At 53.2% G+C, this 115,343-nt stretch carries 93 protein-coding genes (2 of these 93 running past the window's edge); 41 read left to right on the forward strand and 52 right to left on the reverse strand.

Annotated features, from left to right (window positions below; all coding sequences use genetic code 11):
- Positions 1 to 831 carry the beginning of a nitrate reductase gene (locus tag CEK60_RS10225; RefSeq protein WP_089038927.1) on the reverse strand. Its footprint begins 1,923 nt before the window's first position, so the window shows 831 of its 2,754 coding nt (coding positions 1-831); its start codon is at positions 829 to 831; its stop codon lies beyond the left edge, outside the window.
- A 759-nt stretch (positions 832 to 1,590) separates the two neighbouring features.
- Here CEK60_RS10225 and CEK60_RS10230 point away from each other — a divergent pair.
- The 3 genes from CEK60_RS10230 to nirD are packed head-to-tail and all read left to right on the forward strand — an operon-like array spanning position 1,591 to position 5,859.
- On the forward strand, positions 1,591 to 2,910 hold the full coding sequence (locus tag CEK60_RS10230) for an NAD(P)/FAD-dependent oxidoreductase (protein WP_089038928.1): 1,320 nt from the start codon (positions 1,591 to 1,593) through the stop codon (positions 2,908 to 2,910).
- The gene (gene nirB, locus CEK60_RS10235) at positions 2,910 to 5,432 is read left to right on the forward strand and encodes a nitrite reductase large subunit NirB (RefSeq protein ID WP_089038929.1); all 2,523 of its coding nucleotides are present in this window, start codon (positions 2,910 to 2,912) and stop codon (positions 5,430 to 5,432) included. Before CEK60_RS10230 ends, nirB begins: the two co-directional genes overlap by 1 nt.
- A gap of 37 nt (positions 5,433 to 5,469) precedes the next feature.
- Positions 5,470 to 5,859, forward strand: coding sequence for a nitrite reductase small subunit NirD (gene nirD / locus CEK60_RS10240; RefSeq protein ID WP_089038930.1), 390 nt, complete (start codon positions 5,470 to 5,472; stop codon positions 5,857 to 5,859).
- A gap of 23 nt (positions 5,860 to 5,882) precedes the next feature.
- Here the strand turns inward: nirD and CEK60_RS10245 are convergent, their stop codons facing one another.
- Positions 5,883 to 6,770, reverse strand: a complete 888-nt coding sequence (locus CEK60_RS10245) for a MurR/RpiR family transcriptional regulator (RefSeq protein WP_089038931.1) — start codon at positions 6,768 to 6,770, stop codon at positions 5,883 to 5,885.
- Positions 6,771 to 6,958: 188 nt separating this feature from the next.
- On the opposite strand from CEK60_RS10245, the gene CEK60_RS10250 reads away from it, so the two are divergent.
- Positions 6,959 to 8,284 carry an aspartate aminotransferase family protein gene (locus CEK60_RS10250; RefSeq protein WP_089038932.1) on the forward strand — a complete coding sequence of 442 codons (1,326 nt, stop codon included), beginning with the start codon at positions 6,959 to 6,961 and terminating at the stop codon, positions 8,282 to 8,284.
- Between the two features lie 32 nt (positions 8,285 to 8,316).
- The gene (locus tag CEK60_RS10255; RefSeq protein ID WP_089038933.1) at positions 8,317 to 8,871 is read left to right on the forward strand and encodes a carboxymuconolactone decarboxylase family protein; all 555 of its coding nucleotides are present in this window, start codon (positions 8,317 to 8,319) and stop codon (positions 8,869 to 8,871) included.
- Positions 8,872 to 9,162: 291 nt separating this feature from the next.
- On the opposite strand, the gene CEK60_RS10260 is transcribed toward CEK60_RS10255, so the two are convergent.
- Positions 9,163 to 9,681 (reverse strand): GNAT family N-acetyltransferase, encoded by a 519-nt coding sequence (locus CEK60_RS10260; protein WP_089038934.1) that lies wholly within the window; start codon positions 9,679 to 9,681, stop codon positions 9,163 to 9,165.
- A gap of 142 nt (positions 9,682 to 9,823) precedes the next feature.
- Between CEK60_RS10260 and CEK60_RS10265 the strand changes: the two genes are divergently transcribed.
- Positions 9,824 to 10,759: a cation diffusion facilitator family transporter gene (locus CEK60_RS10265; RefSeq protein ID WP_089038935.1), complete on the forward strand. Its 936-nt coding sequence runs from the start codon at positions 9,824 to 9,826 to the stop codon at positions 10,757 to 10,759.
- Positions 10,760 to 10,842: 83 nt separating this feature from the next.
- Here the strand turns inward: CEK60_RS10265 and CEK60_RS10270 are convergent, their stop codons facing one another.
- Both CEK60_RS10270 and CEK60_RS10275 read right to left on the reverse strand, forming a co-directional pair.
- The gene (locus CEK60_RS10270) at positions 10,843 to 12,270 is read right to left on the reverse strand and encodes a Glu/Leu/Phe/Val family dehydrogenase (protein ID WP_089038936.1); all 1,428 of its coding nucleotides are present in this window, start codon (positions 12,268 to 12,270) and stop codon (positions 10,843 to 10,845) included.
- Between the two features lie 233 nt (positions 12,271 to 12,503).
- Complete coding sequence (locus tag CEK60_RS10275; protein WP_089038937.1) at positions 12,504 to 13,664, reverse strand: MFS transporter; 1,161 nt, start codon at positions 13,662 to 13,664, stop codon at positions 12,504 to 12,506.
- Positions 13,665 to 13,800: 136 nt separating this feature from the next.
- Between CEK60_RS10275 and CEK60_RS10280 the strand changes: the two genes are divergently transcribed.
- Positions 13,801 to 15,177, forward strand: coding sequence for an aminotransferase-like domain-containing protein (locus tag CEK60_RS10280; RefSeq protein ID WP_089038938.1), 1,377 nt, complete (start codon positions 13,801 to 13,803; stop codon positions 15,175 to 15,177).
- Between the two features lie 12 nt (positions 15,178 to 15,189).
- Here the strand turns inward: CEK60_RS10280 and CEK60_RS10285 are convergent, their stop codons facing one another.
- Together CEK60_RS10285 and CEK60_RS10290 are read right to left on the reverse strand one after the other, a co-directional pair.
- Positions 15,190 to 15,954, reverse strand: a complete 765-nt coding sequence (locus CEK60_RS10285) for a metallophosphoesterase (RefSeq protein WP_089038939.1) — start codon at positions 15,952 to 15,954, stop codon at positions 15,190 to 15,192.
- 34 nt (positions 15,955 to 15,988) lie between these two features.
- Positions 15,989 to 16,816, reverse strand: a complete 828-nt coding sequence (locus tag CEK60_RS10290) for an alpha/beta fold hydrolase (RefSeq protein ID WP_089038940.1) — start codon at positions 16,814 to 16,816, stop codon at positions 15,989 to 15,991.
- 605 nt (positions 16,817 to 17,421) lie between these two features.
- Between CEK60_RS10290 and CEK60_RS22805 the strand changes: the two genes are divergently transcribed.
- A complete protein-coding gene (locus CEK60_RS22805) occupies positions 17,422 to 17,544 on the forward strand; it encodes a hypothetical protein (RefSeq protein ID WP_264298800.1) in 123 nt (40 codons plus the stop codon).
- Between the two features lie 57 nt (positions 17,545 to 17,601).
- Here the strand turns inward: CEK60_RS22805 and speG are convergent, their stop codons facing one another.
- Positions 17,602 to 18,126, reverse strand: a complete 525-nt coding sequence (gene speG / locus CEK60_RS10295) for a spermidine N1-acetyltransferase (protein WP_038481953.1) — start codon at positions 18,124 to 18,126, stop codon at positions 17,602 to 17,604.
- Positions 18,127 to 18,224: 98 nt separating this feature from the next.
- Between speG and ltaE the strand changes: the two genes are divergently transcribed.
- Positions 18,225 to 19,232, forward strand: a complete 1,008-nt coding sequence (ltaE, locus tag CEK60_RS10300) for a low-specificity L-threonine aldolase (protein WP_089038941.1) — start codon at positions 18,225 to 18,227, stop codon at positions 19,230 to 19,232.
- Positions 19,233 to 19,248: 16 nt separating this feature from the next.
- Here ltaE and CEK60_RS10305 read toward each other — a convergent pair whose 3' ends face one another.
- From CEK60_RS10305 to fhuB, 4 genes are all read right to left on the reverse strand, one after another.
- Positions 19,249 to 19,860, reverse strand: coding sequence for a LysE/ArgO family amino acid transporter (locus CEK60_RS10305; RefSeq protein WP_089038942.1), 612 nt, complete (start codon positions 19,858 to 19,860; stop codon positions 19,249 to 19,251).
- Between the two features lie 175 nt (positions 19,861 to 20,035).
- Positions 20,036 to 21,694 (reverse strand): multidrug ABC transporter permease/ATP-binding protein, encoded by a 1,659-nt coding sequence (locus CEK60_RS10310; protein WP_089038943.1) that lies wholly within the window; start codon positions 21,692 to 21,694, stop codon positions 20,036 to 20,038.
- 46 nt (positions 21,695 to 21,740) lie between these two features.
- Positions 21,741 to 22,520, reverse strand: a complete 780-nt coding sequence (gene fhuF, locus CEK60_RS10315; RefSeq protein WP_089038944.1) for a siderophore-iron reductase FhuF — start codon at positions 22,518 to 22,520, stop codon at positions 21,741 to 21,743.
- Positions 22,517 to 24,517, reverse strand: coding sequence for a Fe(3+)-hydroxamate ABC transporter permease FhuB (fhuB, locus tag CEK60_RS10320; protein WP_089038945.1), 2,001 nt, complete (start codon positions 24,515 to 24,517; stop codon positions 22,517 to 22,519). The genes fhuF and fhuB overlap by 4 nt, the downstream gene beginning before the upstream one ends.
- A gap of 175 nt (positions 24,518 to 24,692) precedes the next feature.
- On the opposite strand from fhuB, the gene CEK60_RS10325 reads away from it, so the two are divergent.
- Positions 24,693 to 25,625, forward strand: a complete 933-nt coding sequence (locus CEK60_RS10325) for a siderophore-interacting protein (protein ID WP_089038946.1) — start codon at positions 24,693 to 24,695, stop codon at positions 25,623 to 25,625.
- 56 nt (positions 25,626 to 25,681) lie between these two features.
- On the opposite strand, the gene CEK60_RS10330 is transcribed toward CEK60_RS10325, so the two are convergent.
- Positions 25,682 to 27,340, reverse strand: a complete 1,659-nt coding sequence (locus CEK60_RS10330; protein ID WP_089038947.1) for a cyclic peptide export ABC transporter — start codon at positions 27,338 to 27,340, stop codon at positions 25,682 to 25,684.
- A 177-nt stretch (positions 27,341 to 27,517) separates the two neighbouring features.
- Here CEK60_RS10330 and CEK60_RS10335 point away from each other — a divergent pair, with 177 nt between their 5' ends.
- The 4 genes from CEK60_RS10335 to CEK60_RS10350 all read left to right on the forward strand — a co-directional run bounded on the left by CEK60_RS10335 (position 27,518) and on the right by CEK60_RS10350 (position 33,319).
- Entirely contained in the window at positions 27,518 to 28,810 is a 1,293-nt protein-coding gene (locus tag CEK60_RS10335; RefSeq protein WP_089038948.1) for a lysine N(6)-hydroxylase/L-ornithine N(5)-oxygenase family protein, read from the forward strand.
- 177 nt (positions 28,811 to 28,987) lie between these two features.
- Complete coding sequence (locus tag CEK60_RS10340; protein WP_089038949.1) at positions 28,988 to 29,833, forward strand: formyltransferase family protein; 846 nt, start codon at positions 28,988 to 28,990, stop codon at positions 29,831 to 29,833.
- Between the two features lie 239 nt (positions 29,834 to 30,072).
- On the forward strand, positions 30,073 to 32,274 hold the full coding sequence (locus CEK60_RS10345) for a TonB-dependent siderophore receptor (protein ID WP_089038950.1): 2,202 nt from the start codon (positions 30,073 to 30,075) through the stop codon (positions 32,272 to 32,274).
- A 172-nt stretch (positions 32,275 to 32,446) separates the two neighbouring features.
- Positions 32,447 to 33,319, forward strand: coding sequence for an ABC transporter substrate-binding protein (locus CEK60_RS10350; protein WP_089038951.1), 873 nt, complete (start codon positions 32,447 to 32,449; stop codon positions 33,317 to 33,319).
- Positions 33,320 to 33,393: 74 nt separating this feature from the next.
- Here CEK60_RS10350 and CEK60_RS10355 read toward each other — a convergent pair whose 3' ends face one another.
- The 8 genes from CEK60_RS10355 to CEK60_RS10390 form a co-directional block, all read right to left on the reverse strand.
- The gene (locus CEK60_RS10355; RefSeq protein WP_089038952.1) at positions 33,394 to 45,294 is read right to left on the reverse strand and encodes an amino acid adenylation domain-containing protein; all 11,901 of its coding nucleotides are present in this window, start codon (positions 45,292 to 45,294) and stop codon (positions 33,394 to 33,396) included.
- A gap of 3 nt (positions 45,295 to 45,297) precedes the next feature.
- Positions 45,298 to 50,664, reverse strand: coding sequence for a non-ribosomal peptide synthetase (locus CEK60_RS10360; RefSeq protein ID WP_232471499.1), 5,367 nt, complete (start codon positions 50,662 to 50,664; stop codon positions 45,298 to 45,300).
- Positions 50,665 to 50,739: 75 nt separating this feature from the next.
- The gene (locus CEK60_RS10365) at positions 50,740 to 51,741 is read right to left on the reverse strand and encodes a TauD/TfdA family dioxygenase (RefSeq protein ID WP_089038953.1); all 1,002 of its coding nucleotides are present in this window, start codon (positions 51,739 to 51,741) and stop codon (positions 50,740 to 50,742) included.
- Between the two features lie 30 nt (positions 51,742 to 51,771).
- Positions 51,772 to 52,428 (reverse strand): 4'-phosphopantetheinyl transferase family protein, encoded by a 657-nt coding sequence (locus CEK60_RS10370; protein WP_089038954.1) that lies wholly within the window; start codon positions 52,426 to 52,428, stop codon positions 51,772 to 51,774.
- Complete coding sequence (locus CEK60_RS10375) at positions 52,406 to 53,146, reverse strand: thioesterase II family protein (protein WP_089038955.1); 741 nt, start codon at positions 53,144 to 53,146, stop codon at positions 52,406 to 52,408. Before CEK60_RS10375 ends, CEK60_RS10370 begins: the two co-directional genes overlap by 23 nt.
- Positions 53,136 to 53,381 (reverse strand): MbtH family protein, encoded by a 246-nt coding sequence (locus CEK60_RS10380; protein WP_089038956.1) that lies wholly within the window; start codon positions 53,379 to 53,381, stop codon positions 53,136 to 53,138. Before CEK60_RS10380 ends, CEK60_RS10375 begins: the two co-directional genes overlap by 11 nt.
- A gap of 227 nt (positions 53,382 to 53,608) precedes the next feature.
- Positions 53,609 to 53,815 (reverse strand): FecR/PupR family sigma factor regulator, encoded by a 207-nt coding sequence (locus tag CEK60_RS10385; RefSeq protein WP_089038957.1) that lies wholly within the window; start codon positions 53,813 to 53,815, stop codon positions 53,609 to 53,611.
- A 131-nt stretch (positions 53,816 to 53,946) separates the two neighbouring features.
- A complete protein-coding gene (locus CEK60_RS10390; protein ID WP_041157719.1) occupies positions 53,947 to 54,474 on the reverse strand; it encodes an RNA polymerase factor sigma-70 in 528 nt (175 codons plus the stop codon).
- A 236-nt stretch (positions 54,475 to 54,710) separates the two neighbouring features.
- Here CEK60_RS10390 and CEK60_RS10395 point away from each other — a divergent pair, with 236 nt between their 5' ends.
- Positions 54,711 to 55,508: an inositol monophosphatase family protein gene (locus CEK60_RS10395; RefSeq protein WP_089038958.1), complete on the forward strand. Its 798-nt coding sequence runs from the start codon at positions 54,711 to 54,713 to the stop codon at positions 55,506 to 55,508.
- A 415-nt stretch (positions 55,509 to 55,923) separates the two neighbouring features.
- Here the strand turns inward: CEK60_RS10395 and ykgO are convergent, their stop codons facing one another.
- Both ykgO and CEK60_RS10405 read right to left on the reverse strand, forming a co-directional pair.
- Positions 55,924 to 56,064: a type B 50S ribosomal protein L36 gene (gene ykgO, locus CEK60_RS10400; RefSeq protein WP_082072625.1), complete on the reverse strand. Its 141-nt coding sequence runs from the start codon at positions 56,062 to 56,064 to the stop codon at positions 55,924 to 55,926.
- A gap of 12 nt (positions 56,065 to 56,076) precedes the next feature.
- Entirely contained in the window at positions 56,077 to 56,346 is a 270-nt protein-coding gene (locus tag CEK60_RS10405) for a type B 50S ribosomal protein L31 (RefSeq protein WP_089038959.1), read from the reverse strand.
- A 268-nt stretch (positions 56,347 to 56,614) separates the two neighbouring features.
- Here CEK60_RS10405 and CEK60_RS10410 point away from each other — a divergent pair, with 268 nt between their 5' ends.
- Complete coding sequence (locus CEK60_RS10410) at positions 56,615 to 57,382, forward strand: ABC transporter ATP-binding protein (protein ID WP_089038960.1); 768 nt, start codon at positions 56,615 to 56,617, stop codon at positions 57,380 to 57,382.
- A 98-nt stretch (positions 57,383 to 57,480) separates the two neighbouring features.
- Here the strand turns inward: CEK60_RS10410 and CEK60_RS10415 are convergent, their stop codons facing one another.
- Complete coding sequence (locus CEK60_RS10415; protein WP_089038961.1) at positions 57,481 to 58,482, reverse strand: zinc ABC transporter substrate-binding protein; 1,002 nt, start codon at positions 58,480 to 58,482, stop codon at positions 57,481 to 57,483.
- Between the two features lie 157 nt (positions 58,483 to 58,639).
- Between CEK60_RS10415 and CEK60_RS10420 the strand changes: the two genes are divergently transcribed.
- Positions 58,640 to 59,380: a metal ABC transporter ATP-binding protein gene (locus CEK60_RS10420; RefSeq protein ID WP_089038962.1), complete on the forward strand. Its 741-nt coding sequence runs from the start codon at positions 58,640 to 58,642 to the stop codon at positions 59,378 to 59,380.
- Positions 59,370 to 60,173 carry a metal ABC transporter permease gene (locus tag CEK60_RS10425; RefSeq protein WP_089038963.1) on the forward strand — a complete coding sequence of 268 codons (804 nt, stop codon included), beginning with the start codon at positions 59,370 to 59,372 and terminating at the stop codon, positions 60,171 to 60,173. Before CEK60_RS10420 ends, CEK60_RS10425 begins: the two co-directional genes overlap by 11 nt.
- Before the next feature lie 7 nt (positions 60,174 to 60,180).
- Here the strand turns inward: CEK60_RS10425 and CEK60_RS10430 are convergent, their stop codons facing one another.
- The 4 genes from CEK60_RS10430 to CEK60_RS10445 form a co-directional block, all read right to left on the reverse strand.
- A complete protein-coding gene (locus tag CEK60_RS10430) occupies positions 60,181 to 61,269 on the reverse strand; it encodes a DUF1513 domain-containing protein (RefSeq protein WP_089038964.1) in 1,089 nt (362 codons plus the stop codon).
- A gap of 3 nt (positions 61,270 to 61,272) precedes the next feature.
- The gene (locus CEK60_RS10435) at positions 61,273 to 62,304 is read right to left on the reverse strand and encodes an imelysin family protein (protein WP_089038965.1); all 1,032 of its coding nucleotides are present in this window, start codon (positions 62,302 to 62,304) and stop codon (positions 61,273 to 61,275) included.
- Positions 62,305 to 62,353: 49 nt separating this feature from the next.
- Positions 62,354 to 63,793 (reverse strand): di-heme oxidoreductase family protein, encoded by a 1,440-nt coding sequence (locus CEK60_RS10440; RefSeq protein ID WP_089038966.1) that lies wholly within the window; start codon positions 63,791 to 63,793, stop codon positions 62,354 to 62,356.
- 77 nt (positions 63,794 to 63,870) lie between these two features.
- Positions 63,871 to 65,151 carry an imelysin family protein gene (locus CEK60_RS10445; RefSeq protein ID WP_198361495.1) on the reverse strand — a complete coding sequence of 427 codons (1,281 nt, stop codon included), beginning with the start codon at positions 65,149 to 65,151 and terminating at the stop codon, positions 63,871 to 63,873.
- A 173-nt stretch (positions 65,152 to 65,324) separates the two neighbouring features.
- Between CEK60_RS10445 and CEK60_RS10450 the strand changes: the two genes are divergently transcribed.
- Together CEK60_RS10450 and CEK60_RS10455 are read left to right on the forward strand one after the other, a co-directional pair.
- Positions 65,325 to 66,191, forward strand: coding sequence for a LysR family transcriptional regulator ArgP (locus CEK60_RS10450; protein WP_089038967.1), 867 nt, complete (start codon positions 65,325 to 65,327; stop codon positions 66,189 to 66,191).
- A gap of 141 nt (positions 66,192 to 66,332) precedes the next feature.
- Positions 66,333 to 68,126: a diguanylate cyclase gene (locus CEK60_RS10455; RefSeq protein WP_089038968.1), complete on the forward strand. Its 1,794-nt coding sequence runs from the start codon at positions 66,333 to 66,335 to the stop codon at positions 68,124 to 68,126.
- 22 nt (positions 68,127 to 68,148) lie between these two features.
- Here the strand turns inward: CEK60_RS10455 and CEK60_RS10460 are convergent, their stop codons facing one another.
- From CEK60_RS10460 to CEK60_RS10470, 3 genes are all read right to left on the reverse strand, one after another.
- A complete protein-coding gene (locus CEK60_RS10460) occupies positions 68,149 to 68,706 on the reverse strand; it encodes a cytochrome b (protein WP_089038969.1) in 558 nt (185 codons plus the stop codon).
- Positions 68,707 to 68,931: 225 nt separating this feature from the next.
- On the reverse strand, positions 68,932 to 69,126 hold the full coding sequence (locus tag CEK60_RS10465) for a tautomerase family protein (protein WP_089038970.1): 195 nt from the start codon (positions 69,124 to 69,126) through the stop codon (positions 68,932 to 68,934).
- Positions 69,127 to 69,163: 37 nt separating this feature from the next.
- Positions 69,164 to 70,036 (reverse strand): LysR substrate-binding domain-containing protein, encoded by an 873-nt coding sequence (locus CEK60_RS10470; RefSeq protein WP_089038971.1) that lies wholly within the window; start codon positions 70,034 to 70,036, stop codon positions 69,164 to 69,166.
- A gap of 101 nt (positions 70,037 to 70,137) precedes the next feature.
- Here CEK60_RS10470 and CEK60_RS10475 point away from each other — a divergent pair, with 101 nt between their 5' ends.
- Positions 70,138 to 71,016, forward strand: a complete 879-nt coding sequence (locus CEK60_RS10475) for a DMT family transporter (protein ID WP_089038972.1) — start codon at positions 70,138 to 70,140, stop codon at positions 71,014 to 71,016.
- 3 nt (positions 71,017 to 71,019) lie between these two features.
- Here the strand turns inward: CEK60_RS10475 and CEK60_RS10480 are convergent, their stop codons facing one another.
- Together CEK60_RS10480 and CEK60_RS10485 are read right to left on the reverse strand one after the other, a co-directional pair.
- Positions 71,020 to 71,793 carry an RsiV family protein gene (locus tag CEK60_RS10480; protein WP_089038973.1) on the reverse strand — a complete coding sequence of 258 codons (774 nt, stop codon included), beginning with the start codon at positions 71,791 to 71,793 and terminating at the stop codon, positions 71,020 to 71,022.
- A 112-nt stretch (positions 71,794 to 71,905) separates the two neighbouring features.
- Positions 71,906 to 73,339, reverse strand: a complete 1,434-nt coding sequence (locus CEK60_RS10485) for a hypothetical protein (protein WP_089038974.1) — start codon at positions 73,337 to 73,339, stop codon at positions 71,906 to 71,908.
- Positions 73,340 to 73,655: 316 nt separating this feature from the next.
- Between CEK60_RS10485 and CEK60_RS10490 the strand changes: the two genes are divergently transcribed.
- From CEK60_RS10490 to CEK60_RS10500, 3 genes are all read left to right on the forward strand, one after another.
- On the forward strand, positions 73,656 to 74,030 hold the full coding sequence (locus tag CEK60_RS10490; RefSeq protein ID WP_089038975.1) for a septal ring lytic transglycosylase RlpA family protein: 375 nt from the start codon (positions 73,656 to 73,658) through the stop codon (positions 74,028 to 74,030).
- A 194-nt stretch (positions 74,031 to 74,224) separates the two neighbouring features.
- Positions 74,225 to 75,229 (forward strand): NADP-dependent oxidoreductase, encoded by a 1,005-nt coding sequence (locus CEK60_RS10495; protein WP_089038976.1) that lies wholly within the window; start codon positions 74,225 to 74,227, stop codon positions 75,227 to 75,229.
- 273 nt (positions 75,230 to 75,502) lie between these two features.
- On the forward strand, positions 75,503 to 77,980 hold the full coding sequence (locus CEK60_RS10500; protein ID WP_089038977.1) for a glucose/quinate/shikimate family membrane-bound PQQ-dependent dehydrogenase: 2,478 nt from the start codon (positions 75,503 to 75,505) through the stop codon (positions 77,978 to 77,980).
- Positions 77,981 to 78,055: 75 nt separating this feature from the next.
- Here CEK60_RS10500 and CEK60_RS10505 read toward each other — a convergent pair whose 3' ends face one another.
- Positions 78,056 to 80,104 (reverse strand): TonB-dependent receptor family protein, encoded by a 2,049-nt coding sequence (locus CEK60_RS10505; protein WP_089038978.1) that lies wholly within the window; start codon positions 80,102 to 80,104, stop codon positions 78,056 to 78,058.
- Positions 80,105 to 80,458: 354 nt separating this feature from the next.
- Here CEK60_RS10505 and CEK60_RS10510 point away from each other — a divergent pair, with 354 nt between their 5' ends.
- Positions 80,459 to 80,632, forward strand: coding sequence for a YqaE/Pmp3 family membrane protein (locus tag CEK60_RS10510; RefSeq protein WP_038481890.1), 174 nt, complete (start codon positions 80,459 to 80,461; stop codon positions 80,630 to 80,632).
- Between the two features lie 151 nt (positions 80,633 to 80,783).
- On the opposite strand, the gene CEK60_RS10515 is transcribed toward CEK60_RS10510, so the two are convergent.
- Complete coding sequence (locus tag CEK60_RS10515) at positions 80,784 to 81,257, reverse strand: nucleoside deaminase (protein ID WP_038481887.1); 474 nt, start codon at positions 81,255 to 81,257, stop codon at positions 80,784 to 80,786.
- A 364-nt stretch (positions 81,258 to 81,621) separates the two neighbouring features.
- Here CEK60_RS10515 and CEK60_RS10520 point away from each other — a divergent pair, with 364 nt between their 5' ends.
- Complete coding sequence (locus CEK60_RS10520; RefSeq protein WP_009722287.1) at positions 81,622 to 81,828, forward strand: cold-shock protein; 207 nt, start codon at positions 81,622 to 81,624, stop codon at positions 81,826 to 81,828.
- A 159-nt stretch (positions 81,829 to 81,987) separates the two neighbouring features.
- On the opposite strand, the gene CEK60_RS10525 is transcribed toward CEK60_RS10520, so the two are convergent.
- Both CEK60_RS10525 and CEK60_RS10530 read right to left on the reverse strand, forming a co-directional pair.
- Positions 81,988 to 82,851, reverse strand: a complete 864-nt coding sequence (locus CEK60_RS10525; RefSeq protein WP_089038979.1) for a putative RNA methyltransferase — start codon at positions 82,849 to 82,851, stop codon at positions 81,988 to 81,990.
- 86 nt (positions 82,852 to 82,937) lie between these two features.
- The gene (locus tag CEK60_RS10530) at positions 82,938 to 83,867 is read right to left on the reverse strand and encodes a DMT family transporter (protein ID WP_089038980.1); all 930 of its coding nucleotides are present in this window, start codon (positions 83,865 to 83,867) and stop codon (positions 82,938 to 82,940) included.
- 97 nt (positions 83,868 to 83,964) lie between these two features.
- On the opposite strand from CEK60_RS10530, the gene CEK60_RS10535 reads away from it, so the two are divergent.
- On the forward strand, positions 83,965 to 84,900 hold the full coding sequence (locus CEK60_RS10535) for a LysR substrate-binding domain-containing protein (RefSeq protein ID WP_089038981.1): 936 nt from the start codon (positions 83,965 to 83,967) through the stop codon (positions 84,898 to 84,900).
- 27 nt (positions 84,901 to 84,927) lie between these two features.
- Here the strand turns inward: CEK60_RS10535 and CEK60_RS10540 are convergent, their stop codons facing one another.
- Positions 84,928 to 85,659 (reverse strand): helix-turn-helix domain-containing protein, encoded by a 732-nt coding sequence (locus CEK60_RS10540; protein WP_089038982.1) that lies wholly within the window; start codon positions 85,657 to 85,659, stop codon positions 84,928 to 84,930.
- Between the two features lie 134 nt (positions 85,660 to 85,793).
- Here CEK60_RS10540 and CEK60_RS10545 point away from each other — a divergent pair, with 134 nt between their 5' ends.
- The 4 genes from CEK60_RS10545 to CEK60_RS10560 all read left to right on the forward strand — a co-directional run bounded on the left by CEK60_RS10545 (position 85,794) and on the right by CEK60_RS10560 (position 92,039).
- Entirely contained in the window at positions 85,794 to 88,967 is a 3,174-nt protein-coding gene (locus CEK60_RS10545) for an acyl-[ACP]--phospholipid O-acyltransferase (RefSeq protein WP_089038983.1), read from the forward strand.
- A 536-nt stretch (positions 88,968 to 89,503) separates the two neighbouring features.
- Entirely contained in the window at positions 89,504 to 91,090 is a 1,587-nt protein-coding gene (locus CEK60_RS10550) for a flavin monoamine oxidase family protein (protein ID WP_089038984.1), read from the forward strand.
- A gap of 12 nt (positions 91,091 to 91,102) precedes the next feature.
- Entirely contained in the window at positions 91,103 to 91,504 is a 402-nt protein-coding gene (locus CEK60_RS10555) for a c-type cytochrome (RefSeq protein ID WP_089038985.1), read from the forward strand.
- A 43-nt stretch (positions 91,505 to 91,547) separates the two neighbouring features.
- The gene (locus CEK60_RS10560; RefSeq protein ID WP_232471500.1) at positions 91,548 to 92,039 is read left to right on the forward strand and encodes a RidA family protein; all 492 of its coding nucleotides are present in this window, start codon (positions 91,548 to 91,550) and stop codon (positions 92,037 to 92,039) included.
- Positions 92,040 to 92,095: 56 nt separating this feature from the next.
- Here the strand turns inward: CEK60_RS10560 and CEK60_RS22125 are convergent, their stop codons facing one another.
- Entirely contained in the window at positions 92,096 to 92,269 is a 174-nt protein-coding gene (locus tag CEK60_RS22125; RefSeq protein ID WP_157698031.1) for a hypothetical protein, read from the reverse strand.
- A gap of 236 nt (positions 92,270 to 92,505) precedes the next feature.
- Between CEK60_RS22125 and CEK60_RS10565 the strand changes: the two genes are divergently transcribed.
- Entirely contained in the window at positions 92,506 to 93,291 is a 786-nt protein-coding gene (locus CEK60_RS10565) for a glutamate racemase (RefSeq protein WP_089038987.1), read from the forward strand.
- 93 nt (positions 93,292 to 93,384) lie between these two features.
- Here CEK60_RS10565 and CEK60_RS10570 read toward each other — a convergent pair whose 3' ends face one another.
- Positions 93,385 to 95,115: a mechanosensitive ion channel family protein gene (locus tag CEK60_RS10570; RefSeq protein WP_089038988.1), complete on the reverse strand. Its 1,731-nt coding sequence runs from the start codon at positions 95,113 to 95,115 to the stop codon at positions 93,385 to 93,387.
- A 247-nt stretch (positions 95,116 to 95,362) separates the two neighbouring features.
- On the opposite strand from CEK60_RS10570, the gene CEK60_RS10575 reads away from it, so the two are divergent.
- Positions 95,363 to 96,244, forward strand: coding sequence for a pirin family protein (locus tag CEK60_RS10575; RefSeq protein WP_089038989.1), 882 nt, complete (start codon positions 95,363 to 95,365; stop codon positions 96,242 to 96,244).
- 89 nt (positions 96,245 to 96,333) lie between these two features.
- Here CEK60_RS10575 and CEK60_RS10580 read toward each other — a convergent pair whose 3' ends face one another.
- The 3 genes from CEK60_RS10580 to ycaC form a co-directional block, all read right to left on the reverse strand.
- Positions 96,334 to 97,281 (reverse strand): pirin family protein, encoded by a 948-nt coding sequence (locus tag CEK60_RS10580; RefSeq protein ID WP_089038990.1) that lies wholly within the window; start codon positions 97,279 to 97,281, stop codon positions 96,334 to 96,336.
- Positions 97,282 to 97,468: 187 nt separating this feature from the next.
- Positions 97,469 to 98,050, reverse strand: coding sequence for an antibiotic biosynthesis monooxygenase (locus CEK60_RS10585; RefSeq protein WP_089038991.1), 582 nt, complete (start codon positions 98,048 to 98,050; stop codon positions 97,469 to 97,471).
- A gap of 90 nt (positions 98,051 to 98,140) precedes the next feature.
- Positions 98,141 to 98,776 carry an isochorismate family cysteine hydrolase YcaC gene (gene ycaC / locus CEK60_RS10590; RefSeq protein WP_089038992.1) on the reverse strand — a complete coding sequence of 212 codons (636 nt, stop codon included), beginning with the start codon at positions 98,774 to 98,776 and terminating at the stop codon, positions 98,141 to 98,143.
- Between the two features lie 145 nt (positions 98,777 to 98,921).
- Here ycaC and CEK60_RS10595 point away from each other — a divergent pair, with 145 nt between their 5' ends.
- Positions 98,922 to 99,833, forward strand: a complete 912-nt coding sequence (locus CEK60_RS10595; protein WP_089038993.1) for a LysR family transcriptional regulator — start codon at positions 98,922 to 98,924, stop codon at positions 99,831 to 99,833.
- 8 nt (positions 99,834 to 99,841) lie between these two features.
- Here CEK60_RS10595 and CEK60_RS10600 read toward each other — a convergent pair whose 3' ends face one another.
- From CEK60_RS10600 to CEK60_RS10610, 3 genes are read right to left on the reverse strand one after another with little or no spacing between them, the layout of a single operon-like run.
- Positions 99,842 to 100,387, reverse strand: a complete 546-nt coding sequence (locus tag CEK60_RS10600; RefSeq protein ID WP_089038994.1) for a GDYXXLXY domain-containing protein — start codon at positions 100,385 to 100,387, stop codon at positions 99,842 to 99,844.
- Positions 100,377 to 101,471, reverse strand: coding sequence for a DUF4401 domain-containing protein (locus tag CEK60_RS10605; protein WP_089038995.1), 1,095 nt, complete (start codon positions 101,469 to 101,471; stop codon positions 100,377 to 100,379). Before CEK60_RS10605 ends, CEK60_RS10600 begins: the two co-directional genes overlap by 11 nt.
- Complete coding sequence (locus tag CEK60_RS10610) at positions 101,468 to 102,442, reverse strand: DUF2157 domain-containing protein (RefSeq protein ID WP_089038996.1); 975 nt, start codon at positions 102,440 to 102,442, stop codon at positions 101,468 to 101,470. The genes CEK60_RS10605 and CEK60_RS10610 overlap by 4 nt, the downstream gene beginning before the upstream one ends.
- Before the next feature lie 207 nt (positions 102,443 to 102,649).
- Between CEK60_RS10610 and CEK60_RS10615 the strand changes: the two genes are divergently transcribed.
- The 5 genes from CEK60_RS10615 to msrQ all read left to right on the forward strand — a co-directional run bounded on the left by CEK60_RS10615 (position 102,650) and on the right by msrQ (position 106,910).
- The gene (locus tag CEK60_RS10615) at positions 102,650 to 102,922 is read left to right on the forward strand and encodes a hypothetical protein (protein WP_089038997.1); all 273 of its coding nucleotides are present in this window, start codon (positions 102,650 to 102,652) and stop codon (positions 102,920 to 102,922) included.
- A 61-nt stretch (positions 102,923 to 102,983) separates the two neighbouring features.
- On the forward strand, positions 102,984 to 103,685 hold the full coding sequence (locus CEK60_RS10620) for a response regulator transcription factor (protein ID WP_089038998.1): 702 nt from the start codon (positions 102,984 to 102,986) through the stop codon (positions 103,683 to 103,685).
- A 3-nt stretch (positions 103,686 to 103,688) separates the two neighbouring features.
- Positions 103,689 to 105,188 carry a sensor histidine kinase gene (locus CEK60_RS10625; RefSeq protein WP_089038999.1) on the forward strand — a complete coding sequence of 500 codons (1,500 nt, stop codon included), beginning with the start codon at positions 103,689 to 103,691 and terminating at the stop codon, positions 105,186 to 105,188.
- Positions 105,189 to 105,273: 85 nt separating this feature from the next.
- On the forward strand, positions 105,274 to 106,290 hold the full coding sequence (gene msrP / locus CEK60_RS10630) for a protein-methionine-sulfoxide reductase catalytic subunit MsrP (RefSeq protein ID WP_089039000.1): 1,017 nt from the start codon (positions 105,274 to 105,276) through the stop codon (positions 106,288 to 106,290).
- On the forward strand, positions 106,290 to 106,910 hold the full coding sequence (msrQ, locus tag CEK60_RS10635) for a protein-methionine-sulfoxide reductase heme-binding subunit MsrQ (protein WP_089039001.1): 621 nt from the start codon (positions 106,290 to 106,292) through the stop codon (positions 106,908 to 106,910). Before msrP ends, msrQ begins: the two co-directional genes overlap by 1 nt.
- Positions 106,911 to 106,939: 29 nt before the next feature.
- Here msrQ and CEK60_RS10640 read toward each other — a convergent pair whose 3' ends face one another.
- A complete protein-coding gene (locus CEK60_RS10640; protein WP_089039002.1) occupies positions 106,940 to 107,518 on the reverse strand; it encodes an NAD(P)H-dependent oxidoreductase in 579 nt (192 codons plus the stop codon).
- A gap of 186 nt (positions 107,519 to 107,704) precedes the next feature.
- Between CEK60_RS10640 and CEK60_RS10645 the strand changes: the two genes are divergently transcribed.
- Positions 107,705 to 108,607, forward strand: coding sequence for a LysR substrate-binding domain-containing protein (locus tag CEK60_RS10645; protein ID WP_089039003.1), 903 nt, complete (start codon positions 107,705 to 107,707; stop codon positions 108,605 to 108,607).
- A 9-nt stretch (positions 108,608 to 108,616) separates the two neighbouring features.
- On the opposite strand, the gene CEK60_RS10650 is transcribed toward CEK60_RS10645, so the two are convergent.
- From CEK60_RS10650 to CEK60_RS10670, 5 genes are all read right to left on the reverse strand, one after another.
- Complete coding sequence (locus tag CEK60_RS10650; RefSeq protein WP_089039004.1) at positions 108,617 to 109,489, reverse strand: alpha/beta hydrolase; 873 nt, start codon at positions 109,487 to 109,489, stop codon at positions 108,617 to 108,619.
- A gap of 31 nt (positions 109,490 to 109,520) precedes the next feature.
- A complete protein-coding gene (locus CEK60_RS10655) occupies positions 109,521 to 111,932 on the reverse strand; it encodes a TonB-dependent siderophore receptor (protein WP_232471501.1) in 2,412 nt (803 codons plus the stop codon).
- Between the two features lie 83 nt (positions 111,933 to 112,015).
- Positions 112,016 to 112,990, reverse strand: a complete 975-nt coding sequence (locus tag CEK60_RS10660; RefSeq protein WP_089039005.1) for a FecR domain-containing protein — start codon at positions 112,988 to 112,990, stop codon at positions 112,016 to 112,018.
- On the reverse strand, positions 112,987 to 113,511 hold the full coding sequence (locus CEK60_RS10665) for a sigma-70 family RNA polymerase sigma factor (RefSeq protein WP_089039006.1): 525 nt from the start codon (positions 113,509 to 113,511) through the stop codon (positions 112,987 to 112,989). The genes CEK60_RS10660 and CEK60_RS10665 overlap by 4 nt, the downstream gene beginning before the upstream one ends.
- A 55-nt stretch (positions 113,512 to 113,566) precedes the next feature.
- On the reverse strand, positions 113,567 to 114,451 hold the full coding sequence (locus CEK60_RS10670) for a helix-turn-helix transcriptional regulator (RefSeq protein ID WP_089039007.1): 885 nt from the start codon (positions 114,449 to 114,451) through the stop codon (positions 113,567 to 113,569).
- Positions 114,452 to 114,625: 174 nt separating this feature from the next.
- Between CEK60_RS10670 and CEK60_RS10675 the strand changes: the two genes are divergently transcribed.
- Positions 114,626 to 115,343, forward strand: the 5' portion of a protein-coding gene (locus CEK60_RS10675) for an MFS transporter (protein ID WP_089039008.1). Its footprint extends 449 nt past the window's final position; 718 of the gene's 1,167 nt are visible here — the first part of the coding sequence; it begins with the start codon at positions 114,626 to 114,628; its stop codon lies off the right edge, out of view.

Genomic DNA, 115,343 nt, shown 5'->3' on the forward strand with positions numbered 1-115,343 from the left:
ACAAGCCGCCGCTACCTCCGCTACCGAGCCCGCGGTTTGCTGAGCCGCCGCCAGGGCATCGTCAAACCCTTCGGTGTGGCGCTCAAGATAGAGGGTATCGAGCTTGCGACGCTGCGCCATCCACGCCAGCAGGCCGTTAAACAGGTAAGCATCGCTGCCTGGCTTAATCCCCAGATAGAGATCGGCTATTTCACAGCTATCAGTGACTCGTGGGTCGATCACCACCAAACGCATCAGCGGATTGCGCTCTTTAGCAACCTTAATCCGCTGATAGAGCACCGGATGATTCCAAGCCAAGTTGGAACCCACCAGCACGATCAGTTCCGCCTCTTCCAAATCTTCGTAGTTACACGGCACTGCATCGGCGCCGAAGGCGCGCTTGTAACCAACCACCGCCGAGGCCATACACAACCGCGAGTTAGTATCTAAATGAGGCGTGCCCAAAAAGCCTTTAAACAGCTTATTGGCGACGTAGTAATCCTCAGTTAACAACTGGCCGGAAAGATACGCTGCCACGCTGTGGTTGCCATACTCGGCCCGCAGAATGTTTAAGCGTTCGGCAGTGGTGCTTAGGGCGGTATCCCAGGAGACCTCAACCCCATCTACACGCGGGTGCGTCAACCGCCCCTGTTGTCCCAAGGTTTCATGTAGCGCAGAACCTTTGACGCACAGACGTCCGTAGTTAGCCGGATGCTCACGATCGCCCTCGACAGCGCTCAGCGTGCCCGCTTCAACGGTTGCCGTCACGCCACAGCCAACGCCACAGTAGGGGCATGTGGTTTTGGCTTGCTGCGTCGTTGTGGACTGCTGCCCTGCTTTTGCCCCTCGCATAACACCTCCTCGGGTCGAGCCTGAACGCCATATATACGTATATAAATGCCGAGCATAAAAAAACGCCCAGTCCCGTTCTCTAATGCGCTTTATAAACGCATTGAGAGAAGAGGGCTGGACGTCGTTGCCACAGCGCACCTTCAGCGGTGCAAACTAGTTTTTACCACTACAGACTTTTACATCTGCCAAATCTCTAACAGCTACACATTTTCTAACGACTCGTTATTTTTCTAACAGCTTTGGAATTGTTCTCTGCCATCGCCTAGCAATGAGTGCTTATTGCTTGTTAACTTACTTATTGCCTTGGAAACTGCAAAAGCCAAGCCGAAAACTGATTAATTTAAATTTAATCATTTAAAAACAAAAACTTAAAAAATAAAAAACCATTTCACGACGTTCTTTTTTACACTCTGCACACGCTAAACGGTGTGTGAGAGTGCACGCCACCGCCCTTTTCGCACCATCACCGTGCAGCCTATCCGAAGAGTCGTGTCACCAACCTTCCACCGACAACACCTAAATAGCTGAAATTAATTAAAAAAACATGCTAGATGGCCAGTTGGCCAGCTCCTTGCTTCAGACAGCGTAAGGTTTTTAATCAGTTGGCAGCCAATGGCGGTTGTCGCGCGTTTAAAAAGACGCTATCGGGCAACGACGCCCCTGTTACGTACGCTTTTGCAATGCTTTGCAAAGAGGTGCGCGACAGGGGCGTTTTTTGTTTGGTGCTCAAGCAGCCGCAACGACATAGAGGAGCCCCCCATGGAAACCACTTCCCGGTGCTCGCCCAACGATCATCAAAACGACCATCTGGTGATCATTGGCAATGGTATGGCAAGCCACCGCCTAATTGAGGCATTGGTAAAACAGCCCACACGCCCCCAGCGCATCACGGTGATTGGTGCAGAGCCAACCCCAGCCTATAACCGTATTCTGCTTTCGCCACTGCTGGCCGGTGAAATGCAGCAGGAGGCACTTTCCCTGCGCGATGCCCAGTGGTACGCCGACCAGGGCGTTACGCTGATAGTGGGTGAAAAGGTCGAGACGCTTGATCGCGCAAGCCAAACGTTGACCACCAATAGCGGCCGATCGCTTGATTACGATCATTTGGTCATCGCCACCGGGTCGCGCCCAGCGCTGCCCGACATTCCCGGGATTGAGCTTGAGGGCGTACACGGCTTTCGCGACCTGCAGGACGCCGAAGCACTAGAAACCATCGCTCAACAGGGCGGTGATGCAGTGGTGATTGGCGGCGGCCTACTGGGTCTTGAAGCGGCTGAAGGACTGCGTAAACGCGGCAGTGATATCAAGGTGAGCGTGCTCCAGCGCAGCGAGCGGCTGATGAACCGTCAGTTGGATGTTACCGCTGCTCATCTACTTAAAGACACCCTCACTCAGCGCGGTTTACAGATCATCACTGGCGCGCAGTTAGCGCGGTTAGAGAGCGACGGCCTGGGCCGGGTCGCCAAGGTGCATCTTGCCGATGGCCGCCAGTTGAACGCCTCCAGCGTGATCGTTGCTGCGGGCATTACTGCCAATGCGGAACTTGGCCGCCAGGCAGGTCTGCGCACGGATCGAGCGATTGTGGTGGACGAATGGCTCACCACCAGCGACCCGGCGATCTCAGCGCTGGGCGAGTGCTGCCAGTTTGAGGGCACCACCTACGGCTTAGTGGAGCCGATCTGGCGACAGGTAGAAGTGCTCGCCGCGACGCTGTGCGGCACGCCTAGCCAAGGCTACGCAGATGCCCCCAGCGCCACCAAACTCAAAATCAGCGGTGTGGCGCTCTACGCCTTTGGCCCCACCGAGGCTAGCGCCGAGCATGAAGTACTGAATTACCACGACCTTGAGCGCGGCGACTACCGCCGCCTGCTGCTGCGCAACGGCCAGATTGAAGGCGCGGTGCTTTACGGCGACACCAGCCAAGGCCCCTGGTACTTCGAGCAGGCGCTCGCGGGCACCGACCTCAACGCTTACCGCCAAGCCCTACTCTTTGGTGGTGCTGATGTCGAGGTGCTCCAGGCAGGCATGGCTGACCAGCAGAACGCCCCTTCCCATCTACCGATCTCAGAGGTGGCATAATGTCTACCCAAAAACTGGCAACTCCCGAACAGCTTATTATTATTGGTAATGGCATGGTCGGCCACCACTTGGTCGAGCAGCTCGTCGATAACGCTGCCCTTGAGCGCTATCAGGTCACCGTGTTTGGCGAAGAGCGCCATCGCGCTTATGACCGTGTGCATCTGTCTGAATACTTCAGTGGCCGCGATGCCGACTCGCTCGCGCTTTGCGAAGCGGATTACTACGCCACCAGCGGCGTTGAACTGCGCACAAGCGAAGCCGTCATTGAGATCGACCGCAACTCACAAGAGGTGGTCACCGAACAAGGCCGTTACCCTTACGACCGCGTGGTGCTGGCAACCGGCTCGTTCCCATTTGTGCCGCCGATTCCCGGTAACGACCGCGATGGTTGTTTGGTGTATCGCACCCTGGACGACCTAGACGCCATTCAGGCCGCCGCCGAAAACGCCACCACCGGTGTGGTCGTAGGCGGTGGTCTGCTGGGCTTGGAAGCCGCTAACGCCCTGCGCGGCCTGAACCTGGATACTGCCGTTGTAGAGTTCGCAGCACGCCTGATGCCGATGCAGGTGGATAACGAAGGCGGCGAGCTGCTGCGCGAAAAAATCGAAGCGCTGGGCGTACAGGTGCTTCTTGAACGGGCCACACAGCGTATTGAAGATGGCGAGGCAAGCCGCCACCGCATGGTTTTCCAAGACGACAAAGTACTGGAAACCGACCTGATTGTGTTCTCAGCAGGTATTCGCCCCCGCGACCAGTTGGCCCGTGACTGCGGCCTGGAAATTGGTGAGCGCGGCGGAGTGGTAGTGGATAACCAGTGCCTCACCAGCGACCCGGCCATTCTGGCGATTGGTGAAGTGGCGCTATGGAACCAGAGCATTTTTGGCCTGGTCGCCCCTGGTTATCAAATGGCCAAGGCAGCGTTTTCGACGCTGACCGGTGGCGATACTCAGTTTGGCGGCGCGGATATGAGCACCAAGCTCAAGCTGCTGGGCGTGGATGTGGGCTCGATAGGTGACGCCCATGGCAACCAAAATCCTGGCGCGCGAATGTTCCGCTACTTAGACCCGATCAAGCAGGAGTATCGCAAGCTGGTGGTCTCTAGCGACGGTAAAAAGCTGCTCGGCGCCATGCTAGTGGGCAATAACAGCGTCTACGACACGCTGCTGCAGTACTACTCCAATGGCATTGAGTTACCCGACGAGCCCGCCGCATTGATTCTGCCCCAAAGCAGCGGCGCTGCGCCCACTCTCGGCCCCGGTGCGCTGCCGGAAACCGCCTCCATCTGCTCTTGCCACAACGTCACTAAAGGCGATATTTGCGCCACTATTGACGCTGGCGCGGTGGATCTAGGCGGTGTCAAAGCGGCCACCAAAGCCAGCACCGGCTGCGGCGGCTGCACAGCGCTGCTCAAAAGCGTGGTTGACCATGAGCTGGAAGCCCGCGGCGTAGAGGTTGATAAATCGATTTGCGAGCACTTCGCCCATACCCGCCAGGAGCTTTACGATATTGTGCGTGTGGAAGGCATCAAAACCTTCAGCGAATTGATCGAAAAACACGGCAATCAAGACACCCACTGCCTGGGCTGCGACATCTGCAAACCTGCTGTGGCGTCCATTCTAGCCTCCTGCTTCAATGAGCCGATCACCGACGCGGCGCATATTCCTCTGCAGGATACCAACGACACCTTTATGGCCAACATGCAGAAAAACGGCACTTACTCGGTGGTGCCGCGTGTGGCCGGTGGCGAGATCACCCCAGACAAACTCATCGTGCTGGGCGAAGTGGCCAAAAAATACAGCCTCTACTCGAAGGTTACTGGCGGCCAGCGCATCGACTTGTTCGGCGCCCGTCTGGAAGACCTGCCAGATATCTGGGGCGAGTTGATTGCTGCAGGTTTCGAGACGGGCCACGCTTACGGTAAATCGCTGCGTACGGTGAAATCCTGCGTGGGCAGCACCTGGTGCCGCTACGGTGTTCAGGACAGCGTCGGCATGGCGATCTGGCTCGAGAACCGCTACAAAGGCCTGCGTTCACCGCACAAGATCAAGTTTGGCGTTTCCGGCTGCACCCGTGAGTGTGCCGAAGCCCAGAGCAAAGACATTGGCATTATCGCCACCGAAAACGGCTGGAACCTCTACGTGTGTGGTAACGGTGGCATGCGCCCCCGCCACGCCGAATTGTTTGCTACCGACCTAGACGACGAACAGCTCTACCGCACCATTGACCGCTTCTTGATGTTCTACGTGCGCACCGCCGACCGTTTGCAGCGCACCTCGGTGTGGCGCGAAAACCTCGACGGCGGCCTGGAGTACCTAAAAGAGGTAATTTTGGAAGATAGCTTAGGCATTAACGATGAGTTAGAGCGTCAGATGCAAAGCGTGGTGGACACCTACCAGTGTGAGTGGGCGGATGCCATCAGCGACCCAGAGAAGCTTAAACGCTTCCGCAGCTTTGTTAACGACGACCGCCCGGATCCTTCGATCATCATGACTTCCGAGCGTGGCCAACTGCGTCCCGCTTAAACACTACATATTCGCAAACCAGACAACGAGGTAACTGATGACCGCGACCGCACTCAAGCACACCGTAAGCACCGACACCTGGCAGCCGCTCTGCGCTAAAGCTGACCTAGTGGCATTTTCCGGCGTCGCTGCTTGGTTGAACACCTCAGAAGGCCCAGCCCAAGTGGCCATTTTCTACTTACCGAGGCAGCGCTCCCAAGGACAGGAGAAAGAACTCTACGCCCTTGACCACTTTGATCCGTTTTCTAACGCTAACGTCATTGCCCGCGGCATTATCGGTGATGTTAAAGGCAACCCGGTGGTTGCCTCGCCACTCTATAAGCAGCATTTTCGCCTTGAAGATGGCCAATGCTTAGAGGATGAGGACGTCAAGCTGCGTACCTGGAAAGTCGCGTTTAGGGGCGAGGAGGTATGGGTGGAGGGGTAACTGACAGTGGCTTTACGATGGCGTCACTCCCGGCGAGGAATAGCGCTCGCGTAGGTATTCAGGCTCAAGAAATGCTCATCCGCCCGCTGCAACGCATCAAGTGCCTGTTGTCGGTCATCTTCTGCCAATAAGGTGCACAGTACTTCGGAGATGGCTAAGGCGGGCGTTAACGTATGGAAAAAGCTGTCGCTTTCCGTGGGGCAAAAAATCGTCTGCTCTGACAGCCCTACCAGTGGCGATACTTCACTATCGGTGATCGACAGAATCGTCAGCCCCTTGTCTTTTGCCAACTGCGTCAGTTCCAGTGTCGCTACTGCGTAGGGTTTGACGGAGACAACCAGCAAGGCATCTTCGGGCGTGGCGCGAATTAGCGCATCACCGCCGGTTCCCGCCAGCCCATCCAAGTGAACCGAGCGGTCCCCCAACAGTGACATAACGTAATGGAAATGCCACGCCACGGAATGGCATGAGCGCAAGCCTAGCACATACACTTTTCTCGCTGATTTCAGCGTATTAGCGATGGCTTCCAACCTTTGCAGTGAGTCAGGCTCACAGAGCCGGGTAATCTGAGCACTCAGCCCATGCAGCATATGCGCGGCGATATTGCCGTCGGCCGAGGCTCTAGCGCCCTCGTTTCGCTGGCGAACCTTAGCGGCAAAGCCATCACTTCCCCGCCGCAGCGCTGCCACATAGTGCTCGCGAATATCATCGTATCCTTGCTTGCCCAGAAACTTTGCAAGCCGTGTCATGGTGGCAGGCTGCACCGCCGCATGGCGCGCCAACTCGCGCATAGAAACCAGTGCCACCTCATCAGGGTGTTCCAGCACGTAGCGGGCAGCCTGCTGGAGCTGCGGCGACATGGCATCGTACTGGGCGATAATCTGCTCCCTTAAAGGGTCGCGCTGCGGCATGTGTGTTGCCTCTTATACGGCTTGTTAAAACAGCCGCCGATTTAAACGTTACTGTTGTCAAAAAACAATGATCTATATGTTTTACTAAAAACACAAATGATTCAATTGTTGCATTAATAAGCCAAACTGTGCCAATCTTCTCCTTATGGCGTGCTCACATCGCTAAGTGACCCTAAGGAACCGTTTCCATGACTCGTATTCTTCATCGCAGTATCGGCCCAACTCTCCCCCATGCCGCGTCGGCTCAAGGCGTCTACATTACAGACACCACTGGGCGCCGATACCTAGATGCCTCAGGAGGCGCTGCGGTCACCAGTGTGGGGCACGCCCATCCGGAAGTACTGGCGGCGATGCGCGCTCAAATTGATAACCTCTGCTACGCGCATACGTCTTTTTTCACCACCGACGCTGCCGAAGCGCTTGCCGAGAAGCTTGTCAATTTGTCACCTGAAGGATTGAATTACGTCTATCTCGTGTCAGGCGGATCAGAGGCCGTTGAAGCGGCGCTGAAGATGGCACGGCAGTACTTCGTAGAAATTGGCGCCCCCCAGCGCAGGCACATCATTGCCAGGCGCCAGAGTTACCACGGCAACACAATTGGTGCATTGGCAACCGGTGGCAATGCGATGCGGCGTAAGCAGTTTCAGCCCATCCTGCCAGAAACTCATCATGTCTCCCCCTGCTATGCCTATCGCGAGAAAGGCGCCGATGAATCGCCAGAGGCTTACGCTATTCGGCTTGCCGACGAACTCGAAGCAAAAATTCTCGAACTCGGCCCTGAAGAAGTCATGGCGTTCGTTGCCGAGCCCGTTGTAGGCGCCACCCTTGGCGCTGTCGCCTCTGTCGCTGATTACTTTAAACGTGTGCGTGCGATTTGCGACAAATACGGCGTGCTATTGATACTCGACGAAGTGATGTGCGGCATGGGGCGCACCGGCACGGTCTTCGCCTGCGAGCAAGACGGCGTCATACCGGATATCGTCACGATAGCCAAAGGTTTGGGTGGGGGTTATCAGCCGATCGGTGCAGTGATGCTGTCCGACAAAATCTACGACAGCTTTGCCAATGGCTCTGGCCTGTTCCAGCACGGGCATACTTACATCGGCCACCCTGTTGCCGCGGCAGCCGCTAACAAAGTGGTTGAAATCATTGCGCGCCCCGAGACACTCGCCAATGTAAACGCCATGGGCGCGAGATTACACAGCGGCTTGGAAGCCGTTCTCGGTGCATCCCCTTATGTCGGCGATATCCGGGGAAGAGGGCTGTTTCGCGGTATCGAACTGGTGGCGGATCGGGACACTAAAACACCTTTCGATCCGAGCCGAAAGATCCACGCCAAGATTAAGCGACAGGCTATGGCGCGAGGACTGATCAGCTATCCTATGGGCGGCACCATTGATGGTATTCACGGCGATCATATTTTGCTGGCACCGCCTTATATTATTGAAGCCGATGATGTCGACCTAATCATTGAGCGTATTGCCGACGCCATCAACGCCGCCATCGCCGAGTGATGGCACGCAACCTATCTGAATGGAGCTCACCCATGACGCCCTCTCCCTGCCCGCCTATTGCTGATGCCGACTGGCCAAACGAAGCCGCTGAATTACGCGAAGACTTTGCTGGCGCGCTCAATGTCTATCGCACCATGGCCCATCACCCGGATTTACTCAAAGCCTGGGCACCTTTGCGTCAGCATGTTGTTAAGGAAAATGCCTTAGGGCCAGAATTAACCGAGGTGGTGATTCTACGCGCGGGCCTACGCATGGGGTCACGTTACGAGTGGGCTCATCACGTTAGCCGGGCACTCGCTCTAGGATTCTCCACTGCACGAATCGACGCCATTAGAACTCGCCCCGAAGGCGTTGATGGTCTTATCGTCGACGCGGTGGATGCATTGTTTGACCAGCGAATGCTGTCCCCTGAGCAAGAAGCAGAGCTCGCAGATGCTATCGGACGCAAGGCCGTTATCGACCTAATTGCGATGGTGGGGTTTTATTCGGTATTGGGCTATCTGCTCAAGACTTACGACACACCGGTCGACGACAACATTCAACAAGAAGCGCAAAAAATGCCAACGCTATTTTCATTAACTTCGTAGGCATGCCTGCCCCTGGTGCAGGCTTCAACCTATCCCAGGGCAGACCATTAAGCACTTATGCATACGTTTGCGAGGATTCAGGTCTCATTAAATCAGTGGCTGCCCATGATCAGTGCCCGCTTAATTTTATTCAGGCACTCAAGGCTTATCATCTAATGTAGGAGGCCGCTTTTAGCGGGCGATGGCGGCGTAGCCGCCCTTGCTATAACTAGGTAAATCAGTTGAATCATCGTCGAAGTGTCGAACCAAAGCTAAAGCCCTATCTCACAACAATACATTTGTTTCTAAACACTACACATCTGTTTTTTGCATCACCACACAGTCAAGCTTCCGCCCTGCTACTACCGAATACTCAGGTAGCTTTTCCATTACTTCGAACCCAGCTTTTTTCAGTACCCGCTGTGAAGCGTGATTGTCTAAAGAAACAGTCGCCGTGAGCGTATTAATTTGGTAAACGCAACGAGCTTCGCTAATAAGATGGTTCAATGCCTTTTGCGCCAACCCATTACCACTCGCATGTTGGGCTATCCGATACCCCACCTTAGCGTAACCATTTTCTATCTCACGTAGGTTGGCGCGCCCAACTATCGCACCTTGATGTTGGATAATAAGCGGCCTCATGCGTCCTTGGGCATTTAACGCCAAGCACTCATTAATATGCTGGCTAATACCTTCAGGCGTGTAGAAGTGCTCCGCTCTGGCCTCTATATGCTGCTCAAACCAGCCACGTTCAGTGGCTTCGAACAACAATAGTTCAGCGGCATCTTCCGGAGCAATTTGTCTGAAGGAAAAAGCATCAGCATGGCGCATAAGCACATCTCTCCTTGGGTGCTAAATTAGTGCATCAAAGACTATCTCCATAGCCTTAGAATAAACAAATCACTGACATTGCGACCACTGATATTGCTATGCTTGCCAGCCTCTTGGGTAGTTAATATTGGAGCAAACGTTCGTGAAAACAGAATCCAGCACCTTAGCGTTTTCTGCCTTTATGGCGCTGCTGATTGGGTGTGCAGGTATCACTGCGACACTGGCATCTAACTCCCAGGCTATTTTGCTGGATGGGTTATTTAACCTTATCTACTTTAGCGTAGCGCTGGTCACCATCAAGGTTAGTAAGCTAGCCAGCCGACCCGATAGCGAGTCCTACCCATTTGGCTACAGCTACTTCGAGTCACTGGTAAATCTATGCAAAGGCTTATTGATATTAGGCGTTTCCATCTTTGCATTGGTGGACGCCATCGCTGCGTTACTGACAGGTGGCCGGGAGATCTCAGCGGGGCTTGCGGTTATCTACGCACTGTTTGCCACCGCCGCTTGCTCGCTCACCGCTTGGGTAATGCACCGCAGTCAGCGCCACGTTAGTAGCCCGCTGGTGGCTGCAGACAAGCTTAACTGGCTGGTGAACAGTGTTATCTCGGCTGCCGTGCTGGCAGCGTTCTGCTTAGTGATGCTGTTTGAGCGCCTTGACTGGCGGGATATCGTACCTTATGTCGATTCACTGCTGGTGATGGCCGTGGTGTTGCTATGCCTTGGCGTACCGGTGCGTATGGCCTCCCAAGCACTGCGAGAACTGCTCAATAAAACGCCCGACGAAGCAGTCGCCGAGCCTGTGCGTCAGGCGGTTGCTCGTGGACTTGCCGATATCGACACCCAGGAAGTGCGAGTGCGCATGGTACGCCCTGGTCGCCTGCTATATATCATGGTCCACGTGGTGCTACCCAAAGCACTGCATGAGTCTACGCTTGCCCATCAAGATGCCCTACGCCAGCAAATTGATGAAGAAGCACGCCGCATTTACTCGCCGGTCGTCTGCGATGTGGTCTTTACCGAAGACGATCGCTGGGCAGCGCCTTCCTGCGGGCAGTTAGTGAAGAAACACACTTAATCCCACCACATTAAAAAGCGGCCTGTGGGCCGCTTTGAATGCTAGTACTGCCGTTATAAACCCCTTAAAAACATAACCCTCTGTTAAACACCGATATCGCGGTAGTGGCGGGCAACTTTCTCGATGGCGATCAGATAAGCCGCCATGCGGTAGTCGTTAACTTTTGGGTTTTCATTACGGGTGCGAATAATCTCTTGCAGCGCCAAACGCATGGTGTCGTCCAACCCAGAACGGACTAGATCAAACTCATCGGCGCCGCGGGCTAGCTCATCAGCCAGATGATCTGGCACCTTATGGCCCGTTGATTCTTCAATCGCCCGAATAATGTGCTGGCCACGTGCTTCATGAAAACGTTTATCGAGCCTGCCAAAGCGAACGTGATTCAGGTTACGAATCCACTCAAAGTAGGAAACCACTACGCCACCAGCGTTGCAGTACGCATCGGGGATAATCTCAATCCCCCGCTGTTGAAGAACTTTATCTGCTTCATAGGTAACCGGGCCATTGGCAGCTTCAGCAATAAGCGGCGCTTGGATATGGTGTGCATTCCCGGCATTGATAACGCCTTCCAATGCCGCTGGAATAAGAATATCGCAGGCACGTTCTAACGCCTTACTGCCATCTTCTTGGTACTCAGCTGCCGGATACCCCTTAACCCCACCGGTCTCAGCGATATACTCACGCACGGCCTTCACATCTAAACCATCGTCGTTAACCAAGGCGCCATCACGTTCGATGATCGCGGTAATCAAGCAGTTATCTTCGGTTTGCAGAAAATGCGCGGCGTGATAGCCCACATTGCCTACCCCCTGCACCACGACTCGTTTGCCAGCCAAGCTGCCAGACAGGCCACAACGCTTGATTTCTTCTGGATGGCGGAAAAGTTCGCGCAACGCATACTGCACCCCGCGTCCGGTCGCCTCGTTGCGACCTCGCACACCACCATGTTCGACCGGCTTCCCGGTTAACGCCCCCATGTAGTTGATGTCATTAGGAAACATCTGGCGGTAGGTATCTACCATCCAGCCCATTTCACGCGGCCCTGTGCCCATATCCGGAGCGGGAACGTTGCTGGCAGGGCTTAGATACCCTTTATTGATCAGCTCGCGCGCAAAACGCCGCGTAATGGCTTCCAGCTGTTTTTGAGTGTACTTGCTCGGATCAATGATCAGCCCACCCTTTGAACCGCCGAACGGCACGTCGACAATCGCGCACTTATAGGTCATCAGCGCCGCCAGAGCCTCAACTTCGTCCTGATCAACCATCATCGCAAAACGAATACCGCCTTTTGAGGGCAGACGGTGATCACTATGGGTGGCTCGCCAGCCCGTAAACATTTCAATCTTGCCGTCGATATCAATCGGAAATGATACCTGCACTACGCTCTGGCATACCTTCAGAGCGTTTCCAATGCCCTCTTCCAGCTCCATGATGTCGATGGCGTGATCCACCATGTGCTCGACACTTTCACGAAAAGACATACCCTGCTGGGCGAACTTAGTATCACTCATTAGTGGCGCTCCATTGCTGCGTTGTTTTTATCAGTATGATGATCAGTGCTGTTTCGGGGATAACCACGCTTCTCTTTGTGCTATAAGGTTTTAGCTGGTTTAAACTCCCTCAACTCACTGACTCTAACAAAGCCTCTACGCCAGCAACTTTCAACTATTGTTAAATAGTCTCAGCATATAAAACGCCACTAAATTTTTCGTCAGCTATTTGCTTAAAGAACCACGCAGCCAGCCTAATCCATTAGCACTTGGCGGTACTCTCGTTGATTCTGGATAACTAACCAGAGTGTTGCGAAAACTCCCCCCAATAAGGCAACTCCAAACAGCGTTAGTGCCGCGTTATGCCCTAGGGCATCGATAAGCACTCCCGTTGTGACCACAGGAATACTGAAACCAATGTAGGCCATTAGAAAATATCCAGCGCTTGCCTGGGTAGAAGATGGGCCAGCCACGGCTAACACGCCACTTAACCCGCCCAGGTAAATAAAGCCGTAACAGGCGCTGCTAGCCATGACCGTGCCTAGTAGTAATATGGGTAAGTGCCCCGCGATAGCTCCCCAAGCAATCAGCCCATAAGCCGGTGGCAGAATCGCAAGTCCTAATAACGTAGACCGATATGACGATAACTTTCTGGCCCAGGGTTGAAATAACACGCCACAGCTGCAAATACCGAAAACAGCGAAACCACTCCAAACGCTTAAACCATGCTGCTCTAATGCGGAAGGCAATATGGCAATCACCAACCCCACCGTGGCCCAGGCAATTAAAATCGCAAAGCCAAATCGAATAGCCCCTTTTGGGTAACTGGGCAAACGTAACATGCTGCCTTTCGGCCCACTCGGCATGCTTTTACGCAGCGTCAACACGCCAATTAATGCGAAAGCGCTAATACATAGATATAACCACAAACTGGGGGGCGTTAAGCTAGGCGTAGTAACGATAAAAACGCTGGTCACCGCTGCCCCTAAACCGAAGCCAAGCGCGCTGCTAATCGTGACATAACTGGTAGAAGCTTGCTTATCATCGCCTTGCCATAATTGTTGCATATAGGCTGGCGCTACCGCGGATGCCAACGCGGTCCCCACCCCAAGCAGAAAACGCGCCACGCCTAGCATTACGATGCCAGGCGCTATTAGCATCAGGGAAGTGGCCAGCATATTAAGCAGTAACGCAGCGACTATGATTGCTTTGTAACCTACCCGCTCGGCCAAGCCATTAAGCCCCAGCAATACAGGCATCACCCCTGCGACGTAACTGGCAAAAGCAATTGTCGTGGCACCAACACCAACCCCGCCTTGCGCTGCCAACGCACCATATAGCGGTGCCTGCAAATTAACGGCCGTGGTGATCATACATAGCCCGAAAGCAAGGCGGGCTGCGCTGTACTGGTTCATGCATTAACTCACTTGAGATTGCTAAAAGAACCATAAAGCTCGCACGCTTATTCAAGCGGGGTAAGATACACTGGGCCACTATTATTGAGGCACTGTTCCGGTTTTTTAATGAACAGTTGATCCAGCAGGACTATATATGAAGTTAACAGTTGATCGGCATGCCAATACGCCTATTGCACAGCAACTTGAAGAGGCGATCAGCACTTGGATTAAACAAAACAAACCTGGTAATGGCAGCCGCCTACCCTCGATTCGCTATTTAGCTGCGACACATCACGTTAGCCGCAATGCGGCTATTGAAGCTTACGAGCGTTTAATCGCGGCAGGGTTGGTCCGCTCAAAACCGGGGGCAGGATTTTTTGTTGCCGATAGTCCACCAAGCGAGCATCAAACAGTTTCCAGCCCACTGCAGGAAGTGACCAACGGGCTTTGGGGGCTTTTTAGTGCGGATGAGACGGCCCTGCCCCTTGGATGTGGCTGGTTACCCAGTCATTGGCGAGAGAGCGATGATTTAACCTATGCGATCCGCCAAGTTGCGCGTATGAATCGTGCGGACATTTTTGAATACAGTACCCCCCAAGGCCCCACGGCGTTACGGCAGTTAATACAAGAGCGACTTCGGCTTTTAGCGATCACGGCAAATCATCAGCAAATTGTCACCACCAGCGGCAGCAGTCATTCGCTAGATTTATTGGTGCGCTTGCTTCTCGAACCCGGAGACGTTGTCTTCGTGGAATCACCAGGCTATTACAACCTATTTGGCCTGCTACATCTGCAACGTGTTCGTGTTATCGGCGTGCCTCGCTTAGCCGACGGTCCTGACCTTGAACGCTTAGAAGAATTACTTGCAGAGCATCGGCCGACGCTTTTTTATACCAACAGCGTTTTTCAAAACCCCACAGGGGGAACGCTAACGCCCACCATTGCGCATCGCTTATTACAATTAGCCGAGCAGTACGATTTCAAACTGATAGAAGATGATATATACGCAGACTTTCAACATACGCCAAGTGCTCGCTTAGCTGCGTTAGATGGCCTTAGCCGGGTTATTTACTTGGGCAGTTTTTCAAAAAGCCTCTCCTCTTCGCTGCGCGTTGGTTATATCGCGGCGCCTTCTTCAATGGTGCAACGCATTGTCGATATCAAAATGCTAACCAGCATTTCTTCTTCACGCTTTGCAGAGCAAGTCATTACCACCATGCTTCAAAATGGTAGCTACCGAAAGCTGACGGAGCGGTTAAGTGCTAGGCTTTCCAACCACATGTCTATGGCGCTTGCGATGCTCAAAGATGCCAGTTGGGATGTTTATACTGAGCCGACCGGCGGGATGTTTGTGTGGGCAAAGCCACCGGCAGCGATAACATCTGAACGATTGAGTGAACTGGCTGATGACTGGAAAGTTACCCTGTCGCCTGGACATTTATTCTTTGCCGATCATCAGCCAACGCCCTGGCGGCGACTCAACGTTGCTTATATGCAGGATCCAAGAGCGAAAGGGTTTATTGAAGGATAATTCAATGACCTATCAATCAACCTCCACCACCAAACTCGGCTCAAACAGCTCTAGCGTGAACTCATAAGGATAACCGCCTGGATTAGCGATGACGCGCGTGCCGTTACATAAGGTATCGACGGGCTCATGAACATGGCCATGCACCCATAGGTCCATCTTGCCCATCAATTGAGGTAGGTGGGAGGCAAAGGCTGGGGACAATGCATCGCCAAGATACTGTTCAGGAATGCAGCTGTGTAAAGGTGCATGATGGCTAATAACAACGCGTGGCCCATCAAAGGGTTGCTCAAGCTCGTTACTAAGCCAAGCAAGTGCTTCAACGTGTAATGCTTGGCTAGCTTGAGGGGTAAAGACCTGATCTGGAGCTGTTGTCACGATGCTAAAATCGGGCATATAGCGCAACGCTTTAGCGTCGGTCTCTGCCGGGTTGTGCGTTGGGTCATCGGCATAGAGCGCAAAATCAGTCCATAACGTGGTGCCATAAAAACGCACTCCCCCGATAGTCACCGCTCGATTATCCAGCAACTCAATATTGTAGTGCTTGGCTTCGATGGCGAGCTCTTCACGGAGTAGCGGCATGCAGGTACCGTAAAACTCATGGTTGCCCGGCACATATAAAATAGGCATTTCTGGAAACCGCTGTCTGGCCCAGGCAAGCCCTTCCGTTTTCTGATGAATATCGCCCGCCAAGATGATGAGATCGGCCTCTACCTCTGGCAATTCGCGGTCTCCATCAAAAAACTCCAAATGAAGGTCGGATAAAATTCGTAAGCGCATAGTATTCCTCACTTTTCCCTGTGTAACGGTCGTTTTATGGCGTAAGCCGCTCAATAAACTCGCTAACATAGTGAACAACCACAGCTTCAACTTCACGGTGTGGCACATGCCCAACGCCCGGCAGTATTTCACTGTGTGCAGAACCTCGGGTATAGCGAGCGATGCGTTCAGGTTGGCGATGCGAACCATATTCATCGTTTTCACCATGAAGCACCAGCGTGGGGCAGTGAACGCGCTGAAGAGCAGGAGTAAGCGACCAGTGTTCAAATGCTGGATGTAACCACGTGTCTATCCAGCCATTCAGTACCCAACGAGCTTTATCACCGTGATACTTTTCTAATTTGGCAAATTGTTCCGGCATTTGAAAGGCAGCCCGTGCCTCTTCAATACCTTGTCGCGTGCGTGGCTCATTTAACGCCTGCGCTGCAATGGTAATCACTCCTTGGCACTGCTCTACATACTGCCCTGCACAGTGCACCGCCATACAACCGCCAACGCTATGTCCCAGCGCAATAAAATGCGTTAACTGAAACGCGTTCTGAAGTGCCGCAAAGCTAGTAGAGGGTTCATCGTCGATAAAGCTCAGCAGTGGCGGTGCCAGGCACGCATCGGAGCGCCCAAACCCTAGACGGTCATAAGCAATCACTCGTCGTTGGGTCGCCGCACATAGCGCTGCGGGAAAGCTACGCCATAAATCCACACAGCCTAACGAGTCATGGAGCAGGACAATGGGCACGTCCGAGCGTAAATGAGACGTTTCCCAAGTACGAGTAAACAGGCGACCACGTGGAGTTGCCACCCAGCGGTCTTGGAAGATAGGTTCAGGATTGAGAGTGTCAGAATCGGGAGTTGTTGGCACCATGATATAACTCGTTGTTTTATTGATTAGTTATAGGTATGTCATCAGCATACCATTCTAGGTACATAAGATTGTGCACCGCTTTCTTTGTTAACAATGGCTAAAATGCTGCACTGCAACAAAAATAGCCTATACTCTAGGTGTGTCCCAATAGGAGGACCACCTTATGATCCCTACATTCGAATTATCGACACAAGATGACGAGGTACTCGCTTTTTGGCACCGTCAAGCCCATTGGCAGCATGCTGCTAATGAAGCATTAGCGGCCTATTTCGGCTAAAAGAAGCATTTTTTATCGCCATCTCTCCCCTATAGACGAAAAGATAACGACACAAGCCGACTTTTTTAGTCGGCTTTTTTATATTATGAAAACCTTTTCCATTCAAGGATGTAGGTGATCAGCCATTGTTTTTGTAAGCCATTTCTTACACGTCATAGCAATTTTCCTACATCTTTAGGACTAGCTTTAAGGGCTGAAATGCGCATAGACTTTAACCCGCAGCTAACTTGCTGCGCCGCACAAAGCAAACTATGTATAACTAAACTAGGGCCACTAGAGCCCAGGATGGCTGAACCGTCCCTCAACCTCTGAATTAGGAGTACTCGCCATGTCATCTTTCGCTGCTCAAGATCAGACAGTAGAAGTGGATGTGATGCAAGTTTGGGCTAATCGTGCCCAACAGCAACGCGCAGCTTTCGACGCCATCGCTGCTTATATGAGTCAGCAGTAAGCAACAACGCCTCAGCCTTTGGTTAATTTTCGGCCTGAGGTGTTGTCGTCTTGTTTATCAAGCCAACTGCGCTAAGTAAGTGTCCTGCAAGATATACATTCGCTTCACATCGCGATATTTGCCGTTGATGAAAAACTCTTCAACCAAATGCCCCTCCTCTATGAAGCCGCTCTCCTCGTAAAGATGAATAGCTTTAACGTTCTCCACCGCCACAATCAGGTATATTTTGTGTAGGTTTAAAATCGTGAACGAGTAGTGCAGCGCTTGGCGGATTAATGACCGGGCAAACCCTTTGCCCTGATGATCTGGCGTGATAATGATCTGAAATTCACCGCTGCGGTGAATGTAGTCGATTTCAATCAGCTCGACTAAACCAATAGCATGCCCATCGCTGTCCTCTGCTACAAAGCGCCGTTCGGCGTTGTCATGGATATGCTTGTTATAAAGCTCCTCGAGCTCATCAAATGATTCGTAAGGCTCTTCAAACCAATACGACATGATGCTCTGGTTATTATTTAGCTCGTGAACAAAGCGCAGATCGTTGCGTTCCAGGGCACGGAGCTTTAGATCGGTGGCGAGCATGACTCTGTCCTTTCTCTACGTATTGAGGTTTCGCTTTTCGCGCTGATCACACATGCAGTATGCTCGAAAAGAGTTTTTTGTCATCACAGGAGTTTCGCATGATTGACCTACGCAGTGACACGGTGACTCGGCCTTCCCCCGCCATGAAAGATGCCATGATGGCCGCTCCAGTGGGCGATGATGTATGGGGTGATGACCCAACGGTCAATACGTTTCAGGAAAAGCTAGCTGAGCAGGCAGGCAAGGAAGCGGCGCTGCTATTTCCAAGCGGCACACAAAGCAACCTAGTGGCACTAATGGCCCACTGCGAACGCGGCGATGAGTATATTGTAGGGCAGTCAGCCCATACTTATCGCTATGAAGGCGGTGGCGCAGCGGTGTTAGGCAGCATTCAACCGCAGCCAATTGAAAATGCCGCCGATGGCAGCCTGCCGTTAGAGAAAATAAGCGCAGCTATCAAAGCCGACGACTTCCACTTTGCCCGCACTAGGCTGCTAGCGCTGGAAAACACTATAGGTGGCAAAGTGCTGCCCGCCGAGTATGTGCTGAAAGCAACTGAATTGGCCCGTGAGCGCGGTTTGGCAACGCACCTGGACGGCGCACGGCTATTTAATGCAGCAGTAGCCACTGACACCTCGCTTAAACAGCTCTGCTTGCCGTTTGATAGCGTATCGCTGTGCTTTTCGAAAGGCCTGGGCGCTCCCATCGGCTCTGCCTTAGTGGGCTCGCAAGCCTTGATCGACCGCGCACGGCGCTGGCGTAAAATGGTTGGTGGTGGCATGCGCCAATCAGGCATTATCGCCGCCGCCTGCCAGTATGCTCTGGAGCACAATGTCGCTGACTTAGCCGACGACCATCGCCGTGCAGCACGCTTGGCGGAAGGCTTAGCGAAACTGCCCGGCGTCGAGATTACCGCTCAGGCAACCAATATGGTGTTCGCGCACTTTCCCGACGAACATGTGAAGCCACTCTCTGCTTGGCTGAAAGAGCATGGCATTTTGATTGAGCTACTTTATGCCACACGTTTTGTTGTCCACCGTGATATTGATGATGCCGATATAGATAAAGTAATCGCCGTTATGCAGAGCTACTTCAGCCGCCTCTAGTCAACCTTGAGACCTGTTAGAGCAACGTAGACCCCAGCGCTAAGTGTATGGCGATAGCCGCCATCATCAGGCCAATTAGCCCATCAATGGTACGCCACGCTACCGGGCGGGAAAGCCAAGGCGAAAGCGCGGCCCCGCCCCACGCTAGCAGACTGAACCAAAGAACAGAGGCAGTCGACGCACCGGCGACGAACACACCTGCGCTCTCCTGCTGAGCACCAATGGCAGGAATTAACAATAGCGTGTCCAGATACACCTGGGGGTTCAATACCGTCACGGCCAAGGTCGCCAACAGCACTCCGCGCAAGCTGCGCGCTTTTACGCTACCAGCCTGCAGCCCTTCGCGCCCGCTAACAGCCCGCAGTAATGCCTGTGCGGCCAGCCAGCTTAAAAACGCTACGCCTACCCAGCGCATGGCTTCCATCGCGTTCGGCATTGTCAGTAAAAACGCGCTAGCACCAAACATACCAGCGGTTAGCAAGATAATATCCGCGCTCATACACAGCCCCGCCGACCACCAGTGATGCTCACGGCGTACTGCCAACCCCAGCACGTAAGCATTTTGCGCCCCGATAGCCATGATGATACCGCCAGATACGACCAAGCCCGTTAAGTAACTTTCCCACATTGCCCTGTCCCCAGTACCAGAATTAGCGTCGCTTTAAAGAATCGTGGCACTAAGATAGCGGGCAACCTGAATAACAAAAAATCATCCTGCTAATGTGGCATTAGTTTTTCTTATATAGAAATCGTATTGATGGTTTGGGAAATAACGCTGGGTAATCGTACGGTGTATTAGCTAGCTACCCTGTCACCCTTGCCACCGCATCGCGGCTGGCCGCTTCTCGCTGTTCGCCGGTGAGTTCAACCAACCGTCCTTGGCGCATTTCCAGCAGCCGGTCGGCCTGGTCAAAGTAGTGATCATCATGGCTGATCACCACCAGCGTCTTACCCAGCGCTCGTAGCTGCGGCAGTAGCTCGCGGTAAAACACCCGTCGGAACTGCGGGTCTTGATCGGCGGCCCACTCGTCCAGCAGCAATAGGTCGCGCTGTTCAGCGACCGCCAACAGCATCGCCAAACGTTTGCGCTGCCCCTGGGAAAGGTTGATGTTGGTTATCCGATCGCCGTCAAAATCGAGTTTGTTGTGCATACCAAGGGCAGCCAGCCACTCCTCCACCAACATCGTATCGGGTGACTCCCCTTCAGGCCCCATCAAGCGGTCAAATAGATGCAGGTCGGTGTAAATAGCAGAGAAGTGCTGGCGGTAGGTCGTCCAGTCCTCCTCTTGCAGCGGCCTGCCATCGACCCGAACGCAGCCGCCTTGGGGTTGGTAAAGCCCAGTCAGCAGTCTCGCTAGGGTGGATTTTCCGCTGCCATTGCCGCCAATTAGAAACACTACTTCGCCGCGCTTTAAGGTCAAGTCGATAGGACCAATGGCAAAGCCTGGCCGTGCCTCTTCAGCGGGGTAACGATAGCAGACCTGTTCCAGTGCTAGCACCTGCCAGTCGTGGCGCTGTGTGTCACTATCAAAGGTATCGCGGTGTTCTGCTAGATCGAGCGCGCTGATTTTCTCGAACGCCACTCGGGCATTGATCAAGGGTGGAAAAGCGCCTATCGCTTGAATAAGTGGCGTACGCAGAAACAGCAGCGTAAGAGAGAAAGTGGTGGCCACCTGCACCGATGCCCACCCCAGGCCGTTGGCTAAAAAGAACACCACGCCGATGGCCCCCAGCATCATGATATTGAACCAGTTCACCGCGCTTAGATGGTAGGTATCGCCGCGAATGATATGGTGCCGATACTCTTCAGCGTTGGGGGTATAGACGTCGCGATACAACCATTCGGCTCGGTCGCGATTGAGCGCCAGTTCCTTACGCCCCTCAATCACCGATTGGTAATCTGCGTAGAGACGATCTTCAGACTCACGCAGCTTGGCCATATGCCGATAAACCCGAGCTACCAAACGCATGCCAATTAAAACCGTTACGATCACCCAGAGCGCGGTGACAGCCAGCATGGAAGGTGAAAGCCAGCCTAGATAAACCGTGACACCTATCGTCAGCACCCCGCCTTGTACCAACTCTGGCAAACGTACAAAGGCAACGGTGATATAGCGCACATCGCTGGATAAGCTGGCCAGCAAGCGCGCACTACCAATCTGCTCGACCCGCTCGATATTGGTATCCAGAATCCGCTTAATCAATTGCCCCCGCAGCCGATAGACGAAATAGTGCCCCAAAGTGGTCAGCGCCAATTGCGAGGCCAATGTTATTGCTAAGAGCAACACAATCAGCCCCAGGAATTCGGGCAGGATGCGCCAGGGATCGGTAAAGGTGCCCAATAGCCGCTGGTTGATAAAAGCGATAACACCGATACCCAAACCTGCACTGGCCAAACTAAGTAGTACCACGGCCACAAATGGCCAGCGATAATCACGCCATACAATCCTCAACAGCTCCATGAACAGGGCCTCCTGGCAGTTCGAAAAGTTAGCCGATATTTGAAAGCTAGCGTTGGCGTTTGGCCGGCTTATTCTCGGGTTTCAGCGGGCAACCGCCACACAGCGGCTCGCCGGGTAGCCGATATTTGATACAGCATAACCGCCGCACTCGAGCAGGCGTTTCACCGCCCAGCTCCAGATAACGCACCGGTTGATATAGCGGGTTACGACGCCCATCGGGGAGCGCCTTGGTGGCGAGATAATCCAACAGAGGGGCGCCCGCGCCAGCAAATTCCGGATGTTTCGAGCAGGTCTTGCCCACGAACTCCACGTAGTGACCAAGGTTGCTCCAGAACACTTTGGCAGAAAGCCCGGAGACCTCGGCCAACGCTTCGATAAGCGGAGCGCAGTGGTCATCGAATAGGCTGCTAAAGCGTGCCTGGAGCGCATTTGAGGCCAACGGCACGCCACCATGCGGCAGCCAGATGCGCGCCGTCTGACCGTGATCACCTAACGCCAGCCGCAGCTCCCCCCCGCCGACCGGCAGCTCATAGCCCAACAGCAGGTTGGCCACCAGCGTCGGAATCGCAACACTGCTGAAGTGAAATTTCGACCAGATTGAAGCGGCCGCCAGAAAGTCGGCGTCGTCACCGTGGTATCGGCGGTAACGCGAAAGCTGAGCGCCTAGCACCTTATGATCCAGCAGTTCAGAAGCTGCCAGCGTCGGTATATTAGGCTGACCAAACGCAGGTGCCTTTAAGTTATCCAACGGCGGCTGGCGATAGAGCGCCAACAAAGCATCTGCTGGATTCGTCGCTACCGGTAGCACGCTCGCCGCTTCGCTCATAGCCGCCGCAGCCCCCACATAAAGTAGGCACCGCCAATCAAAGAGGCGACCAAGCCCGCGGGCATCTCATAGGGGAAAATAATCTGACGACCTACCCAATCCGCTAACACCATTAATAGCATGCCGATCAACGCAGCACCCAGCAGGTGCTGCCCTGCCCGAGAGAAGCCGACCAAGCGCGCCATATGCGGTGCCAGCAGACCAATAAACGACAGCGGCCCCACCACCAAGGTGGCGCAGGCGGTTAGCAGCGCCACTAGTAATAGCAGCGCCAAACGGGCACGGTTGAGGGTTACCCCAAGCGCCTTAGCTGTCGGTGCGCCTAACGGCAAGATATCCAGCCAGCGAGTAAAGGGCAGCGTGACCAGCGCCAATACCGCGGCAATGCCGCCGACAACAATGGCATTGGTGACATCCACGTAATAGGTCGAGCCCGCCAGCCAAGCGATCACCTGCTGGCCCCGAGGATCGCCGCCCGCCAGCATCACGCTGCGCACCGCATCAAACAGGGCACTGACTGCCACCCCAGTGAGCAGCAAACGCTCGGGGAGATAACCGCTCTTGCGGTTGATGCCCACCAACACCAGCAGCGTCGCGAAAGCCCCCAGAGTTCCCACGCCAATCAGCATCATATTGGTGGGCGCGGGCAGTAAGAAGATCCCCAAAATTAGCGCAATGGCGCAGCCACCGCTGATACCCAATACCTCGGGGCTAGCCATAGGGTTGGCGGAAAGGCGCTGAAGAATCGTCCCGGCAATCGCCAGCATTAGTCCACTCGCCGCTGCCGCCATTACCCGCGGCATGCGCCACTGCATCACGTTCCAGTTATCCGGCGACAGTAAGTACCAGCCATCGACCCCCTGCCCCACCAGCAAGCCAAGCAATGTGGCGCCCAGTAGTGCGAGGAGTAAACCAGTCGCCAAACGGGAAGGCGAAGGATGGCGATGAGCAAAAACACCCGCCCCTTTCGGCGGCTGGTCGCCCTGCAGTTTCAGGCGCGGAATCAGCCACATTAACAACGGCGCCCCCAGGGCACCGGTAATCGCCCCGGTAGGAATAAAGGCCGCCACCATGCCACCGAAATGCTGTAGCAGCAGGTCAGTGGTGGCCAACAACACTGCCCCTAGTAACGTCGACCAAAGCAGCCGTGGCCCTAAGCGCCGCGCACCGGCCATGCGCACAATATTGGGCGCAGCCAAGCCGATAAAGCCGATGATACCCACCACGCTGACAATGCTACCGGTAATAAATACTGCCAACCCCATTCCCGCAAAACGCAGATAGGTCAGCGAGACCCCCAGGCTTTTAGCACTGGCATCGTCCAGTTCCAGCACCGCCAAAGGGCGTAGTAGAAACCAGGCTGCCACGCAGCTAATCGCCAGCCGTGGCCAGAGAACCGCCACGCCATCCCACCCATTTTGCGCCAGCGAACCCGCGCCCCAAATCAGCAGTCCTGAAAGCGCCTCGTGGTTAAACAGCAGCAGCGCTGTAGAAAGCGCCCCTAAGTACAGATTAACCACCAAGCCCGCCAGCACCACCACGATCGGCGCCAACCCGCGCCGCCACGAGAGCAGAAAAACTAACCCAACCGCCAGCGCTCCACCCGCTAAGGCAACCCATTCACGGCCCACTACCAATAGCCCTGGGGCCATAAGAGTGGCGGTCATCAACGCCAGGTTAGCACCCGATGCCACTCCTAGAGTGGTGGGCGAGGCCAGCGGGTTGCGCAACACTTGCTGCATCAGTACACCCGCCAACCCCAAGCCGCCCCCAGCTAGCAGCGCGATCGAGAGACGCGGCCACCACGCATAGTGAAGCAACAACTCGTCGACGTTCTCAAAGGAGGGCGCCACTAACGCCTGCACCCCCAGCATAAAACCGCCCTGTCCCTGCAGACCTACCCAAAACAGCACCACCATCGGCAAGCTAAGCAGCAGGCAAGCTTTTGCAGGCGACATCCCCCCCATTCGCTGGGTAACTTGCGCAGCGCTTAGCATAGCGAACAACCTCTTGTCATAGCCGGGCAGATCGCCACACAGGGCCTGATAGGCAGCAGAGTCATTTTCTTAGCCTTACTCTTTTCTGGAGTTGGTGGTTGAATTATCCGCAACGATTCTAAATGATAATAATTAGCACTACAATTAACACCATTTATTAATGGAGACAGCTACGATGGCGGCTAAACAGACCTACCAGCTTTTCGATATCACTCTCGCTCGGCGAACCCAAGTCAGCGCTTCATTAGTTAAGTTTACCTTTACGGGCCCAGATGTTGGTCACATGGCAACCTACGCCCCAGATCAGCGCGTCAAGCTATTCTTCCCCGAAGGCGGTGGCAGCCTCGACCCGCTGTTTGAGATTGCCAAGCTGGAAGAGCACGACTGGTACAGCGCCTACCGCGCACTGCCAGATGCCCAGCGTCCCTCTGCGCGCACCTACACCATTCGCGCCCTGCGCCCAGAGCAGGCTGAGGTGGATGTAGAGTTTGTGCTCCACGGCGACAATGGCCCTGCCTCACGCTGGGCAATGCACGCCCGTCCAGGTGACCGGCTAGCCATGACAGCCCCTGATGCTAACGCGGAAGGCCCCAAGCGGGGCTACGAATGGAAGCCACCCCAGGGCGTGCGCCGTATTCTGATCATCGCCGATGAAACCGCCCTCCCCGCTGCTGCCGGTATTCTAGAAACTCTTGATGAGCTGCCTCTCAAACCCAAGGTCGAAGCGCTGTTCGAAGTGCCCCACAGCAACGATGTTCAACCACTCCCCCAAACCGCCAAACTGCGCTGGCTGGCCCGCGATGCAGAGCAAGACTGCCAACACGGCGAGCTGCTGATGAGGGCGCTGCGTGATATTGATTTACATAAAGAAATTCAAGCACTAGGCGGAACACCTGCTAACACCACTACCAACGACGAAAGCGACAATGATGACGGCCCGCTCTGGGAACCCGCCACCCTAGATGACAGCGCGCCCTTCTACGCTTGGATCGCCGCTGAAACCAAGGTCGCCATGAAGCTGCGCCGCTACTTAGTCAACGAGTGCGGACTACCCAAGCAGTACGTTACCAGCATGGGCTACTGGCGCCTGGGCAAGGCCAATGGTTAAAGAAACAGCAAACATCACGATGGCTTAAAGACCGGGTACTGGCGTGCGCAGCAAGATCAAGTGGCCGGTGAGGGTTCCGCTAGCGGCTCTTGGGCAATCTCAGACTCGGTAGCCAGCAGCTTCCCGCTCTCCAGCCGCACCAATCGATCCGCTAGGTGGAAGTAGCGATCATCGTGGGTGATCACCAGCACCGCTTTGCCCATGCGCTTTAGCTCGGGCAACACCTCGCAGTAGAACACCTCTTTGAATAACGGATCTTGGTCCGCCGCCCACTCGTCAAACACCAAAAACGGGCGATCTTCAAGGTAGGCCACTACCAAGGCCAAGCGCTTACGCTGGCCCTGGGAGAGCGCCTGAGTGGTGAACGCGCCGTTTTCAACCCGCACCTTGTGCTGCAGATGCAGCTTGGCCAGCAAGCGGTTGCCCTCTTCGTCGAGATCTTCCCGCGGCGCTTCCAACAGCCTTTCGAAAAGATGGAAGTCAGAAAAGACGACCGAGAAGAGCTGCCGGTAGGCATCCCAACCATCCGCCTCGACACGCTCGCCATTGAGCAACACTTCGCCACCATCCGGCGGATAAAGCCCCACTACCACTTTGGCCAGCGTGGTCTTACCGCTACCGTTGCCCCCCACCAGAAACACCACTTCCCCCGGCGTAAAGCTCAGATTAATCGGCCCCAGCTCAAAGAAGTCATCGCTCTGCTCGTGGTAGTACTGATGGGTGACGTCGCGCAACTCAAGACGCTGCAAAGCAGGCACCTGAGGTGACGCCTGCCTCTCCTGCCCCTGGGGCATCTCTCGTGTGATGTTATCAATTCGGCTAGCGGCTACTCGCGCCATATTGATCCGCGGAATATTGATCAACAAGCCTTCAAGGGGAGTCACCATAAACACAAACACCAGCGCAAAACCGGTCATTACCTGAGTTTGGTTAGGCCCATCGCCCGCCAATACAAACAGTACCAAGCCAATAAAGGCGTACATCAGGAACTGCCCCCAACTGGTCGAGATCACAAACAGCGACATGCCATAGGTACGTAGCCGCCGCACTCCTTCAACCGACTCCCCCAATATCTGATCCATAAAGACCCGGCTCTTGCGCTGGTGCAGCCGCAACTCTTTCGCCCCATCGGTAAGCGCACGGAAGTGGCCAAACAGACGATCCTGCTCTGACGAGGCACTCTGGAGATAGTGAATAGCGCGCAAGTGCACCAAGTGGTAGCCGACAGCGCCCAAGCCAATCACCCCCAATGCAAACAAAAACACCTGCCAGGACAGCATCGCCAAGTAGCCCAAACATCCCACCACAATGACCGTATTAGTCAAAATCACCGGCAAGCTAACGAACAGTACCGCCACGTTGTTGCTGTGCTCGGTAAGCGCCGACTGAATCCGCGCGCTACCAACACGCTCGAACTGAGCAAAAGGGGTAACGGCCACACACTGGGCGATAAAACTGCGCAATTCAGCTAGGGCACGCTGCCCCAGCCGCTCAAACAACGCCGTCGACACCATTCGACAGACCATTAACGCCACAGCAATCCCCGCGAAGGCCCAAGCAGGGTTGATATGAGAGGCGGCACGGCTAGCGGCATCGCTGTTTAGCGCTGTATTAATTTGAGCAATCAGCAGCACGCTGAAAAGCCCCGAGAGAATACTGGCCAGGGCAGCGGCGGTCATCAGCCCGCGGGTTCGACGAAACAGATAGGAAAGCACATTCACCTCGTTGGAAAGCAATTGAAAACCGGCAGCTACCTTTAAAGACGAATCACTCCCGCAAAAAGTTAACCAATTTTTATGTAAACAAGCCTCATTCTCATTCGTCATTAGATAAGGAAGTCAGTAACGCCCTTCGATGTTTTTTTAATTGACACATCAGCCACGAGGACTCTTATGCATATTCACGACTTGATCGGCATCGGCTTCGGCCCCTCCAATATTGCCCTAGCCATTGCGCTCGACGAACAGCGCCAGGCAGGGCAAGCGAAGGATGCCTTGTTTATCGAGCGCCAGCCCTGCTTTGCCTGGCACCCGCATATGCTGCTGGAAAATGCCCATATGCAGATATCCTTCCTCAAAGACTTGGTAACGCCGCGCAATCCAGGTAGCCGCTTCAGCTTTCTCAATTACCTCCACAGCAAAGGCCGCCTGCAGGACTTTATCAACCTGCAGACCTTCTTCCCCAGCCGCCATGAGTTCAATGATTACCTAAGCTGGACGGCCAGCCACTTTGAACACCAGTGCGCCTATGGAGAGGATGTGTTTGAAGTACTGCCTGAAACTGACCACGACGAGGTGGCCTACCTCCGCGTGCGTTCACGGGATGAAAGCGGCGCAGTGCAGGAAAGGCTCACCCGCTCATTAGTGGTCAGCGTCGGTGGCGCGCCCAATGTGCCTGAATGCTTCGCTGGGCTAAAAGACGACTCGCGGGTCTTCCACTCCAGCCACTACCTTCGTGAACTGGCAAAGCAAGACGCCCCCAAACGCATCGCTGTGATCGGTGCGGGCCAGAGCGCCGCTGAGATATTTCTCGATCTGCACGGCCGCGAAGGCATTCAGGTGGATCTGATTAGCCGGGCATGGGCCTTTATACCCTCGGACGATAGCCCCTTCGTCAACGAGATATTCAACCCCGAATACACCGACTACGTGTTCAACAACCCCACCGGCCAGCGGGAAGCACTACTACAGGAGTACAAAAGCACCAACTATTCAGCCCCTGACTTGGCGTTGATCCAGGAAATTTACGATGTGTTCTACCAGCAAAAAGTAACCGGCCAGGCCCGCCACCGTTTCCGCCGCCGCCATGAGGTTATTGGCAGCGAAGCAGGCCCTGAAGGCGTTGAGCTACTTGTGCGCGATTTGGAGAGCGGCCATACGGAGCCAACCCGCTACGACGCAGTGGTGTTAGCCACCGGCTATGTACGCGACACCCATAAACGGCTGCTGGCCCCAATAGCTGAGTTCTTGCCGGAATATGCCGTTAACCGCAGCTACCAGCTCTATACCAAGCCTTCGTTCAAACCGGCGATTTTCCTACAGGGCTGCTGCGAACCCACCCATGGGTTAAGCGACACTCTGCTGTCGATTTTGGCGGCACGGACAAGTGAGATTTGTGAAGTGCTAAATCAGACAGAAGCCTCTTATGCCACTTCCCCCTGTAAGCAAGCAGCGGCTATATCTTAATTTTCACCTATTCACTTTTATAAAACGTACCTGTGGTCAGGCCACCTCTTGGCCACTGGGCGTGGCAATTAGATGCGGCTCTTCAATACGTTCTTGGTTAGAGCACAGGCGTTGAATCAGCATGGCTTACGCACCTTAAGACCACCACCATCTACTATTAAAAAGCATGGGTAAAACATGTCTAAACTAAAACTGGCTTATATCCTGTCACTGAGAAATGCTGCAGCCGATAAAGCGGGGCAATACATTGAGTATAAGGGGGAGAAACAGTACATGATGTCCCCTCTTGAGTATCTGGTGACATCTCTCAACGAGACTCCGCTAGGCGATGCCTACTCTCTGGAAACAGTGATTTATGATGACGATGAAGGCTCAATCAAAGATCAAGAGAAGCTCAAAGACTATGGCTTCTGTCGTCAACTTGGAAAGCCATGGATCTTGCCACAAGAACTCTCTATACAGGATCGCCACATTGACGATCTTTTCTATTCTATACCATCCACTTACCGACGCTTACCAATCGATTCCCTCGATAGACCCCTTGCGAAATCAACTTTCGAAAAAAGCTTGCTAGAGAAGTTAGCCGCCGTAGGGGCTGACGTCGTCGTTCTTGACGGGCTATTAGTCATCTTAGACGAACTTATCCGCCCCCAGAGCCCTTTTTATCGCAAGATCGTCAATATACATCCCGGTATTACACGCCAAGGATCTCTTTACCAAAGGCGTGGTGCCTCAGCAACACTCGATGCACTGTATGGAGCTCTGGGAAAAAGAGTTATTAACTGGCAGACAATGGAGACCGAAAGCGTTCCTGCTATCAACAAGACTGGCGCCTCACTCCATTATGTCGACAGCGGAATTGATTCTGGCGAGGTCATCTACGACTTATTAGAAACTGATATCGAACCAGATGACTCCATCATTGAATTACGGTGGCGAAACTTCAATAAAAGCCTCTTTCCCACGCTTCACGGGGGGTTGGAAGCTCTAAAAAACGATATCGCGGCTTCCTCAACATGCTGAATGAATTGAATAGCCGCAACATTAAATCAGGTAACGGCACTTCATGTTCCCCTATCTGTGAGCACGAAGCCATCGCACCATAATCTTAAGCCAATCCTCATTTTTTGATTTTAATTCAGGATTACCCCCTCCCGGATGCCCACACTAAGTTGACAGCGATATATTGATATTCATAATACAAACAATAACAATTAACATTTACATAAAATCAAAATGAACCTCATGCAAGGAGAACATTCGTGAACCAACCCTTTTTCCGCAAGCGGTGGCTAACGGCCGCAGTTGCTTTGGCTGCCTGCAGCACGTCGGCAGCTGTGCTTGCTCAAAATGCTGAGCAGAACACGCAATTGGATAGCAATGCGCCGAACACATTGCCTACAGTACACGTAACGGGTAATAGAATTTCAGGTGCATTACAACCCACTGAGGGATATACCGCCGATACTAGTCTCAGTGCCACCAAGACTGACACTCCTCTGATGGAGACAGCCCAGTCAGTATCCGTGGTCACACGCGAGCAGATCGAAGATCAAAGCGCGCAAACGATACAGCAAGCCCTACGCTATAGCCCTGGTGTGTTCACAGGCACCCGCAATGGCATTGGAGGTCGTGTTGATTTTATCAATATGCGCGGCTTTGGGGGCGTCGGCAGTATCGACAACATCTATTTTGACGGCCTTAAAATGGCTAGCGATGTTTCTGGCTATAATTCATTACAAATTGATCCCTATTTTCTTGAGCGGATCGATGTGTTCAAGGGGCCGACATCCGTTTTGTACGGGCAAAGCTACCCTGGTGGCTTGGTTGGGCTGACCAGTAAACGCCCTCTATTTTCATCTAGCCATGAGATCCAACTAGAAACGGGCAGCCATAATAAACGTACAGCTCGATTTGACGTCAGTGGCCCCATAGGGGAAAACCAACAGGTCGCCTATCGCCTAGTAGGGCTAGCCAGCGGTTCGGACAGTCAGTTCGACCATGTAGAGAACGAGCGCTATACCATTGCTCCCTCTTTGACGTTCTTGCCAACCGATGCGACATCATTAACCGTCATGGCCTACCTGCAGCACGAGCCAAATCGTGGTTACTATGGTTGGACACCAGCCGACGGTACGGTGCGAGATTATAATGGTAGACGGATTGATAATAACTTTTTTGATGGCGAGCCAGACGTCAATGGGTTCGAGCGTTATCAACGACTAATAGGTTACCAACTAGAACATCAATTCAACGATCAGTGGCAAGCTCGGCAGAACTTCCGCTTTACCTCTTCAAATATCGATTATGATTCAATTTATTCCAGTAGTTACGTTGGTGATAGTGATCTGCTAAATCGACGCGCAGCGAGAGCCGATGAATCCATGCACGCCTACCATGTAGATAATCAGCTACAGGGGAGTTTTACGACGGGGTCTCTGGAACATACACTACTGGCCGGTGTGGACTACCAGTACCAACGCAACTCGGGGGAATGGCAGTTCGGATCAGCGTCTCCCCTGGATGCTTTCAACCCACAGTACGGAAACACACAAATCACATACGCAGCGCCTACTAATTTCATCAACAAGGTGGAGCAGACTGGGGTTTACTTGCAGGATCAAATCAGCTTCAATCGCTGGCGTTTCAACCTGTCAGGGCGTCAGGATTGGGCTGACACCAGTACCGCCTATACCAACTTAGGCATGTCTTCTGAAAGCGACAATGAGAAGTTCACTAGCCGTGCCAGCTTATTGTATGCCTTTGATAACGGTATTTCCCCTTACGTCAGTTACTCGGAATCATTTCAAGCAGCATCCGCTACAAGGACTGATGCATCCGGAAACACATTAGATCCGAGTGAGGCCTCTCAGTACGAGACAGGTATCAAGTATCAACCACCCGGCAGCAATGACCAGTACACAGCCGCTTTATATCATCTAGAGCAGGAGAATGTTTCCGAAACCATTCCTAACACATCATTCTATGAGTCTATCGGAAAAGTACGTTCGCGCGGCTTAGAACTCTCTGCCATCTTACGTCCCACTGAACAACTTTCATTACTCGCCAACTATACATACACGGACATGGAGTACGTCGAGACCAACGATGAAACCCAAGGAAATACTCCTTATGCCGTGCCCCGTCATATGGCCTCTGCGTGGAGCAAATATGAATTCACGAAGGGGGCGTTAAACGGCCTGGGGATTGGCGCGGGAGTCCGCTACAATGACTCTACATGGGGCGATGAGGCCAATACGTTCCAAGTCAGCGGCTATACGCTAGTTGATGCCATGTTGGAATATGATCTGGGTGCGTTATCAAGCGACCTTGAGGGCATGGACTTGCAGGTCAATGCCAACAATCTGCTTGATAAAGAGTATACGTCCTCTTGCTCTAGCTTCAGGATTTGTCATTTTGGCGAAGAGCGCAATGTGACAGCAACCGCCAGCTATCGTTGGTAGGTGGCTTGTCCTATTGAGGAATTAAGAAAAACAAATTCAGGCTAAAATGAGAAATCGAGGTGCTTTTATACTCATAGGCATCTCGTTTTTTATTTAAACTCCCCTATTTTAATGACAGATCAAAAGCCAAAGTTTAATTTTTCATCTGTTAGTCAAGGTATACAAAGACGACATGACATCATCAGCCTATAAAAATCTTATGTTACCAATATTGCTTATATTAATTTTATTATCTGCGGCTAACGCTGATGATCAGCAGCGTGATGTTACTTTTGATTATGCGGTGGCAGATACGCTTAGTGCCTTACACCAACCACCCATTGCTTTAGCAGGCCTAGCACAATACAGGCAATTATACAAAGAACATTTACTTCCTGATACCTTTGATCTCGGACTTAGGTTTCAACCCAACCTTGAGTATCTTGCATCACTGAAACCTGATGACATAGTGATAGCACCACCAGCCCATCTGAACTTAGAAGACAAACTTTCCCGTATTGCTCATGTAGTAAAAATCCGGCCATTTATGCAAGGCCTGGATGTTTGGCTAAGCCTTGAACAATTGACCAGGGAGGTGGGGGAGCTGAATGGCGGGCAACAGCAGGCCGAAGCATTCATTGACTCTGTTGAAGCCAGAATGTCAGCGATTGCGGCACAGATTGGGAGGCCTGCAGAAACTCTACTGATTATCGAAATCCGAGACAACCAGCATGTGCGTGTCTATGGGCCAGGGAGCCTGGAAGATGCAGCTTTGACACGGCTTGGATTTGAAAATGCTTGGCAGGGGCCTACTAATAACTGGGGGTTCAGTACTCTTTCAGTTCGTGAAGCATTTGCACTAACAGGTCAAATCGTTGTTCTCCAGCCAGCTTATTCTCAAGACATATCTGGTTCAACATTACCAAAGTCAGGGCTATGGCAGCATTGGCTAGATGATACGTCGGTAAGTATGGAAAGAAACTATTGGCCATGGGGAGGCTTTCCTTCCATGCTCCGCTTTGCTGAATCTCTCCAAGAAGCACTACAAGCAGATACCCAAACTTAATCAAAGCGCGCTAAGCGTTCCTAGCGCGCTACTGAAACCACCTTAAGAGTTATAAACTCAAAAAATTATATTATTCAAAATAGGTTTTTCTCCACTTCGTACGAGTGTTGCCCAGCACTAACTCCTAACCGCTTCTCCAGCTGAGAGAGCAAGGCACTATCAGTAATGATTGAGAAATGATCATTGAGAGTCTCAATTGAGGTTTTCGGGACGCTATTCAACTGATTCGCCAGCGCCTGCTGTTCTTCCCAAGCTCTTCCCGCTTCCCACCAACAGTCCACTTCACAGTTTAACGCTGGCAAGGTATCAAGCTGCTGTGAAAGCAATTTCAGATAACGCGCCACACAAAATATCCGAGCAAGTGCTTCACTACCCAGTGCAGCATAACCCTCGCGGCCATGTATATCGGATGATGCTATTGATCTCTCCAACTTAATGGCAATTTCTTCCTCACTCGGCTCTTTCGTGTCCTCTTCATTACTTTCGAATGCTTCAAGCGAAGCACCTGGCAGTATGACCGATGAGAAACTAACAAGATCTCGCTGCCAGCTATCCTCACTATGCAGACCACCGCCCGGTATATAGGGATCTATCAAAGCCAGTTGACTCACATCTTGCCCGAGCCCTTCAAGTCGAGCCGCGATCATCGCAGCCAATGCCCCGCCAAGAGACCATCCTAATAGCCGATAGGGGCCCACAGGCTGTATGCGACGTATTGTCTCCACATAATCATCAGCCATTGCTTCAAGTGAGGAATCTCGATGCTGTGGATCGGTCAACATTCGGCTTGGCAGACCGTAAACCGTGCATACTCCGTGCAAGCGCCGGGCTAACGGCTGATAATCAAAAACTGTTCCCATTACGGCATGGATGCAGAACAGCGGTGGCTGATTAGCACACTCGCCATTTAACATGATAGTCCCTTTGGGCAGCGCCTCAGTGTTTTTCCTCACTCCCAGCAGATCAGCAATGGTCGGTTTCTGCATTAGGTCAAATAGCTTAAAGTTAAGCTGTGGTTCCTCTAAAACTTGTACTCGGCTCATCACTTGTAGGCTCAACAGAGAGTCTCCACCCAGCTCGAAGAAGTTGTCGGTCTCGCCGATCCGTTTAATGCCAAGCACTTCTTGCCATATCTCGGCGAGCTTTCGGGCTGCCCGCGTCGAGGGAGCGACATACTTGCGGCCTTCCTCAACATTAGGTTCAGGTAGTGCCTTGCGCTCCACTTTGCCGTTGGCATTTAGCGGCAGTGAATCGAGCATGATCACGACTCCTGGCACCATATAGTCAGGCAATCGTTGACCCAAACGCTCGCGTAGTATGGTGGTGTCGAGTTCAATGCCGACTTGGGGAACTACGTATGCCACTAGTCTCGAACCATTTAGGCCCTCTTGGGCGACCACAACCGTCTCACGAACCTCTGGCTGAGATAACAGTTCAGCTTCAATTTCTCCTAGCTCAATACGCAGGCCGCGGATTTTCACTTGGTGATCAAGGCGGCCCAGGTACTCGAGCTGGCCATCCTCCCGCCAGCGAACCAGATCGCCGGTGCGGTAAAGGCGTTCGCCTGCAGCAAATGGGTCGGCAACAAAGCGCTCCGCCGTTAAATCACTTCGATTGAGATATCCACGGGCCAGACTTACCCCGCCCAGGTATAACTCACCCGCTACACCCTGTGGGACGAGAGTGAGCTCATCATCTAATACATAGGTGCGGGTGCCACTGATGGGACGTCCAATGGGTATTTGACGTTGAGTGTCACCACGACACCACCAGTGAGTGACATGAATGGTAGTTTCGGTAGGGCCATAGAGATCGTGAAGGTTGGCACCACCCAGACACTCAGCCACATCCTTCTGTAGCGTGGCTGGAACGGCCTCGCCACCACACATAATATGCTTGAGGCGAGTTTTGGTCTTAACATCGGGATAGGTCAGGAAGGCCTTTAACATTGAGGGCACAAAATTGAGCGTGGTGACGCCGTGCCGCTGGATCAGCTCGATGATGCGCTCTGGATCCCGATGATCGCCCGGTTGGGCAATCACCAAACGTGCCCCGACACTTAGCGGCCAGAAAATCTCCCAGACTGAAACGTCAAAGCCGAACGGCGCCTTGTGCAGTACGGCATCCGCATCGGTGAGCTGGTAGGTCTCCTGCATCCAGGCCATGCAATTGGTCAAGGCATCATGGCGGATAGCGGCACCTTTAGGCCGCCCGGTGGAGCCTGAGGTATAGATCACATAAGCAAGATGCTCCCCATGGATCGCCACCTTTGGATTGATAGAGGCGTGATGTGCTACATCCAGACGATCCAACTCAACAACGCTTAGGCTATCAGCTACTGGCAATGACTCGCGCAAGTGATGCTGAGTCAGCAGCAGCTCAATGCCACTATCTTCGACGATAAAGGCCAACCGCTCCATGGGATACTCAGAGTCTAGCGGCACATAGGCGCCTCCCGCCTTAAGAATAGCCAGAAGCCCCACCACCATCTCAATGGAACGCTCTGCGGCAATACCTACCCGGGTTTCAGGGCGCACACCCAAGCCAATCAAATAGTGCGCTAAACGGTTGGCACGAATATTAAGCTCGCCGTAGCTGAGACGGTGCTCTGAGAAGATCAATGCCATTGCCTCTGGCGTCTTCATGGCTTGGCATTCAATCATTTGGTGGACTGGCTGACCACTGGGATGCTGGAGTGAGTTCTCGCCCCACTCGCTCAACAATTGCCGTTCGTCTTTTCCTAGCAGGCTTATGTCACTTAATGATTGCTGAGGCGCCTTTTGAAGACTATTTACAATGCCGACCAGTGCCGCACACATATAATCACACAACCGCTGAGCCCCGAGTTTGCGGCTAACCTGCCCCACTAGTTGAAACCCCTCCCCAAGGTCGTCTACTGACATCACAATTGGGTAGTTAGTACGACCTCGATTGCCCAGGGCTTTCATCCCTTCCCACGCCCGGCTAGTTGCATTCTCCCTCTCCAGAGTACTATAACGATAGTTCAATAAGGTTGAGAACAGTGGTGATCCTCCACCTACTCCGCTGCATCGCTGTGCTAGTCCGAGACTAGCATGCTCATGGTTCAACAATTCGGCCAACTCACTATGGGTCTGGCGTAAACAGTCGCCCATGCTGTTAGTACCTAGTCTAATACGAATAGGTAACGTGTTAATGAACATCCCAAGTGCTCTTTCGGCGCCTTCACTACCTTGCATACGGCCAAATAGTAGGGTGCCGAACACCACGTCGTCCCGCCCGGTCGTTTTACTCAGCACTTGCGCCCAGGCTAGGTGAAATAGGGTAGCGGTACTGACACCATGTCGCTGTGCCTGCTGTCGAACTTGTTGGGCCAGTTCTGCTGTCAGTGGTAAGCGAATCTCCTCAATACCACTGCCATCGCCACGTACATCCAGTAATCCGAATGGAGCAGTAGGCTCCTCAACATCGCCCAATTTTTCTCTAAAGAAGGCTTCATGCTCTGTCTGACTCACTCCCAACCTTGCCTGTGCTACGAAGTTTCGGAATGGCAGCGGTTTGGGTAACTCACCTTCTCGTCCTTGCTGGATTAGGGCAATCTCGTCCACTAGCAGATCAAGTGTGGTGTGATCCAGCACCAAGTGGTGGCTGGGCAGTTGCAGTAGCCATCGTCCTTGCTCAGCATCTTGTGCCGCAATAACTCGTACCATCGGCGCCTGGCGTACATCGATGCGATAATGTTCAGGATCAACATGAGCATTTAGTCGCTCAGAAACGCTGCACGAAACACTGGTTTCTTCCATTTCCAGCCATTCCACCTCTAGGGAGGCGTACCGATACACTACTTGCACTGGTTCATGAAGCCCTTCCCAGAGTACTGCAGTGCGCAGAATATCGTGACGGGCAATAAGTTGATTGAAACCAGCAACGAACTGCTCAAGTCGTTCCTTACTATCAAAACCAAGTAAGCAAGGGAGTACATAAGTGTCACCCTCTTCCTGAAACCGGTGATGGAACAGGATGCCCTCCTGTAATGGCGCCAGAGGGTAGATATCTTGGATATTAGTCGCTCCGCTAGGTACTGCGTTTTCTATGCGACTGATTTCATCACTATCCAGATCGATCAGTGTCAGCATGTCCGGCTGGATCGACTGACAATGCTCTGGAATCCTGTTGGGCGGTACAACCAGTTTTTTCCTATCAGGCTCTAGGGACAGCGCCTTGGCAAAGGCCGCTAGTTCGGGCGACTGGAACAACGTCCGTACTTGAGACTCCAGGCCTCGAACTCGCATACGCTCAAGCACACTCAGTGCCAGCAGCGAATGCCCCCCTAACTCGAAGAAGTTGTCGTGGCGACCGACCCGTTCGACACCCAGCACCTCGCTCCAAATCGCCGCTAGCGTCTCTTCAGTCTCACCTTGGGGCGGAACGTATTGCGAGCTACTGGCAAAGTCGGGCTCGGGCAATGCCTTGCGATCCACCTTGCCGTTGGGCGTTAGTGGCAAGGCATCGAGCATCACCACCACACTTGGCACCATATAGTCGGGCAATACTTGCCCCAGGCGTTCGCGTAGCTCGGCCGTATCGATCGATTCATGTGGCTGGGCGACGGCATAAGCCACTAACCTAGCTCCTCCTGGCCCTTCCTGGGCCACCACTACCGCTTCTCGTATTACATCAAACTCCACCAACCGAGACGCTATCTCTCCCAGCTCAATGCGTTGGCCTCGTATCTTGACCTGCTGATCGGTGCGTCCGATGTATTCAAGTACGCCATCAGTGCGATAGCGGGCCAGATCGCCTGTCCGGTAAAGCCGCTCTCCAGGCACATTGGCAAACGGGTTGGGCACGAAGCGCTCCGCCGTCAGCTGCGGCTGATTCAGGTAACCCCGCCCAACACCAACACCGGCGACATATAGCTCGCCACTTCCCCCCGTTGGTAGCGGGTTCAGTTGGTTGTCGAGGACGATTAACTGGGTGTTATCGGCTGGTTTGCCGATTGGCACTACGGCTACGTGCTCGTCATCGTCGCTACGCAGCAAGTGCAGGGATACGTCATCGGCACATTCAGCAGGGCCATAGGCATTGACCAATGGGATCTCCGGATAGCGCGCAAACCATTGGCGTACTAGCTCGGAGGTAGAGGCTTCCCCCGTGGGCAGCAGCCAGCGCAGTGCTGGCAGGTCGACTGGGGCAGAGTTCAACATTCCCTGGATCACTGCAGGTACGCTTTGCAGTACCGTGACGCCGTTGTCGCGCACATAAAGGAGCAACGCACTGGGGTCGCGTGCAATCTCATCAGGCACGATCTCGATGCTGGCGCCACACAACAGCCCCGCCAGCGTTTGCCAGACGGAGATATCGAAACTCAGCGCTGCAGTCTGGGCGATGACATCGCTGGCCGACAGATCCAGGTAGGGAACCTTGCTCAACTGGTTATTGAGCATGCCACGATGGCTAACGACGACACCCTTGGGTTCGCCGGTGGAACCAGAGGTATAGATGACATAAGCGGCCTGATCAGGGTGCACCGGTACGGTGATATCACCCTCTAGCCCTTCCGCCACGGCTAGTTCCTCAAACACAAACATCTGCGGCGGGTTGGGCATGGATGCAAGCACAGCTTCGAAACGCTGTGTCTGCTTAGCGGTGACAACCAGAACTGATGCCCGACTGGATGCCAGCATATCGACGATACGCTGATCAGGAAGCCGGGTATCCAGCGCTAGATACGCACCGCCAGCCTTGAACGTACTTAGAATCATGCTCGGTAACGCCAAGCCACGCTCGGCATGCAGGGCTACGACGTCATCCTTCTTCACCCCGGCTTGCCGCAGCGCCTGGGCAATGCGATTAGAGGTGCCTTCTAGTCGATCATAAGTGAGCGACTCTCCCTGGTGGCGAACGGCAACTTGGTGTGGATGCTGTCGTACCTGCTCACGGAACAAGTCGATATAGCCTCGTTCAAAGGGATAAGCAACCGATGGCCCACTGCACTGTGCCCGCTGCGCCTCTATCTCATCTACCGGCAATATTTCCAATTCATGATAGGGAGCGTCAGGTCTGTCAATAATTTGCAAGAGGATTTGACGGAAGCCCGAGAGCAGTCTCTCGACCTCAGAGCCGTCAAACTTTCGGGCGTCGTAAGAGAGCTGCAACATCAATTGCTCTCCAGGCACTACCACTACGGTCAAGGGATAATTAGTGTGGGTGCGGTTCCCCTTGATGGACACATGAAGATCTTCAATTTTCTCCGTGATGCTGGCATCTATCGGCGCATTTTCGAATACAAAGAGGCTATCGAATAGACTGCGCCCTTGTAGCCCTTCTCCTAGCGATTGAATTTCCACTAGCGGCAGATGCTCGTATTGACGCATCTCCAGGTTTTTCGCCAATAGTCCATGCAGCCAATCAAGGACAGATGTTTGCGGCGAAGGCGCTGACACACGTAGAGGAATCGTGTTGATAAACAGCCCCATCGTCTCCTGTATGCCCTCCAGTTCTAGCGGACGCCCAGCTACTGTCACGCCGAATAGGATGTCATCCACCTGAGAAAGCCGCCCTAACAGCAGTGCCCATGCCCCTTGTACGATCGTATTGATAGTCAATTGATGCTGTCGGGCAACGCTCTGTAGTCCTGCACTCTCATCGTGGGAGAGCGAGGAGAATACATCAGCCACCGTGGCAACGCTGTTGAGCGAACCGTGCGGTTTAAGATAAGGAATCGGCGTTACCTCATCGAAACCTTCAAGCTCATGTTGCCAATAGTTGCGTAGCACATTGGCATTCTGCTGCTGCAACCAAGCAATAAAATCACGATATGGCCTTGGTTGCGTCAACTCGTGACTCGTCCCGAGACGATAGGCATCGTAGTAGTGGAAAAAATCGCTGAGCAGCAGGGAACGACACCAGGCATCCATCAGGATATGGTGGAAACTCTGTACGACGTAGAACAGGTTCTCCGCCAGTTGAATAAGGCGTATCTTTAGCAGTGGTGGCCGTTCCAGATCGAAGCCATCATCAAGTTCCTGACGCAATAACTCCGACAAGCGACGATCGGCCTCATCCTCATCAATGCCGTGCCAATCGATATATTCCACTGGTGAAGGGGCTTGCCGATATACCACTTGCAACTGCATCTCTTCGGTGCGCCAAACAAACCCTGTACGTAGCACCTCATACCGTTCGACGACTCGCTGCCATGCTTTCTCGAAAGCATTGACATCAATCGGCGAAGCAAACCGATAGCGATCCTGCATCATGTACATACCCGCGCCCGGATTGAGCAGGGTATGCAATAGCAGCCCTTGCTGCATCGGCGCCAACGGGTAGATGTCCTCAACATTGGCGACATCCAACCTCAAATCGTCCAGTTGCCCTTGACTCAGCCCCGCCAGCGGGAAGTCCGATGGCGTAGCGCCACGAACTCCGCTATCACAGTGTTCAAGAAGTGCCTCTAGTTGCGCTTGGAAGCTTGCTTGCAAGGCATGCATCGCTGCCTCGCTGTGAATCTCACGACTGTAATTCCAGTCAAAGCGCAGTTGGCCCTTCTGAACCCAGGCCACCACCTCAATCCAGGTACGGCGTTCACTTTGCGGCGCGCGTGGCTGCCCTGTGCTCTCTTTGGCTAGCCGCCAGGCCGCATCGCCCTGCAGGGAGCGGTCAAACTGGCCTAGATAATTGAAGGTGACCTGGGGGTAGGCACCGCCGACCAGCGCGGGTTCCTCTTTCAAATAGCGCAACACGCCGTAGCCAAGCCCCTTGTCGGGCACTTGGCGAAGCTGCTCCTTGATGGCTTTTAGGCTCGAGCCCGGTTCCGCATTACCTGGCGTCAGGCGAACCGGGTAGAGCGAGGTGAACCAGCCCACGCTGCGACTGAGATCGATACCGTCGAACAGGTCTTCGCGGCCATGGCCTTCCAGTTCGATTAGTACACTGTCTCGCTCCGCCCATTGGCACAGGGCGCTCGATAGTGCAGTGAGGAGCAGATCATCCACCTGGGTGCGGTAGGCTTTATGCACTGGCCCCAGCAGTTGTATGGTTGCCTCAGTAGACAAGCTGCCGGCAAGTGATGCGGTATCGGCAACGGTGTTGCTGCCCAGGAGATTCTGTGCCGGTAGGCTAGGCTCCGGCTCTTTGACAAGACCTTCCCAATAGGGGCGTTGCTCAGCCAACGCCTCCGATGTGGCGTAGTCGGCCAGGGCGCGCGCCCATTCATCAAGCGAGGTGGTGGCTGGTGGCAGATCGAGCGCCTTTGCTGCACTTAACTGCGTGTAGGCCGTTTGCAGGTCGTCGAGAATCACGCGCCACGAGACGCCGTCTACCACTAGGTGGTGAGCTACTAGCAGCAATCGCCCACCATACTCGCCTCCCAGTTCCATCCAGATGGCACGGAACGGCCGCTCCAGGCTTAGGCTGTGTTGCGCAGTGCCGGCGGCCTGGATGATAGCCTGCGCCAGATCTGCATGATCGCTCAGGTCGAGGTGCTCGAAGAGATCACCAGCCAGCTTGCCATAGACTTGTTGCCAGCTATCGCCAACGCGCTCATAGCGCAGCCGCAAGGCACCATGGTGATCTACCACTGCCTCAATGGCACGCCGTAGCAGCGCGGCATCTACATCACTGGCCGCTTCCAGCATCAACGACTGATTCCAGTGATGTGGCTCGGCGAAGTTCTGCTCGAAGAACCAGCGCTGTACCGGCAGCAGTGCGAAGGGGGCGACCTTATCTGGTACAGCCACTTGTTTAGGGTTGGTAGCCGCCAAGGGAGTGGCCATCGCCGCTACGGCGGCAATAGTCTGCCCTTCCATCAACTGCTTGGGTGTTACCTTGTAGCCACGCTTGCGCGAGCGCGCGACGATCTGCAGGCTGAGAATGGAGTCGCCACCCAGCTCGAAGAAGTTGTCATTACGTCCCACCTGGTCGCAGCCGATTACGTCGGCCCAGACTGCTGCCAACGCCTCCTCTGCTTCTCCCTGGGGAGCTTCAAAGGCTTTGCCACTACCGGTTTGCACCGGCTCGGGCAGCGCCTTGCGATCCAGCTTGCCATTGGCGGTTAGCGGTAAGGCATCCAACCGCACCATGGCGCTGGGTACCATATAGTCCGGCACGCGCTCGCCAAGCCGCGCGAGTAATGCGGCGTCATCGACGCCGCTCCCGGCGGCTATCACCACATAGGCGTACAGTTGTGCGCGGCCTTCTTCGTTTTCCCGTGCAATTACTTCAGCTTCTGCAATATCAGGCTGATCGCGCAACAGGGCAGCAATCTCGCTCGGTTCCACCCGATAACCGCGAATCTTGACCTGATCATCCGCACGGCCAAGGAACTCCAGGCTACCATCGGCCAGTTGGCGCACCCGGTCACCGCTGCGATAGAGCCGTTCGCCTGCATGGAAGGGGCTGGCGACGAAACGTTCCGCCGTTTGCCCCTGACGCTGTAGATAGCCGTGAGCCAGCCCGGGGCCACCCAAGTAGAGCTCCCCAGCAACGCCTTGCGGCACCGGATTAAGCCAGGGATCGAGTACATAGGCCTGAGCATTGGCCAGCGGCGCGCCGATCGGCACGCCGCTGGCAGCTTGATCGGCCATATCGGCTTGCTGGGTGAGAATACCTACCGTGGTTTCCGTAGGACCGTAGTGATTAAGCACCTGGCAGGTTGGCTTGAGTTCGGTGAGACGTTCCAGTAGCGCCCAGTCGGTCGCTTCGCCGCCCAGAATCAGGCGCTCGTACGGAAGCACGTCAGCCGGAGTTGCCGCACTCAGCAGCGCCCGCAGGTGGCTAGGCACAATTTTGAGCACATCCACCTGCTGTTCGCGCATATAAGCCGCAAAGGCATCCGGGTCGAAGGCGCACTCGGGGGAAATAAGATGCAAGGTACGCCCGGTGCACAAGGCACCAAACAGCACGGTATGGCCCAGATCTGCCGCCACCGTCGACACCATCGCCATGTTGCGGGCACCTTTTGGTAGCGCCAGCGCCTCCAGAACACCCTGCACGTAATTGGCCAGAGCACCGTGACTTACCGCCACCCCCTTGGGCTTGCCCGTAGAGCCAGAGGTATAGATCACATAGGCGGTCTGCTGAGGATGGATGACGGGTAGTTCGTGCTCAGTTGCAGCCGGCATATCATTAGCAAACGCCAGCGCCATTACCTGAACGTCACCGCTCCAGTCGCACGCCGTACTGCTCAACATTAAACGAGCGCCACTGTCAGCCAGTTGATAGGCCAAGCGCTCCGCTGGCAGTTGTGGATCAAGCGGCACAAACGCCCCGCCCGCTTTGAGTACGGCGAGGATACCCAGCACGTACTCGCATGAACGATCGGCGTGAATGGCAACACGCACCTCGGGGCCTACGCCTTCTGCGATTAGTGCTTGTGCCAGACGCTGGGCTCGAGCATTCAGGCTGGCATAAGTGATGCCATGATCCGGCTCATCTTGCATCGCAAGTTGTTGGGAATGTTCTTCGACGGCTTGATCCCAGAGCTTTGTGACGCTGCCGCAAGAAAATGTGGTTGACTTGCCTGCAAGCGCCGAAGTCGGGGCTGGGATTTCGAGCGATGCCAACGGTGTATTAGGCTCTTTAAGAACCTGCTCAGCTAGGCTTTGCAGTGCTCCGGCGAGTCGCTTGATTGTCTGTTCGTCAAACAGTGCCATCGCATAGGCAAAGACACAGCGAATACCATCGGAGGAATCGGTAAAATCAAAGCTTAGATCGAAGTGAGCATCACCACCGCTGAGTTCTTCAAGATGTACCTTTAAATCACCTACGCTCTTTTCTCTTTCCAGCTCTTTCTGCTGGGTGCACTTGACCTGGAATAGCGGATGTACACCAGGCTGGCGCTCAGGTTGTAACGCTTCTACCAGAGTATCGAAAGGAATATCCTGGTAGTCCTGTGCATCAAGCACGGTTTCTTTAACGGCGCCTAATAAACTGGCAAACCCTTTGGTAGGATCTAATAAAGTTTTCAGCACTTGAACATTGAGCAGATAACCAATCAAACCATGTGTTTCAGCTCTGTTGCGATTCACACTTGGAGAGCCTATCCGTATATCGCTCTGTCCACTGAAGCGATGTAGCGTCAGCTTTAAAAGTGACAGCATCACCATATACAGTGAAGCGCCATGCTCACGGGCTAACTGGTGAATGCCGTGGCTCACTTCACGAGATAATTGAGCATGACATTGGCTGACTTTCGATGTTTCCTGGGAGCCTCTTGGGCGATCAAAAGGAAGATCCATCGGCGTGTGCGAGTCCCCCAGACGCTGGCGCCAGTGGTCTAGCTGCTGCTCCTTTTCGCCAGCCTCGAACCAACTTCGCTGCCACATCGCATAATCACCAAACTGGATGGGTAACGAAGGTAGTGCAGCATTGCGTTGTTGGATTCGGGCTTCGTAAAGCTCGAACAACTCACCGATGAGCAACTGAACCGACCAACCGTCACAAGCGATATGGTGCAATACAATGGCAACCGCATAATGGTTAGTATTCAACTGGTAAATTGCCATGCGGAATGGCGGTTCAACATCAAGCGCAAACGGGCGCTGAGAGAACTCGCCGATAAGGCGCTGTAGCTCTTTTTCCTGCCCTAACTCGTCGTGGTGCTGCAAATCATCGTGTAATACCGGAACCCGCCAGCCACTGAGAACCTCCTGCAGAGGCTCTCCATCCTCGCTCTGAGGATATATTGTGCGGAGTACTTCATGACGCATCACAAGGTCATTCACACTCGACTCGAATGCAGCAACATCCAGTGGGCCTTGCAAATGAAACACACCGGGCATGTTATAAGCCGGGCTTGCCGGATCAAGCTGCCATGTCAGCCATAAGCTACGCTGCGAATATGACAACGGAAATTGCTCAGCTCGGGTAGCCTGCACGATAGGAAGCTCACGAAAATCGATGCCACTACTTCTCAGCTTATTCAGAAAACTTCGCTGCGCATCGAGCTTTAGTTCTGCAAAACGTTGAGCAATCTTTCTTTCGTCCAATTCCATGTTTCACCCTTCCAATTCGTTGAGCAGTTGATCCATAGTGGAGAGCCGCTTCGCGCGACCACCATCGGCATTCACCTGTTTTAACGCGACTTGTGTTGCCATTTCCGCCAGCGTCGGATATTCGAATATCAGCCGTACTGGCAACGCCTCACCAAAGCGCTGCGTGAAACGTGCCGATATCTGAATTGCTGTAAGCGAGTGGCCTCCTACCTCAAAGAAGTTGTCATGACGGCCCAACTGTTCCCCCCCCAACACTTCGGACCAGATCGCCGCTAGCGCTTCTTCCACCTCACCTTGAGGCGGTTCATACTGCGAGCCACTGGCTAACTCCGGCTCGGGCAGGGCCTTGCGATCCACCTTGCCATTAGCATTCAGCGGCAGTGCCTCGAGCGTGACCACGACGCCCGGCACCATATAATCCGGTAGCTTTTGACCCAGCGCTTCACGTAGTGAGCTGGTGTCGAGTTCACTGTCGGCTTGGGGAACTACATAAGCGACTAACCTAGAACCACCGGGGCCTTCTTGGGCGACCACCACCGCTTCGCGAACTTCCGGCTGAGCTAATAGCTCGGCTTCGATCTCACCTAGCTCGATCCGCAAGCCACGGATTTTTACTTGATGATCAAGGCGGCCCAGGTATTCGAGCTGACCATCATCACGCCAACGCACTAGGTCACCAGTGCGATAGAGGCGTTCGCCCTCTGTGAACGGATCCGCTACAAAACGCTCCGCCGTTAGATCACTGCGATTGAGATATCCACGAGCCAGGCTTACTCCCCCCAGGTACAGCTCTCCCGCCACGCCCGGTGGAACCAGGTTGAGTCCACCATCCAAAACGTAGGTACGAGTACCGCTGATAGGCCGCCCAATGGGTATTTGTCGATGGGTTTCATCACGGCACCACCAGTGCGTGACGTGAATAGTGGTTTCGGTGGGGCCATAGAGATCATGTAAGTGGGCACCATCAAGACACTCAGCTACATCTTGCTGCAGCGTCGCTGGAACGGCCTCACCACCGCACATAATATGCTTGAGCCGTGTTTTGGCCTTGACATCAGGATAAGCCAGGAAAGCCTTGAGCATTGAGGGCACAAAGTTGAGCGTGGTAACGCCTTGCCGCTGGATCAGCTCGATAATGCGCTCAGGATCCCGATGGTCGCCTGGTTGGGCAATCACCAAACGTGCCCCGACACTTAGCGGCCAGAAAATCTCCCATACTGAAACGTCGAACCCGAACGGCGCTTTGTGCAGTACAGCATCCGCATCGGTGAGCTGGTAGGTCTCCTGCATCCAGACCATGCAGTTGGTTAAGGCATCATGGCGGATGGCGGCGCCCTTGGGTCGCCCAGTGGAGCCCGAAGTGTAAATCACGTAGGCGAGGTGCTCGCCGTGCAGCGCCACCGCTGGATCGGTAGAGGCGTGATGTGCAACGTCCAGCCGATCCAACTCAACAACGCTTAGGCCATCCGCTACCGGCAGTGACTTGCGCAAGTGGTGCTGAGTCAGCAGCAGCTCAATGCCGCTATCTTCGGCGATGAAGTCCAGCCGCTCCGAGGGATACTCCAGATCCAGCGGCACATAGGCGCCACCCGCCTTGAGAATCGCCAGCAACCCCACCACCATCTCGATGGAGCGCTCCATAGCGATGCCCACTCGGGTCTCTGGCTTTACGCCAAGGCCGATCAAATAGTGTGACAGGCGGTTCGCGTGGGTATTAAGTTCAGCGTAGCTGAGTGACTGATCAGCAAATACGAGCGCCGTGGTTTCAGGGATTGCCGCCGCTTGTTGCTCAATCAAATGATGAACTGGCGCAGCATCGGAATATCCTTGAGTGTTTACTCCCCATTGGATAAGTTGCTGCTGCTCAGAATTTTCAAGCAACTCGATATCACCCAGTGCCTGCCCTGGTGACATAAGCAACCTTTGCAGCAATGTCTCAAAATATCCCGCAAGGCGCTGAATGGTCTCAGGCTCGAACAGCCCCGACGCGTAAACCATGCTAAATTTCAGCTGTCCATCAGGGGACTCCCGCACCTCTAGTGTTAAATCGAACTGAGCATCCTGCTGTAGAAACCCTGACTCAGTCAGTGTCAAATCGGGCAATGTCTGAAAGCCAGAGAGATCCTCTTGCCGATAGTTGAACATGACTTGGACAAGTGGGTTATGAGTCGAATTACGTGTGGGCTGTAGCGCTTCAACAAGCTGCTCAAAAGGTAAGTTTGAGTGCGCCAGGGCACCGATAACAGCATCTTGACACTGTGTCAGTATCGTTTCAAATGAGTGGCGACTATCGATGTTATTGCGCAATACCAAGGTATTAACAAAAAACCCGATTACCCTCTCTATTTCCTGACGCTGCCGATTAGCCACCGGCACTCCCACGCGGATCTCTTGCTGCCCGCTATACCGGTGCAACAGTCCTTGAAAGGCTGCCAAGAGCACAGTGAAAAGGCTTATATTCTGACTCTCGGCGAGTCGGCGCAGGCCCACTTGGAGCTCGTTGGAAAGAGAAAACCCATGCTGACCGGCACGCTTGGCCGTTGACGCCTGCCGGGGATGGTCGGTTGGCAAGTCCAACACAGGGTGCTCGCTGCCAAGCTGTTGTTGCCAATAAGCAAGCTGTCGCTCTCCCTCACCGTCTGCCAGCCAGTCACGCTGCCAACTTGCATAGTCAGCGTATTGGACACTCAACTCAGGCAACTGAGCAGGCTCACGGCGCATATGGGCACGATAAAAGGCCACCAACTCATCGAGTATGATCTGCATCGATACGCCATCGGAAATAGTGTGATGCATGACCACGACCAAGGCATAGGCATCGTCGCTCACACACAGCAACGCAGCTCGCAACAGCGGGCCTGTTGAGAGATCGAACGGCTCATCATTTATCCGTCGTATCGTGTCATCTTCACGCTGCTGAGCTTCCTCAGCAGGCATGCCACGAAAATCGACGACTTCCAGGTCAAAGGTAGGGTCAGGCCTAATTAACTGTTTAGGCCCCCCATCCTTATCAACGTAAAACAGAGTACGCAACGACTCATGCCGGGCTACCAAACCGTCAAAGGCATCACGCATTGCTGCAGTGTCCAATTGGCCTGATAAACGCAGAACGCCACCGATATGGTAAGCCGTACTCTCAGGTTCTAGTTGCCATAAAAACCATAGGCGTTGCTGGTCATGGGAGAGAGGCAGTGGCTCGGCACGGTGTGTAGGTGACAATATTGGGATCGGCGAGCGCCCCGAATTGGCATGATCACTGCTGATACGCTCGACTTCATTTGCCATAGCGCCCAGTGAGGAGTGTTCAAACACTGACTTAGCTGAAAAATCAATCACCCAATGATCGCTAATGCGTGAAGCCAACTGCACCGCCGCCAGAGAATTACCACCGCTGGCGAAGAAGTGGGCGTCTCTTCCTAGTGGCTTACTTTGCGACAGGGTCTCGTCATCCCCCAGCACTTGACGCCAGAGCTTCGCTAACGCCTGCTCCGTTTCGCTCCCAGATTCCGCGGTAGATTGCGATGCCTTACTACCACTGGCGTCATCGCCGCCGCCGCTGACAAAATGCCCAAAGGCGTGAATGGCGTAGGCATCCAGGCTACCCGCTTCCCAGCCTTGGCGGCAGGCACTGCGCTGCAGTTTGCCGCTGGAGGTTTTGGGGAGACCGCCAGGGTTGAGTAGTAGCGCGACAGAAAGCGGCTCATGGCAGGCGGATCCTACCGTCTCACTGAGCGCCTCGATCAGCTTTTCAGCGGGTACCAGTTTCTGCATACCACGGGAGACTTCTGCCGCAACGCCGATCCCTTCGGCGCCTTTCGGCGTGGTCACGGCAAAGGCCGCCACGCGCCCTTTGCGCACTGCTTCCACTTCCGCCTCAACAGCGCTCTCAATATCCTGGGGGTAGACGTTATGGCCGCGCAGAATGATCAGGTCTTTAATACGCCCGGCGATATACAACTGCCCTTGGTGTAAAAAGCCTAAATCGCCGGTGCGTAGCCAGCGATCGTCTTGGGCGTTATGGCCTTCTGCTTCGGCATCGTGAGCATCGCTATCGTGAGCACCGGTACGTTGCCAGCTAACGCCATCACGAGTGACAAAGGTTTTGGCTGTTGCTTCGGGGTTGTGCCAATACCCATGTGCCACGCTTGGCCCGTTGACCCAGATCTCGCCGACGTCTCCTTCGGGCAAAGAATGAAGCCCCTCGGGATCGACAATGTCGATTGTGTGATCTGGCTCTGGGGTGCCGCAGCCTACCAGCGTATTGCCTTCAACCGCTGAAGCGGCCTTCCCCTCGGCCAGCGACTGTTGCGAAAAAGCCGTGCCCACTACGCCTGTCCCGCGTGAATTGCAGCTGACCAGCAGCGTGGCTTCAGCCAAGCCATAGCAGGGTGCAGCGGTATCAGCGGCGAAGCCCGCCGGGCGGAAGCGTTCAATAAAGCCAGTGAGGGTTGCGTGGCGTACCGGCTCGGCGCCTGAGAACGCGACCCGCCAGCTAGACAAATCGAGTGTCTCAATCTGTTCGTCGCGGAGTCGCTCAAGGCACAGCCGGTAGGCGAAATCGGGGCCACCACTGATGGTACCCCCGTAGCGAGAGATCGCTTCCAGCCAGCGTATCGGCCGCTGCAGAAAGAAGGTCGGGCTCATCAGCACGGCGGGAATGCCACGATAGATAGGCTGCAGCAGGCCCCCGATCAGCCCCATATCGTGATAAAGCGGCAGCCAACTGACGAAGACATCATCAGCACCTATTGAGAAACCTGTCTCGATAGCGCGCTCATTAGCCATCAGATTGCCATGGCTGACCATAACGCCTTTGGGCGTGGCCGTGGAACCGGAGGTGTATTGCAAAAAGGCGAGATCATCACGCTTTGGGTGATGCTCGACCCAGTGTTCAGCGCGACTCTCATCTACAGCATCCACGGGGATCAATTCCGCACTACCGAAGCCTTCACTTGCCGATGCGACCACATCGATAATCGTCGTAGAGGTAAGCACACAAACAGCCTGGGAGTCGGCGGCAATAGCGAGCAGGCGCGCCAGGTGCTGCTGCTTGGCCGACTCGGGAGGGAAGACCGGCACGGCAATCACCCCGGCATACAGGCAGGCGAAGAACGCCACCACATAGTGCTCATCGTTATCCAGCAGGATCAAGGCACGCTCACCAACCGCGAACCGCTGCTGTAGCTCGCTGGCCAAAGCACGCGAACGCCGCTCCAGGGTGGCGTAATCAAGGGTGGTTTCACCTTGAGCGTTCACCACAATCAGCGCCCTGTCGCTGGGCCTTTCACGGGCTAAGCGACTTAAATGCTCGACATAACTTTTAAAAGCATCGTTTCTAAAAGCATCGTTATGGGACGGGTGGCTGTTCATTGTCTGGGCGTGCCTTATATTCATATGCGTACCTGCTGGAACTCCTGGCCGTGGCGTGAGGTTGAGCCGCTGTATTCAGTCTTTGGAGAGGTTGCCGTGGCCTTCCGCCATGGCGACAACAACTTTGCGCGGCCCTTTAAAGGGTGTCCGTGCGTGGGCGACCAGCATGTTGTCGAGCATCAGCACATCGCCCGCCTGCCAAGGGAACATCACTGTTTCGTCGGCCAGTACGCCGCGGATCTCATCGAAAATGGCATCGTCAATGGGGCTGCCATCGGCAAAGAAGACGTTGCGCGGCATGTCTTCGGGGTCAAGCAGCTCTTCTAGCGATTCACGCACTTCTGGCTGCAGGTTGGAGACATGGAAAAGGTGGCCCTGGTTAAACCACACCTGCTCACCGGTGACAGGGTGAGTCTCTATGCTTTGACATAGCTGGGTAGTACGCAGGTCACCATCGGGTTTCCATTCACAGCGAATCCCCGCGCGCTGGCAGAATGCCTCCACTTCACTGCGCTCTTCGGTGTTAAACACCTGTTGCCAAGGCATATCGAAATCGCCGTAGTTGCGTACGTAGAGGATGCCAGGGGCAAAGCGCTCACGGATCTCTACTGGCATACGACGGTATATGGCTCGGCTATCGGCTATCGGCGTCTCCCCCCCTTCGAGGGAAGCGGTGACACAGTGGAACCAGATTTTCATCGGCCACTCGCGGGTGTAGGCCTGCTCATTGTGGAGTGGAATGTGTTGATGGGCGGGATATTCGGTCGAGGTATAAATGCCCGATGAAACCGATGAGCGTGGCGTCGAGGCGAACTCATAGCTCAGCAGAGGATGACCAAAGGCGGCGGCAAACTGCTGAAAATCATCAACCGTCGGCACGTCGAAGCCTCTTAGTAACACGCCGCCTACCCTGGCCACTAGAGTCTCGATATCAGCACGCAACTCGCTAAAGGCTTCCAGCAGCGACTGCCCTGGGTAGGCAGGAGAAATCATAATAGGCAGCTCTGAATCAGCTGGCCCCTGACGTTTGGATATGGCGTTGATTTGTTGCGTTAATGTTGCACTTTGGCTGTCCATTATTGAGCTCCTAAAATTCGTTGAGTAGCGTTAGCCTTGGACATAACCCAGGGCTGCCGCATAGCCACACGGCGCTGGCAGCGGCCATGCTTGCAAAGGTGATGAAATGGGAAGCGAGTGCTCAAGGTTGTAGGTGTCTGGCAGCTCTAAAGAAGGGGTGACTGAGAGCGACTGCAAATGATCCGCAATGCCCAGCCCCAAGGCTTTGAGCACCGCCTCTTTAACCACCCAGCGCTCCATAAAGGGCAGTGAGTGGTCGAACCGCTCACTCGGCGATAGCACCAGTCCTTGCAGCGGCGCCAGTTCGGCCTCAGGTCGGCAGCGCTCAATATCGACCCCCACCGCGCCGCCGGGAGCAAGCGCGATCAGGGCGACATGGCCAGAGTGGGAGACATTGAAGATAGGCCCATCAGCGTTTTCCAACGCTGGTTTGCCGTAAGCGTTCTGAGTGAACAGCAACTTTTCTGGCGCTATACCGGTGTGCGCTGATAGCAGTCGCCGAAGAGCCGCGCGAGTCGCCACGGCGCGTACGACATCGGCGTGACAGCGATGCCGCTGGGCGCGCTGCCACTCGGCTCGACTCAGCAACCGATCATCTTCGTCAGCCACCGGGGCGTTCAGATCGAGCGATAAGCGCCAGACTTCAAGCCCCTCAGGAGCCCCTTCAGCTAACTGCAGGCGCTGCATAAAGCACCTCCTCTAGCCGTAGGGTCAGCGCCTGCTTGATGGCTGCCAACACCTGCCTTTCCTGCTGGCGAATAAAGAAGTGTCCTCCCTCGAACCAGTTCAACGAGAACGCACCGCCTGCTTCGCGCTGCCACGCTTCCAAGCGCACCTTCTCGATCTCATCATCGAAGCCCGCCAAAGCCTTTACCGGGTAGTCGAATGGCGTCCCGCTGCGATGACGAAAACTACGGCAGAGACGATAGTCCGCCGCTAACACATCGAGAGTGAGGCGCAACAGCTCCGGGCTTTCGAATACCTCCTCTGGCGTGCCGCCCTGTTGGCGAAGATCCGCAATTAGGGCCTTATCGTTATCAAGACCCGCCAAGCGATCTGAATCACGCATTGAGGGCGCTGCACTCCCCGAGGCGAATAGCTTTCGTGGCTGAGGGCGCCCCACATCGCGCAAGCGTGCCGCCATGCCATAGGCCAGCAGCGCCCCCATGCTGTGACCGAACAAGGCAAAGTCGCCGCGCATTCGCGTTGCTTGCTCTTCACACAGCCGCACCACCTGGGTCTCGAAGTCATCGATAAGCGGCTCGCCCAGGCGCTCGCCACGTCCAGGTAGTTCAACAGGATGCACCTCGATCCAGGCGGGCAACTGACGCTTCCAGCGCAGATACATAGTGGCACTGGCACCAGCACAGGGCAGACAGAGCAGCTTTAAGCGCTTAACCTGCATTCACCTGCTCCGCCTCGCTATTAGCTTGTTCATCCATCCACTGACGCAGCGACAGCGGGCGCATATCGGTCCAAGTCTTTTCGACGTAATCGAGGCAGGTTGGCTTATCGCCAAGTACACCCGTATCTGTCCAGCCCGCAGGAATCGCCTTCCACTCGGGCCACAGGGAATACTGCTCTTCGTGGTTGACTAATACGCGGAAGACACCATCTTCACGATCAAAACAGCTTGTCATGGAACTAACCTCACCGTTGTCTAAGAAATGAGAAAATAAACACAATTGCTTCTCATTACATAATGACGAGTGAGGTATATAGAAATTTAATGCTGGGGAGAAAGAAAGTAGGAAAAATACGCGTGAGGGCAAACGGCTCTAGTGCTTAAAAACATGAAAGCCGTTAAACCATCAAGGAAGAAAACCAGGGGGGAACAAAAAAAGAATGGGCAAAAAGCGATGATTTGTCAGTTGCGCTCATCACTGCGGGGGATCATCCCCGTTAGCAGCCATAGCTGTTCGGCTTCATGAAATACCCTGCGATGCTGAGAAGAAGCCGCTAGCCACGCATGGAACGCCTCGCGATCAGCATCACTCAACGACTCTTCATGCTCGCGCATCAGCCAATCTAGCGCCACTTGCCAAACGGCATCATCGCCGCTGTCGTTATCCATCGTTACAGTCAAACCTCGCTACTGTTGCCTACCATCGACCAACTGACTCGGTAAGCGCCTAGGGTTTCAACGCTATCGTTGTTCGTTGACAGTGTAACAAAGCGACCACAAAGAAGGGACGGAACGTAGGCTTACCGATCTGGCAACGTCTGACCTTGAAGCGACTGGCGGCAATGAGTCAGTGCATCGCGAATCATAAAGTTAACTAACGTGGTGGAAATACCTAATAAGTGGGCCACTTCCCGCTGCGTATGGCTCCCCGACCGGTAGAGCTCAAAAGCGCGCCGCGTACGCTCAGGTAGCTCGTCCAACGCGTCCACCACCTGAGCCAAGGCCTGACGATCAATCGCGATCACCTCTGGAGAGTGTGACGCATAAGAGGCAGCCTCCCCCTCCTCTTCTTTGGCAAACAGCGTTGACTCAAATGCCGAACGGCGGCAACGGTCAATGGCGAGGTTGCGCACCACACGTGACACGTAGGAGATGGGCTGCTTCACCTCAAAAAGCGTGGTTGCTTCTGAAATTTTTAGATAAGCATCCTGCACAACATCATCGGCTTGATCAGCATTTCCCAAGACTCTTGCGGCGACACAGCAGAGCCGGGGCCGCTGATTAACGAAGATATCTTCTAACTCAGCGCTCCAGGTCTGGGTATCCACTGATTGGCCTCCTGCCTTAACTAACACCACAAAATAAATAACAATAATTATTATTTGCGTTAACGAGCAGTAAAGTCAATCAGAGAGGCCTAATCCTCTTTTCATAACGATATGCTTGTACTAAACAACTGATCTACCAAACCAAAAACGTCTACTGTCATCGCCACGTCATGGATGGTTAGTTACCTTTACCAAATGATTTGATAACAGCCATACAAGCCCCCAGGAGAAACGACATGCTTGAGAGCGAAAACAGCTTGCTGGAAACAGTTAAGCAAGCAGCCTATGAGGCTGGCGCGCTGTTGCGTGAGGGGTATTCGCAAAAGGGGCGAATTGCATTTGAGCAAAAGGGAACATCTGACTTCGTTAGCTACTACGATACGGCAGCCGAAAGTATCATTATCGACTGCATCAGCAGCGCTTTTCCCGATATCGCTTTCCTTGGCGAAGAAAGTGGCCTGACGCCCACCGATAGCGACTATACCGTGATCATTGACCCCCTTGATGGCACCAGCAATTTTCTACATGGCGTGCCTCACTTCTCGGTGTCTATTGCGGTCACCAAAGGCGATGCGCTGATCATCGGTGTTGTCTATCAACCACTGCTTGATGAAATGCTCTGGGCAGGCCAAGGCACAGGCGCCTTTCTCAATGATCGCCCATTAACAACACCAGCCCCTCGCCCGCTGACCGAGATGCTGGTGAGCACTTGCCTGCCTTACCATGCCAAAGGCGACTGCACGACAGCGCTAAATCAACTTGCTGCCCTAATGCCCCAGGTGGCGGGTATCCGCAGCCCTGGTTCAGCGGCACTTGAGATCGCTTATCTCAGCCTAGGTCGGTTTGATGCTTTTTGGTCGCAAGGCGCCGCGCTCGACTTCTGGGATATCGCTGCCGGTATTGTGATAGCTCGGGAAGCTGGATACACCGTCACGGATATCTCTGGTGAGGAAAATCCTGTTCAATGGAACAGCCTAATTGCTGCGCACCCCGAACAGCATAGCCAACTGCTAACATGTTTAAGCTCTTGCTAACAAAAGATCCGCTCCACCCCTAATGCAAGTCAGTTAAGCCGACCGGCATTATCTGATGGGCTGGTTTTTTTGTTTAATAAGTGCCTGACGATGACTCCACCCCAGCCCTCCGAGCCGCCCTCGTCACTCCTGCAGGCCCTACCACTTTGTCATTCCCGCAGGCCCTTAGCGGGAATCCATGTTGACCTGGGGTTTGCGCTGCTGCAGGTCAAGGTCAAGGTGGATTCCCGATAACCCCACTCGGGAATGACGGTGCGGTGACTCAGGAATGACGGCGCTGTGGCCGCTTTGCTATATGGAGCTAGGGGATAATGCTAGTCAGCCTTAACTGACTGATATTACGCACCATCCCTGAGTTCAAACGCCGTATTGAGCGTTGATAAAAATAAGCCGCTGGACCTGGGGTATGCCCTGCTTATTTTTTATGCTTTCCTCCCTGGCGCGCTTTGAAGCGCGGATTCGTTTTACAAATGACATACAGCCGTCCGCGACGTTTAACCACTTGGCAATCAGGATGGCGGTTTTTGGCGGACTTGAGCGAGCTAAGTACTTGCACTCTATATATCCTCTACTTAGCGCCAGAAGAGCGGCGCGAAACCAAACCGAAGCGCTGCTGAAAACGCGCCACCCGACCTTCAGCAGAAACTCTGCGTTGCTCACCGGTATAGAAAGAGTGAGAAGCACTAGAGACATCCAGGTCAATCAACGGGTAGGTATTGCCATCATCCCAAACAATCGTCTGCTTTGAGGTGCAGGTAGAACGGATCCGGAACGTGGTACCGCAACTGGTGTCGCGGAACACCACGTAGCCATAAGCAGGATGTATGCCCTTTTTCATATTCAATTCCTTCAAGCATGATTGATACAAGATAACATAACAATTAGATATGATTCTCATTAACATGTAAAGATTATCTTGCTGGCCTACCTTGTTGGCTCGCAACTGAACACTTTACCCCGCAGCACTACGCTAGCGGCCAATACTCAAACTCTCGTAAGGCTTACCTAAGCCAGCCGACAGAAATATTTTCATTTTTTGTTAAAAATGAGAACCATTAGCACTAGAATGGAACCATTATTATTAACCCTATCGCCAGGAGTCATTCATGTTCGAGGTCAAAGGCGCTACCTTTGAAATCAATGGTAAGCAGATTCTAAATCCCATTGACCACAGCTTTCATGAGGGCAAGGTTTACGGCTTGATTGGCCACAATGGCTCGGGAAAGTCGACGCTGATTAAGCTGATGGCCCAGCAGCAACCCACCAGCCAAGGCGAGATTCACTTTGACCAGCGCCCACTGAGTGACTGGGGAAACCGCGAGTTCGCTCGTCAGGTAGCTTACCTGCCCCAGCATTTGCCCAGCGCTGAAAGCCTGACTGGACGCGAGCTGGTGGCTTTTGGCCGCTACCCTTGGCACGGCCTGTTGGGTCGCCATAACCAGAAAGACAAAGACGCCATTGATCGCGCCATCGCCCTTACCCACACAGAGGCCTTTGCCGACCGCTTAGTCGATACACTCTCCGGCGGCGAGCGTCAGCGAGTATGGCTGGCCATGCTACTCGCCCAGGGAAGCCGTTTCTTGCTGCTCGATGAGCCACTAGCGGCGCTGGATATCGCTCACCAAATTGAGGTGCTAGCGCTGGTTCGCAAGCTATGCGATGAGCTAAACCTTGGGGTGATTATTGTACTGCACGATATCAATATGGCGTCGCGTTACTGCGATGAATTGATGGCACTGCACAGCGGTCGCTTGCTAGCCCATGGCAGCCCGGATGATTTGATGAGCTGCAGCACCTTAGAAGCGATTTATGGCCTACCGATGCAGGTCATGAAGCACCCCAACGGAGAGCACAATATCGCCGTGGCTCAATGAGTGAAGGTATACCAACGCGCTAATGCCAGATGAGATCACTGCCTACATTAGCGCGTCTGCCTAATTGCTTCTTCTTAATATCAGCTTTCTTGGATGACTCACATCGCGTCAGTACAGCGTTGTATTTCATCCGCCATCTGGTTAAGCAGTGCATCGTAAAGTCCCGCACTAGGCGTTAAACCAACGCCTAGTGGGTCCATTACACCAATATAGACATCGGTATCGCCAAAAACAGTATCCACGATTTGTGGATTAAATTGCGGTTCGCTGAAGACACACGTAACGCCTTCAGCATCAACTAACTGCTGGATAGTTTCAATGCGTCTCGGGCTGGGCGAGGATGCGTCACCGATAGAAATAGCACCAGCCGCAGTGACACCCAACGCTTTTTCAAAGTACTGATAGGCATCGTGAAATACGATAAAGCGAGTCTGCTCGCTATTGGCTAAGCGTTCCTTTAAATCTTGCTCAAGCGCTTCAAGTTCTTGCTGGCCTTGTGCCGCATTAGCACGATAGTGAGCGGCATTGTCAGGATCGATTTCGCTAAGTTGCTGGGCAATGGCATCGAGCCAGCGCCACGCATTACCAGGATCCAGCCAACCATGTGGATCTTGCCCATCGTGATGATGGTCGTGGTCGTGGTCGTGGTCGTGGTCGTGGTCGTGGTCGTGGTCGTGGTCGTGGTCGTGGTCGTGGTCGTGGTCGTGGTCGTGGTCGTGGTCGTGGTCACCCAGATCAAACGTCGCGCCTTCACGATATGCAAACGTATTAATGCCGGGTACGCCCATTAGTTCCAGATGCTCGGCGTCGTTTGCCAAATTGGCGATCGGAGCCGATAACCAAGGCGTTAGATCATTACTTACCCATACGACCACATCAGCATCATTTAACACTTTGGCTTCCGAAGGCCTCAGTGAGTAGCCGTGGGGTGATGCACCAGGCTGAATGAAAAGGTCGGGGGTCCCGAGGTCGCCCATAACTTTGGCCACTAGCGAATGAACCGGCGGAATGTCTACCGCCACACGGGGAACATCTGCTAGGGCTGACAAGGGAAAGCTCGCTAATAGCGGCAGGGTGTAACGTGAAATTCTGTACTTCATGTTTTTCTCCAAATTATCAAAACCATAATTCCCCCACTCTCATACGACCTATCTAGAAAGCGCTTATAGCCGCAGAAGCATTAGCCCTTATTTTTTCAATATGATATAACATAACAAATTGAATCAGAATAGCAATTAACCGAGAGGCTGCAAGCTGATGTCTCAATTCACACCCGGTAATGCCCCTCTCCTGCGCGCCAAACAAATCAATGTTCTGATCAGTGGCCAGCATATTTTGAGAGATATTAATCTGACATTGCACCGTGAAGAGATTGTCACGCTGATTGGCCCAAATGGCTCAGGAAAATCAACGTTAGTTAAAACATTAGTTGGGGCCATTAAGCCAACATCAGGTTACGTCGCCATCGATGAGAATTTGTCTATCGGTTATGTGCCCCAGCGACTCCATTTAGACCCAACGCTACCGATGACGGTCTCACGCTTCCTTAACCTTCCTCACCGCCATGCCCGTCGTGATGTGCAGCAAACATTAGCAAACGCTGGGGTCGAGGCATTGGAAAATTCCGCCATGAGCCACTTATCAGGCGGCCAACTCCAACGGGTACTGCTGGCCCGCGCGCTTATCACAAAACCAGACATCTTAATTCTCGACGAGGCAACACAAGGGTTGGACTATCGTGGCATCGCGGACTTTTATAAAAAAATTGAAGAGGTTCGTCAGCACTACCGCTGTGCCGTATTGATGGTCAGCCATGACCTTCATGTCGTCATGCGCACCGCCGACCATGTGCTGTGCTTAAACGGCCACATCTGTTGCGAGGGCAAACCAGAGCGTGTTGCGTCTTCCCCAGACTATCAAGCGTTATTCGGTGAACAGACAGCACAAATGCTGGCTTTTTATCGTCATCACCATGAGGAGGCAGCCCATGTTGGATGACTTCATGTGGCGCGCTACTCTGGCCGGCATATTCGTTGCCCTTGCCGCGGCACCGCTTGGCTGCTTTGTGGTTTGGCGACGTATGGCTTACTTCGGCGATGCGACATCTCACGCCGCCATCCTTGGTGTTGCACTGGCTTTAATGTTTAACCTCTCTATTTTTGCAGGCGTATTAACCGTTGCCCTCACCATGGCCGCTTGCGTAACGCTACTCAGCGGGCGCGGTTATGCCATGGATACGCTACTCGGTGTCATGGCTCACTCAGCCTTGGCGATCGGCCTGGTCGCCGTTTCATTTATTTCGGGAGTCCGGATTGACCTGACGGCATATTTATTCGGCGATATCCTGGCCGTTGGCCAGGATGACCTGTGGATCATCGGTGGCGGCGCATTACTGATATTGGCGTTACTCTTCTGGCGTTGGTCGGCACTTCTGACTGCCACACTGAGCGATGAACTTGCCTACGCCAATGGCATTCAGCCCCGCCGCGAGCAATTGGTCTTAACGCTCTCTCTTGCCATGGTCGTGGCTGTGGCACTCAAGGTGGTCGGTGCATTGCTAATTGCAGCCTTACTGATTATTCCTGCTGCAACGGCAAGGCCTTTCTCCAGAACGCCTGAAATTATGGCACTAGTAGCTATGTGTATTGCGACATTGGCGGTTACGTTGGGGCTCAGGGCCGCTTACTATTTTGATACCCCCACGGGGCCGACGATTGTTACCTTGGCCGCTGGCTTTTTCGCATTTTCGACTCTAGGGATAAATGCTTTTCGCTATTTAGGCCAACGTTAGATATCTGTCAGGTCAAATGATTATCCCAGCGGAATTCCTGGCTGGCGAGCAACTCGGGCACTGCCATGTCAGGCGTTACACGGTAGAGTCCGCCCTGGCCGGAGGAGACCAGAAAGCCGCCGTTACCATCACAACGGGCACCGGCGGCGTCGGGTAATTCCAGGTTGGCGTTCAGACGGCCTTGTTCAGCATCCAGCAACAGCACCCGATTGCCGCGAGGTGCGGTCACCAGAACATTTGCCGAAACACGGCTAAACGCGACACTAGCGGTGTAGTGCCGCAGGCTGGCGGTAACCTCATCGGGCAGCGCCAGCTCAGAGAAGCCTCCGGCAGCATCCAGACGACAAATCAGCGGATAGGACTCCCACTCAGGGCCTTCAAATTGGTATCCGGCGATCACCGTGCCGTCCGCTGCCACGTCTAGATGACGGCAGCTAAGCTGGTGGTGCGAAGGAGCATGGCGGGCTACTACTTCGCCGCTGTGGCGATTCATAAGCATCAGCGCCGGGGCCATAGTGTCCAGATTGAGCTTAACCCGACCGTAGTCAGGGTGAGTCTGGATTCCCCCCAAACCAATCACCAGAGTATCACCATCTGGCATCAGCCGAAGCTCATGGGGCCCGATACCATCCAGCGACATATCGCGCACATGAGCGTAGTCGTTGGCAGCATCGTAAACGCGCACTAGCCCGGCGCTGTCCGACAAACGATTGGCGGTGACATACAGATAGCGCCCGTTCAGGTCGAAAACCCCATGTCCATAGAAATGGTAACCTTCTCCCGCTGAAATGGTGTGAGCTAAGCGCCGATTAGCCCCATCGATCACATGCATTCGAGTGCCGGGGCGGCGGGCAAAAAGTACTGCCTGGTGGGAGCTAGGACGTAGACAGCCCCCGTGACAGCGCTCGGGCACTTCAATCATAAAGCGGCTTTTACCATCCAGTGCCACTCCAGCGATGTAGTGCTTCCCATCAAGATCATCAACCGCGCTAAACAGCCAGTCAGCATTTTCGCGCCCCGGCACCGCCCAGCTCAGTGGTGTTAATGCCATTAAGACGCTTCCTAGCCCAGCTTTCAGCACCTGCCGTCGCTGCATCGCTCAATCTCCATCGCTAGAATTAAAGCCACGCACGAGGCCAAGCTCGGCCGCAATTTCGGCTCCCAGCAGATAGTTCAACTGACCAATATTGAGATAAAGCGACTGCAGGTCACGAAAGGCTTGATCGTTCAGTGACGTTGTCAGCCCCGAAGGCAGATCACTCGCCTTGGCTAACGTCTTGTCCAATTGATCACGAAATGTCTCGGCGAGTGGCACTGCATCGGCTTCGCGCAGCAACGTCGAGAGTCCTGGAAGAAACCCTGTACGCAGCCCTTCAAGCGTACTTTCCACCAAACGAATGGAGTTACCGCTACGCCAAGCTTCCGCTAAATAGCGATTAGCAGGCGCCCCTTGTAGCCCCATTGGCTCACCAAGACGTTTCTGCTCTAGGGTTTCGATTGCTTGAATGGCGTTAGCCAGTGTGGTTTCGGTGTAACGCGGGGTATCACGATAGTGCATACCAAAGGCCTGCCAGTCGCGCTCCAGTGCGCTACTAGTGTCTACGAGATGAGTAGAGATAGCCTGCAACAAGCCGCACATAGCCGGTTCACCAAGTGGCCGGTCACTCATAGCATCGTCATATAGCAAGTACTCAATAGCCGGAAATCCCTGAATCGCGACGCTATCGCTAGCAATATCTTCGGCCGTTGGCGTGGTGTCCGCTCTCAACCATCCTTCTACCTTGCTACCTACAAGGTTTTTGCGGTCTGGCCAGAACTGAAGTTGCCAGCCACGGCTATTCTGCTCAATGGGCCCAAACTGGACAAAGCGCACCGCCTGCCAAGCTTGATAAGCCCCCAGCCAGTCGCTTTCAAGCCGCTGCTTGAGCGATTCATCGGGAGCTTGGCAAAAGCGCGTTGCGCTAGCCTCCAGGCGCTCAGAGGCATGACTGAGTTCGGCATACTGCTGCGCTATCGCGCCATGCCAGATATCACGTGGTGTATTGGTGTCCGTATCAGCGGAACCCAGTGCAGAAAAGGGAGCCGCTAAAAACGCAACGGCTACCCCCAAACGACGAAGAGAAGAAATCACATTAACTCCTTACGAATAGCCGACAGCCGTAACAGAAGCGTTGCAAAGCTCATAAAGACTCAAGAAAGCGAATAAGTTCCGCGCGCTGGTCAGTGGGTAGATGTCGATAGGCTTTGGTGGCCGCCTCTGCTTCGCCACCATGCCAGAGAATCGCCTCTTCGAGCGTGCGGGCACGGCCATCGTGGAGAAAGCCAGCCCGAGGATTCACCGTTTGTGTCAGGCCAATACCCCACAACGGAGGGGTGCGCCATTCGCGCCCATCCGCTTGAAACTCACTACGATGATCGGCCAAGGCTTCGCCCATATCGTGGAGCAGTAGATCGCTATAAGGCCATATTTCTTGATTCGCCAACGCCGCTCGGGGGGCATCCGAGGCGGTGTGATGGCGGGGGGTATGGCAGCTTGCGCAGCCCAGTGCGTTAAATGTCTCGGCACCCTGTATTACCCCAGGATCATCCATGTTGCGGCGCATCGGCACCGCTAGGCTAGAGGCATAGAAGGTGATGAAGTCTGCAATTTCATCGCTGACTTCAGGCGTTCCACCATCAGGAAAGGCATCGCACCCCTGACTCTCCATACAATCCGTTTGCGGCACTAAGCGAGACGTTAGCCCCATATCGCCGGCGAAGGCGTGCATGCTCTGCTGCTCAATGCTGGGCTCACCCGCTTTCCAACCAAAACGCCCCATCACCGTGGTGCCACTGCGCACATCCCAGACTTGGTTATAGCGCCCGGAAATGCCATCGTCATCGGCATCGTTGGGGTCGGCAGCCGCCATCAGGTCTGCTTCAGGAATCGCCTCCAGCAGGCCCAGGCCAATCATTGGTGGCGCCAACCGCGGCGACGTCAGCAACGTGTTCGGTAACTCACCGTAGGCAGGTTCGGCAATTGAGTAAAGCGGCTCCTGCAAGGTAACGCTATGGCCGTCGGCAAAGCCCACTTCCCGCGGACGGTACTCAATGATCAGTTTGCCCTCCGGCTGCACGCCAGGAATCGCAGAGGTTTGTAGCTGCAAACCGTAGTTGGGTACCGGCAGCGCCCCCCGTTGCTCCAAAATTTCCGGCTCCGCCTGATTGGAAGGCAGCGAAAGACGCAGAAACAACGCGATGGGGGTTTCATCTCCCATCGGTGGGTGGCCTCGCCCATCCTTGAGATGGCAGCCTTGACAGCTATTGGTATTAAACAACGGGCCCAGGCCATCACGGGCCTCAGTGCTGGCAGGTGCGACCACCCAGGGGTTGCGGAAAAAGCTATTGCCGACGCTGAAATCAAGCCGCTTGGTCATCGACATGTTACGTAGCGGTAATGAATAAGCGTTGTGATCAAATTGCTCCACTGCCCCATCGCCACCGCTCATCGGCGACGATTGAATGGCGGGAGATTCAGCCGCCTGTAAAGAGACCACAAACAAAGAGGCCGCCAACAGTGCTAAGAAAAGGCAGCATTGAGCGAGTCGCCTGAAGGCAAAAAAGCGAGAGAGGTGGCACATAAATATACCTTGAAACAAACGACAAAAGCCGTCCGACAGCCAAGCTGCCAGACGGCTCATAAAATCAAACGAATGATTTAGAAACGATGGCCTGCATCATCCGGCTGCAAAGAGGTAACCCCCAACTCACCGGCGGCTTCTTCAAGGGATGCCGTTTGCGCCACCAGAGTGAGAATCGCCTCGTTGATCAATTCACTGCCCTGCTCATTACCCGGCGCAATCATCATATCGAATGCCATCGGCGAGCTTTCCGCTTCAGCCGCTTGCTTGATAGCATCAAGCCGCGCCATGGTGGCTTCAAGCTGCTCACCAAGGGTATCGGCTAGCTCGCTATCTGTCTGAGACAGTAAGTCTTGCAGCGAAGGTCCCTCTACCACACTGCCATCAAGGCGCTGATAGCTGCCGGTGTAGATATTCTGAACCCCCTGGCCGTTGTAGTAGTGAGAGTTGTGGGTATTATCGCTGAAGCAGTCGTGCTCATCCTCAAAAGAGTTGGCTTCAAGCGCGACTTTCAAGCGCTCTCCCGCTAGTTCACCCAACGATAGCGACCCCATACCAAATAGCATACGGCGCAGGCCTTCCTGATCACTTTCAGCCAGCAGTTCCTGACGATAGTTGCCTTCAACTTCAGGCGACCACTGGGCAACCATCCACTCAAGATCACTGACCAGCAGGTCCGACACTGCATCCAGGTACGTCCGGCGACGATCGCAGTTACCATGGGTGCAGTCATCGCCGGTTTGGAAGTCACTCACCGGACGCTCACCACTGCCTGCTTCGAAGCCATTAAGGTCCTGCCCCCAGAGCAGAAATTCGATGGCGTGGTAGCCGCTGGCGACGTTGGCTTCTGAGCCCCCCACTTCGTTAAGGTCGGCTAAGAGCTCTGACGTAATATCACTGACATCCAGGACTTCCCCCCCTATCGTGATACGTTCGTTGGCAATGATATTAGCAGTGGCCCCTTCATTACCCAGCTCATGCTGATAGCCATCGCTTTCGACATAATCAATCATGCCTTCATCCAGAGGCCAGGCGTTCAGCTGCCCTTCCCAGTCATCCACCACCATATTGCCAAAACGAAATACTTCGCTTTGCTGATACGATACTCGTGCTTGCAACCAGGCTTGCTTAGTTGCGTTAAGAGCCTCAACAGTAGGGTTGGCCAGCAATTCGTCGATACGCTCGTTCAACACCTCGGCGGCATTGAGCGCATCGGCGTAATTAGCATGCGCCAAGTCGGCATAGTGATGAACCACAGCGTCGGCGCTAACAGCATCGTCAGCGGAAACGGCCAAAGGCATCAGCGCGCTAAGCGCAACGATACCTGCAAGAGGGCGACGGAGCATGATGACAGGCATTACAGTGTCCTTTAAGCGATGGCATTAAGAGTTTAGTGTCGTTTCCCTGTAGATTAATGTAATTCATTTACTTATGACATTCAATCTCACTTGAATAAAGATATGGCGCTTTTATTTGTTAAATACGCGCCTTTTGCATAACGTCATTACTTTCTTGTCCTGGGAAGACCGCCATGTTGGATTACAAACTTCTCCATGCCCTGGCCACTGTGGTGGAGTGCGGCGGTTTTGAACGAGCAGGCGATACATTAGGGCTTTCTCAATCAGCCATCTCCCAACGTATAAAAGCACTGGAAGTACGTCTAGGCCAGCCAGTGCTAATGCGCCATCCTAAGCTTTCACCTACACCTGCTGGTCAGCGGCTACTCACCCATTACCAGCAAGTACAGCTGTTAGAACGCGACCTACAGCAGACGCTACCTACGCTAGATAACGCAACGACCCGCCTAAGAATCGCCATCAACGCTGACAGCGTGGTGACGTGGTGGGCAAACGCAGTGGCAGATATCTGTCAAACAGAGGGCGTATTGCTCGATTTAGTTATTGAGGATCAGGACGTTGGGCTTAACCGTCTGCGGGATGGCGATGTCGCAGCCTGCCTTTGCTCTACGCCAACACCCATCGCGGGCGCTCGCTGTATTAAAGTAGGCGAGATGCGTTATCTCCCGCTAGCATCACCTGCCTACGTGCAACGCTACTTTCCTGAAGGCCTTTCTCCAGAAGCTTTTCAGCAAGCCCCGGTGATTGTGTTCGGCCCTCATGACCAGCTTCAGCATCAGTTTCTTGCTCAGTGTGGCTATCACGGCCATTTCCCCTACCACCTGTGCCCTTCATCAGAAGGGTTTGTGCGTCTCGCCACCGCAGGCATTGGCTACGGAATGGTTCCACAACTGCAGGCACTAGACCAGCTGCAAAAAGGCCATCTTGTCAGCATCGCCCCCGGCCACTCGCTTACCGTGCCACTTTATTGGCATTTTTGGCGCCACAGTGGACAACTAGTCCAGCGCCTAACTAAAAGTCTGAACTGTCTCATGCTTTAGACCCATTGTCGGCCACTCGCTTTGAAAGAGGTCTACACTTTGCCTAGGAGCAAAACCCGCCCAAGGCAGGCAAGGGAACCTAGGCACTAAGACCTAGAAGCGATAAAGCCCAACGCAAAAACAACCAAAATAGCGATATTTATGGATGCTTACTGTTGGTTAAAGCGCCTTCCGGCTGGCTTGTTAGTGCTTATTATTAGCTGGCATTCACAAGCAAGTGCTGCAGCTACCATCGTCGTCTCTCCCGAGCAGGCGCGTTACGACTTAAATGAAGCAAGCGGTTACTGGAATACCTTAGAATCGCTAAACCTACGCGATGTTTTAGCATTATCTCCTTCATTTAAACCGGTCCATCACGCCTCTAACCTACATTTCGGCTATACACAAAGCGATGTCTGGCTAAAAACACAAATTCGTAATGCATCGTCCCTCCCAGCTACCTGGATGGTTAAATTCGAATACCCATTTTTAGACCATGTCACTCTGTATACGCTGAGGGAACACGCTAGCGATGTTCAGTATAGCGGAAGCGCCGTGCCAATTGACGAGCGATCAATCGCCCACCGACAGGCCGTTTTTCCGGTGATGCTGGTCGGCGGAGAAACCGTGACGCTTTATACCCAGGTAAAAGCCACAGGCAGTAAGTTTCTGAGCTACAGCTTAATGACGCCAGAGGCGTTTTATACTCAGAATGACCGGCATAATTTCTGGCTGGCGACTTACTTCGGCATGCTGCTAGCATTAAGCATTTACAACCTGCTGCTATTTTTTGTGCTTAAAGAGCACGTATTTCTCTACTACGCGCTATTTGCCTTCGGGTTTACACTGGCAAGTTTGACGTTCAATGGCCTTGGCACGCTGATGTTTTGGAGTTTCCTAGGCGATAACACCGCGCGCCTGGTAGCGATTGGCTTTACCTTTGCTTCTGCGATGGGGGCCCTATTCACGCAAAGTTTTCTTAACACGGCCATCTACTGCCCACGTTGGCATCACATCATTACGCTGTTTCGCGGCTACTGCTATATAGCGCTGGTAGCGATGATATTTTTGCCACTTCAACCCGCCCTACGCTTAATGGATATAACAGGGTTTGCTGCCTCACTATTAATGCTCGTGTGCGGTATTTATTGCAGTTGGCGCCGCGTGCCTAGCGCCCGTATTTTTGTGCTCGCCTGGTCAATATTTCTACTTGGGGCTAGCGTGTTTGCACTTCGAAACCTTAGTATTCTACCCGCCAATTTCCTAACCCTTCACGGAATACAAATCGGCTCAGCCATTGAGATGTTGCTGCTATCTTTCGCACTGGCCGCACGTTTTAATAAATTAAAATGGCAAAAAGAGCGTGCTCAAGCAGAAACCGTCGCAATGCTCAAAAAACAGGAGGCTGTTCTAGAAGCAAAAGTAGCCGCTCGTACTCAGGCACTAGAGAAGCTAGCCAATCACGATATGCTCACCGGCTTGCTTAACCGCAACGGGCTGACACGCTGCGCAGAAGCGGCTCTTGAACACTGTAGAAAAACGCATACGCCTTTAGCACTGGTCATGTGTGACCTTGACTGCTTCAAACCAATTAACGACCAGTATGGCCATGAGGTAGGCGATTTCGTGCTTCAGCAAATTGCCAAGCGTCTCGTGCACGTCGCACGTGGGAGTGATCATTGCGCGCGCTTTGGCGGCGACGAGTTTATTCTCTTACTGGAGGGGATAACTGATCAGACTGCGTTAGAGGAGATGCGTAACCGTATCGAACAGACCGTTCGCTCACCTATCAAGCTACCTGATGGCACGTTAGTTAGCGTCGGCGTCAGTATCGGTATTTGTATTAGCTATGCAGATAACGATACGTTAGCCAGCCTGCTTCGTGAAGCAGATAGCCAGATGTACGCCGTCAAGTCACGCCAAACCACCCGTTACTATGGCTATGGTTCAGCGTGATCTTAACGGATAGTAAACTATATCAGTCAAACAAGCTCATACGCTTCATAACGTTATCGCGCTTGATTCGCCAATGAAATAGAGCACCCGCAATATGCAGCGTAATAAGCACGACTAACGCCCACCCTAAACGCTCATGCCAAACAAACAGCGTTTGCGAAAGCGCTTCGTTTTTGCCCAACACCCCCGGCAAATGCCATTGAAAAAACTCAACAGGAAAGCCGCCGGTAGCAGTGGCTGTCCAACCAATCAGTGGCATAACCACTAGCCCCGCATAAAGCAAGTGATGCACGCTAGTACTGATAATTCGCTCGAAGGCATTGAGCGGCGGTTCGTGGTCGGGCACAACAAAAGCTAGCCGCGTAATAATCCTCAGCGTCATTAGCAACAGTATCGTCACTCCTAAGGTTTTATGGCTGGTATAGAGCACGTTGGTAAGCGCATTCCCAAGCAAATCAACGGCGCGCTCATACCCCAGGAAGCCAAGCGTCAGGCCACTTGCCAATGACAGCAGCACGGCGACTGCCACTAGCCAATGCAACACTCGGTGAGGATAAATATAGTGATCTAGCTCGTGCATTCAGAACTCCTGGCTCATTCGCGTCATGGTAGTTAGCTTAGCTCAGTCAGGTTGCGTTAGAAAAACTAAGAAACCTCTGATTAACTATTGCGCTTGTCCATACTGCGTTAAAAATCGCCTCAAAATGCTCATTTACAACTCGTAAACTCCGCTTTTTCGTTGATTTTTGCCTTGTCTGGCCTACGCTCATAACATTAATCAGAGGATCCTAAATTATCGAGCCCCTCACTGAGCCGTATCACAATCAGCCCCCATTTGGCCGCCTTTGGACCAATTTTCCTGGGTTACTTCTTGAAAAAACACCTGCACGCTCACTGGGTCGGTACCATACACATCGCAGAACGCATCAGTAATACGCTTTGCCAATTCTCGCTTTTGCGCAAGATCACGGGGGAATTGCTGGATAGTGACTATAGGCATCTTAGCTTCCTATCAATGAACATGTTAAAGCAACACCTTATAACGCTTCACTAGGTGCCGCTAGCTGTTCGCGAATCAATTCTCCTAAACGCCGCGCAGGTTCAGAAGGACGGTGTGGAGCACGATGGAGCGCTAGCTCAATCATTGGCAAGGCAGGAAGGCCACTACTGTCATCCAGCGGGCGCAGCGATGGGGTTAACATACTACGCGTTACCACAACAACGGCTAACCCCGCGGTTACAATAGGGGCAAGACCCGCCATTGACTGGCTGGTATACGCAACGCGCCAATCACGCCCAGCCCCTTGTAACGCCTGCTCAGCAACCTCGCGAAAAACATCAGCGCCGGGAGAGTAAAGCGCCAGCGGAATAGGGTCACTTAGCGAAGGCTGCTGATTTACCCCTACCGCCCACATCAGTGGCTCACGACGAATCACATCGCCTCCTGGCGAATTTCGTTGGCGAGTCACCAGCGCTAAGTCCAACTCTGCTGCTTTGACCTGTTCGACCAAATGAGCACTAGTGCCACACTTTACGGTTAGCCCCACCGCAGGATACAGCTGGTGAAAGTACGCAAATACTGACGGCAATAGCGACGCATAGTCTTCAGGAATACCCAACGTTAAATCGCCCGTTATCTGGCGCGCCTGCATATCACTCCACGCGTCGTCATTGAGTGCCAATAGGCGGCGCGCGTGTACCAGCAAACGATCTCCTTCTGGGGTGAAACGTAGTCGTCGCCCAGCTCGCTCATGCAAACTCACATCAAGCTGCGTCTCTAAACGCTGTAACTGCATGCTCACTGTTGACTGGGTATACGCCAGCCGCTTTGCCGCTGCCGTAACGCTACCTGTATCGGCAATAGTAACCAGCGTACGAAGTAGCGTTAAGTCAAATGTTGGTGCGCGCATACATCACCATTATTGATAATAATGATCATAAAAGATCGATATTGTGATGAGTGTTTACTGAGTATGCTGCGCGTCTCAGGTTTAACGCAAGGAGAGATGCCATGCATCCCGTTCATTCCCCGGCCGTCATATCCCCCAGGTACAGTGTATGCGCAGCACTTGTGGCGGTGATGTTATGGAGCATAGCGCCGCTATTAGCAGAGTTGGCTCGGGATACCTCTCCGCTTCAGCTCACCGCACTTACGCTGCTTGCAGGTGCACTGGCAACATTGCCACTCAGCCGTCGCGTTAACGTCGCGGCTTGCCGTCCTCGCTGGCAAATTAGCGTATGGCTTGGCCTACCACTATTGATCGTTGGTGCTGTTAGCAGTTACTACATTGGCATGCGTCTAGCACCTGCCGCAGAAGCCGCTTTGATCACCTACACCTGGCCAGTGCTGTTTGTACTATTAAGCCAATGGAGCCGGTTTGGTCGTCTGCATATCGCAAGCGTGACAGGTGCGCTAATTGCTTTTTCGGGTGCCGCTATTTTGTTACTGCCGCAAGCCTTAAGTGGCGGCTTTGGCGGGGCTGCTTCAGGGTATGGGTTAGCGCTACTGGCGGCTTGTTGCTGGGCGCTCTACTCCTGGCTCGGGCAAGTAGCTCCTGTATCGCTAACACCATTGCTCCCGCGGTTACTTATGATCGCCTGCGCTGTTGCAACCTGCGCCAGCTTGATAGTGGAAGGAACCTTCATCATGCCGCAGGGTGAGGCTCTGTTGGCGGGCATCGCGCTGGGGCTTGGGCCGTACGGCATCGCTATGGTGGCCTGGGATAAAGCACTACGCTTTGGCCAAGCCAGCCTAGTCGGCAGCCTTGCCTATGGCGTACCGATCCTAGCGGCACTGCTACTGGTACTGGCAGGCGTCAGCGTGTTTGACTGGCGGCTACCAACGGCCGCCTTATTGGTCGTCGTAGGCTGTTTAAAAGCAAGCCGCTAAACACTATTGACCTAAATAGCGAGGCTTTGCGATACCTTCCAGCGCATCAAGAGGGATCGTCAGAACAGGCTGGCCGGCTGCATAAGGGGCAATTTCATAGACGTTGTATTTAACTTCCCAGGCAGTTGCCAACGGGGCTATGTTGCGGCTCTCGCTGAACGGCCAATTGAGGGCAAACTGCTCATCATGGCCCATCTCCTCTATCCAGCGTTGGTGGGCCTGATCAAGCAGTGCTTGAAAAGCGCCCTGCTGGCCTTCCAACAACATATCGTCTGGATCAACCACACGCAGCTGACGCTCGTCTATCACCATAAACTCAGTCATTGGCAAACCATGCGCCTGCCCCGCATGATAAACGTAGCTACTTAGTTCAAGTATCAATAAGTCGTTGTGCTGCCCATAAACCTTAGCTTCTAACATCGCTTCGCTAGTCATTGCTCCCGGTGCGGTGCGATTATCTTCCTCAGCTAGCTCAAAAAAGTTTTGCGCATAGGCCTCCCAGCTATCAGCTGGCAATGCATCCTCTTCAGTGATGCCCATTGCAAGCGTTAACAGCCGTTTTTGTAACTGCTCCGTTAGCTCTGCAGATTGCGGAAACGCGAGCGCAGACACGGTGACGGTAGAGCACTGTTCAGCCTGACACTCAGGTGCTATGTACTCTTTTTCAACCGCTTTTGAAACAAGCGCAAGTGACTCTGCAGAAGCATCATCCGACGACTGACAACCACTTAATAACAATAAACCAATCACCGTTAAAACGAATGAATAGCGCAGCATAAAACCACCTTGTGAATAACGTCGCCACCTTCAAGCCACGTAAATAGGAATACAAAAGCAAACGCCCCTACTGTCACCAGCAAGGGCGTTGCATCATACAACGTGCGCTAAATTACGCGTCAGGCTGCATCTCTGTTGGCTCTGCATTGACTTGCAGTTCAAACATACCACTGCCGCTAACAGCGAAACCACGTGCAATAACGGTGTAGGTGCCCGGCAAAAGCGCCTGCTCTAAACGCGAGTTAGTGCCGCTACCGCCGTCATCATCGCTGTAAGCATCGCCGCCACCACTTAGCTCTAAATACGTATCAAAGTCACTTGAACGCATGCTAAGCCTGACCAAAGAGCTCTCTTCTAAGGTGAGTTCATAGGTCAACGGCTCACCGCTATACCAGCCAGTGAGCGTTTCATTAGGTGTTAACTCACCTTCATTACGCAGCTCTACACCCTCCGGCAATTCACGCGGCTCTACTGAAAGCGTAAACAAACCGCTGTCGGAGCCATACGCCGTGCGTGCTGTTAATTGATAACTGCCCGGTGCTAAAAAGTCGGCAATACTGGCGTCCAGATTGCCAGCACTGTCGTCATCTTCGCGGAAATAGCCATTTGGCCCTTCCAGCACCAGATAAGAGTCGATATCGCTTGAGCGCATATCAATTTGATACATACCCGCTTCTTCGATCTCTAGTTGATAGCTTCGCTCCTGGCCGCTAAACCAACCATTCAGCGTTTCGCTGGGCACAACACTCCCATCATTGCGCAGATCGTCAGGCAATTCACGTGGCTCCGCACTCAACGTAAAAAGACCACTCCCTTCGCCGAAGGCAGAACGTGCGGTGACGGTGTAATCACCAGGAGCAAGAAAGTCTGAAATACGTGCATTCAAGTTGCCAGCGCCATCATCATCCTCACGGTTGTAGCCGTTCGGACCAGACAGCTCCAGATACGCATCAAACTCATCGGCACGCATCTCGATTTGATACATACCTTCTTCTTCAACGGTTAACGTCACTTCCCGTGACGTGCCACCTAGCCAACTATCCATCGGCTCGCCAATGGTCAGCGTGTCAGAATCGCTCAGCTCAACCGTGCGGCTATTAAGGGTGAATGGGCCATAGCTGCTTGCATCCGCCCCACTGACGGCCACTACGTATTGACCATCTTTTTCGATACGATGACGAACGGTCTCGGCATTCTCCAACAGCTGCAGCCCATCGTCATAGAGAGCGACGACTCCCCTTAAGGCACCACTGAGAGAAAACTCGACTAACGAGTCCTCTTCCAGATTGATGACATAGCGCACATAGCGGCTACCATCATTACCGTTCAGCTCCGCTGCCGAGGTAATCTCTCCCCTAGTTTGCTCACCTAGCGTAATACTTTCGAGCCCTGCTAGTGCTTGGGAAGTCTGCCCCTGCTCCGCACTGGTAGGTTCTGCGGCGCTTGCCGTTGATGTAAAACTGGGCGCCGCCTGAGCGGCTAACAACCCAACAGCAACCCCACCGGCGGCAACCAAAATTAGCGTTAGAGAAGAAGACTTAGCCATAGGTGCATCCTTGTTTATTGGCAAACATGTAAAACCTAGCGAGTGCTAATTATATGATGCCTATCTGAGTAAAGTGAGCCTTTATCTAAAATTTATACCAGACACATGACACCGCCGAGTTACATCGACCACACTTCGTTAACTTGCTGAATCACAACGGCACTGAAGAAAGTTGCAAAAAATCTTAATTTAGAAGCCAATTGCATCGATCTTCGTAAAGCTTGCCGTATTAAAATGACCACGTTACTATCGGAGCAGATATCGGTAAATACTCCGACACATAAAGAATCGGCACAATGTAAACTGAGGCACTCCAATGGGAGCATCTAAACGGTTCATCCGCACGAGCTGTGCTGCGGCATTACTCACCTTCTTTTCCACTGGTCATGCATTTGCCACAGAAATTCAAGAGGGAATCGCATCCTTTTACAGCGATCGCTTCCAGGGTTCCCCTACAGCCAGTGGCGTACCTTTTGACCAACAAGCGCTAACGGCTGCTCATCCAACGCTTCCTTTTGGCACCAAGGTGCTAGTTACCCGCCCTGATACTGGCCAGGAGGTTGAGGTACTGATTAATGACCGCGGCCCCTTTGTTAAGGGACGTATTATTGACCTATCAAAACGGGCAGCTCGCCAACTCGGCATGATTCGACGCGGCGTTGCCCCCGTCATGATCACCCTGGTCGATTAACGGATAACACACCCGCAAGTGTGTGATACCCCTTAAACAAACAGCGTTGAAGAAGATTAAGCTTAATTGAAAGCGGCTCACCAGAGCCGCTTTTTTATTGCACAGCAAATTAACTCTTCGACGAACTTGAAAGCGCGCTAACGGTCTCTATGCTGCAAGGAGATTTGTTTAAATCACACATGCAGGAGGCACCCATGCAATCTCGCTTTTTTACCTTAACGAATTACCCCACCGGCTTACCTAAACGAGAACTATTTTCACTGGAAAGCCAGGAACTTCCCGATCTTGACGAAGGCGAAGTCAGGGTTCGCAACCATTGGCTGTCCGTTGATCCATATATGCGTGGACGAATGACAGGGATGCGCACCTATGTCGCCCCTTTTGAGCTGGGCAAGCCGATGGAAGGTGGCGCAATTGGCGAGGTCATTGCGTCTAACCACCCAACCATTAAGGAAGGCGATAAAGTCAGCCACATGGGCGGCTGGCGCGATATCGCGCAGGTGTCAGGCGACAGTGTCACTGCGTTACCAGACAGTGACGTACCAGAACAAGCATATCTAGGTGTATTGGGCATGCCAGGTATGACGGCATGGACAGGCTTGAACCTTATTGCCGAGTGTAAACCTAGCGACAATGTACTGGTAAGCGCTGCCAGTGGTGCTGTTGGCTCGCTTGCTGTACAGCTGGCGAAAGCCAAAGGTTGCCACGTGGTTGGCATTGCTGGGGCTGCCCACAAGCTTGCATGGCTTGAATCATTGGGCGTTGAGCCGGTTAGCTACCAAGGCCGAAGTGCACAGGAGCTCAGCGACGCTATTAAGCTTGCTAGCCCTAATGGCATTGACGTGTATTTTGAGAACGTTGGTGGTATCTGCTTAGAAGCAGCGCTAAGTCAACTCAATGACGGTGCACGCATTGCTGTATGCGGCATGATTGACAGCTATAACGCCGAAGCACCGGCACCAGGGCCGAGCAACCTTTCCCAGTTGGTGGTACGCAAAGCTAAGATGCAGGGATTTATTGTTGCCGATCACTGGTCTAGCTATCGCTACTTCCTCAACGAAGTCTCTCCTCAGGTAGCGAAAGGCAATATAGCCTATAAAGAAACCGTCAAAGAGGGTCTTGAAAGCACACCGGATGCCTTTTTAGCGCTTTTTGAAGGGGGCAACACCGGCAAAATGCTGGTGAAGCTCACTGACTAAGCCATGCTTACGTCAAGTTAACCCCACATTGCTACCTCACTATTTCCTACCTCAATAACAAGCCGCGCCACGGTAACAGGCGCGGCTTTTTGGTTTGCAGCACTACTTAGCAAGCAAATGATTAGACCAAAAGTGAATTGATTATTAAAATTACCCATAATCAATGTGTGTTTTAACCCATCATCACTGCCAATGGGTTAGGGCACGTTGCAGATCTGTCGCTTTTCTAATTTTACCAAGCGGCTTCAATTCGTTGTTAATAGGGGTTTTCTCATGGATGGACATACGCGTGCCCACGGCAAATGGCCAGCGCTACTGCTTGGCCTGCTACTCGCGGTAGCTGGTGTTGCACTGACCATTGGCGGCGCTAAGCTGCTTAGTTTAGGTGGCAGCGCTTACTACTTAATCGCTGGGGTCAGTATTTTTGTTGTCGGTGTACTGCTGGCAATGCGCAAAGGCATAGCCTTATGGCTCTATGCGGCGGTACTTTTTGCAACGCTTCTATGGGCACTCTGGGAAGTTGGCTTAGACTGGTGGCAGCTGGTCCCCAGGGTTGCCATTGTCTGTTTAATTGGCATCATTTTACTGCTTCCCTGGTGGCGAAAACCGCTACATTCACGCGGCGGCAGCCTAGCGCTAGTGGCAAGCATTGTCGCAGCGATTATTGTGGCAATTGCTAGTCAATTCACCTATCCAGGTAATGTGGCAGGCACGATGGAGTCTGCCAATAATAAAGAGGTTAACCCAGCCCAGGCTGCAGGCGATGACTGGCCTGCCTACGGCGGCACTAATGCAGGGACGCACTACTCCTCGCTTAGTCAGATTACTCCCGACAATATAGGCGAACTGGAAGAGGTGTGGCGTATTCAAACCGGTGATGAACCCGGCCCCAATGCACCGCCTGAAATCACCAACCAAAACACGCCGTTAAAGGTCAACGATAGCCTTTATATTTGTACATCGCACAGCCGTGCGATGGCACTGTCGCCCGAAACCGGCGAAACCCTGTGGGCGTTTGATCCCAACATTAGCACCATGGGCGCAGACGACTTTTCCGGCTGGGCACATATGACCTGCCGTGGCTTGGCGTATTACGACGCGGCTAACTATTCCAGCAGCGCTGAAGATTCCACCACCGATAAACCAACGCTGTATGCCGATGGCAGTCAGTTTGAACTCGACCTATCCTTCTCGCTCACCTCTGAAGAAGACTCAACTTCTGAGCTGTTAAGCGCCACCGATGTCATGTGCCCACGCAGGCTTTACCTACCCACCGCCGATGCCCGCCTGATTGCACTTAACGCCGATACCGGGGAGCGCTGTGAAAGTTTCGGCGAAAACGGTGAGATCGACCTGACGAATAATATTGGCGAGTTTAGCCCAGGAGGCTATTACTCGACATCGCCAGCGACTGTCACTGAAGACTTAGTGATTTTGGGTGGCCACGTTACCGACAACAGCTCAACCGACGAACCCTCTGGCGTTATACGCGCCTTCGACGTACATACTGGCGAACTAGTGTGGAACTGGGACAGCGGCAACCCTGAAGACACCGCACCATTAGCAGAGGGCGAGACTTACACACGTAACTCACCCAATGTGTGGGCGCCGATTAGCGTCGATGAGGAGCTTGGCCTCGTTTACCTACCCATGGGTAACGCTACGCCAGACCAGTACGGCGCTAACCGCTCTGAAAATGATGAGACCTTTAGTGCCGGGCTAGTAGCGCTTAATTTGAACGACGGTCAAGTGGCCTGGGTGTACCAGTTTGTGCACCACGACTTGTGGGACATGGACACACCTGCACAGCCCGTATTGATTGACTTAGCGACAGCAGATGGCACCCAGCCAGCCGTCATTCAGCCCACTAAACAGGGCAGCTTGTATGTATTAAACCGTGAGACCGGCGAGCCGATTGTGCCCATTGAAGAAGTGCCCGCTCCTCAAGGTGCTATTGAAGGCGACTGGACGGCAGAAACCCAACCTCGCTCAGCGCTGAATTTGCTACCACCGCCGCTTACCGAGCGCGACATGTGGGGCGCATCACCCTTTGATCAGATGATGTGCCGCATCCAGTTCCGCTCGCTGCGCTATGAAGGCCAGTACACACCGCCTTCGCTGGAAGGCAGCATTATCTACCCCGGCAACGTTGGGGTGATGAACTGGGGTGGTGTTGCGGTAGACCCAGAACGCCAAGCACTGTTTACCGGTGCGAAGTACTTAGCGTTTGTTTCCAAGCTAATTCCACGTGATGAAGTTGAGGATGGCCAAGGCTCAGCTAGCGAGCAAGGCCTGCAGCCCAACACGGGTGCCCCTTACGCAGTCGAACTCGGCCCGCTGCTGTCAGTACTCGGCCTTCCCTGCCAAGCGCCCTCTTGGGGGGATGTGGCAGGAATCGACCTGCAAAGTAACGAAGTTGTGTGGAAGCACCACAATGGCACCACCCGCGACAGCATGCCCTTTGATCTGCCGATTGGTCTGAATGTCGGCGTCCCTGCGCTAGGCGGCCCGCTAACCACTGCGGGTGGCGTTTCCTTCCTAAGCGGCACGCTGGATCAATACCTGCGCGGCTACGGCATCACCACTGGCGAAGAGCTGTATAAAGCTCGCTTGCCTGCAGGTGGCCAAGCAACACCGATGACCTACACCGGTGCAGATGGCCGCCAATATGTGGTCGTTACCGCCGGTGGTCACGGCACCTTCGGCACCAAAATGGGTGACTACGTGATTGGTTACGCGTTACCGGAATAGCCATCACTTAGCGTAGCGACGAACGAAAACGGGCGACCCAATGGGTCGCCCGTTTTCTTGCTAGGGAGCCTGTGATTAAAAACTCAACTCCACGCCGCCATAAACACTTCGCCCTGGGGCTGGCTCATAAAAGCGGCCAAAGGTGCCGTTTAAGCGCACATTGGCATAGTGCTCTTCATCAAGCAGATTGCGCAGACCAAGATAAGCGCTTAGTCGCGTACCTTCACTTAACTGCCAACCATCACCTACCCGGAGGTTGAGCAGCCAATAGCTATCTACTTCCGTCGCATTAGCGTTATCCGCCACTAAATCACCGATGTATTCGGTTTCCAACGTGGCGAAACGCTGATCAAGGTTTTCCCAGGTCAATTGATTGACCCACGTCTGCTCTGGCAACCCAGGAATCCGGTTGCCATCAAAGCGTTCACTAGGTGTTGCAAACTTATCGAATTCATAACGCGCGAGGGTTAAAGCGCTATCCAGACGCCACTGGTCGGCAAGCTGCCAGCCCAGCGCCAGTTCTAGGCCATCGCGATTTGTGTCGCCTGCATTCTGATAGAAGGTACGGCCACCCTCATCATACGGCACCAGCTCATCGCGAACGCGGACCGAAAATAGTGCGAGATCGTAATCCATCGCCAACGGCTCAATGTAGCCACGCAACCCGATTTCGCGATTCCATGCTTTTTGCGGCTCAACAACGGGGTTGAAACCACCGCCAGTCGGGTCGGCAAACTCAGAAAACGTGGGCGTCTCAAACGCGGTGCCGGTATTAATATACGCTTGGTGCTGCGGACGATAGCGATAGCTTAGCCCCGCCGAGCCACTCCACTCGTTAAAGGTACGCTTTCCGCTTTGATCTCCGTCATCAAGAAACGTATCGTCGACGTCTAGCGCCACCCGGTCAAATCGCGCGCCCAACGAGAGCGAAAGCTGTTCCGATAGCGCTAAATCCCCTTGGGCAAACACACCCGCAGACGTCGCCGTTTGGGTTTCATCCGCTAACTGCTCGCCAACAACCCCTTGAGCATCAACATCGTTACGAAAACGCTCATCCTCTTGGCGCGCCACATCCACCCCAACGATATAACTCAGCGGCAAGCTCCCTAACGCCGCCTCGTGATGATATTCAGCGCTTGCGCCCATATAGTCACGCTGATAGCCCAAACGACTACTACCCACAAAAGGCAGTTGCTGTTCAAAATCACGCTGAGCAATAAAGCCTTTAAGATACAGCTCGCCATCACCCGCAGCTAAGTCCTCGTATTGCAGACCCAACAACTGCTGATCGACGTTTTGACCAGCATCTAGCGCTAGCGAATTGGGCGCGGCCTGATCGCGCCCAGCGGCAACTTCACGGGCATTAAGTGCCCCTGGATCTTCCGAACGGGGATTCTCCAGCAGATTAATAATCGCGGTAACTGCCCGCCCACTGCCGAGCTCTCGACGCAACTTTGCATTCAGCAAATACTTCTCGGTTGAGCTTTGTTCACGATAACCATCAACGTTAAGCGCCGTCAGACTGATATGGTGCGACCAATCGCCCCGAACGCCGCCATTTTGCAGTGCCACTTTTTGATAGCCATCACTACCTGCGCCCATCCGCAGCCGTGTACCGGGGTTATCACGCCCATCGGCAGTGGTCACATCAATCACTCCGCCCGCCGCATTACCATAAAGCACTGAAGACGGCCCGCGAATCACCTCAATACGCTCGGCGCTATCTAAATCAATGGCATCCAACTGCGCTTGACCATCCGGAAGTGTGTAAGGAATGCCATCTACCATAACGGTAATCCCACGCACACCAAATGGAGCACGTGCGCCAAAGCCGCGAATAGCAATGCGTTGCCCTTGGGCGAAGTTATCGCGGTTTTGTAAAAACACACCTGGCACTCGGTTAAGCGCTTCATCCAACCTCACCCGTTGCTGACCTTGGGCAATTTCTTCGCGCTCCAAGGTAGAAACGGCCGCTGGTGTGGCATACAGCTCGCGGGCTAAGCGCGGAGCGCTCACCTCTACTGTAGGCAGTACCGCATCTTCACTGCTGGGCGCCTGCGCCCACACAGGGCTGGCTAGAACAACGCTCGCGAGCAGCAGTGATGGCGGTAGATAGTGACTCATGGCGTTCCTTATTCATCTGTAGTCGATGGGCTTTCGCAGCCCTAATTTCTTGAAGATCTAATTTTTTGAAAACCTAAGTTCTTGAAAATCTAAGCTCTTGAAAACCTAAGTTCTTGAATACGCCTGCCTAAGCAAGTGAACGATAACCCAAACACGAGGTCGTACCTAAGTCGCACTGATTCGCCAAACTTAATCATTGCGACTACGTTACGCTCAATCGCTGAACCGCACTGTTGCTAAAAGGCCAGCATTAGCAATCAGCGCTAAAACCGTTATTGATATCTACATTCTAGAAACCCACGTTATTAACCTGTTCGTTATTAACCGACAGACTGTATAAGCAAAGGAGGCTGCATGGCGTTTACCGCAACTGACCCGATCAAGATGATCTTTGCCATTCTTCTACCCCCACTAGGGGTGTTTTTTGAGGTCGGTTTCAAAGGGCATTTCTGGCTAAATATCATTCTCACGCTGTTTGGCTTTATTCCAGGCATCATTCACGCCTTCTATGTCATATTGAAACACTAGGCATATTGAAGCACCGATGCTCTTTTTTGCACCGATTTAACAAACGCCGCCTTGACGAGCACAAGGCGGCGTTTGTCTTTATGGGCCATGCATTGCTCACCCAGTCTTGCCGGACAATTAATACCCAACCCTTCAAAACCCGGCCCTGACGTTATGCGTGCAAGCGGCGATGCAAGGCATGGACTTGCTCGTCCAGCCCAGGCACTGGGCCATCAACAGTCAAACCAGGTACCACCTCATTAATCGATAGCGGAGCGACAGGCGGTGGCGCTACGCCAAGTGCAGCCAACCATACTCCCAACTGCTCAGAAGAACTGACGTAAACGATACGTCCTAGCCCTACCCACCCATGAGCCGCTGCACACATTGGACAGTGCTCTCCAGAGGTATAGACAGTCGCTTTCGAGCGCTCTTCAGGCGTCATATGGTTCGCTGCCCAGCGGGCCAGCGAAAACTCTGGATGCTGAGTAGAATCTCCACCGGCAATGCGATTTCGATCCTCGGCTAATACCTTACCTTCAGCATTTACCAGCACGCTACCAAATGGCTCATCCCCTGCATTTAAAGCCTCCTCTGCTAAAGCCACCGCGCGCTTTAGGTATGCCAATTCATGTTCGGCAATCATTGGATTCTCCTCGTTTTGATAACGTGCCTTACCGACAGGGTTGTCGTTTCAAAAGTGCTTCGCCAAAGATAGCATTTTTAACATTGAAGGTCTGACTCACCGTAAAGCCCCCAAGCACCTGAAAAGTGGGGTGGAAGTAACCGCTGTCCTGACACCACCCCCCAGAAAATATTCATAAAAAAGCTTTGACCCGAAGAAAAAATCATGTCACTGTAGCGTCAGTTGGTTAGCAAGCAGCATGGTTTCAGAAGTGTACGATCTATTTCGGCAGCCTGATATTGTATTCCTTGTTTCACCCGCTACTATTCATCTGGGTAATACCAGGAACTTTATTACGGCGCATTAGCGCGAAAGGATCTACATCATGGCAACTGGCACAGTTAAATGGTTTAACGACACTAAAGGTTTTGGTTTCATCGCTCCTTCTGACGGCGGCGACGACCTTTTTGCTCACTTCTCTGAAATTCAGTCTGACGGTTTCAAAACCCTTCAAGAAGGTGCTAACGTTTCTTTTGACGTTACCCAGGGTAAGAAAGGCCTTCAGGCTTCTAACATCAAGCAAATGTCCTAAGCCTTAACGGTTTAAGAGTTTGCTCGAACCTTAACGGGTTCGGATAACAAGGCCCGCTTATGCGGGCCTTGTTGCGTTTGCATGTTGAAAATGAACGACAAAATGAAAGACAGTTAGCATAAAGATGCAGAAAGAGAGCATGGTCGGATTTGCCCCCCCCTATTTACGCTCATACACCATTAGTTTGGCATCTACCGTCAGGGTAAGCTCATCAAGTGCCGCTGCACGTGCTCGGCCTTCCTGACTGGCGCGGTATAGATGTGGCGTCATCGTTAATAGGTCACCAATTAATGCCTGCCCTTCCAGCGTTATTTGATAGTTAAGTGACTCTGTGTGCATCTGGATAAAGCCCTCAGGCACTACCCGTTCACTTGTCGTGTCTAGCTTAAGCGTGGGATAAATCACCTCCCTCAGCTCACGCAAGTGCCCCGCTCCTGCCTCAACCTGCACCAACAGGCCACCCGGCTTTAATACCCGCGCAAATTCGTGATGCACTGGAAAACCAAACATACACAGCACACTGTCGAGCGTCTCCGCTTGAACTGGCAAGTGCGCATTGCTCCCGACAACCCAACGACAAAGCGGAGATTTTTTATCATCTTGTCTGGCCGCCGACAGCACTGCCCACTTGGAAATATCTAACCCCAGCAATGAAAGTGGCCGCGAATTCGATGCAGCACGAGATAGCTCACGCAAGTAATAGCCTTCACCGCAGCCAGCATCCAGGCAGCCAAATAGCGAGCTGGCAGATTGCGCATCAGCATGGCTTAACAGGTGTTTACTTACCGCCTGGGCAATGGGCTGATAGTAACCAGCCTCAAGAAAACGCTGCCTTGCTGCCACCATCAGCTTACTGTCACCAGGATCAGCGGAACGCTTTTGCTGTACCGGAAGCAAGTTGACGTAACCTTGCTTAGCAACATCGAAGCTATGCCCAACAGAGCAGCGCCAAGTACTGCCTGCCAGATGAAGCGGCTCGCCATCTAACGGACAGGCTAGTAATTGAAAAGGAGTGCTATTCATAAAAAATAATTCATAAAACAGTTAGGCCCATAAGTCAGTTCTTCACTGATTAAAAGACGCAAGGCCATCATTGGCGGCCCACGTGGTTAGCGCGTTACCAGAACAATGCCGGCTAAGATAACGCTCCCACCAATTATAAAATTGACGCTAAGCGGCTCATTAAGCAGCAGGGTACCAAAAAGCACACCAAAAAGCGGCGCTAAGAAAGAAAACACACCTAACTGAGAAGCACGATAACGGCGCAGCAACGTAAACCAAAGCAGTAATGCGCCAAACGAAATAATTAGTGCCTGAAAACCAAGGCTGGCAACCACCATAGGAGCAAACTGCGCGCTCATTAACTGGCCAGAGATAACCGCTACCGGCAACAGTAACAGCGCCGTTATACCCAGTTGATAGCTCAAGGTAAGTTCTGCTGGTGCCTCGGAAAGCGAGGTCTTGCGAATTACAACGGTCGTAGCCGACCAGGAGAGTCCAGCTAGCAAGCCCAGCGCATCACCGATGACAATCTCTATGTCATAAGTACCACTCGGCGCCATAGCAATCACCATCCCTGTGAATGCCAACCCTACCCCCCACCACTGCCGCATAGACAACTGTTCACCAGGCACCCAAAGATGTAAGCCAAGCGCGGCAAAGATGGGGGCCGTGTAAAGAAAGACCGACATGTGCGATGCCAAGGTATACGTTAACCCCCAGGCAACAAATGCGAACTCCGCCGCAAACCCTAAGCCAACCAACAAACCGGCAATCCAATGACGGCGCAAATCTGCCCAGCGAACGCCTCGCCAATAAGCTAGTAAACCGACCAGTGTTCCAGCGATAGCGGAGCGTAGAGCTATCTGCACCATGGGTGAGATATCCTCAGCCACACCTTTAATCGCTACTTGCTGAAACCCCAGTATCAAGCAAAATAGCAGCATTAGTGATGCTGCTGTGGTATCCACTGATTTACGCTGGAATACCACTACAGAGCTGTCATTAGCGTTAATTGACGCTACTCTTTGAGTATTCATTGCACGCTCCCATAACATTAAGGCGCCTATTGCACCAGGAAGAGAAACCTCGTACAAACGATTACTTCTCTGGCCTAGACTTAGGAAAACTCATGCTATGAGAATTGAAAGATTACCACTTAATGCACTACGCGCCTTTGCCGAAGCTGCGCGCGAGAACAGCTTCAAAGCCGCCGCTTATCGGCTTGGCGTTACCTCTGGCGCGGTTAGCCGTCAGGTGAAGCAGCTAGAGGGGCATTTGGGGGTGGCGCTCTTTGAACGTCATGCCAATGGAGTATGTGTCACCGAGGCGGGGCGGATATTGGCGGAAGATGTGCAAGCGGGGCTTTTGCGTATCGCCAGTGGCATACAGCACGTCACCGAGCGCTCGGAACAAGCCTTTCGCTTACTGATCAGCGCACCGCCTTCTTTTCTACAACTTTGGTTGCTGCCTCGTTTACCTCGTTTTGAAGCAAACGAGCGCGAAATAGAAATATCGCTGGATGCCGAGTCTCGCCTAACCCAACCGTTATGGCTGCCAAACAGGGCGCGCTTATCGCTGCGCTACGGACAAGGTCCTTGGCCAGGCGTCTCCAGCCGACGTCTTTTTGAAGACACACTATTTCCCGTTTGCTCGCCCACTTTATTAGCACGGGCAACGATAAAATCGCCCAGCGACTTACTAACACAGACGCTACTCACCGTGGATTGGTGTACCCATGCCAACCAGCGCCACATCCCAGGCTGGAGCGATTGGTTCAAAGCGGTTGGGATAGCGATAAATAAAATGCCTAACCAGCGCCAATATTCGCTCTATAGCCTGGCCTTAGATCAAGCCATTGCCGGCCAAGGCGTGGTACTTGCCAGCTACCCACTCGTTGCCGACCGGCTTGCAAGCGGTGTTTTAGTGCGCCCTTTTGAAGAGCACTATCCCCTCATTTCCCCCTTCGCCTATGATTTGATTTTGCCTCCTGATGGGGAAATGCCACCTGCGGTGGGACGCTTTACTGAGTGGCTAGCACAGGAAGCAGCACTCTTCCGCAATACATCGTGATAGCCGCGTGGCATGCCGAGCCTAGCCTTATCGCTTATAGCCCTGGAACAACGCATATTGCCACTGACGCACAGCCAGCACCGAGGTGGTACCAAAGCGCTGATGAATGGGCAGCCCGCTTTCGCGTTCACACAGGGCGTGAAACTCTTTTGCCAGCCGCTGCATCGTTTGTTGCCATTCAGCATTACCCGCATGAGAAAGCAGGCCATTCAGCACAATTAGCTTTTCGCTGTCGCTATCGAAACGGGACTGAAAAAACTCTGTGGCAATATATTGCTGGAAAAAACGCTGAATGGGGCCGCCAGGCCGCCAACGAAAATTCGCGGCCACACGCCGCCGAATTCGATTACCCGGCAATAGGTCAATCAGCTTTAGCCGTTCTAGCGCCAGCAGTTGCCGAGTGCACTGCGCCTCGCTGAGCTGGTACTGGTGATGAATTTCATCAAACCGATAGCCGTTAATCACGCACACAGCGACCAAAAACAGCTCACGATCATCGACAATGCTCTGCTCCTGCGCCTGGGTCAGCTCCTGCAAACGGTGCTCTTCCTCTTGCATGGATTGCACCAACTCAGCAAATTCCAGGTTAAGCTGATCGCAAATACGCTCTAGCCGCTCTAGGGTGATGTGCTGCTCAGCGAATAGCCGTTTGACCGAGGCCTCGCTCAACCCAAGCCATAACGCCACATCAGCGTAGGTTTTCCCCTGGGAGCGCAACTGGCGTTTTAAGGTATCAATAAGCGCGCTTGTCTGAGACACACAACCTCCAGACATATAAAGTAGCGTATAACGATACCGTAAAGCCCAAATAACACAACTTTAACCACCAGAGTTGCAACATTAACCCCATTTACCGAAAGTGCCCTAACTTCTGGTTTATAAGGCGTCATTTCATGCAACCTTTACTACGCATCACGGGTGTTTGGCCCTACCTGATTGCCATTTTCTTGAATGCCTTTGTGGATTTAGGACATAAAATCGTCATTCAAAACACGATTTTTAAAAGCTACGATGGCGAAACCCAGGTGGTACTGACGGCATTGGTCAATGGGCTTATCCTTTTGCCGTTTATTTTACTGTTCAGCCCCGCAGGTCATGTGGCGGATAGCTACCCCAAAGTTCGCATTCTCCGGGTTTCCGCCTGGGCCGCTGTCGCTGTTTCACTGGGCATCACCGCCGCTTATTACCAAGGCTGGTTTTGGCTGGCGTTTGCCATGACGCTAATACTGGCAATTCAGTCAGCCTTTTACTCCCCCGCAAAGTATGGCTTGGTGAAAGGGCTATTTGGCAAACCCCGCTTGGCAGAAGCTAACGGACTTATCCAGGCCGTCACCATTGGTGCCATTTTGGCAGGCACCGTGGCCTTTACCGCGCTGTTTGAAAGCTGGATCTTGCCCAGCGCCCAAACACCCGGCGAGCTATTACGCAGCATTGCGCCGCTGGGTTGGCTGCTGGTGTTGAACAGCGTTATACAAGTGATGGCACTGTATCGCTTGAAACCGGATAACGCACAGCCCTCGACGACCCCGCTCACCTGGCAGCGCTATATCAAAGGCAGCGCACTCAAAGACAACCTGAGCATTCTGGGCCGCCAACCGGTGCTGCGGCTGTCAATTATCGGTCTTGCGACTTTCTGGTCGGTGGGCCAGGTGCTGCTCGCCGCGTTTCCCGCCTACGCCAAAGATGCACTCAGCATTGATAACACCCTAGTACTGCAAGGAATTCTTGCCGCTAGCGGTATTGGGATTGCATTAGGGTCATTGCTTGCCAGCAAGCTGTCGCGTAACCGTATTGAAACCGGTTTGATTCCATTAGGCGCTGTCGGTGTTGCGGTGGGTCTGTGGTGCCTGCCGCTGCTCACCACCCCGATCAGCCAAGCACTAAACTTTGTATTTATTGGCATGATGGGCGGGTTATTCATTGTACCGCTCAATGCACTGATTCAATTTCATGCGGCAGACCATGAACTAGGTACCGTGCTAGCTGCTAACAACTGGATTCAGAACCTGTCTATGCTGGGTTTCTTAGTGCTTACCGCGCTATTTGCCCTGGCAGGTGTGGATAGCCATTACCTGTTGCTACTCGTGGCTACCGTCGCCATGGTGGGTGGTGGTTACACCATTTTCAAACTGCCGCAAAGCTTAGTACGCTTTCTACTCAGTTTCCTGCTGACCCGCCGTTACCGTGTTGATGTTCATGGGTTAGAGCACCTGCCTGCCCAAGGCGGCGTGCTGCTGCTTGGCAATCATATCAGCTGGGTAGATTGGGCAATGGTGCAAATCGCCTGCCCTCGCCCCGTGCGCTTTGTCATGTTGAAGGATATTTATCAGCGTTGGTATTTACGCTGGTTTTTTAAAGCGCTGGGCTGTATTCCTATCGAACGGGGCGCAGGAGCCGATAACGCCTTAGCAGCAGTTGCCGAACAGCTGAATAACGGTGAAGTGGTATGCCTATTCCCTGAAGGCGCGATCAGCCGCAACGGCCAGCTAGGCGAGCTGCGCCGAGGCTATGAACGCGCGTGTAAGCTGGCGAACCCAGAGGTACGTATTGTGCCGTTTTACCTGCGCGGCCTGTGGGGTAGCCAGTTTTCCCGCTCATCCAGCAAACTCAAAGAGCTGCGTAACGCGCCTCTCCATCGCTCAGTCGTCGTTGCGTTTGGCAAGCCGCTGCCTAAAGACACCCCGGCCGACGTGCTCAAACGGCGCATCTTCGAACAAGCAACCAACTCGTGGCAACATGCTATCGATGAACTGCCCTCGCTGCCCGACGCCTGGATTCGTAGCGTGAAACGTAACCTTGGCGCACAAGCACTCACTGATACCCTTAGCCACCCGCTGACGGCAGGCCAAGCACTTACCGCCAGTCTGCTTATTGCAAAGCGCATCCACACGCTAACCCCTGAGCAAAACGTGGGCCTACTGCTGCCTAATAGCAGCGTGGGTGCACTGGCCAATATGGCAACACTTCTGGCTGGAAAAACACTGGTTAACCTCAACTATCATCTTAACGACAGACCCAATGGCACCGCGAAAGAAGACGCGTTTTCTGCGGCATTCACCCAAGCCGACATCAATACAGTGCTGACCTCGCGCCACTTCGTTAAAAAACTTCAGCAACAAGGGCTGAACGTTAGCTCACAGCTGGCAAATACTCAGACGATTTACCTGGAAGACCTACAAGCCGATATCCGACACCATGAACGCGTCAGCACTTGGCTTGCCGTTCGCCTGCTACCTGCGTGGCTGCTTCAGCGCCTTTACTGCCACAGTAGAGATGCCAATGCCACCGCCGCCATTGTGTTTCCAAGTAGAAGCGAAGGACAGCCTAAAGGCGTCATGCTGAGCCACCGCAACCTGATGGCAAATATTAAGCAGACCTCCGATGTGCTTAATACCCAACATGACGATGTGGTGATCGGCTCGCTGCCGCTGTTTCATGCCTTTGGTCTCACCGTTACCCAACTGCTGCCACTTATCGAAGGCCTGCCACTGGTCTGCCATGCAGACCCCAACGACACTGCTGGCATTGCCAGCGCTGTTGCCAAGCACAAAGCCACCCTGATGTTCGGCACATCAGACTTTCTACAGCACCTAAACAACAGCCCCAACGTGCACCCACCCATGCTAGAAAGCCTACGGGCAGTCGTTGTCAGTGCCGAAACATTGGATGAGCAGGTATGCAGCGACTTCGTCCTAAAATTCCATAAGCCTATTTATAAAGGCTACGGGGCAACCGAAACCGCTCCTGTGGCATCGGTCAATCTACCGGATTCGTTGGGCGCTCATTACCAAACAATACAGCAAGGCAGTAAAGCGGGTACCGTCGGTATGCCGCTCCCCGGCACCAGCTTTAAAATCGTTGAACCGGAAAGCTTTGCGGAACAGCCTACCGGAGAAGCAGGCATGATTTTGATCAGCGGCCCTCAGGTGATGCAGGGCTACTTAAACGACCCGAAACGCACAGCCGCCGCCATTAAAGAACTCGATGGCCAACGCTGGTTTATCACCGACGATAAAGGGTTTATCGATGAAGATGGATTTTTAACCCTGATTGGCCGCCATGCTTAGATTTTCGCCAACTCAATAGATGCCATTGTTGCCGACAGGATAAAACGTTTAGCTAGCCAAGCTTCGTATTCAGACTTGGCTAGCTGAGTTACGTATTAGCGGTTGGCCTAAAACGGCCATCCTTACAGCCACAGCTTTTAGCTAACGAGACGGCTTTCTGATTGGGGAGAATAACGTTCAGCAATGGATAAAACCTGGTATCTGCTCACCCGCAAGCGATCTACCCTTCTCGCACCAAAAAAGAGATAACCCTTAAAGGCGCGCACTAATCTGGAATTTAAACCTACGCTTGTGATCCTTAAAATAATTTATAAACTTTAACTAAACTAGACAAAACAACGGGTTATTAAATCTGGCATGGTACATGCATATATCTGCATGTACCGTATATCGGCTAGATAATTAGAGCCCTGCAGATTAATCCTTAAATTCAAAACATTGCTCTTAAGACATTGCTCTTAATGCTATGCATAGGATGAAACTGAAAAGCTGAATGGACTCTAGTTACCTGCCTATGACTTCATAGAGAGGTAGCAATGTCATTCAACCCAGAAGGTGTTACCCGTCGGTCTTTTTTGGGCATGGTGGGCGCAGTCGCAGGGGCGGCGGCAATGTATTCTGCAATGAGCACAATGGGTTTTGCTTCACCGTCTAACTGGCGGGGTCGACTAAACCTACAGGGAGCCCCTGACAATACCAACATTTTAATTTTAGGCGCTGGGTTAGCAGGCATGACAGCAGCCTTTGAGTTGCGTAATGCAGGCTACAACGTAAAAATTCTCGAGTATCGCGATAAGGCCGGAGGCCGTTGTTGGACATTACGTGGAGGCGACAGCTATACCGAATTAGGTGGATTTACCCAGCATATCGACTTTGCCGAAGGCAATTACTTAAACCCTGGCCCTTGGCGAATCCCTTCAGATCATTTTGCTGTATTGGATTACTGCAAACGCTTCGGAGTTAAACTGGAGCCTTTCATTCAGGTAAATTATAACGCCTACTTACATGACTCAGAGGCCTTTAATGGTAAACCTCAACGCTTTAAGGAGGTGGCCACTGATTTCAGAGGACACGTCGCAGAATTACTTGCCAAAGTCGTTGATCAAAAGGGTCTAGATGAAGCGGTTAGTGCTGAAGATGCAGAAAAACTCGTTGCCGCACTCAAACGCTATGGGGCGCTAAACGACAATTTAGATTATGTAACAGGGAGTGAGTCTTCCACTTTCCGCGGTTGGTCGCACCCTGAAGGTGGCGGCGTTGATGGAAAGCCTGAGCCATCTCAAGTGAACGCCCTTTCTGACATACTGAATTCAACGCTTTGGCGCAATCTAACGACAGGCGATAACTTGCATATGCAGTCCACCATCTTCCAACCAGTGGGTGGGATGGACATGATTGCTAAAGGGTTTGAAGAGCAAGTTGGCGAGCTGATCACTTATAACGCTAAAGTTACCCGAATTAGCCACGAAGGTAATCGCGTAACAGCCTCTTGGGTCTCCGCCGATAGCGGTAGTAATGAACAAACAGAAACCGCCGATTATTGCATCTGCACCATTCCTTTTTCAGTACTCAGCCAGATTGATCATGACTTCTCACCACGTATGAGCAAGATCATTGATTCCATGCCCTACGCATCAGCCTTCAAAGCGGGCATTGAGTTTAAGCGACGCTTTTGGGAAGAGGATGAACACATCTACGGCGGCATTAGCTATACCAACCTGCCTATTACGCTAATTTCTTACCCGCCCTACAACATGTTTAGCGATGGCCCGGGCGTGCTTTTAGCTGCTTACCCATGGGGTGCTTACGCCTATCAATTTAACGCCCTCTCTCCCGAAGACCGAATCGCCAAGGTCATGGAATACGGATCGCAGATTCACCCTCAATATTACGATGAGTTCAAAACCGGCGCTTCAGTGGCATGGCATCGTGTTCCATGGACATTGGGCTGTTATGGGCTATGGCAAGATCGTGAAGCGGACTACCAAGACGCCACCGTAATGGACGGGCGAACGTTAATGGCAGGCGAGCATATTTCGTATCTTCCGGCCTGGATGGAAGGGGCCGTACTCTCCGCTCTGGATGCCGTCGAACGCCTACACACCACTATTACAGAGGCTTAAGGAGTTCGCGATATGAAAACACTATTCACTTCAATGACTGCACTCTTACTCTCTATGCCACTTATGGCCCAGGAGACTTCCATTGATACGAGCAACTGGTTCGATGACCCTTCCATGCTGACACAAACTGACGGCGCATCCATCTATGCAGGTGTTTGTGCCGGTTGTCACATGCCCAGTGGGCAAGGTGCCAAAGGGGCAGGAGAATACCCAGCGCTTGCTAACAATCCCAACTTAATGACGGCTGCCTACCCAATCAGCTTGGTTATCCACGGTCATAAAGCTATGCCCGCTTTAGGTGGCTTATTGGAAGATGAACAAGTTGCTTCGGTAGTGAACTTTATCCGCACCAATTTTGGCAATAATTACACTGACAACCAAGCTAGTGCAGAACAGATTGCGAGTATGCGCTAACTTTTTTTCACTCAACCACAAGCAATTCAAAAGGAATTAAATGATGAGTTTTAGAAGCGCTATTATCGGGCTAACGTTGCTCTCCGCCTATGCTGGCACTGCACTAGCGGAAGACATTATTCGCCACCCTATTCCCAATTCTGATTTTCCTATCCTACAAGCGGTTGAGATACCCTCTAGCAGTGCGACGGTTTATCTTAGTGGCACCGTTCCTAGTATCATCAATGAAGATGCCGATCCAAATAGTGCAGAAGCGTTTGGAACTACCGAAGAGCAAACAGTGACGGTAATGAACCGCATTAAAGCGCAGTTAGAAAACCTAGGTTTAGGGGTAGGCGATATTATAAAAATGCAGGCGTTTCTTGTCGCGCCAGAGGGCGAGACAGTCGATTTCCAGGGCTTTATGGCTGGCTACACGCAATTCTTCGGTACCGAAGAACAGCCTAACCTACCCGTTCGCTCTGCCATGGTCGTCGATGCACTGGTCAATCCCGGTTGGCTAGTAGAAATTGAAGTTACCGCCGTTCGACCGTAGCCTACAGGGCTGAAAAGAAAGCAAAACAGCCGATTACATAAAAGTAGTCGGCTGTTTTAATAGCAAGCTGTTAGCAGACCACAAACGACATCTGAGGCACTATGTACAGCGCTAGCATCGGGCGCGCCTTCTGGCATGATCGCCGGAAAAGGGCCATCGCCAGCCGGGCCGTAGGTAACGCCCCAATCGGGAAGAAAACGCTGCACTACCTGTAATTGTGATTTCATCATGACAATTTCCTAACGTCCTTGTATTTCCTTTCGCTAGCTGTATCGTTAAAAACGATTAGTAAGCTAGAGCCAGCATTCAGCCGTTTGATCAACGGGTGCATCTATAGCTATCCCTTCCTCTCTCTTGCCTTAAATATGATTTTCTCCTTCTTTAGCAGTCGCTGGAAATAACGCTTCCATAGCGTTTAAACATTATGGATCATTAGGATTTACCAGCCGACGTCAAGGATCTTGCTATGCACCAACCTATCGCTGTTTTCGACGCGGGTATTGGTAGCTACGCCATTGTTGCCGAGATACACAAACGCCTTCCCAAACAGGATATTTTATATTTCGCTGACCGAGCGAGCTTTCCTTATGGCAGCAAAGGACGTGATGAACTACTCACAGTCATGCATCGCACGCTGCTCTTTCTAGAGAGCTACACTCCATCCGCCATTGTCATCGCCTCGAACGCTCCTTCAATTATGGTGCTGGACGATATTCGTCAAAGCACATTGGTCCCCTTGTTCGGCGTCTACCCGCCTATCGCAGAAGCGCTTGCCGCATCGGTTACAGGCCAGATTGGCATTATGGGGGTGCATTCTCTCATCGAAAGTTCACCTCTGAAGCAATTCATCGCTCACCATGCGCCTAATCCGGAAAATGTCAGCCTGATCAATGCCTCCTCCATGGTGGAACTTGTCGAGAATGGTGCCTTCCTATTCGACCCGAAGACAACTCAGCAAGCGGTCACTGCTTTTATAGACGACGTTTTCCAACAGAATCCTGATATCGATACTCTGACGCTTTCAAGTACCCATCTACCTTGGTTGCGTACTTTCTTCGAATCGGCGAGACCAAACTGCCGCTTCCTCGATCCCGCCGAAGCGATTGTCGCGGGGCTAGGCAACGGCACACAGGGCACAGGACAGATTCGTGGCCTAGTAACAGAAAGTGATGCCTATAACGTCGAAACCTTCCAACGTATGTTGCAGCAGTTCGGCGTAGATATCCCGTTAGAGGTGGTCTCGCTACCATGACGTATGGCCTGCTGACATTTCAACGTGAACCACGATGAAATACCCACAAGCTGATACTCCAGACAGCGGCGCATGCCGCTGCCTAGTTGCCCTCTACTCAGACGGTTTATCCGCAGAGCTATCCGCGTCCTGTGAACGCTTGCCTTGCCCTTCTCCGCGTGCAATATCCTCATGGCTGATGACCATGATTTCCCTTGGCCACCACTCTGGATGGTTATCGCGGATAAAGGTCATCATTTTCTCACGAATGTTCATCTCGGCCGTCCAGCCCGCCATAGGATCCGATGTCATTAAATAGCAAGTGACCGTTTGCGCGTAGGCAGTTTGCTTGGTCACATAACAAAGCAATTTATGATGCTCAATGACATTATCTTCTTCCTGGGCATAGGCTAAAAACGTCTCCCGCACCTGAGAAATATCAGCGCTTAAGTGTAGTGTCAGCTCTAAGAAGCGGTACATTTTCGTACTCTTCACCGAGAGGTTTTCAAACGGCTTAGACGTAAAGTAGGTAACCGGCACGATGACACGTCGTTCATCCCAGGAGCGCAGTCGAATAAAGGTATAAAAAATGCCCTCAACATAGCACCATTGCCCTTCGAAGATGACCAAGTCACCAATTCGTATAGGCTTGGCAAGCGACAGCTGAAAAGAAGAGAGGATATTGCCTAACACCGCTTGGCCGGCAATACCTACCAGTACGGCCAGCACACTAGCCGATGCCAACAGCGACAAACCTAAAGACTCAAACAGCTGGATCTGCCCCAGCACATAAACCGACACACCAATGACGGTGATTAAGATAATCACGCGGCGCAAAGCATACAGCGAGGTTAACAGACGACGTTTATCTTTAGGCTTAGTATCGTCAATTTCCCCGACTAAGCGCCGGGTCATGCGCAGCATGATCGTGTCGATCAAGCGTAGTGCAATGGTACCAGCCCCCCAGGCCATAATTGAGATCAACAATACGCGGAACGTCGTCGTCACAATGGCGGAAAACGATACAACGTAGTCCAGCAACATCTGCGTTACCAGCGACATAACAATCATCGCCATGGGCACGCCAATTTGATCGGCGAAAATAGTAGACACGCCTGAAGGCAGAATGCGTGCCACTAACCCAACAACGTAGTAAGTCACCATGCCTACCGTGCCAATGGCGATTAAAAAAACTGGGATCGCTAACCATTCCCAAATTTTTAGTATGCCAAACGATGCCTTCAACCGTTCTGGAATATAGCTTTCTAGCATTGAAGGCCCATACTCTTCATAGAGAGCTGGAATAGACGACACACTCTCTGGCATTACTAGCCAAACAGGATCTTCTTCATTGATTCGATAACGCCCTATCCGAACATCATAAGCCTGTCCTTCTACTTTTAATGCTGCCAGCTCTATATTTCGTCGTGGCGAACCCGCTAAAGGGTTCTGACCAGAAGCGTCTTCAATCGCTGCGTCTTGGCGAGCCGGCAGATTCGAGGCATTTAGCCACTCACCACGCTTTAGTACCTCCGCTAACTGCCTCGCAAGCTCAGCTCCCCTCGCCTGCTGCTCACTTGGATCAATGCCGTTTAGATTAAGCAAATGCGCGGCTGAGGCGTAATTTCCACTTTCGGTGAAGGTTAAAAAGCTACGGACCGCTTCCCGTGGCGACATTCGTTTAGCCTCTTCCGGCACCTCTCCTAGCCCTGCGTTAAGCGAGTCAATAGCGAACCACCGCTCATTTTCACTCTCATCTCCTTGAGTTTGCGCTGTGCTAACGCTGGAAAACACCAAAGTAACAACCAGCACAAACCACATAAGCCACGAGCTGCTTTTTTTCATAACAACCTTGTCATTAAAAGTAAGTGAGCTAAACAACCAACCACTAACTGGCAACAAAACCGCCAGTCCTGCGCTGAATACAGTGCATCCATGCCAGTGGTTGAGCAAAGTACAGACGACGTTCTTCAATCAATCAAGCTTCTAGTGTTCCAACACTGCAACACTGAGTCTCAGTTGCACTATCTATTACATGCTTCACTTAACACGTACCCTTCTTAACCAGCAACGTACTCTTTAAGGAGAAACGATGAAAAAGTTAGTAGGTGTTACCAGCGCTCCACGCCCTCACTGGGTGGGTGACGGCTTTCCGGCGCGTTCGCTGTTCTCCTATGGCCCACGCTCCGAGCAGTTGAGCCCCTTTTTGTTACTGGACTATGCTGGGCCCGCCGACTTTACTCCCACCACGCGGCCACGCGGTGTCGGGCAACACCCGCACCGCGGGTTTGAAACCGTCACGATTGTCTACCAAGGAGAAGTGGCGCACCGCGACTCAACGGGCAAAGGCGGCGTAATTGGCCCAGGCGACGTGCAGTGGATGACGGCGGGTGCGGGTATCCTGCACGATGAGTTTCATTCGCCCGCGTTTACAGAGCAAGGCGGCACACTAGAGATGGTGCAGCTGTGGGTAAACTTACCCGCCAAAGACAAAATGGCCACGCCAGGCTATCAGGCAATTTTTAATGCCCAGATTCCTGTGGCAGCGTTACCTGATCAAGCTGGGAGCGTCCGTGTGGTCGCCGGCAGCTATATAGATGGCAACCGTAAGGCTCACGCGGGCCCAGCACAGACGTTCTCGCCGATGAACGTATGGGATGTGCGGCTAAACGGTGGTAAGACAACCACGCTGACGCAGCCGGATGGATGGACAACCCTGCTGGTCGTGCTAAGAGGGACGGTTCAAGTCAATGGCGAAGAGGTACTGCGTGAAGCACAAGTGGCCGAACTTTCTAGAGAAGGTGATGCGCTGACACTTGAAGCCAATAATGACGCAACCCTGTTGCTGCTAAGTGGCGAGCCGCTCAATGAGCCAGTGGTAGGTCATGGGCCGTTTGTGATGAATAGCGAACGTGACATCATTGAAGCGATAGAAGACTTTAACAACGGCCGCTTTGGTCACATGCCAAGCTAATGACGTCGCTATTTAAGTAGCAACTTTTCAAGCAGCTACTGTTGAAGTAACAATTGGGCTGGCTTAATAGCCAGCCCTTCCGCTACGAATTAATTACGCTGCTGGTCTGGAAAGGGAATGAATTCTTCATCGTCCCCCGGCGGCAATTTAAATCGCCCATGCTCGAAGTCACCTTCCATCCACGCCTGCTTAGCAGCCGCTAGCTTTTCTCGGGAAGACGCCACGAAGTTCCAGGAGATATAGCGTGGTCCATTGAGCGTTTCGCCGCCGAGCAGCATTAGCCGAGCTCCGCTTTCGCCCGCGGTTACGGTGATGGGATCACCCGGACGGAACACCATCATTTGTCCCGCATCGAATGTATCCCCTGCAATACTAACGCTACCCGACGTTACATAGAGGCCACGATCTTCGTGACCATCGGGCAAAGGAAGCTTAGCGCCGGGCTGGAGGACTGCATCCGCATAGAACATCTCCGAAAAGGTCTGTACAGGCGCCTGTTCACCCCATGCCGTACCAAGAATCAAACGAACCTCTTTACCCTCACCTTTAAGCAGCGGCAATGTCTCCTGCCCATGATGCGCAAAGCTGGCGGGTTTATCTTCGTATGCTTCAGGCAATGCCACCCACGTCTGAATACCAAACAGGGAGTGCTTATTCTGACGTGTAGCGGGGCTAGTACGCTCGGAATGGGTCACGCCATTACCAGCAACCATCCAATTAACCGCCCCAGGATGAATCATCTGATTAGTCCCCAGACTGTCACGATGCTGGAACTCTCCCTGGTACAAGTAAGTGACCGTAGCAAGTCCAATATGGGGATGAGGACGAACATCGATACCATCCTCTCTAAGAAATTCAGCGGGGCCCATCTGATCGAAAAAAATAAATGGACCCACCATCTGGCGCTTGGGCGCGGGAAGCGCACGTCGTACTTCAAAGCCACCTAGGTCGTGTGCACGAGGAACGATCAGTGTTTCAATATCGTGTAGGTTGCCTGCGGAAGGACATTTGGGCTCAATATCGGGCATCCAGCTCATAGGAGTTTCTCCAGAAGTGAGAGGCAGGAAAGTGTCGAATACTCGTTAAGCGAGCACATAGCGTCCCTTGGTATCGCTGGTTTCATGTTCAATGGTAAAGGGGCTTGCAGGTGTATCAGACATCGCCTTCTCCTTCTTATATTGCACGTTACCCAGCCAAGGGCCTATTGCTATAACTTAATAGATATCAGCGAAACATCCATGACGCGACTAGACGCACCACACGGGGCATCACCACATAGACCACCAGCCCAACCACGCTGGCAGCAACAACACCGTGGCGAATACCCCATGTATTCAACCAGGGAAATAACGCGAAAAGCGGCCCCCAAAGGAACGGAACCAACATGGTGAGAGGCCAGATAACCGAGGTTGTAACAAGCCACTGCTTCCAGCGCACAGGCTGTTTGTTAACAGGTGCATTAGGTGGCGAGAACCAGTAATCGATACCGCTTTGAATCTGGATGACCTCCTCTTCCCGAAAGGCCGGTAACGCATCATTGATCAACGCCTTTCGTTCGGCAGACTCAAGCCATCTCCCGGCTTCAGCATGGGAGGCAAACCTAAGCGCTATTTCATAATCATGGTGCCCCTCCGCAGGACGAAGAATATGCACGCCAAGATGACCAGGATACTGACCCGCCACATGGATGATTTTTTTTAGCCATGCTTCATACTCAGCCCGCGCATCGGGTTTCACGCGATGACATATCTTCAGTGTTATCGCACCGGACTCTTCGGGTGACTCTGCACTATGTTCAGGGGGCATGGTGGTATTCCATAATTGATGGACAACGGATTAATGCCATCCTTGCAAGCAATGACCAGGGGCCTACCTGCCCCCAGTCATTAGCATGGTTTACTTCTTATCAGAGGATTGTGTCAAAGTGCTGTAGCTATTCATTAAGTTGCGATAGTCGGGGATATGATTAGAAAAGAGCGCCCCTAGGCCTTCAATATCATTTCTCCAATCACGATGAAGTTCGCAGGCAGCACCAAACCAGGTCATTAACTGGGTACCGGCGCTACTCATGCGGTCCCAAGCAGCATCACGGGTAAGTTCGTTAAAGGTCCCCGATGCATCGGTGATCACGAACACATCAAACTCTTCTTCAAGTGCGGAAAGCGCCGGGAAAGCCACACACACTTCTGTCACCACGCCCGCAATAATCAGCTGTTTCTTACCCGTCGCCTTAACCGCTTTTACGAAGTCCTCGTTATCCCAGGCATTAATTTGTCCAGGGCGTGCGATGTAAGGCGCCTCTGGAAACATCTCTTTTAATTCAGGCACCAGCGGCCCATTAGGCCCATCTTCGAAGCTTGTGGTAAGAATTGTTGGCAGACCAAAGTATTTCGCCAAGTCAGCAAGCGCCAGTACGTTATTTTTGAACCGATCAGGGTCAATATCACGAACTAAGGACAACAGCCCAGTTTGGTGATCTACTAAAAGAACGGCAGCGTTATCTTTATCGAGACGAACATAGGGGTTAGCCATGACATACTCCTTTATCTATTAGCCTGAGTGGGCTTTTGGAAAACACAGATCCAACAGCTCTTGCGCATGCCATACAGAGTTTAGTAGTTCGCTGACTCGATGATTAGATAGAAAATTAAGACACAGCGTTGCATAGGGAGAACACATGACGCCCCCTAATCTGAATGATCTTTATTATTTTGTGAAGGTAGTCGACCATGGAGGGTTTTCTCCAGCGGGCCGTGCGCTGGGCATTGCCAAATCAAAATTAAGCAGACGAGTGGGAGAGTTAGAAAGTCAGCTTAACGTGCGCTTGTTGCACCGTTCTACCCGCCACCTAACACTCACTGATATTGGCCAACGCTACTACCAGCACTGCAAAGCCATGTTAGTGGAAGCTGAAGCGGCCCAGCAGTTCATCGAAGAAACCCAACAAGTGCCCTGCGGTACCATCCGCATCAGTTGTCCCACGGGGCTATTGAGCTTTCACGTGAGTGCAATACTGGCGGATTTCATGGTGCTCTACCCAGATGTCCTGATACATCTGGAAGGAACTAACCGCCGTATTGACCCGTTTGTTGAGGGATTTGATATTTCGCTCCGCGCCCGCCCCTTTCCTTTAGAAGATAGCGAGCTTGTTCTGAAGGTACTTTCGGATCGCGGGCAATGCTTGGTAGCAAGCCCAACACTGATTGAACAACACGGCATGCCATCAACGCCCAACGATCTTCGCAAACTGCCTAGCCTAAGCAGAGCAAGGCCAGAGGAAGCTCACGCTTGGCACCTTCAACGCGACGGTGAAGAGTGCCAAATTGAACATTCGCCACGGTTTATTACCACTGATATGACCGCACTTTATAGAGCAGCACTGGCTGGTGTTGGTGTGGTGCAACTTCCAAGTTTAATGCTAGGCGATTCGTTGGCCTCAAATAAGCTAGTGCAAGTAGTGCCTGAATGGGAGCCTCGACGGGAAGTTATTCATGCGGTTTATCCTTCCCGTCGAGGCTTGCTGCCCTCTGTTAGAGCACTGTTAGACTTTCTTGCCGAACGATACGCAGCCATTGGAATGGAACGCTAACACACGCATCAACGCTCCATTTCACCCAGCGCCTTGAGTTCTTCGTCATATAGCGCGACTAGTAGCAGCTCGCCGTGCTCGTTGACTCGAAACTGACCATAACGGGCGGGCTCAAAACGCTCAGCGTGGCCTTCCTGAAAGAAAAATGCATCCGTAGCAAAGCGCACGTTCCCATTGCGCAACCGGTAGCGTAAGCGTCTTTCGTCATCGCCTAGCGGCGTGCCATCATCCAAGCGTTGGAAGTGGGCGATTGATGCTTCATCCAAACGAACCACCACGCTGTCATTGGCTGCCGTTTGCATGGCATTTCCATCCGCCTCTTCGTGGCGATCAATTGCACGCTGCATACGAATACGGTTAGCCAAGGCAAAACTTAGCACCATGTAGTCACCCTGCATTAACGAGCGCGGATCAACCGGGGCAAGCTCCAAATAGACAATTTCACCTTCGGCTAAGTGATGCTCTTTCTGCCAAATGGCCCAGTTAACCACCGCTAGCACAACAGCAGTGGTCGCAATGACTATCCAGCGGTTTCGCTTCACGTTACGGCTCATTAGCATCTCCTAGCGGCGTGGGCTTATGCACTGTTAACCATCGGTTTAGCCACCAACGCTTCAGTACCCAGCGAATGGATAACAGCAACGCCCCCATTGCCAGCAACATGAGTGATTTCATCAACAGCGTCACCTCCAGCCAGTAGTAATAATTACTAGCCGCCATCAGTAGTAACAAAATACCGCTTCCCATCAGCACCCGGTGACCAAGCGTAAATCCGAGCAATAGTAAGGTAACCCCAGCGCCAAGCCCCGGCATATAAACTGATACCACCGCCACTAGCGCGACTGCGCCATAAATTACCAAGCGTTGCGCAATGGCAGGCTGAGAATGCTGACGAAATGCCTGATGAATAACGCACACTAAGGCCAGCGCGACCAAAGCAGTGCTCAGCCAACTGGCAAGCCATGGGTCAAACCACTGAGCGTCTGAATCGTAAAGCCAAGCAAACTGGTTAGAGTACGCCTGCCCTTGAAGCACCAACACTCCCATTAACAGACCAGCCCCCCATGCCTGAACCGCCCCTATGCGCCTTGGCCAACGACATTCATTCAACCAGAGCAGTGTCAGCACCAGCACCACCATGCCAATCGCCACCGGTGCCAGTCCATTGGCTGCTAGCGCCATCGTTAACGCTAAAGTTGCTAAAAACGCCGACATACTGCGGTGAACCTGGCTCGGCATGATCAGCGCCAGCACGCACTGCAGCGCCAGCAAACTCCACCATAGGCTGGCGGAAATACCCCACATTTCGACCGCTGGCCAGGCTACTAATAATTGCCCAGCTAAGCTAAACGCCAGCGCCATGTGCTCCAACACATCGCTTCGCGCGGCGCGTAGTAGCGCAAATGCCCCGCCAATCAACAGGCTGCCTACGACAAGAGAAGCCACTGAGCTTTCCAGTACAAATACCACTGCCGTGGCAATAAAGCCCAACAGAAACAGCGCTGCTAACCAACCGGAAAACGCCTGCAGAACCCGCACAAACCAGGGTGATTCCAGCGGCGCTGTTGATGAAGGCTCATTTAGCGCAATGCCAGCCTGAGTTAATCGCTGCTTTAACGTACTCATCGGCTGACTCATGATGCCTCCTCCGCGTTTAATCGCTTCAGCCACATCACCGCTGCCGCCCCCATGGCAAACACCGCGCCTGCCAGCAACAGCAAGCCGCCTTCATTCCACTGACCTTCCCATAATACGTAGCGTGCAAGCAGCAATGTGACCACCGTAATCAGCGATACGCAGCCCCCTGCCAACATAAATAGCTCAAGCCGCCACTGACGATAAACGCCATACAGCACTGCCAACCACACGGGGTAAACCGCCACAATCGGTGTCAACGCATGCGCTTCCCCACTCACCCACGCCATCATCAACAGTGTTAGCGGCACGCCGCTACCCAGCGCCAACAAACAAATTGCCCAACGCCCCGGCCAATTTCGGCGCTGCACGCCCCACTCCCACACGACTTGAGCCGCTAAGTTGATAAGCACCAGCCCCCATAAACCGGTGTTATCAGTAAACAACACGCTGCCTAAAATACCGCCCCAGGTGCTGCTATACAGCCACACTGATAGGTTCAAAAGCCCTAGCCACGCCACCCAAAGTGCATCAAAGCGTGCTATCCATACCAACGGCAAAGTGAGCAGAGACCAGAGGAAAAACAGCTGCCATGGGTCTGCGCCAGTTTGGTAAACCTGACCCACCAGCGCCAGCAGTACTCCTATCAATAGAAACGCCGCGGCTAACGCCACGCGAAAAAGCATCACGCTCGCGCTACCCCACACCGCTATGCCTGCCGCCAACACCAACGCGGCCTGCACTAACGCAAAGCGCGGCAGGCGGCCCATGTCCGACCAATTGAAAGCCACGAAAAACAGCACCGCGCAGGCCAGTGCCAAGCCACCCAGCCACAGCAGCAGCCGGTCAATCAACAGCGCCCAGGCGTGGGGCGACGGATGTAGTCCCGCCACTTTAACCGCTAACGGCACTTGTTCAGGAGGTATCACTCCCTGCTCAATTAACGACATGAGTTTACGGCGTGTAGTGGCCATGAGCGCTCTCCTTGCTGAAACACACTTGTTGAAATAAGGGGAAGCGTTATTACAGACATCGCCCTATCGTTAGAGTCCCCGTGACACATTTGTGAACTTTGCGCGATACACTCTTTATCACCCCGTGACCCAGCTGTGATGCTGAGCATCTAGGATAGGGTTTGAACCTGCTAGTTCGGCAGGCTTAAATCTTGGGGAGACACCTCTATGAACAAGCTTACTACAGTCACTGCTATCTGCTTATTTAGCCTAATGGCAACGGCTAGCCACGCCGATGACATGATGTCCGAAGAGGGCATGATGGAAGATGACATGTCTCAGTCTATGGAGAGTGAGTCAATGGAAAAAAGTGGCATGGCGATGGATGATATGTCCGACGCGATGGACGATTCCATGGACGGGGATATGCATGCTGACAGTATGTCTGACGATGGCATGGAAATGGAGAAAGACATGGAAATGCAAGACGAGGACATGTAAGACGAGGACATACAAGCTTCTGCCACACTATTAATCTGAGCACTCAAAAGCTGGGGCACCTATGACACGAAACGTACTGATTATTGAGGACAACCCGGGTATCGGTGAGCTCGTCCGCATGCATGTGGCCGAGCTTGGCATGAACCCCGTTCTTTGTGAACGGGGTGATACCGGGCTTGAACGTTTTCGTGAAGGGGGTATCGATCTAGTGATTCTCGACCTGATGCTGCCCGGCTTGGATGGGCTGTCGATTTGCCGCGAAATCCGCTCCGGCCCAGGTTACGTTCCGGTACTGATGCTAACCGCTAAAAGCACTGAGCTGGACCGGGTTCTAGGCCTGGAAATGGGGGCGGATGACTACCTCACCAAGCCTTTCAGTGTGGCTGAACTATCGGCAAGGGTGAAAGCCTTGTTCCGACGCGTAGATGCCATGGCATCTGCCACCGTCACGCAACCCAGCCAGCAAGAATTAATCACCGACGGGCTGCGCATTGATCCGCTGCGTCGGCGGGTGTTTATAAAAGATCAGCCCGTCGAACTCACTGCCCGGGAATTTGACCTGCTATGGCACTTTGCCAGCCACCCAGGTCGGGTATTCAGCCGTATCCAACTGCTCGACACTGTGTGGGGCTACAGTCACGAAGGTTACGAGCATACCGTCAATACCCATATCAACCGCTTACGGGGCAAGATCGAAGCAGATCCCGCTGCCCCGGCGTTTATCCAAACCGTTTGGGGGGTGGGCTATCGCTTCCGCGAATAAGTTATGCTGAAAACACTCTATACTCGGCTAGCCTTAGGCTTGTTTCTGTTATTGCTCGTCGTCGGCCTGCTATATACCTTCATCAGCCTCTATTCGCTGCGTGAATACAACGCTTCGGTCAATCAGGCGTTACACCAGAATCTGGCCAAAAATCTAGTGTCAGACAGAAACCTAGTCAGCAACGGGCAGCTTGATAGTAGCGCCCTGGAAGAACTGTTCGCACTCTACATGGCCATTAATCCCAGCATCGAGATCTACCTGCTAGGGCTGGATGGCACCATTCTGTCTTATTCAGCAGATCCAGCGAAGATTAAACGCAAGCAAGTCTCGATGGCCCCCATACGCAGGCTGATGGCTGACACGAGCCTTTATCCGATACTCGGCGATGACCCCAGAAGTCACGATCGGCAGAAAGTCTTTTCCGTTACCCCAGTGCCAACAGCAGACAACCCCGAAGGATACCTTTATGTGGTATTGCGGGGTGAAGAGTACGACGCGGCGGAAACCATGGCCCGTGGTGGCAAACTACTGGAAATGAGCGCCTGGGCGCTGCTGGTCAGCCTAACCGTGGCGATGCTCGCGGGGCTGACTATTTTCCGCCTACTGACTCGCCGTCTGAGATCATTAACACGACGAGTAGAAGCGTTCGAGAACAGCGACATGAGCCAGCCCCAACTCGACAACAGATGGCACGACAAACAGTCCGTGGTGCGTGACGAGATCGACTATCTGGACGTTACCTTCGACGACATGGCTCGCCGAATTGCCAGCCAGATCGAACAACTGACCGAAAAAGATGCCCAGCGCCGTCGTTTGATCGCCCAGGTATCCCACGACCTGCGTACCCCACTAGCCTCCATGCAAGGCTATATCGAAAGTCTGAAATTAAGACGTGATCGTCTCAGCCCCCAAGAACAAGATCGCTTTCTCGACATTGCTCTCAAAGAGGGCCGTCGGTTAAGCCGCTTAGTGGATGAGCTCTTCGAGCTTGCCGCGCTTGAGGCAAGAGAGAAACAGCCGGTGCCAGAACCCTTCCCGCTAGCGGAGCTGGTCCATGACGTGGTTCAGAAGCACGACCAAACTGCACGCGACAATCACTTGGCGCTAACGTTAAGTGGCAACCCAGCACTGCCAACCGCATACGCCGACCTAGCGATGACCGAACGTGTGCTGGACAACTTAATCAGCAACGCCATTGCCTACAGCCCCGCTGGCGGCCACATCGACGTTGTGCTTAGTCAAACGAATGGAGAACCACAGGTTTGCATACAAGATAGCGGCCCAGGCATTGCGGAACAGGATCTGCCGCATATCTTTGACCCGTTTTATCGTGGCGAGACCTCTAGTGGCGCTGGCCATGCTGGGCTAGGGCTGGCTATTGCGCGCAGAATCATGACGCTTCAGGGCGGTGATATCGGCGTCGAAAACCTAGCCAGTGGCGGGGCAGCGTTCTGTATACGGTTACCCACCGCCCCCTCATCCGCCAACGTTATAAATACGTAATAACCTAGAGAGTTGGTTGTGATAACTCTCATGCAAACTGGTCACAGTAGTCACACCCTTTCCCCATAGCGAGTGGAGACACCACATGCTTATAAAGATTGCCAAACCGAGTGATTTACACGAATCCGATGTAACACCGGAATCTATTTACCTCTCCCGGCGGCGCTTTATGGGCGGCATGGCGGGTTTAGGCGCGGGGCTTGCCCTCTCCGGCCACGTCCGCGCCAACGAAGATTATGCTGATGTGCCGGAAGGCGATGCCCCAGCCTGGCTGAAGGAAAAAATCAGCGACACCCAATGGCGAGCTATCACCCCCAGCGACCCTGATAAAGATAAAATCGCCCCCTTTGACGATGCCAGCGGCTACAACAACTTTTTTGAGTTTGGCACCGATAAACGCGATCCCGCCCGTCATGCAGACAGCCTGGAAACCCAGCCCTGGAGCGTGGTGGTCGATGGTGAAGTGAATAACGGCGGGCGCTTTGCCCTAGAAGACTTCGCCAAGCCTGCGCAGTTTGAAGAGCGCATTTACCGCCTGCGCTGCGTAGAGGCGTGGTCGATGGTGATTCCCTGGCTTGGCATCCCCCTTGCGGAGGTGATTCGACGTGCCGATCCCACCAGCAAAGCCAAGTACGTGCGCTTTGAAACCCTGGTGGACCCAGAGCAAATGCCTGGCCAGCGCTCTTCGTTCTCGATAATCGACTGGCCTTACGTAGAAGGTTTGCGCTTAGACGAGGCTATGAACCCGCTGACACTGCTCGCCATGGGTATGTATGGCCGTGAACTGCCCAACCAGAACGGCGCACCCTTGCGGCTGGTGGTGCCCTGGAAGTATGGCTTCAAAAGCATTAAATCGATTGTGCGTATCTCACTGGTAGAAGAGCAGCCAGTCAACTCCTGGCAGAAAATCGCCGCCGATGAGTATGGCTTCTACGCCAACGTTAACCCACAAGTTGACCACCCACGCTGGAGCCAAGCCACCGAGCGGCGGCTTCCCAACAGCCTGTTCAACGCTAATACCATTGATACCCAGATGTTTAACGGCTATGCCGACGAGGTCGCCGAGCTATATGCTGGCATGGATTTAAGGAAGCACTACTAATGGCTGCGCCACGGGTATGGTTACTGTGGCGGGTAGGCGTTTTCCTGGCGGCGCTCGCGCCGCTGGTGTTCTGGGGCTGGCAGGTAGCGATTAACGCCGCAGGCCCCGAGCCAGGCAATTATCTGCTGCTAAACATCGGCATTGGCGGGCTATGGATGCTGCTGCTCACGCTAAGCCTTACGCCGCTCACCAAGCTCACCCGCTGGAAAGGCTTTGCATTGATCCGCCGTCAGCTTGGTCTGTGGACACTCGCCTACGCCACCCTGCACATGCTCAGCTACGCGCTATTTATTCTAGGGCTTAACTGGGCGCTACTAGGTAGCGAGCTGGTCAAACGGCCCTACATCATTGTTGGCATGATCGCACTGATCGGCCTTGCCGTATTAGGGGCGACCTCTAACAAATGGTCGATGCGCCGTTTGGGTAAACGCTGGAAGCCGTTACACAAATTTGCCTACATCATTTTAGGGCTGGTACTGCTGCACTTCTTTTGGGTGGTGCGCGCCGACATGCAAGAGTGGGCCATGTATGCCGCCATTGCCGCGTTAGTCATGGCAACCCGCCTACCGCCCGTCGCGCGCACACTGCCCAAGTTGCGCTATCGATTGAGTCGTACTTAGGGCTTATAAGAGCTATCAACCGACGAAACCTAGCCAAGTATGCAGCGCAGATGCTTGCGATAGGCAGCTTTGTCACGCGCTACATCTGGAGCCTTCATTACGTCGTTGGCGATAAAGGTCGGCAGCGCTTCTAAGCCGATAAATTCCTGAGATTTGTGGAACGGGAAGTAAACACCATCCACACCGCGCCCTTCGAAGAAGTTATCCGGTTCATCGAACGCTTCCAAAGGCGCGTTCCAGGTTAACGACAACATATAGCGACGTCCCTGCAGCAGGCCACCACTGCCGTACTGCTTGGTCGGGTCTTGGCGGCTACGGCCATCGCTGGCGTAAAGCGAGCCGTGGCCTTCTGTGAACACCTCATCGATGTAGCGCTTCACAATCCAGGGTGCGCCCATCCACCAGCCCGGCATTTGATACACAATCGTGTCCGCCCACAGGCAATTCTGCACCTCGGCCTTCAGATCATAGCCTTGATCAATCACCGTCTCGCGTATCTGATAGCCCATTTCCTGCAGAGTGCTTACCGCCACGCCGTGAAGCGTATTATTGAGTTCACCGCCAGAGTGGGCAAACGCTTTACCGCCATTAATCAGCAGAATTTTCATTAATAAAACCCCTCATGATAGCCTGACATCCATGCTTATATTCTTTGGCATGGCGTTTAATGAGCGGTATTGTGAGTTCAAAACATGCGAAAAAATAGCGACGCTTCAGCAAGACACTTTTGATTTAAAATCAATAAATAGAGTATTCGCCATTAAGGCAACCGATAACGTTATGAACAGCACTCAATGAAAAGCACCCTTGAAGAACAACAGGCCTTTGTGACGGTCGTCGATAGCGGCTCAATCACCAGCGCAGCCGAACGGCTAGGCATTACGGTTTCTGGGGTTAGCCGTGCGCTCAACCGCCTGGAGCAAAAACTCGGCGCTACCCTGTTACGTAGAACCACGCGTCGCCTGGAACTGACCGAGGAGGGAGAAACATTCCTAAACCATTGCCGCCGTATTCTCGCCGCCGTGGAAGAAGCCGAAGAAGCGATGCTGAACCGCCACAACCAGCCCCAAGGCAGGCTACGGATCAATGCCGCTCCCAGCTTTATGCAGTTCGTGATTGTGCCGGTGATTGGCGAGTTCCGCGCCCGCTACCCTGGTATTACGCTGGAACTCGACACCCACGACCGCTTTGTCGACCTATTGGAACAGCGGGTCGATTTGGCCATTCGCATTGGCAAGCTTGAAGATTCGTCGCTGCACGCCCGTCTCCTTGGCTACAGCCCGCTGCGCCTTCTGGCCAGCCCCGCCTACCTTAAACGCCACGGCACTCCAGAAAGCATCGACGACCTTCAAGATCACAGCTTGCTAGGCTTCAGCCAGCTCGATCATCTCAATCGCTGGCCACTGTGCCGCGCCGATGGCCAACCCTTGCATATCACCCCAACGCTGGCGGCCTCCAGCGGTAGCACGCTGCTTGAGCTAGCCCTTGGCGGGGAAGGCATTGTCTGCCTCGCCGACTTTATGACCATCACTCCCCGTCGCAACGGCACACTGGTGGATGTATTACCCGGCTGCATAGAAATGCAGACCCAAGCGGTCAATGCCGTGTACTACCGCCAAACCGCGCTTTCACAGCGCACCCGGCTGTTTATGGAGTTTTTAGCTGAGCAACTGCCGGGGCGGTATTTGATCGCTTAAATCACTCAATTAGCCGCCCCGAGTGCCCAGAAGCTGTTTGAGAACCCGCGACTCCAACACAAAGGGAACGGACATATGATCTTCGCCCTCCACGGTGTGAAAACTGCTACGCAAACCGTATGCCGACAATGCTTCAATCCGCTGGTATAGCTGGCTAGCATCCTGTTGGTTCTGCAGAGAGTCGTTATCGGCCACGGCCAATGACAAGCTGTGATGGATGACATTTACCTCTCCGGCTTCTACCTGCTGCCTAAAATCACGTTCATGTTTCAACAGGTAGCTATTGTTCCACCAGAGGCTGGGGCTGGCCGCGACAATGTGGTTAAACAGATCCGGCCGAGTAAATAAGGCATAAATCGCAAACATACCACCGAACGAGTGCCCATAAAGGCTCTGGTGATTAGCATCTACAGGAAAACGCTCGGCGACCGCCGGCATTAGGCTGTGCTCGATAAAATCCAGCAGTTCATCCTGCCCGCCTTGAGGTGGTTCGTTGTGTTCCTCGGCCACCGGCGGAGATAAATCGTAGGAGCGGCGCAGAAAGTTATGCGGCGCTTCTCCAGGATAACCAATACCAACGATAATGGCTTGGCGGAACTGCTCTTGTGCCCGCTTGGCCTCATGCAAAGAGGCGAAATAAGCGTTGCCATCCAACACATAGATCACCGGGTAACCGCCGCTGTAGGGCACCTCGCCTTCTGGTTTGCTGATCAGGATACGATAAGACGCCCCTTGCTCATTTTGCATTGCCCACTCAAGCGTCTGATCAAGGGTCACTTGACGTTCGGCCGTAACTGGCGACGCATGTGCATGCGTTGCTTGCCCCAAGACGGCCATTAAAGCCAGCCCGGCAAACACGAATATTCTGACGGATAATTGCATGACTAGTTGTCCCCGCGACGCTGCTGCTTAATCACCATTTGTATGAGAGGCTGCCAATCAGGCTGCGCCCAGCACCGCGATAGCAATAGATGCCCTCGCAGGAGATATGCTCTTCGTCCGTTACGTTAGTGGCGTTGAGGCTGGCACGAACTCCCTGAAAAGAGCCCGCGAAATCATAGTGAGCCGCCATATCAATCAGGCTGTATCCAGCGTTTTTATTGCTGTTGGCGTTATCAATGTACTCACTCCCGGTGTAGCGCACGCCACCGGAAAGATGCAGTCGTTCCAACGCAGGAACGCGATAATCCACCCAAAGGGACGCCAGATGGCGTGGGGTATTCGCCAAGTCACTCCCCTCGTTGCCATCGTTATCTACGGTGATTTCGCTGCGGTTATAGTTGTAACTTGCGGTCATGCGCAGGTTATCGGTGACATTCCCAACAGCCTCAAGCTCCAACCCACGGGTGCGCACCTCTCCGGTTTGGATTTGAAACAGCGGGTTGTCCAGATCGGTGGTTTTGCGGTTGGTTTCATCAATCTGGTAGATCGCCGCAGTCAACATTGCGTTACTACCTGCTGGCTGGTATTTCACTCCCAGCTCAAACTGCTCACCCTCGGTGGGGTCAAAGTCATTGCCGCTGGCATCGGTGCCGCTCTCAGGCAAGAACGACTGCGCATAGCTTAAGTACGGTGATAGCCCTGAATCGAAAGCGTAAAGTGCGCCAAAGCGCCAGGTGTTCTGCTCATCTTGGCTTTCGCTGGTAGTACCAGTGAGGTTGTTGCGAGTCTCGTCCTGCACCCAATCGCGACGCAGACCTGCGGTCAAACGCCAGTTATCGAGGTTAATCTGATCCTGTAAATAAAGGCCTCTACGATGGTTTTTACCACTGTCGTTGGTCCAAACGTTACTCGGCTGAGCGACAGGCTGGCTATAATCCGGGTTGTCGATATCGATCGACGGTGCGCTGCCCCCTGCATAAATAACATCGTTCTCAAGATAGGCGTAATCGACGCCTAACATCACCTGGTGCTCCACCGCGCCCTGATCTAAGGTCGCCATGAGCCGGGTGTCGGTGCTAAGCGACTCCATCTCTTCGTAAAGGCCGACACTGCTGCGGCTTAGCGTTGTACCGGCTAAGGTACCTGCGGAAAGGTACTGGTTAGTGGCATCTACCTGACCGTAGCGTACATTTTGCTGCAGCTGCAGTTGGTCACTCCAACTGTGGTTAAATTCATAGCCCAGTGCCCACTGCTGTTGATCCAGCTTGTCGTAGTCTTCATCGCCAGCCCAAAAATGGGTCAGGTTATCGCCGTCCTGATAAGGGCGCGGTGATGCGGAGGTCTGGCGCTCCTGGTACTGCGTAATAAAAGTAATGTCGGTACGTTCGCTCATCTGCCAATGGAGAGTGGGCGCCAGCAGGGTGACATCATTATCCACCTGTTCGATATCTGTTTGTGCATCGCGCATAACACCCACCAAGCGGTACTGCACATCGCTACCTATGTCTCCTCCCACATCGAACTGGCCTTGCAGATGATCATGACTCCCGACCTGTAGCTGCACTTCCTTCGTCGCATCTGCCTTCGGACGTTTGCTGACCCGGTTCACCAGCCCACCGGGTGAAAGCTGACCATAGCGCATCGAATCGGGGCCTTTAACTACCTCAATGCGCTCCAGGTTATAGGGCACAGTGGAATAGTAAGAGAGCCAGCCACTATTGGGTTGGCGCAAGCCATCAAGAAAATCGCCATGATATACCGTCGGAAACCCCCTCACCGAGATCAAGTCAAAGCGCGGGTCCATCCCCGACGCTTCCACTCGAACCCCAGCCGTGTAGGCCACCGCCTGCTCTACGGACAACGGCTGGCGGTCACGAAGCTGCTCTGCGGTGACCACACTGATGCTTTGCGCAAGCTCTATCAGCGGCGTATCGGTTTTGCTACCTGCCGAGGTGCTAAAGGCCAAATAACCATCACTATCGATTCGGTTGCCCACCACTTCGACGGTATCCAACACCATGTTTTCTGCGCTAGCCGCTTTTTCCATGACATAGTCCGCAGGCCCCCGCTTGATCACTTTCAAACCACTACCCTGCAGCAGTTGGGCAAATCCCTCGTCCACACTATAACGTCCATGCAGTCCAACACTGTGCAGGTCTTCAGTGAGATAAGCAGAAAAAGACAACACAACGCCCGCATGACTAGCGAACTGACTCAATACACTGCCCAGTGCCCCCGGTTCAATGTTATATGTCTGTTGGCTAGCAGCCTGCTGCAACTGTCCGCCCGCTGTTTGCGCCTGTGCTGCCTGAATAGGCAACAACACCATCGAACTCATCAAGGCACAACCCAGGGCGATGCCGCCAAGCGCACGCGTGGGTTGGCCACCATGGTGGTATCGAAGTGATATGAGTGTCTGCTTGGGATTAAAGGGTGTGGTCATCGTAATCTCGTCAATTCCAGAATCGGTTGCTTTATCTCTGGGTCGAACGAGATTGAAAAAGGGACAATAAATAATCCAACTTTTTATTCGCTAGGTTTTAGGGTTACCCAATATTGGGTCAAGCGGTCGACGCTAACCGGCAACGCATTGGCAATGGCTTGGAGCGCCCGGTCGATATCATCAATAGGGAAAGCGCCTGACACTCTCAACCCAGCAATAGAGGGGGCACAGCGCAGTACACCTGTGCGATACCGGCTCAGCTCTGCTACCAAACGGCTCAGTGGCCAGTCCACCGCCACCAGTAGACCGCGCGTCCAGCTATCCGCCTGGGCGTTGGCGGTGACGACTTCCACATTAATCGAGCTCATCTGCGCCTGCTGTCCGGCAACAAGACGTTGCGTCTCACCACCCGCCGACTGCGGGATCAACTCGACCTGATCTTCCATCACGGTAACCTGGGTCGACGTATCCAGCTTACGCACGGTAAACACGGTGCCCAACGGCACCACAGCGCCCTGCTCGGTATGCACTTGAAGCGTTTTGGCAGCAGTCACGTTTCCAGTTCCATCCCGCGTGCGAATAAAGATTTCGCCTGCATAAAGGCGAATCAACCGGGCAGTCGAGGTTTCCACTACATCCAGTGCGGTGGCGGTATTGAGCACCAGTTGCGTACCGTCCGCCAGCGTATATTGGCGCCGCTCTCCCCGTGCGGTACGGTGGCTGGCCATCCAGCTTTCCACAGGTGCCTGCTGCCAGGCCAACGAGCCCAGGGCACCTCCTACTGCCAACAAGGCAAAGCCGCGCAGCACGGCTCGTCGGCTATGACTCTGGCGTTGTTTGATCTGCAACGCATTGAGCGAAAGAGTGCCAGGCATCACCTGCAATTGCTGACGCAGTTTTTCCACCTGCTGCCAAGCCTGAACATGATCCGGATCTGCTTCCAACCAAGCATTATGTGCCTGTTTTTGCTGCTCAGTAACATCCTCCGAGCACAGCAGTGCGTACCAGCGGGCAGCCGCTCTGAGAGTATCTTTGCGGGCTGACTGGGTATCGCTCATAGCGATTCTTCGCACATCAACAGCAGACAATGTTCAGTCGCCTTAGCCATGTACTTTTTCACCGAGCTGACGGACACCCCCAAGCGTTCGGCGATCTCGGCATAACGCAGCCCTTCCAAATGGCAGAGCAAAAATGCTTGGCTTACCTTGTTGCCTAACCCTTCCAACATTTCATCAATCTGCAACAGGGTTTCCAGAATCAAGGCCTGCTCTTCTGGCGAGACAACCACCGGCTCAGGTTGCTGCTTCAAGGCTTCTAACCAGGCTTTTTCCAATGCATCCCGACGCACAAAGTCCACCCATACCCGGCGGGCGATGGTGGTCAGAAAGTTACGTGGCTCATGCAGTTTGCTAATTTGGGAGGAATTACTTGGGGAGGAGAGAATGCGCAGGAAGGTATCCTGAGCCAGATCAGCCGCCTGCCAGCTACAGCCCGTTTTGCGCTGCAGCCAACGCTGCAACCAGCCATGATGTGCATTATACATCTCGGCCAATGGCGTATTCTCAGCTGAAACAGGCATTCCCCCTCCGATAAACGATCAGCAAACGGAGAGACATTCTAATAACAGCCATTAGTTAATACAAATCATTATTATTTTCTTTAAGAATACTATCGCCCTCACTAGCGGCGATCCATTCATGAAAGGACCTCTCCTCGGCGTCGCTCCCCTTGAGGGCATAATAAACCAGCCGTAAGTGGCGCTCTTCATCGACAGTGAGTGTCGTGTGCTCGAACGCCACCTCGCCCAGCTCCTCAAGGTAAAGATGACGCACTCCCTGGCAAGGGGCGTTGACCTCCTGGGTTTTCCACACCAGCTTAAACTCAGGCGAAACCTTGGTTAACTCTTCGACAAGCTCATCAATAGCGGGGTCTTGCGCCGCACGGGCAAAGTCGCGCCGAAAGCTGGAGAGCATTTGGCTGACCTGCGCTTCCCAGGGTGATAAGCGCTGACGCATACCAGGGTCGGTAAATAGCAGCCACAGCAGATTGCGGCGCTCAGGCACATGGGACGAGAAGTTGAACAGCTTATCGGCGGCACCGTTCCACGCCAGCACATCCCAGCGTAAGTTAAGAATATACGCAGGTCGTGTCGGCAAATCGTCCATCAACGTTTGGATCAGCGGTGGCACGCTGCACCAGGTTTTGCCTAGCTCAGAGGGTAACCGCTGATGAGTCAGTAAGAACAAATGGCGTCGCTCAGCCGCATCCAACTTAAGCGCTTTGGCTAGATTGTCCAGAAAAGTCGCCGATACGCTAATATCGCGCCCCTGCTCTAACCAGGTATACCAAGTCAGTCCCACGCCCGCTAAGGCGGCGACTTCTTCGCGCCTTAACCCCGGCGTACGCCTTCGGCGGCCACGAGGCAGGCCCATCTCTTCCGGGGCGATTTTCTCTCGATGTTTACGGAGAAATTCAGCCAAATCTTGCCGCGCTCGAGTCAGCGTCCGGGGTGCAGTCATTTTGTTACCTTTGAGAACTCATCACTTCTAATAAGCTAGCACTTTTAATAACCTAGCACTTTTAGTAATAGCATAAACGGTTAAATTGTACCCCTCTTAAAGCCTCTCCAGAATAGCCCTTCGCTGGCAGAACGCCCGGTGATTTTTCGATCCTTAATTAACATGGAGAGCGTGATGGCTGACCAATCTCGTCTATCGGTATATCTAGTGGCACTGGGTGCTTTTGCGCTTGGGATGGCCTCTTATGTAACGGCAGGGCTCATTCCACTCATTGGAGATGCCTTTAGTGTCTCTGCTGCCACGGCTGCTCAGCTAGTCACGGCATTTACCTTAGCCTATGGCTTAGGCTCGCCTGTCGTTGTTGCCCTTCTGCCCGGTCATCATCAACGCGTGGGCTTATTACTGGCGCTAGCCGTGTTTATTGTGGCCAATATCGCCAGCGCCCTGGCCACCAGTTTTATATCCCTGGCAATATGGCGTGCGGTCGCTGGCGTTGGCGCAGGGGTTTATCTTGCGATGGGCATTGCCGCCTCTGCTGCTATCACACCCGAAGTAAATCGAGGCAAAGCCATTGCGATTATTATGGGCGGCATGGCGAGTGGTACAGTGTTAGGGGTGCCTTTCAGCCTATTGCTGGCGGAACGTTTTGGCTGGGCGTCAGCGATGTGGCTTATTTCAGTACTCGGCATCATCGCCTATGCTGGGCTTCACGCCAAACTGCCTGCACTCCCCTCCATGCCGTCACTGCCGCTTGCCCGCAAACTGGCTATTTTGAAAGCCCCGCATGCCATGGCCATTCTGGCAGTTTCTTTATTGGGCGCCGTTGCCAGTTTGGGTATGTATACCTTTATCGCCCCTTTTATGGCGGCTACCGAGTCAGGCGCTGTTCAGT

The sequence above is a fragment of the Halomonas sp. N3-2A genome (assembly GCF_002216165.1).
Lineage (GTDB): Bacteria > Pseudomonadota > Gammaproteobacteria > Pseudomonadales > Halomonadaceae > Vreelandella.

Excerpts from the sequence above, each read along its gene's own strand:
- CEK60_RS10230 (WP_089038928.1), top strand. The coding sequence starts at position 1,591 with ATGGAAACCACTTCCCGGTGCTCGCCCAACGATCATCAAAACGACCAT.
- nirB (WP_089038929.1), top strand. The coding sequence starts at position 2,910 with ATGTCTACCCAAAAACTGGCAACTCCCGAACAGCTTATTATTATTGGT.
- nirD (WP_089038930.1), top strand. The coding sequence starts at position 5,470 with ATGACCGCGACCGCACTCAAGCACACCGTAAGCACCGACACCTGGCAG.
- CEK60_RS10245 (WP_089038931.1), bottom strand. The coding sequence starts at position 6,770 with ATGCCGCAGCGCGACCCTTTAAGGGAGCAGATTATCGCCCAGTACGAT.
- CEK60_RS10250 (WP_089038932.1), top strand. The coding sequence starts at position 6,959 with ATGACTCGTATTCTTCATCGCAGTATCGGCCCAACTCTCCCCCATGCC.
- CEK60_RS10255 (WP_089038933.1), top strand. The coding sequence starts at position 8,317 with ATGACGCCCTCTCCCTGCCCGCCTATTGCTGATGCCGACTGGCCAAAC.
- CEK60_RS10260 (WP_089038934.1), bottom strand. The coding sequence starts at position 9,681 with ATGCGCCATGCTGATGCTTTTTCCTTCAGACAAATTGCTCCGGAAGAT.
- CEK60_RS10270 (WP_089038936.1), bottom strand. The coding sequence starts at position 12,270 with ATGAGTGATACTAAGTTCGCCCAGCAGGGTATGTCTTTTCGTGAAAGT.
- CEK60_RS10275 (WP_089038937.1), bottom strand. The coding sequence starts at position 13,664 with ATGAACCAGTACAGCGCAGCCCGCCTTGCTTTCGGGCTATGTATGATC.
- CEK60_RS10280 (WP_089038938.1), top strand. The coding sequence starts at position 13,801 with ATGAAGTTAACAGTTGATCGGCATGCCAATACGCCTATTGCACAGCAA.
- CEK60_RS10285 (WP_089038939.1), bottom strand. The coding sequence starts at position 15,954 with ATGCGCTTACGAATTTTATCCGACCTTCATTTGGAGTTTTTTGATGGA.
- CEK60_RS10290 (WP_089038940.1), bottom strand. The coding sequence starts at position 16,816 with ATGGTGCCAACAACTCCCGATTCTGACACTCTCAATCCTGAACCTATC.
- CEK60_RS22805 (WP_264298800.1), top strand. The coding sequence starts at position 17,422 with ATGTCATCTTTCGCTGCTCAAGATCAGACAGTAGAAGTGGATGTGATG.
- speG (WP_038481953.1), bottom strand. The coding sequence starts at position 18,126 with ATGCTCGCCACCGATCTAAAGCTCCGTGCCCTGGAACGCAACGATCTG.
- ltaE (WP_089038941.1), top strand. The coding sequence starts at position 18,225 with ATGATTGACCTACGCAGTGACACGGTGACTCGGCCTTCCCCCGCCATG.
- CEK60_RS10305 (WP_089038942.1), bottom strand. The coding sequence starts at position 19,860 with ATGTGGGAAAGTTACTTAACGGGCTTGGTCGTATCTGGCGGTATCATC.
- CEK60_RS10310 (WP_089038943.1), bottom strand. The coding sequence starts at position 21,694 with ATGGAGCTGTTGAGGATTGTATGGCGTGATTATCGCTGGCCATTTGTG.
- fhuF (WP_089038944.1), bottom strand. The coding sequence starts at position 22,520 with ATGAGCGAAGCGGCGAGCGTGCTACCGGTAGCGACGAATCCAGCAGAT.
- fhuB (WP_089038945.1), bottom strand. The coding sequence starts at position 24,517 with ATGCTAAGCGCTGCGCAAGTTACCCAGCGAATGGGGGGGATGTCGCCT.
- CEK60_RS10325 (WP_089038946.1), top strand. The coding sequence starts at position 24,693 with ATGGCGGCTAAACAGACCTACCAGCTTTTCGATATCACTCTCGCTCGG.
- CEK60_RS10335 (WP_089038948.1), top strand. The coding sequence starts at position 27,518 with ATGCATATTCACGACTTGATCGGCATCGGCTTCGGCCCCTCCAATATT.
- CEK60_RS10340 (WP_089038949.1), top strand. The coding sequence starts at position 28,988 with ATGTCTAAACTAAAACTGGCTTATATCCTGTCACTGAGAAATGCTGCA.
- CEK60_RS10350 (WP_089038951.1), top strand. The coding sequence starts at position 32,447 with ATGACATCATCAGCCTATAAAAATCTTATGTTACCAATATTGCTTATA.
- CEK60_RS10355 (WP_089038952.1), bottom strand. The coding sequence starts at position 45,294 with ATGGAATTGGACGAAAGAAAGATTGCTCAACGTTTTGCAGAACTAAAG.
- CEK60_RS10360 (WP_232471499.1), bottom strand. The coding sequence starts at position 50,664 with ATGAACAGCCACCCGTCCCATAACGATGCTTTTAGAAACGATGCTTTT.
- CEK60_RS10365 (WP_089038953.1), bottom strand. The coding sequence starts at position 51,741 with ATGGACAGCCAAAGTGCAACATTAACGCAACAAATCAACGCCATATCC.
- CEK60_RS10370 (WP_089038954.1), bottom strand. The coding sequence starts at position 52,428 with ATGCAGCGCCTGCAGTTAGCTGAAGGGGCTCCTGAGGGGCTTGAAGTC.
- CEK60_RS10375 (WP_089038955.1), bottom strand. The coding sequence starts at position 53,146 with ATGCAGGTTAAGCGCTTAAAGCTGCTCTGTCTGCCCTGTGCTGGTGCC.
- CEK60_RS10380 (WP_089038956.1), bottom strand. The coding sequence starts at position 53,381 with ATGACAAGCTGTTTTGATCGTGAAGATGGTGTCTTCCGCGTATTAGTC.
- CEK60_RS10385 (WP_089038957.1), bottom strand. The coding sequence starts at position 53,815 with ATGGATAACGACAGCGGCGATGATGCCGTTTGGCAAGTGGCGCTAGAT.
- CEK60_RS10395 (WP_089038958.1), top strand. The coding sequence starts at position 54,711 with ATGCTTGAGAGCGAAAACAGCTTGCTGGAAACAGTTAAGCAAGCAGCC.
- CEK60_RS10405 (WP_089038959.1), bottom strand. The coding sequence starts at position 56,346 with ATGAAAAAGGGCATACATCCTGCTTATGGCTACGTGGTGTTCCGCGAC.
- CEK60_RS10410 (WP_089038960.1), top strand. The coding sequence starts at position 56,615 with ATGTTCGAGGTCAAAGGCGCTACCTTTGAAATCAATGGTAAGCAGATT.
- CEK60_RS10415 (WP_089038961.1), bottom strand. The coding sequence starts at position 58,482 with ATGAAGTACAGAATTTCACGTTACACCCTGCCGCTATTAGCGAGCTTT.
- CEK60_RS10420 (WP_089038962.1), top strand. The coding sequence starts at position 58,640 with ATGTCTCAATTCACACCCGGTAATGCCCCTCTCCTGCGCGCCAAACAA.
- CEK60_RS10425 (WP_089038963.1), top strand. The coding sequence starts at position 59,370 with ATGTTGGATGACTTCATGTGGCGCGCTACTCTGGCCGGCATATTCGTT.
- CEK60_RS10430 (WP_089038964.1), bottom strand. The coding sequence starts at position 61,269 with ATGCAGCGACGGCAGGTGCTGAAAGCTGGGCTAGGAAGCGTCTTAATG.
- CEK60_RS10440 (WP_089038966.1), bottom strand. The coding sequence starts at position 63,793 with ATGTGCCACCTCTCTCGCTTTTTTGCCTTCAGGCGACTCGCTCAATGC.
- CEK60_RS10445 (WP_198361495.1), bottom strand. The coding sequence starts at position 65,151 with ATGCCTGTCATCATGCTCCGTCGCCCTCTTGCAGGTATCGTTGCGCTT.
- CEK60_RS10450 (WP_089038967.1), top strand. The coding sequence starts at position 65,325 with ATGTTGGATTACAAACTTCTCCATGCCCTGGCCACTGTGGTGGAGTGC.
- CEK60_RS10455 (WP_089038968.1), top strand. The coding sequence starts at position 66,333 with ATGGATGCTTACTGTTGGTTAAAGCGCCTTCCGGCTGGCTTGTTAGTG.
- CEK60_RS10460 (WP_089038969.1), bottom strand. The coding sequence starts at position 68,706 with ATGCACGAGCTAGATCACTATATTTATCCTCACCGAGTGTTGCATTGG.
- CEK60_RS10465 (WP_089038970.1), bottom strand. The coding sequence starts at position 69,126 with ATGCCTATAGTCACTATCCAGCAATTCCCCCGTGATCTTGCGCAAAAG.
- CEK60_RS10470 (WP_089038971.1), bottom strand. The coding sequence starts at position 70,036 with ATGCGCGCACCAACATTTGACTTAACGCTACTTCGTACGCTGGTTACT.
- CEK60_RS10475 (WP_089038972.1), top strand. The coding sequence starts at position 70,138 with ATGCATCCCGTTCATTCCCCGGCCGTCATATCCCCCAGGTACAGTGTA.
- CEK60_RS10480 (WP_089038973.1), bottom strand. The coding sequence starts at position 71,793 with ATGCTGCGCTATTCATTCGTTTTAACGGTGATTGGTTTATTGTTATTA.
- CEK60_RS10485 (WP_089038974.1), bottom strand. The coding sequence starts at position 73,339 with ATGGCTAAGTCTTCTTCTCTAACGCTAATTTTGGTTGCCGCCGGTGGG.
- CEK60_RS10490 (WP_089038975.1), top strand. The coding sequence starts at position 73,656 with ATGGGAGCATCTAAACGGTTCATCCGCACGAGCTGTGCTGCGGCATTA.
- CEK60_RS10495 (WP_089038976.1), top strand. The coding sequence starts at position 74,225 with ATGCAATCTCGCTTTTTTACCTTAACGAATTACCCCACCGGCTTACCT.
- CEK60_RS10500 (WP_089038977.1), top strand. The coding sequence starts at position 75,503 with ATGGATGGACATACGCGTGCCCACGGCAAATGGCCAGCGCTACTGCTT.
- CEK60_RS10505 (WP_089038978.1), bottom strand. The coding sequence starts at position 80,104 with ATGAGTCACTATCTACCGCCATCACTGCTGCTCGCGAGCGTTGTTCTA.
- CEK60_RS10510 (WP_038481890.1), top strand. The coding sequence starts at position 80,459 with ATGGCGTTTACCGCAACTGACCCGATCAAGATGATCTTTGCCATTCTT.
- CEK60_RS10515 (WP_038481887.1), bottom strand. The coding sequence starts at position 81,257 with ATGATTGCCGAACATGAATTGGCATACCTAAAGCGCGCGGTGGCTTTA.
- CEK60_RS10520 (WP_009722287.1), top strand. The coding sequence starts at position 81,622 with ATGGCAACTGGCACAGTTAAATGGTTTAACGACACTAAAGGTTTTGGT.
- CEK60_RS10525 (WP_089038979.1), bottom strand. The coding sequence starts at position 82,851 with ATGAATAGCACTCCTTTTCAATTACTAGCCTGTCCGTTAGATGGCGAG.
- CEK60_RS10530 (WP_089038980.1), bottom strand. The coding sequence starts at position 83,867 with ATGAATACTCAAAGAGTAGCGTCAATTAACGCTAATGACAGCTCTGTA.
- CEK60_RS10535 (WP_089038981.1), top strand. The coding sequence starts at position 83,965 with ATGAGAATTGAAAGATTACCACTTAATGCACTACGCGCCTTTGCCGAA.
- CEK60_RS10545 (WP_089038983.1), top strand. The coding sequence starts at position 85,794 with ATGCAACCTTTACTACGCATCACGGGTGTTTGGCCCTACCTGATTGCC.
- CEK60_RS10550 (WP_089038984.1), top strand. The coding sequence starts at position 89,504 with ATGTCATTCAACCCAGAAGGTGTTACCCGTCGGTCTTTTTTGGGCATG.
- CEK60_RS10555 (WP_089038985.1), top strand. The coding sequence starts at position 91,103 with ATGAAAACACTATTCACTTCAATGACTGCACTCTTACTCTCTATGCCA.
- CEK60_RS10560 (WP_232471500.1), top strand. The coding sequence starts at position 91,548 with ATGAGTTTTAGAAGCGCTATTATCGGGCTAACGTTGCTCTCCGCCTAT.
- CEK60_RS22125 (WP_157698031.1), bottom strand. The coding sequence starts at position 92,269 with ATGATGAAATCACAATTACAGGTAGTGCAGCGTTTTCTTCCCGATTGG.
- CEK60_RS10565 (WP_089038987.1), top strand. The coding sequence starts at position 92,506 with ATGCACCAACCTATCGCTGTTTTCGACGCGGGTATTGGTAGCTACGCC.
- CEK60_RS10570 (WP_089038988.1), bottom strand. The coding sequence starts at position 95,115 with ATGAAAAAAAGCAGCTCGTGGCTTATGTGGTTTGTGCTGGTTGTTACT.
- CEK60_RS10575 (WP_089038989.1), top strand. The coding sequence starts at position 95,363 with ATGAAAAAGTTAGTAGGTGTTACCAGCGCTCCACGCCCTCACTGGGTG.
- CEK60_RS10580 (WP_089038990.1), bottom strand. The coding sequence starts at position 97,281 with ATGAGCTGGATGCCCGATATTGAGCCCAAATGTCCTTCCGCAGGCAAC.
- CEK60_RS10585 (WP_089038991.1), bottom strand. The coding sequence starts at position 98,050 with ATGCCCCCTGAACATAGTGCAGAGTCACCCGAAGAGTCCGGTGCGATA.
- ycaC (WP_089038992.1), bottom strand. The coding sequence starts at position 98,776 with ATGGCTAACCCCTATGTTCGTCTCGATAAAGATAACGCTGCCGTTCTT.
- CEK60_RS10595 (WP_089038993.1), top strand. The coding sequence starts at position 98,922 with ATGACGCCCCCTAATCTGAATGATCTTTATTATTTTGTGAAGGTAGTC.
- CEK60_RS10600 (WP_089038994.1), bottom strand. The coding sequence starts at position 100,387 with ATGAGCCGTAACGTGAAGCGAAACCGCTGGATAGTCATTGCGACCACT.
- CEK60_RS10605 (WP_089038995.1), bottom strand. The coding sequence starts at position 101,471 with ATGAGTCAGCCGATGAGTACGTTAAAGCAGCGATTAACTCAGGCTGGC.
- CEK60_RS10610 (WP_089038996.1), bottom strand. The coding sequence starts at position 102,442 with ATGGCCACTACACGCCGTAAACTCATGTCGTTAATTGAGCAGGGAGTG.
- CEK60_RS10615 (WP_089038997.1), top strand. The coding sequence starts at position 102,650 with ATGAACAAGCTTACTACAGTCACTGCTATCTGCTTATTTAGCCTAATG.
- CEK60_RS10620 (WP_089038998.1), top strand. The coding sequence starts at position 102,984 with ATGACACGAAACGTACTGATTATTGAGGACAACCCGGGTATCGGTGAG.
- CEK60_RS10625 (WP_089038999.1), top strand. The coding sequence starts at position 103,689 with ATGCTGAAAACACTCTATACTCGGCTAGCCTTAGGCTTGTTTCTGTTA.
- msrP (WP_089039000.1), top strand. The coding sequence starts at position 105,274 with ATGCTTATAAAGATTGCCAAACCGAGTGATTTACACGAATCCGATGTA.
- msrQ (WP_089039001.1), top strand. The coding sequence starts at position 106,290 with ATGGCTGCGCCACGGGTATGGTTACTGTGGCGGGTAGGCGTTTTCCTG.
- CEK60_RS10640 (WP_089039002.1), bottom strand. The coding sequence starts at position 107,518 with ATGAAAATTCTGCTGATTAATGGCGGTAAAGCGTTTGCCCACTCTGGC.
- CEK60_RS10645 (WP_089039003.1), top strand. The coding sequence starts at position 107,705 with ATGAAAAGCACCCTTGAAGAACAACAGGCCTTTGTGACGGTCGTCGAT.
- CEK60_RS10650 (WP_089039004.1), bottom strand. The coding sequence starts at position 109,489 with ATGCAATTATCCGTCAGAATATTCGTGTTTGCCGGGCTGGCTTTAATG.
- CEK60_RS10655 (WP_232471501.1), bottom strand. The coding sequence starts at position 111,932 with ATGACCACACCCTTTAATCCCAAGCAGACACTCATATCACTTCGATAC.
- CEK60_RS10660 (WP_089039005.1), bottom strand. The coding sequence starts at position 112,990 with ATGAGCGATACCCAGTCAGCCCGCAAAGATACTCTCAGAGCGGCTGCC.
- CEK60_RS10665 (WP_089039006.1), bottom strand. The coding sequence starts at position 113,511 with ATGCCTGTTTCAGCTGAGAATACGCCATTGGCCGAGATGTATAATGCA.
- CEK60_RS10670 (WP_089039007.1), bottom strand. The coding sequence starts at position 114,451 with ATGACTGCACCCCGGACGCTGACTCGAGCGCGGCAAGATTTGGCTGAA.